This window comes from Novosphingobium resinovorum, from assembly GCF_027922145.1.
Lineage (GTDB): Bacteria > Pseudomonadota > Alphaproteobacteria > Sphingomonadales > Sphingomonadaceae > Novosphingobium > Novosphingobium resinovorum.
Map to the genome: position 1 here is coordinate 1 of NZ_BSFC01000021.1, position 115,343 is coordinate 115,343.

The following is a 115,343-nucleotide window of genomic DNA, read 5'->3' on the forward strand; positions in this document are numbered from 1 at the left end:
CTTCGACCAGACGGTGACGCGCGGCGACGTCGAGGGGCGCAGCTTCTCGGTGGTTTACCTCAAGCAGGGCAAGGTCGTGGCGCTGGACTGCGTGAACATGGTCAAGGACTACGTGCAGGGGCGCAAGCTGGTCGAGGCGGGCGCCACGCCCGATATGGGGCGCCTTGCCGACGCGGGTGTGCCGCTCAAGGAACTGGTGTGAACTGAATCCTCCCGATCGCTGCGCGACAGGGAGGACAATACCTTACGAAGTCGGCGCGGCGAGGCTCTCATCCGCGCCGATCGCGCTGTACACCGTGATGCGGTTGGTCAGGTCGGCCAGCACCGTGGAAATGCGCGTCTGCTGGTAAGCATAAAGCGAACGCTGGGCGACCAGCGCGTTGAGGAAGCTGTCGGTCCCCGCCCGGTACTGCGCATCGGCGAGATCATAACTCTTCTGCCCGGCGGCGACGAGGCGGTCCTGCGCGGTGCGCTGCGTCGTGATCGTCCCGCGCCGGGCGAGCGCATCGGCGACGTCCTTGAACGCCGACTGCACCGTGGAGCGATAGGTCGCGAGATAGTATTCGCGCTGCGCCTTGGCGTATTCGAGGTTGCCCTTGTTGGTGCCGCCCAGCAGCGGGAGGCTCGCACTGCCCGAACCGCTGACGTTGAAGGCATCGCCGGTAAACAGGCTGCTGAGCGCCGTGCTGGCAAGACCGATGGTGGAGGTCAGCAAAATCGTCGGGAAGAACGCGGCCCGCGCCGCGCCGATCTGGGCGTAGGCACCCTTGAGGTTGTGCTCGGCCTCGACCACGTCGGGGCGGCGCAGCAGGATTTCGGACGAAAGGCCCGCAGGCACCTTGCCGATCCGCGTATCGAGCTGCGCCAGCGATACGGGCAGTTCGGCGTCCTGCACCGACCCGCCGACCAGCAGTTCCAGCGCATTGCGGTCCTGCGCGACTTGCGTGGTCTGCGCGGCGATGTCGGAATTGGCCTGCTCCAGCGTCGTTTCGGCCGCAGCGAGATCGCTCGCGCTCGTCAGCCCGGACCTGAACAGTGCGCGGGTGAGATCAACCGAACGCTGTCCGCTGTCGCGGGTCTGCTCAGCGAGCGCCAGAAGGTCGCGATCGGAGGCGAGAGTGACGTAGGCGGTCGCCACGTTGGCCACCAGCGTCAGCCGCGCCGAGCGATAGCCGGATTCGGTGCCGAGGTAAGTCTCCATCGCCTCCCGGCTCTGGTTCTTCAGGCGGCCGAACAAGTCCAGTTCGAACCCGCTGAAGCCGACATCGGCGCTGTAGCTCTGGTTGGTGAACTGCGTCGAGTTCATCCCGTGCGTCGCGCTGGCGTCAGCGCCCGGAGCCACTGTCGGCAACTGGTACGAACGCTCGACACGGTATTGCGCCCGCGCCGAGGCGACGTTGGCGAGGCTCGCCTGCAAGTCCTGGTTGTTGGCGAGTGCACGCTCGATCACGGCCTGCAGGCGCGGATCGGCGAAGAGCGTGCGCCATGGCATCCCGGCCTCGCCCGACTGTAGCGGCTCATAGGCTGCGCCCTGCGGCCACTGCGCGGGCGCGGCGGCTTCGGGGCTGACGTACTTGGGCGCCATGTTGCAGCCGGAAAGGGCCACGGCCAGCGCCATCGTGGAGATCAGGAAGGGGCGCATCATGCGTGGTCCTTGGTATGGGCGGGCGTCGTGGTCGCGTCCTTGCGGTGGAACACCCGGGCGACGATGATGAAGAACATCGGCACGTAGAAGATGGCGAGTGCGGTCGCGGTCAACATGCCGCCGAACACGGCCGTGCCGATGGCGATGCGCCCTTGCGCGCCCGCTCCGGTGGCGATGGCGAGCGGCACGACGCCCGCCATGAACGCGATCGAGGTCATCATGATCGGCCGCAGGCGGACCCGTGCCGCTTCCAGTGCGGCGTGGAGCATGTCGCGTCCCTCGCGCCGCGCGGTCTCGGCGAACTCGACGATCAGGATCGCATTCTTCGCGGCGAGGCCGATCGTGGTGAGCAGGCCGACCTGGAAGTAGATGTCGTTCTCCAGACCACGCGCCGCCACGCAGATCACCGCGCCGATAACGCCGAGCGGTATCACCAGCAGCACCGCCAGCGGCACCGACCAGCTTTCGTAGAGCGCGGCGAGGCACAGGAACACGACCGCGACCGACAGGATGTAGAGATAAAGAGCCTGCCCGCTCGACTGATTCTGCTGATACGACAGGCCGCTCCAGGCATAGCTGGTGCCCGGCGCCAGATTCTGCTGCAGCGCCACCATTTCCTTCATCGCGTCGCCCGAACTGTAGCCCGATCCGGCACTGCCCTCGATCTGGTACGAGGAGCGGCCGTTGAAGCGCGACAGGCCGTTCGGGCCGGTCTCCCACTTCATCGTCGTGAAGGCGGAGAAGGGGACCATCTTGCTGGTGCCGTCGGCATTGGTCGCGGACGTCGAGCGGACGAACCACTTGTCGAGGTCGCTCGGCAGCATGCGGGAATCCGCCTGGCCCTGCAGGTAGACCTTCTTGACGCGGCCCCGGTCGATGAAGTCGTTGACGTACGTGCCGCCCCAGGCGGTGCTGAGGGTGTCCGTCGCATTGTCCACGCTGAGGCCGAGGACCGACAGCTTGGCATCGTCGAAGGTGATGTCGAACTGCGGGGTGTCCGGCAGGCTGGAGGCGCGGACCTGCGAGAGCTTGGGGTCCTGGTTCGCGGCCACGATCAGCTTGTCGCGCAGGGTGACGAACTTGTCGTGGTCCATATTCGAGGAGTTCAGCAGCTGGAACGTGAAGCCGTTCGACTGGCCGAGACCCTGGATCGAGGGCGGGGTCATGACGAAGACCTGCGCGTCGCGGATCTTCGACAGCTTGCCCATCAGGCGCCCGCTGATCGCGGATGCGTTCTGGCTGGATGCCGTGCGTTCATCGAACGGCGCAAGGCTGGCGAAGCCCATGCCTGCATTCTGGCCCGAGCCCGAGAAGCTGAAACCGGCGATGGCGAACAGCACGCGGATGTTATGGCCTTCGGAAGCGAAGGCCTGCTCGATCTCCTTGCGCACCTTGTCGGTGCGTTCGGCGGTGGCGCCTGCCGGCAACTGATAGGCGACCATGACTTGCCCCTGGTCCTCGGTCGGCAGGAAGCCGGAGGGCAGCCGCACGAACAGTACGATGATCGCAAGGATCACCGCGCCATAGCCGACGAGCCACCAGCGTCGCCGCGCGATCGCACGCTCGGTCACCGCGACGTAGCGGCCGGTCATGCGCTCGAACCAGTCGTTGAAGCGGCCGAACATACGGTCGAGCGCGCGCTTCGTCCGCAACGGCAGGCCCCGCAGGCCCGGCGCGGGCTCGCGGGTCTCATGCTCTTCCTCGGCCTTGGGCTTGAGCATCATCGAGCAGAGCGCCGGAGACAGGATCAGCGCGGTGAGCACCGAGAGTCCCATGGCCGAGACGATGGTGATGGAGAACTGGCGGTAGATCACGCCGGTGGAGCCGCCGAAGAACGCCATCGGCAACAACACCGCGGAAAGCACCAGTGCGATGCCGACAAGGGCGGAGCCGATCTCCTCCATCGACTGCACGGTGGCGTAGTAGGGGCTCAGCTTCTGTTCGTGCATCAGGCGCTCGACGTTCTCGACGACGACGATGGCGTCATCGACAAGCAGGCCGATGGCGAGCACCATCGCGAACAGAGTCAACGTGTTGATCGAATAGCCGAGCACCGCGAGGATGCCAAAGGTGCCGAGCAGCACCACCGGCACCGCGATGGCAGGCACCAGCGTCGCGCGCCAGCTTTGCAGGAAGGCGTACATCACCAGCACGACGAGGACGACCGCGATCAGCAGCGTCTCGATCACTTCCTTGATCGACAGCTTGACGAAGTCGCTGGTGTCGCGCGGGAAGGCGATCTTGTAGCCGTCGGGCAGGCTTTGCGACAGCTCTGCGACCCGCGCCTTGACGGCGGCGACCGTCTTGAGCGCGTCAGCCCCGGAAGCCAGTTCGATGCCGATACCGGCGCCCGGATGGCCATTCATGCGGCCGTTCACGGTGTAGCTTTCCTGGCCCATTTCGACCGTGGCGACGTCCGACAGGCGCACGACCGAACCGTCGGTCAGCGTCTTGACGACGATGGCGCGGAATTGATCGGGCGTCTGCAGGCGTGACTTCGCCTTGACGACAGCGTTGAGCTGCTGACCCTTCGCCAGCGGCTGCGCGCCGAGCTGGCCCGCCGAAAGGTCGACGTTCTGTGCGGTGAGGGCGCTCTCGACGTCGGAAGGGATCAGCTGGCGTCCCTGCATCTTCGCGGGGTCGAGCCAGATGCGCATGGCATATTGCGAGCCGAGCACGCGCACGCCGCCCACGCCGTTGACGCGGGCAAGGTCGTCCTGGAAATTCGAAACGAGATAGTCGGCGACGTCGCTCGACGAAGTCCGGTCGCTTTCGTCATAGAGTGCGACGACCATCAGCATGTCCGAACCGGACTTGGTGACGGTCAGGCCCTGCTGCTGAACCTGCGTGGGCAGACGCGAGTTGGCCTGCTGCACCTTGTTCTGCACCTGCACTTGCGCGACGTCGGGGTCGGTGCCCTTCTCGAAGGTCGCAGTGACCGAGGCGGAGCCCGAACTGTCGGAACTCGACGAGAAGTAGAGCAGGTTGTCGATGCCGGTCAGCTGCTGTTCGATCACCTGCGTGACTGAGTTCTCCAGCGTCTGCGCGGATGCACCGGGGTAGGTGGCGCTGATCGAGACCGAAGGCGGGGCGACGTCCGGGTACTGGGACACGGGCAGGCTCATGATCCCGCCGATCCCGGCCATCATCACGACGATGGCGATGACCCAGGCGAAGATCGGCCGGTCGATGAAGTAGCGGCTCATGCTCATGGGATTACTGGTCCAGCTTCGCGGTCACGGCCTTGACCGTCGCGCCGGCGCGCGTCTTGTCGGTGCCTTCGACGATCAGGCGGTCGCCTGCCTTGAGGCCGCTGGAGATCAGCCACTTGTCGCCGATCGCCTGTCCGACCACGACCGAGCGCTGCTCCACCTTGCCCTGCGCATTCACGACGAGGGCGACGCCGTTGCCCTTGGCATCGCGGGTGATGCCCTGCTGCGGCGCGAGGATGGCGCTGCGCACCACGCCTTGCGGCGTATCGACCTTGACGAACATGCCCGGCATCAGGAGCCCGTCAGGGTTGGGGAACTTCGCGCGCAGGGTGACGGTGCCCGCCTCGGGATCGACGTTGACCTCGTTGAATTCTACGGTGCCCTGCTGCGGATACTGCGTCCCGTCCTCCAGCGTCAGCGTGACTGCGGTGCTGCCGGGCATGATGGTGCCTTTGGCCAGGCTCTTGCGCAGTTTCAGCAGGTCGGAGGAAGACTGGGTGATGTCGACGAAGATCGGGTCGAGTTGCTGGATCGTCGCCAGCGCATCAGACTGCCCGGAGGTGACCAGCGCGCCCTGCGTGAAGGCGGAGCGGCCGATGCGTCCGGTGATCGGCGCATAAACCTTTGTGAAGCCGAGGTTGACCTGCGCCGTGCGGATCGCCGCCTGGTACTGGTGCACCGAGGCGGTGGCAGCGCGAGCGGAGGCGATGGTCTCGTCGCGGTCCTGCGCGCTCACCGCGTCCGTTTCGCCCAGCGTGCCGTAGCGGCGCGCCTTGGCCTGCGCGCTGTAGAGCGTCGCCTGCGCGTTCTCGAGCTGCGCGCGCGAGGTATCGAGCGTGGCTTTGTAGAGCCTCGCGTCGATCTGGTAGAGTGGCTGCCCGGCCTTCACCACCGAACCCTCGGTGAAAAGGCGGGTCTGGATGATCCCGTCGACCTGCGGACGCACTTCGGCGACGGCGGTCGCGGCGGTGCGGCCCGAGAGCGAGGTCGATACGGTGACCGGCTGCGCTTTCAGCGTGACCACCCCGACCTCGACGGCCTGCTGCTGCTGCGGCGCCGACGGCCCGCCGCACCCGGCGGTGGTCACGGTGGCGAGCGCGAGGGCGGAGGCGAGGGCAAGATGCCGAATGGAAGGTTGCAACCCGAAGGCTCCTTTACACGGAACATGTTTGGCGGCCGTATCCTGCCGCAAGGGCTGTGCGGGCAAGCCTCGGCGCGTTTCGGCATGTTGCGTCGTGCAACCAAATGTCGCGTGATGTAACTTGGGGCAGACAAGGAAACCTAAGCGGATTAGACGTCAGCCCATGACCGCAACAGCCCCCGTAGCCAATGGGCGCATCGTCATCCTCGAAGACGACCCCGACATTCGCGAACTCATCATCGGCCAGCTCTCGCGCGAGCCGCAGGAAGTGGAGGCCGTGGGTACCGTGGCCGAACTGCGCGCGATCCTGAAGCAGCGGCACGTGGACCTGCTGATCCTCGACCTCAACCTGCCCGATGGGGACGGGCTGGACCTCTGCCGCGAACTGAGCGCGTCGGGCCATCAGGGCGCGATCATGATGGTGACTGCGCGTGACGATGCCATCGACCGCGTGCTGGGGCTCGAACTCGGCGCCGACGATTACCTGACGAAGCCCTTCGAGCCGCGCGAACTGCTGGCGCGGGTGCGCAATCTCCTGCGCCGCGCCCGGGTAGTCGATCAGACGCGCCCGCGTGCCGCCCGTTATGCGCGCTTCGGGCCGTGGCGGCTCGATCTGCACCAGCGCCGCCTGGTGACTGACGACGAGCGACTGGTGATGCTTTCCTCGGCCGAGTACCGCCTGCTGCGGCAGTTCGTGGAAGCCCCCAACCGCGTCCTCTCGCGCGAGGAACTGCTGCCCGAGCGCAGCGCCACGGTGGCGTTCGACCGGACCATCGATATCCAGATCAGCCGCTTGCGCCAGAAGCTCGCCGGGACGCAAGGCGGGACCGATCTGATCCTTACCGTGCGCAGCGAAGGCTACGTCCTGCCCGGCCCGGTCGCCTTCGAGTGACGGCAGGCGCGGCGTCCTCATCAGGCTGGTGGCGCAATCTGGCCCGGAGACTGCGCGCTTATCCGGGCTCGCTGGCGGGGCGGCTGGCGTTGGTACTGATGATCGGCATGCCCGCTTCGGCGTTGTTCGCGCTGCATATCTCGCAAGTATGGAAGCAGCACGCCTTCACCGAACTGCAGAGGCAAGCGGCCCTCCTCAGCACCGCCGACATCGCGCACCGCTACGAAGTGGATGCGGAGCGAACCGACTATCTGGTGTCTTCCGGCTTCATTTTCGGGGCGCACAGGCCCGATCCCGGATTGGCGATGCTGGGTTGGGATGTCGGCCTGTCGCGCAGCGTCAGTGAACGGCTGGGGCGTCCGGCACAGGCGCGGGTGCTGCCGCGGCAGCAATGTTTCACACGGTTCGTGCATCATCCTCCGGCGGCGGGAATGAACACCGATCCGCTGCCCGACTGCTGGCTGGTGCGATATACCGATGCCGCCGGGCGCGAACGACGGCTCGTCATCGACCTGTTGCTCAATCCCGACCGTGGGCAGCCGCCGGTGGGCCCGCCGTATCTCGAACTCATCGTCATCGCGGGCGCACTGCTCGGGCTGCTCACCGCGCGTATCGCGACGGCACCGCTGCGGCGGATGGAGAAGGCGGCGCGGCAGTTTTCGCTGGCGGGCGACCTGGAGCCCATCCCGGTCAAGGGGCCGAGCGAAGTGCGGGCGGCGCTGGAGACGTTCAACCTCGCCCAGTCGCGAGTGCGTGACGGCCTGCGCGAGCGTACGCAGATACTTGCCTCGGTCACGCACGACCTCCAAACCCCGCTTACCCGATTGCGCCTGAGGCTTGAGCAGGTCGGGGACGAAGTGCTGCGCGGGCGGCTCGTCGCCGACCTTGCGGTGACGCAGCAGATGGTGCGCGATGGCCTCGACCTTGCGCGCAGCAGCGAAGTGCGTGAGCCTTGGGCGGTGATCGACGTCGATTCCGTGCTCTCGGCGCTGGCGGAGGATTACGCCGAAGTCGGCCGCGACGTCACTTTCATCGAACAGATCCGGGTGGAGGCAAGGGTCAAGCCGAATGCTCTCGGCCGCGCGCTTGCCAACCTCGTCGACAATGCGCTCAAGTACGGCGGCACGGCTGAGCTGCGCTGCATGATGGAGAAGGGCGACCTCGTCATTCACGTTATCGACCGCGGCCCCGGACTGCCCGAGGCCGAGATCGAGCGCGCTTTTCAGCCCTTCCGGCGACTGTCGACCAGCACCGGGACCGGCACCGGCATCGGCCTGACCATCGCGCGGGCGCAAGTGGCGACGTTCGGCGGTGCCGTAACGCTACGCAACGCGCCCGAAGGCGGGCTGGTCGCGGAGATCCGGATGCCCGCTGCAAAGGCGCGCTGAACCGGCTGATTGTCACGACCGTGCGAGCCCGTTAGGCTGGTCTCAATGCCCCGCATCAAAGGCGCTTTCGTGTATATTCTTTTCCCCGGCCGTCCTTCCGCATGACGCTTGAATCGCAGGCCAGGGAGGCGTTGCGGCAGGGGGACCTGCAAGGCGCGGGAGCAGCCGCTGCCGCTCTGGCGAAGGCTCGTCCGGACGAGCCGACAGGTTTCTTTCTGCTCGGTGTGGCAACTGCGGAGGCGGGCCAGATCGCGCGCGCGGTCCCGCTGCTCGAAGCGGCGGTCGCACGGGGGCCGCGGGCGGAGCATGTTGCGCAGCTTGCCAGGCTGCTGATCCTGTTGCGGCGCGACGGGGAGGCTGCCGAGGCCGCCCGGCAGGCCATGGCGCTGGGCCCCGACGATCCTCGCACTTTCGACACGATCGGTTGCGTGCTGGCGCGGCTGGGCGATCATGAGGCCTCGCTTGCCCCGTTCACTGCAGCGGTAGCGGGCGATCCGGACGATCTCGAATACCGATACAACCTTGCGGCGGCGAGCGGCTTTACCGCACGGATCGAGCAGGCGCGCTCGCATTACGAGACGATCCTTGAGACCGATCCGGGCAATGCGCGGGCGCACTATGCGCTCGCCATCCTGTCGCGGCAGACGCCTGAGGCCAATCACGTAGCTCGGCTGGACGCGGCGCTGGTTGCAGCGCGCGAGCCGGGCGATGCGCTGCGCATCCGCTATGCGCTGGCCAAGGAGCACGAGGACCTCGGCAATGCCACCGATGCGTTTCGTCACCTCTCGGCTGCCAACGGTGCGCACAAGCGCAGCGTCGGCTACGACTTCACGCAGGACGCTGAGATCTTCGACGCGATCGATGCGGTATTCGCTTCCGGTGCTCCGGCGGGCGGCGCGGGACATGGCGGAGCCGCGCCGATCTTCGTGGTGGGCATGCCGCGCACCGGGACCACGCTCGTCGATCGCATCCTGTCCTCGCACCGGGATGTGGAGGCGGCGGGGGAACTGCAGGCGATGCCGCTGGCGGTCAAGCAACTGGCGGGCACGCCGTCGCGCCGGGTCATCGATGCCGAGACCGTTGCAGCCAGTGCGGGAATTGACCCGGATAAACTGGGCGCGACCTATCTCGAGCGCGCGGCCCATCATATCGCGCGGGCCAAGCCACGTTTCACTGACAAGCTGCCCGCGAACTTCCTCTATATTGGCCATATCGCGCGGGCTTTGCCCGATGCCCGGATCGTGTGCCTGCGCCGCAATCCGATGGATACGATCTGGAGCAACTACAAGAACCTGTTTGCCAGCCAGTCCGCCTATTACGCCTATTCGTACGATCTCATGGATACGGCGCGCTACTATGCACGGTTCGACCGGTTGATGGCGCTATGGCAAAAGCTATGGCCGGATCGGGTGTTGCAGCTGTCCTATGAAGCGCTTGTCGCAGATCAGGAAGGCGAGACGCGGCGTTTGCTGTCCCATTGCGGTCTTGAGTGGGACGAGGCCTGCCTGTCGTTCCACGAGAACCGCGCCGCCGTCGCCACACCAAGCGCGGCGCAAGTCCGTCGGCCGATCAATGCCGATGCCGTTGAGCGTTGGCGCGCGCACGAGACCGAATTGGCGCCGGTGCGGACGTGGCTGGAAGGGCAGGGGATCGACGCGTGACGTCATTGCGGACCTGGCGAAGCAATCACGAGTTCGTGGCAGTGCCGGAGGCGCTCGCCCGTTTCGGGAAAGCGCCTCCGGTGATACTCAGTACTTGATGCGCGCTTCCACGCCGACGGTGCGCGGATTGAGCACGGTCTGGCGATAGTAGCGCACCGCGACACCATCGTTCACACCGATGCGCGAGCGGTCCTGACCGACCGAGACCACAGCGTACTTGTCGAAGATGTTGTTCGCGAAGAGGCTGACGGTGTACTTGTCGGTCTCGTACGAAAGCGTTGCGCGGTGCAGCACGTAGCCGGGGATCTTCGTGCCGTAGCCACGATCCCAGCCGAGGCGCGATACCACGTTGCCGCGGTAGGTCGCCGTCCAGTTGGCGCTGAACACGCCTTCGCCCATCGGCACCGTGTATGTCGCACCCAGGCTGCCCTGGTTCTTCGCCGAGCCGGGCAGTCGATCACCCTTCAGCGCGTCGAGTTGCGTGAACTTGGGCCGAACGTCGTAGTCGTTGACGACTGTGCGCACGGTGATGATGCCGTCGACGTCCTCGGTCAGCTTGGCATCCGTGTACGAGTACATGCCCTGGATCGTCAGGGCGGGCACCGGCTTGAACTGGAACGAGGTTTCGAAACCACGAGACTTCGCCGAGCCGCCGTTCACGGTGATGCCGGTGACGCCGTAATACGTGGCGGAATCGACCTGGATGCCCTGCCACTTGATGTCATAAACGTCGAAGTTGAAGGTCAGCTTGCGATCGAACAGCTGCATGCGGACGCCGATTTCGGCGTTCTTGGTCTTGTCCGGGCCGTACTGGACTTCGTTCGGCAGCGCGCAGGCATTCTGCTGATTGGCAGGAACCGGATCGGGGCAGGGAGCGACGCGGTTCGGTCCGCCGATGCGATAGCCCTTGCTGTAGGTGCCGTAGATCATCAGGTCCGGCGTAAAGTTGTACGAGGTGTTGAACTTCCACACCCAGCCGTCCTGCGACGCCTTGCCGCCCGACGGATCGAGGTCGTAGGGGCTCAGCGGGTTGTCGTATTCGGGCGTATCGGGATCGTCGCCGCCGAGCGGCAGCGTCAGGGCGCCCTGAACCTCCGAGGAATACTTGAAGTAGCGAGCACCTGCCGTGACCTGCCATGCCGGTGTCACGCGGAACGTGCCTTCGCCGAAGATCGCCTTCTCGGTGACCTTAGACTTGGTGTAACTGACGTATTCGAGATCGTCGGGATTGACGAGCGGGTTCCCGTACCAATCCGCATCGCCGTAGAACGCGGTCAGCCCCGGCGTATGCTCGGCATAGTCGTTGTGGTACTTCTGCTGGTTGTAAAAGCCGCCCAGAACCCAGTTGAACGGCCCGCCGTGACGCGAGACGAGGCGAATTTCCTGGTTGATCTGCTTGCGGCGGCCATAGCTCTCATTCCAGCTGGAGAATGCCGGGAACGCCTCGTAGTCGTAGTCGAGGTCGAGCAGCAGGTCGGTGTTATCGCTCTGCGAGCGGGTGTGGACGTTGGTGTAAGCGGTCGTCGAGACGAGGTCGGCGATGTCCGCGAGGTTGGCGTTGATCTCCATGCTGGCGAGGTGCGCGCGGCGGTTCACCGGTTCGGCGTAGCGGCTCGCGTTCTCGTACTTGCCAGAGCCCAGCACGCCCGCGCTGTTCGACTGGGCGCCGTCGGTCTTGGTACGCTGGAAGGCGTAAGTGAAGATGACCTTGAGGTCTTCGCTGGTCTGCAGCAGCAACTGGTTGCGCGTGGTGAAGGTCTTCTCGAAGTTGAGGTCTTCACGCTTGTGCAGGTTGGCGTTGTAGGCGTCGCCGGTCGGACGGCTGGTGCCGTTAGGTTGCGGGTCGGAGACGCCGGGCTCGTTGATCAGGAACGGGTAATCGATGAAGCCCGGATCGTAGTAGTACCCGGTCGCGCTGCGGAAGGCGATGTGGTCCTTGACGATCGGGATGTTGATCATCCCGTCGAGCTGGTAACCGAGGTCGGTCGCGTGGCTCTTGGTGAAGAGGCGGCCGTGGGCCTCGCTCTCGAAGGCGTCGGTATTGGGGCGGTTGGGGATGTAGCGGATAGCGCCCGCCAGCGTGCCGAGGCCGTAAAGCGTTCCCTGCGGGCCGAGCAGCGTCTCGACGCGTTCGATGTCGAGCAGCTTGAAGTCATAATAGAGCGGAACTTCGCCCAGATAGACGCCCAGCGAGTCGTCGTAGTTGGCGCCGCTCGAGGCCGTATCCGAGGCGTTCAGGCCGCGCAGGACGATAGAGCCGGTGCCGCCCGGGCCGGTGTCGGAGATGGTCAGGCCCGGCGTGAAGTCGGCGAGGTCGCGCACGTCGTCGATGCGCTGGCGCGCGATCTCGTCGGCGTCGATCGCCGAGATGTTGATCGGCGTGTCCATGATCGTTGTGGCGCGGCGGGTGCCGGTGACGATGATGGCATCGCCCTCATCGGAAGCAGCGGCCGCTTCCTGCGCCACGGCGGGCATCGCGATCACGCTGCTCGTAATCATGGTTGCGGACAGAAGCCCTGCTCTCAGTTTCGCGCGATAAGTCATGTGCTTCCCCAGTTTCGGTTGACGTGCCCCGGTCCCGGCACGCTCCTTGGTCGCGCCCGGTGGGTGTGTATGTGAGGACCCTCATTCGTACGCCGGCCATCGCTTTGCGGATGTCGTGCCGACGCGCTTGCACTGCCCTCGGCCTTGAATGCCGCCGAGGTGTTCGCTCCCGTGATGCGTTGAATTATTACTGCGGCTCGGTTGGCCGTTTTCAGTTGGCAGGCTGTGCGGTTTCGCCGCGCGCTGCCCTGATCCGTTCGATCAGGGGCTGGAACGGGAACAGGAACTGCTCCCGGATGGACAGGCGCCTGAGATCGTCCTGCCCGACGACGCTGGCTTCACCTTCCTTGTAGGTGCCGAAGATGCGATCGAGCAGGATCAGCGAATTGCCGTAGTTGCAGCGCGTACTCTGGTAATCGGTCGAGTGATGCAGGCTGTGATGTCGGATCGTGGTGAAGAAGAAGGAATAGAACAGCGGCGGATCGGAGCGCACGTTGGCATGCGCGAACGTCGACACGACGTTCAGGATGTTGAAGCCGCAGAACAGCGCGGTCGGCGAGAGGTCGAACAGCGCCAGCACGCTCAGGCTGATCAGGAACAGCTCGATCGGATTGCCGACTGCGCCTTTGGCGGCATTGAGCTGGGTTATGTGGTGGTGCGGCGCGTGGGTCAGCCAGAACGGCGTCGAATTGTGCATCAGGCGATGCATCCAGTACTGGCCGAACTCCATGACGAAGACCACCAGCGCCACTTGCAGCAGCCAGGGCATGTGCATCGCCCACTGCGTGGTGATGCCGAGCGATTTCTTGACGGCCTGCAGCGGTTCCTCGGCCAGCGCGGTCGCGGTCCAGGAAATGACGGTGGCGCTCAGCACGACGTAGAACAGGTCGGTGAAGAACTCACGCCAGTTCATGCGCCATCCGGCGTGCCGCTCATGCACGAACTCGAGGCCCAGCACGACGACGGTGATCAGCGCGGAAGTGACGATGATCGTCCAGCCGTTGTCGGTCAGCGCCTTGGGCGCGAAAGCCCAGAACGCAACGATCACGGCGACGAACGCCGGAGGCACGAGGTTGAAGATCTTCTGCTTCACGCCGTCATCGTTCGCGAAGGCAGCCGCATCGTTCGAGAGAACCGTGTTGCGGACTGGCAGTTGTTCCATCGAAAACCCCCCATCCAGACCGGTGGACCGGCCTGCTGTTACAAGATTCTCTCTCCCCGTTTCTTCGCTCTGACCGGCGATTTGATACAAGCTATGGATATTACGTTTCTCGTCAAGCGTATTAATTGAAGGCTGTGCGTTTTGGTGACGAGGCGCGGGAAATCGCGCTGGAGCGTGGTTTTTGTGCATCTGCGTAACACGCTTGTCGTCCGCAGATGCGCTCGGCGGCGCGTATCCGGCGCGCCGCCGATTCGGGCACCGTCAGTAGCGGTAGGGATTCTTGTCGATCGTCGTCGTCCCGCGCGTCTGGTTGCACAGGAAGACGGTGCCGGTGAAGTAGATGCCGGGCTCGGTGATCTTCTGCGCATAGGCCCAGGCCTCGCGCAGCTGCTGCACGGTCATCTGCACCGGCGCCTCGTCGGGCTGATAGGTCATGCCGTACGCGTAGTCCTCGCCGTCCTTGCTGATCTCGACGTGGCAGCCCATGACGTGCGTGACGGGGTGCGTGTCGCAGAACTGGATCAGGCGCTTCATGCTGTCGAACCACGGTTCCCAGAAGCTGATGTAGCAGCGGCCTCGATAGAACATGTCCCCGGTATAGAGGATCTGCGTGTAGCTGTCGTAGTACGCGAACTCGGAAACGACGTGCCCCGGCGAGCCCCAGATCAGGACCTCGCGCCCGCCGAGGTCGAGGGTCACGCGCTCCTCGGGGAAATTGGTCATGCCCCAGAAGCCGACCATCTCCTCGTGCGTGAGGCCCATGTAGCGGGTGTTGGGGCGGTCGGCGAACTGGTTGGTCGCGGCGTAGTGGTCGTCGTGGAGATGGCTGAACGCCACCAGCAGTTCGAGGCTGGCCGGATCGCGCCCGTTGCGGCGGCACCAGTCCTCGATGCACTGGTCGACCACGGCTCGCAGATCGTAGTCGTTGCGCAGTTGCACGTAGCCTTCATCCAGCAGCAGCACGCGGTCGTTGCCGAAATAGAGCGGTGCGAACGGAGCCTCGTAACTGTAGGCCTTGTTCTGGCGCAGGATCGCGGTGTGCGGATTGTACCAGTGGACCTGCACCGGCGGGTCGGTGTTGTCGATGCAGGACGACGAGCCGCAGATCCACTTGTCCGGGAAAGTGCCGGTCGCGGGCAGGTTGGCCTTGAAGTCGATCGGCGGCGGGCGTGTCGCGGCGGAGGCGGCGTCGGACAGCCCGGTCAGCGCGGCGCCGGTCAGCGGCACGGCGGCGATGGCGGCGTTGTAGGTCAGGAAGGCGCGTCGATCCACGACAGGGCTCCTTGTATGGGAAAGTGGCGTCAGAACGGGTGCGGGGCGCGGATGTTGGGCACGCCCTCGGGCCAGATCGGGGTGCGCTGGTCCGGACTGACGCCGTTGAACAGCACGAAGTCGGGGCGGATCAGCATCATGTCCTTGCCCTGCACCGCGCGGGCGGCCTCAAGCGCTTCGTCGATCAGGTTCGGCGTCATTTCGAGCACTCGCTCGTAGGGCTTGAAGGTGGCGAAGCGCGGGTAATACTTGCCCGGCACGAACATCATCTCGATGTGTCCGCCCAGCAGCCACTTCACCGGATTGGCGGCGGCGAAAGCCTTGAGCCTTTCCAGCGAGGCGACGAAATCGGTGTCGTTGCCGATGTTGATCTTGCCGGGGAACAGCAGGTCGCCGGTGAACAGCAGGTCGCAGTAGGGATCGTAGAAGCTCACCCCGTCCTTGTGCGTGCCGGGGGTCGGGACGACCGTGATCACGCGATCGCCGAGGTCGATCCTGCCGGTGCCCGAAGGCCAGTTCGCGATGCCGTAGGTCTTCTGCATCAGCGCCAGCGGCTTGGGGACGATCGTGGTGTCCGGCCGGTCGGCGAACTGGACGAGGCCCTGGTTCTGCGCGATGTCCTCGGCCGAGGTGAGCGCGACGGTCAGCGGCACTTTGCTGCGCCCGCGCGCCTTTACCCAGCGCGCGATTATCGCATCCACCGTCTCACGCAGGGGGTAATGCGCGGCGTTGGCGGTGGCGCCGGTGTCGATCAGCAGCGCGCCCTTGTTGCCGAACAGCAGGTACGTGAACGGCGCCTCCCAGTGGACGCACACGTTCTGGCGCAGCACGAAAGTATCCTCGTTGTACTGCACCACCTGCACGCGCGGATCGCGGTTCTTTGCCGCGACGTTGGAGCCGTAAGTCCAGCGGAACGAGAGGCTGCCTGCCGCCGGTCCGTCGCAGGCATAGTCGTGCGTGACCGGTCTAGTGCGGTGCAGCGGCAAGGCGCTGTCGGTATTACGCACGCCCGGCGGGTTGTACCCCAGCGCCGGGTTGCCGTTGGGATAGGCGCGCCCGGTGGCGGCCTGCGAACTGCCGGAAAACCCCGTGCTACGGGTAGGACTCTGTGCCAAGAAATGCCCCCACACTGGCTGCGAGCGGGTGAACACCGGCTCGATCTCGGGTCAGCTTATCGATATTACAAAACGTGACAACGGTATTATTTTTGTGCGATGAGAGTATCACTCCACCGCCGACTGCGCCTCCAACTGCTGCTGTCATCGGCGGCAAGGTTGGTATAGGGGAGGGCTGTTGTTGTTCCAGAAAGGGCGCCGCTTGAGCACCGATCCCGCCAGTCTTGCCCGGCTCTCCATGAGCCTTCCCGCAGACCTGTTCCGCCAGCTGGATGCCATGGTGGAGGAGCGCGGGCTGCCCTCGCGCTCGCAGCTGATCGCCGAACTGATCCGCCACGCCCTTGCCGAGCATGAGGCTTTGACCCGGCCGGAAGAGATGCTCGCGGGAACGATCACGCTGGTCTACCGGGGCGACAAGGGGCGGGTGCGCCACCAGCTGGCGCAGAGCCAGGCGGAATACCTGAAGGAAGTGATCTCCTCGCAGCACGTCTTCCTTGAGGACGACCAGTCGATGGAAGTCCTGCTGGTGCAGGGCCCGGCCGAGCGGCTGAAGGAACTGTGCGACGCGCTGCGCGCCATTCGCGGCGTCCACCAGCTGCAGCTGGTCACCACCACCGCGCTGCTGCCGCCGCTGCACGAGCAGGATGAAGTCGCCGCGAAGGTTGCCGAAACCCCGCGCAGGCCGCAGCCGAAGGACGAAGTGGCGGCCTGAAGACTTCGTATCGGTAGCCCTTCTTCGTCATTGCGAGCGTAGCGAAGCAATCCAGGGCGGCGTCCAACCTCCCTGGATTGCTTCGCTACGCTCGCAATGACTAAGGTGGAGGGTGGCTCGCCGGCGGGCAGCGTACTCTGCGCGCAAGTATTACAAAAATCGCGCACCGTAATAATTTTCGATGGACAAGGACCCGAATCGCAGCAATGTTGCACTGCGAAAGGGGACCGAGTCATGATCGTATCGATCCGCAGCATTGCCAAGGCCGCGTTGATGGCCACCGCGATGCCGGCAGTACTTCTCACCGCCGCCTGCTCGCAGGCGCCGAGCGAAGCGCCCAAGCGTACCGAATTCAACATCGGATGGTCGATCTACGCGGGCTGGATGCCCTGGCCCTATGCCCAGCAGGCCGGGATCGTGAAGAAGTGGGCCGACAAGTACGGGCTCAAGATCAACATCGTCCAGGTCAACGACTACGTCGAGTCGGTCAATCAGTACACGGCGGGCAAGCTGGACGGCGTCACCGTCGCCAACATGGATGCGCTGACGATTCCGGCAGCAGGCGGCAAGGACACCAGCGCGATCATCGTCGGTGACTATTCCAACGGCAACGACGGCATCCTGATGAAGGGCGGCGACCTCAAGGCGATCAAGGGCCAGTCGGTCAACTTGGTTGAGCTTTCGGTGTCGCACTACCTGCTGGCGCGCGGGCTGAACTCGGTCGGCATGCAACTGCGGGACGTGAAGACGGTCAACACCGGCGATGCCGACATCGTCGGCGCCTTCGCCAGCCCCGACGTCAAGGTCGCGGTGGCGTGGAACCCGCAGCTCAATGCGATGAAGGCGCAGCCGGGCGCGAAGCTGGTGTTCAGCTCGGCCGATATTCCGGGCGAGATTCTCGACCTGCTCTGCGTCGATACCGCCACCCTCAAGGCCAACCCCAATCTCGGCAAGGCGCTGGCGGGCATCTGGTACGAGACGACCGCGCTGATGACGCGCCAGGACGCCGAGGGCAAGGCCGCCCGCGCGGCCATGGCCAAGCTCGCGGGCGCCACGCCGGAAGCGTTCGACAGCCAGCTCAGCACGACCTTCCTCTATTCCGACGCCAAGGCTGCCGTCGCCGCGACCGACGCGCCCGCGCTGGTCACCACGATGACCCGCGTGCGCGACTTCAGCTTCTCCAAGGGGCTGTTCAAGGGCGCCAGTTCGGCCGACGCGGTGGGCATGTCCTTCCCCGGCGGCAAGACGCTGGGCGATGCGCAGCACGTGACACTGCGTTTCGACGATAGCTTCATGAAGATGGCCGCCGACGGCAAGCTCTAGCTAAATACCGTTCGTCATTGCGAGCGCAGCGAAGCAACCCAGGGCGGTTGCCGCAACACTGGATTGCCGCGCTTCGCTCGCAATGACGAGATGCGATAACAGAACGGGATCACGACAATGCGCTGGGTGAATCGTCAGGTCGGGCGAGGGGGGCGGGTGCTTCTCGGCGCGGTTCCGATCCTGCTGCTCCTGCTGGTCTACATCGTCATGGCCGCCAGCCGTCATGCGGTGAACCCGGCCGACAAGATACTGCCGCTGCCCGGCGCGATGGCCGAAAGCATGTCGGCGCTGCTCTTCGTGCCCGACCAGCTCACCGGCCAGCTGGTGTTCTGGGCGGATACCATGGCGAGCCTGCAGCGCCTTGGCATCGGCCTTGGTATCTCGACGCTGATGGCGCTGGTGGTGGGCCTTGCGCTCGGCGTCTTGCCGCCGGTGCGCGCGACGTTCGGCCCGCTGGTCACCGGCATCGCGGTGATCCCGCCGATCGCGCTACTCCCGATCCTGTTCATCGCGCTGGGCCTCGGCGAAACCTCCAAGGTCGCGCTGATCGTCATCGGCATCGCGCCGGTCATGATCCGCGACATCGCCGCCCACGTCTCCGCGCTTCCTCGGGAGCAGGTGATCAAGGCGCTGACGCTGGGTGCCAACAGTTGGCAGGTGATGATCCGCGTCGCCCTGCCGCAAGCCATGCCGCGCCTGCTTCACGCCATCCGCCTCGCACTCGGCCCGGCCTGGGTGTTCCTGATCTCGGCCGAGGCGATCGCGTCCGACGTAGGGCTCGGCTACCGCATCTTCCTCGTGCGCCGCTACCTCTCGATGGACGTGATCCTGCCTTATGTCGCCTGGATCGCGCTCCTCGCCATCGCGATGGACATGGCGCTCACTTTCCTCAGCCACCGGCTGTTTCCCTGGGCACATGGAGAAAGCCATTGAGCACCCTCCTGAGCTTCCGCGACGTCTGGGTCGAATATGGCGACCGGATCATCATCGAAAAGCTGAACCTCGACATCGAGGAAGGCGCCTTCGTTTCCATCGTCGGCCCATCCGGCGCGGGCAAGAGCAGTTTCCTGCGCCTGATATTGGGGCAGGAAGGGCCGAGCCGAGGCGTCATCACCCTCGACGACACGCCGCTCAAACCCGAATGCGGGCCGGATCGCGGCGTCGTGTTCCAGCGTTATTCGGTGTTCCCGCACCTGACCGCACTGCGCAACACGATCCTCGGGCTCGAATGCGAGAAGGCCCCCGTGCTCGGCCGCCTGTTCGGCAGCGCCCGCCGCGCCGCCGTCGAGGAGGCGACCGAGATGCTGACGGCGGTGGGCCTCGGCCATAGCCTCGACCTCTACCCCGCGCAGATGTCGGGCGGCATGCAGCAGCGCCTCGCGATCGCGCAGGCGCTGGTCAAGCGGCCGCGCATCCTGCTGCTCGATGAGCCGTTCGGCGCGCTCGACCCCGGTATTCGTGCCGACATGCACGCGCTCATCCGCAATCTGTGGCGCAAGTATTCGCTGACGATCGTGATGGTGACGCACGACATTCGCGAGGCATTCTCGCTGGGTACGCGCGTCCTTGCGCTCGACAAGCGCCGGCACGATCCGCACGCGCCGCACCGCTTTGGAGCCACGGTCGTCTACGACCTGCCGATGCGCGAGCGGGCGGAAGAGACGGAGGCCGAGTGATCGCGTCCAGCAACCTCCCTTTCGTCATTCCCGCGAAGGCGGGAACCCATCTCCTGAAGGTGCCTGTCGCACAGTCATCAGATGGGTCCCCGCCTTCGCGGGGATGACGGAAAAGAAAGAATGCAATTAGTTTAAATATTACGATTGACGTAAATCGTAATACCTGAAAAGAGAATGGGCATGGGCACAGACTCCGCAAGCCTGGCTCGGCTCAGCATGAGCCTTCCGGCAGACCTCTTCAGACAGCTCGACATGATGGTGGCGGAACGCGGCCTGCCTTCCCGCTCCCAGCTCATCGCCGAACTGATCCGCCATGCTCTGGCCGAGCACGGTTCGCTGATGCGGCCCGAGGAGATGCTCGCGGGCACCATCACCCTCGTCTACCGCAGCGAGCGGGGCCGCGTGCGGCACCAGCTCTCCCAGACGCAAGCCAGTTACCTGAAGGAAGTGATCTCCTCGCAGCATGTCGTGCTGGAGGACGACCAGTCCCTCGAAGTTCTTCTCGTGCAGGGTCCGGCCGTGCGGCTGAAGGAACTGTGCGACGCCATCCGCCGGGTGCGCGGGGTGCAGCAGCTTGAGCTGGTCACCACCACCGCCCTCCTGCCGCCGCTCTACGACCAGAGCGGAGACGACTTCAAGAATATCGGAGCGCATTCATGACCGAAACATTGGCCGATCCGCTCGCAGCCCGAGACCATGCGCGTGCCCAGGGCGGCACCGTGGTCGAGAGCATGCCGGTGCTGCCTCCCGTGGCGGGCGATCTGCCCGAGGGCGTCGATGCCGCCGACCTCGTGTGGGAGGAAACCATCGCATCGGGCGGCTACGCCACGCGGCGCCTGACACGCGGCTCCCGGTTGCGGCTGATCGACGGGAAGGGCGACGCCTGCGCCTCGATCCTGCTGTTCAACGCCGAGATGCCGACAGAACGCCTCAATGTGGCGGACACGGTTAAGGTCCAGTGGAACGCCTATCTCGGCGAAGGCAAGCTGCTCCTCTCCGACATGGGCCGGGTGATGATGAGCATCGTCGAGGACAGCGCGGGCACGCACGATACCTTCTGCGGCACCTCCAACCCCGCGATCAACCTCGCCAAGTACGGCGAGGGTCGCAACTCCGGTGCCTTCCCTAGCGGCCGCGACCGCTTCCTTCTCGGCGCCGCTAAGCACGGCCTCGGCCGCCGCGACGTGCATCCCTGCGTCACCCTGTTCAAGGGCGCGCGGATCGAGGCGGACGGCGCGATCACGCCCGAGGTAGGCCCGTTCGAGCCCGGCCGCACCGTGATCCTGCGTGCCGAGATGGACGTGATCGTGGTGATCGCCAACGTCCCCCACGTCCTCGATCCGCGCCCCGAATACACCGTGACGCCGCTGCGCGCCTCGGCATGGCGCGGTCCGGTGACGGGCGAGGACGACCCCGTCCGCTCCGCGACGCCCGAAGGCCTGCGCGCCTTCGAGAACGTCGAAGACTACTTCCGCCGCTGAACAAGGGACACGCGATCATGAGCACCGATCCTCACATGTCCGGCCTCACCGGCACCGTCATCCACGACATCGTCGTCCCCGCCCGCGCGCCCTGGCTGCATCACGTCAAGGCCGGGCAGACGCTGCGCATCGTCGACCTCGAAGGCAACCAGGCGGTCGATTTCCTGCTCTATTCCGCCGCCGACGATGCCGAGCGCTACTCCGCGCAGGACACCGTCGCGGCGCAGGGCAACCTGTTCCTGCGCGAAGGCACGAAGCTGCTTTCGAACGAGGGCAATGCGCTGATGACCATCGCCGCCACCTCGGTAGATTATCACGACACCATCGGCGGTGCCTGTTCGTGCGAATCCAATACCTTGCGCTACGGCCATCACACAAAGTCTGAACACGCCTGCGTCGAGAACTTCCTGGAGGCCAACCTCCTCGAAGGGCGCGGCAAGCGGGACATCGTCTCCAACATCAACTTCTTCATGAACGTTCCTGTCGAACCCGACGGGTCGCTGGGCATCGTCGACGGAATATCCGCGCCGGGCCTGACCGTGGACCTGCGGGCAGAGATGGACGTGATCGTCGTCGTCTCCAACTGCCCGCAGGTCAACAACCCCTGCAACGGCTTCAACCCCACTCCAGTCCGGATGATCGTCACCGCATGAGCTTCGACACCGTCCTGATCGCGAACCGGGGCGCGATCGCCACCCGCATCATCCGCACGCTGCGCGGCATGGGCCTGAAATCCGTCGCGGTCTATTCCGAGGCGGACGAGAACTCCAACCACGTATCCGAAGCCGACGAGGCCGTGTTCATCGGCGGCGCCAAGGCTTCGGAAAGCTACCTCAACATTCCCGCCATCATCGCGGCGGCGAAGAAGACCGGGGCAGGGGCGATCCACCCCGGCTACGGCTTCCTGGCCGAGAACGTCGAGTTCGCCGAGGCCTGCGCGGCGCAAGGCATCGTCTTCGTCGGCCCGACCACCGACAACATCCGCACCTTCGGCCTCAAGCACAGCGCCCGCGCATTGGCCGCTGCGCACGAGGTGCCGCTGGCGCCGGGCACCGACCTGCTCACCGACGAGGAAGCGGCGGTCAGCGCCGCCGCGTCGATCGGCTACCCGGTCATGCTCAAGGCCACCGCAGGCGGCGGCGGCATCGGCATGCGCGTCTGCACCGACGAGGCGCAGCTGCGCGACGGTTTCGCCACCGTGAAGCGGCAGGGGCAGAGCAACTTCGGCGACGCCGGGGTCTTCCTCGAACGCTACATCGGCCGCGCGCGTCACATCGAAGTGCAGCTGTTCGGCGATGGCGAGGGCCGCGTCATGGCTCTGGGCGAGCGCGACTGCTCGCTCCAGCGCCGCAACCAGAAGGTGGTCGAGGAAGCCCCCGCGCCGCTTCTTCCCGAGAGCGTGCGCACCGCGCTCTACGCCGCTGCCGTGCGTCTGGGCGAGGCCGCGAAGTACCGCTCGGCAGGCACCGTGGAGTTCCTCTACGACGCCGACCGCGCCGAGTTCTTCTTTCTTGAAATGAACACCCGCCTGCAGGTCGAGCACGGCGTCACCGAGATGGTGATGGGCATCGACCTCGTCGAATGGATGGTACGCGGCGCTTCGGGCGATTTCGCCTTCCTCGATGCGCCCGCGCCGACGATGAAGGGCCATTCGGTGCAGATGCGTCTCTACGCGGAAGACCCTTCGCTCGATTACCGCCCGACTTCGGGCACGCTGACCGCGCTGGAATTCCCCGAGGACATCCGCGTCGAGACGTGGTGCTCGGCGGGCAGCACCGTCAGTGCGTGGTACGATCCGATGCTGGCCAAGCTCATCGTCCACGCGCCCACCCGCGAGGAAGCGGTGGAAGCGGCCCGGCGCGCGATCGACGCCACCCGCGTGGACGGCATCGAGACGAACGTGCGCTGGCTGCGCGACGTGGTGCGCACCCCGGCCTTCACCAGCGGCGAAGTCTCGACCAGGGTGCTCGACGGCGTGGTCTTCACCCCGCGCGCCTTCCGCGTCGTCAGCGGCGGCACCGCGACGACCGTGCAGGACTGGCCCGGCCGCCAGCACCTGTGGGCCGTGGGCGTGCCGCCCTCGGGCCCGATGGACGACCAGTCGTTTCGCCTCGGCAACCGGCTGCTCGGCAATCCCGAGGGCACGGCGGGGCTTGAGGCCACCGTCACCGGCCCGACCCTGGCCTTCGTTTCCGACGCGCGCATCTGCCTTATGGGTGCGGACTTCGGCGCCACGCTGGACGGCGTGCCGGTGGAGCGCGGCGTTCCCATCGACATTGCAGCGGGCCAGACGCTGGCGATGGGCCGCGCCTCCTCCGGCGGTTTCCGGGGCTATATCTTGTTCGCGGGTGGGCTCGACATCGCTCCCTACCTCGACAGCCGCGCCACCTTTGAGCTGGGCCAGTTCGGCGGCCACGCCGCGCGCCGCCTGCTGGCGGGCGACACGATCCACCTCGGTTCGGAGCCCACCGACGCCGCGTTGCCCGCCGTCACGCTGCCCGCAATCGGCAACGAATGGACCTTGCGCGTCCTTTACGGCCCGCACGGCGCGCCGGACTTCTTCACGCCCGAGGACGTGGAAATGGTCATCAATGCCGAGTGGAAGATCCACTACAACTCCAACCGCACCGGCGTGCGCCTGATCGGACCCAAGCCGCGGTGGGCGCGTACCGACGGCGGCGAGGCGGGACTTCACCCCTCCAACATCCACGACAACCCCTATGCCATCGGTGCGGTGGACTTCACAGGCGACATGCCGATCATCCTCGGCCTCGACGGGCCGTCGCTCGGCGGGTTCGTGTGCCCCTTCGTGGTGATCGCGGCGGACCGCTGGAAGATCGGCCAGCTCGCTCCCGGCGATAAGCTGCGCTTCGCCCCTGTCACCATCGAGGACGCCGCAGCCGCCGACGCCGCCCAGCGCGCCTTCGTGGCGACCGGCGCAGTGCCGGAATCCACCCCGGCGCGCGGTGTGGAAACGCTCACCCCGATCCTGTCGGAAATCCCCGAAGGCCCCGGCCGTCCGCGCACGGTCTACCGCCAGCAGGGCGACCGCAACATCCTCGTCGAATACGGCCCGATCGTGCTCGACATCGAACTGCGCATCCGCGTCCACGCGCTGATGACCGAGCTGGAACGCCTCGCCGCGCCCGGCATCATCGACATCGTGCCCGGCATCCGCTCGCTCCAGCTGCACTTTGACGGCGCAGAGATGGACCAGAAGGCGGCGCTCGCCATGCTGATCGCCGCCGAGGAGCGGCTTGGCGACCTCGAGGACTTCACGATCCCCTCGCGCGTGGTCCACCTGCCGCTCAGCTGGCGCGACCCCGCGATCGTCGAGACGATCGAGAAGTATATGGCCACTGTGCGCGACGATGCGCCGTGGTGCCCGGACAACATCGAGTTCATCCGCCGCATCAACGGTCTGCCCGATCAGGCTGCGGTGGAGAACCTGATCTTCGAGGCGAACTACCTCGTCATGGGGCTTGGCGACGTCTATCTCGGCGCGCCGGTCGCGACGCCGGTGGACCCGCGCCACCGCCTCGTCACCACCAAGTACAACCCCGCGCGCACCTGGACGCCGCCCAATGTCGTGGGCATCGGCGGCGCCTACATGTGCATCTACGGCATGGAGGGGCCGGGCGGTTACCAGCTGTTCGGGCGCACCGTGCAGGTCTGGAACACCTATCGCCAGACCGAAGCCTTTACCGAAGGCAAGCCCTGGCTGCTGCGCTTCTTCGACCAGATCCGATTCTATCCCGTCAGCGCGGAGGAACTGGCCGACTGGCGCCGCGAATTCCCCGCCGGTCGCCGCGCCCTCAGGATCGAGCCGAGCGAATTCCGCCTCGCCGACTACCGCGCCTATCTGGCCGAGAACGCCGCCGGGATCGCCGAGTTCGAACAGCGCCGCAAGGCCGCCTTCGACGAGGAACGCGCCGAGTGGGAGCGCCTCGGCGAATTCGACCACGCCGCCGATCTCGCCGATGCGGACCTGCCCGCCGAGGAGGCGATCGAACTGCCCGAGGGCTCCGACTTGGTCGAGGCGCCTTATGGCGGCAGCGTCACCCGCCTGCTGGTGCAGCCGGGCGATACCGTCGCGGCGGGGGACAAGATCGCGGTCCTTGAAGCGATGAAGATGGAATGCGCGGTGGAAAGCCCGGGCAGCGGCACGGTTTCGGCGCTCTACATGCGCGAAGGCCAGTCGCTGCAGCCCGGCGCCCCGATGCTCGCCCTGAGGAAACATGCATGACCCGTTTGAGCGCCACCCGTATCGCCGCCGCCGTCAGGGCCGGTGAGACCACCGCCGTCGCCGTGGCCGAGGACACTTTCGCCCGCGTCGAGGCCTACAATGCCGTCCAGCCGCAGATCTGGATCAGCCGCGCCACCCGCAGCGAACTGCTCGACGCCGCCGCTGCGGTGGACGCGCGCATCGCGGCGGGCGAGGACCTGCCGCTGGCGGGCGTGCCCTTCGCGGTAAAGGACAATATCGACGTCGCCGGGTTCGAGACGACGGCGGCCTGTCCCGCCTTCGCTTACGAGCCCGAGGACGATGCCGGCGTGATCGAGCGGCTGCTGGCGGCGGGCGCGGTCTGCGTGGGCAAGACCAACCTCGACCAGTTCGCCACCGGCCTCAACGGATCGCGCAGCCCTTACGGGATACCGCGCAATGCCTCCAACCTGAACTACGTCAGCGGCGGGTCCAGCTCCGGCTCCTCGGTCGCGGTGGCGGCGGGGCTGGTGGCCTTTTCGCTCGGCACCGACACCGCCGGATCGGGCCGCGTGCCTGCCGCGTTCAACCACCTGATCGGCATGAAGCCCACCAAGGGCCGCTGGTCCACGCGCGGCCTCGTCCCGGCCTGCCGCACGATCGACTGCATCACGGTATTTACCGACGACACCGCCGATGCCCGGCTGGTGGACGGCGTGGTCGCGGCCTTCGATGTGGCCGATCCCTACTCCAAGCCGCTCGCGGACCAGCCTCTCGCCGTGAGGCGCATCGGTGTGCCGCGCCGCGAACAGCGGGTGTTCTTCGGCGATGGCGAGTCCGAATACCTTTACGACAAGGCGCTCGCCAAGCTGGCGACCTTGGGCGAACTCGTCGAGATCGACCTCGCCCCGCTGCTGGAGGCCGCGCAGCTGCTCTACGGCGGCCCTTGGGTGGCCGAGCGGACCGCCGCAATGGAGGGCATTCTCGCCGCCAACCCGCTCGCGGTCGATCCCACCGTGCGTGCGGTGGTCGAGCCCGGCAAGGCGATGAGCGCGGTCGAGCTGTTCAACGGCATCTACCGCATGGCCGACCTCAGGCGCCACGCCGACCTCCTGTGGGCCGACATCGACATGATGGCCTTCCCCACTACCGGCACCACCTACCGTGTCTCCGAGATGCTGGCCGCGCCCATCGCGCTCAACAGCAACCTGGGGCTCTACACGAATTTCGTGAACCTGCTGGACATGGCCGCGCTGGCCGTTCCCGCCGGTATCCGCGCCAATGCCACCGGCTTCGGGATCACCCTGATCGGCCCGGCCGACACCGACCGCGCCCTGCTGGACGCGGCCGACGCCTACCTTGCGGTCGCGGACTTGCCCGCGCCGCCGCCACTCGATCTGGAGGGAAAGATGCAAACCGTGAAGCTCGCCGTCGTCGGCGCCCATCTGAAGGACATGCCGCTGCACTGGCAGCTGACCAGCCGCGACGCCGAATTCGTCGGCGCCTTCGAGACCGCGCCCACTTACAAGCTCTACGCCATTGCCGACAGCGTGCCGCCCAAGCCTGCGCTCGTCCATGACGAAGCGGGCGCCGCGATCAAGGTCGAGGTCTATGAACTGGGCGTCGCCGAGTTCGGCAGCTTCACCGTCGATGTCCCCGCGCCGCTCGCCATCGGCAACGTGACGCTGGCGGACGGCACCACCGTCAAGGGCTTCGTCTCCGAACCGCGCGCGCTGACCGGGGCTGAGGACATCACGCATCTGGGTGGTTGGCGCGCCTTCATCGCGAGCAAGGGCTGAGCGAGAGGGCAGGCCAAAGTGACACCTCCCATACTTCGTCATTGCGAGCGCAGCGAAGCAATCCAGGGCGGTTTGAGACTGCCCTGGATTGCTTCGCTGCGCTCGGAATGACGGGATGAGGTTGATGTTTCCGCCGTAAGCACGATGGCGTTGATCGGGGCCGACACTACTTTTTCTTACTGAGAGGGGCAAAATCCATGCGCAAGTTCGGTCTGATGCTTCTGGCTGCCACGGCGGCGTTTCCCGCCGGCGCACAGGCGAAAGAACCGGAGGTCATCCAGGTCCCCGGCTTCGCGGATTTCCTCGCAGTGGACGGCAAGACCGTCTGGGCCACCAACAAGGGCCGCGTCGAGCAGTGGTCGCGAAAAGGCAAGCTCGCCGAAGTCGCGATGGCGCACCCCTGCGGCGCGATGGCGATCACGGCTGGCTCCTTGTGGGTCGCCGACTGCGAGGAGAAGGCAGTCAAGCGCATCGACGTGAAGACCGCGAAGATCGTGGCCACCATCCCCACCGGCATCGCCTCGAGCGGCGAACTCAACGTGGTCGCGGGCGACGGCTCGGTCTGGGTGGCCAGCGATAACGGCGCCGACGACCGTGGGGGCCTCGTCGCCCGCATCGATCCGGCGACCAACGCGGTGATCGCTTCGGTCCCGGTCGATCCGGGGACATGGTATCTGACTTACGGCTTCGGCGCGGTCTGGGCGGTAAGCGCCACCAAACAGTCGCTCCAGCGCATCGACACCGCCACCAACACCGTCACCGCGAAGATCCCGCTCGGCAAGGAGCCCGGCTTCCTCGCGGCGGGCGAGGGCGGTGTCTGGGTGCAGGAGCAAGGCGACGGCACCCTTGCGCGGATCGACCCCGCGACCAATGCGCTGGCAGGCCGCATCAAGGTCGGCGACAACCTCAAGTGGGGCGACGTCGATACCGGCGCGGGCAAAGTCTGGCTGCGGACCACCGACGACCAGGTATTTGCGGTGATCGACCCGAAGGCGATGACGGTCGCCGCGCGCAAGGGCAAGGCGGCGGGCAGCGGGGCGCTGCGCTGGACCCCCAAGGGCGTCTGGACTTCGGCGCATGACGAGCACACGCTGACGTGGTGGTCGAACGCGGTGCTGCATGCGAAATAGTGCTGTGGTGCTCTTGAGTGCCGCTGTGTGCCGTTGAGTGCCATCCAATCAGGGGCGCTTCATAAATTGCATCTATGACCCGGCTTTCGGACCGGCTACCCCTGTTGCCATGAGCGACGACACCCCGCTGACAGACCGTAAATTCGCCAGCCGGGTGGACTGGAACCTCATGCGCACATTCGTCGACATCGTGCGCGCCGGGGGGATCGGCGCGGCGGCAAGGGAACTCAACAAGCAGCAGCCGAGCATATCGGCCGCGCTCAAGCGGCTTGAGGACCACGTTGGCACCACCTTGCTGGTCCGCTCGGCCAATGGCGTCGAGATGACGGCGGCGGGCAAGGCGATGATGGCGCTGTGCGAGGACATGCTGGAATCCGCGCGCCTCGTGCCGCACCAGATCGCGCAGGCCATCCGGCGGGTCGAAGGAATCGTGCGCATCCAGATCGTTTCGGCCATCGTCTCGGCGGAATTCGACGAGGCGATCGCCAGCTTCCACCGCCGCCATCCCGGCATCCGCATCGAAATCCGCGTCTCGTCCTGGCGGCAGGTGCTCGATGCGCTGGAACGCGGCGAGGTGGAGGTCGGAATCGGCTATGATAACAGCGTGCGCGGCGGGCTGGTCTACGAGCCGCTGTTCGTCGAGCGCCAGCAGCTTTACTGCGGCCGCAGCCACCCGATGTTCGGCTATCGCATCAGCCAGCCGCGCGAGTTGAAGGACGAGGCGTTCGTCCTCGGCGGCGAGGACGAGATCGAGATCGTCACGCACTTGCGCCGCCGCTATGGCCTTGGCGTGCGCGTGACGGGACTGGCGCAGGACATCAACGAGGCGCGGCGGCTGATCGTCTGCGGTGTGGGCATCGGCTTCCTGCCAGTCCCGGCGGTGCGCTCGGAGATCGAGCGGGGGCTGCTCTGGCCGCTGCTTCACGCCGACTTCGAGCCGTCCTACGAAATCTTCCTTCTCGCCCGCGCGGAGCCGGAGCGGGATACCGCCACGCAGCTGTTCATCGACGAGGTTTTCCGTCGGATTCGCGCGATTCCGCGCGCATAGATGAAATCTATGCCCTTCATTGCAAATTTGTGTCTGCCGTGACGATCGGCGGCGCGTCACTTTTGTTTCCCCGGGGAAAAGGTGACCGCCCAGAATGCGCAAAGCCAAGAAATTCCAGCTGCTGGCCAAGGAAATCCGTCCTTCGAGCATGGGGACGGCAGTTCTCAGGCTGCTTCGGGACGGCATCGCCGCGCGCGCGCAGGCAGTGGGGGCGGTCCCTGCATCGCGCCCGGAACAGCACTCCTGATGCGCAGGGAGGTGTTCTGCGCAGAAAACCGTCTCAGGGTGGGCCTCGCGGCGTTGGGCATCGCGCTGTTCACGATCTGCGCCGGGGATGCCGATGCTGCTCCCCGTCCCGCAGCGAAGCTCGTTTCCTGCGGCGAGAACAACTGCCTGCAGGTTTCCGGCCGTCGTTCCGACCCCGCTTCGGTGGTGCAGATCAACGGCCACCCGGTAACGGTTGAGGGCGGGAAGGCGTGGAAGGCCGTATTGCCCTTGCAGACGGTGCGTATCTGGTCAGCCCCCATGGCGCGGACCATCGCCGTAACGGTGGTGCAGGAAGGTGCTTCCGGCACTCAGCAGGCCGAGTTGCCGATCGGACTGCTGGGCCACGTCACCGAACTCGCACTGGTGGTAAGCAGCCGCTGAATTCAGCCAATATCGGTAGATTGTCAGTTCCCCTGCAGAGCGCTATGACGTATGCGGCCGCCGTCAGAGTGGTCCTCGACATGTGTGCAGGAGATGATGATGAAGATTGGCCTGATGGCGCTCGCCGCCTGTGCCCTTACCGTTGCCGGTTCGGCTTCGGCAGCGACCGACGAAAACCCCTTTGCCCGCGATCAGGTCATGCTTGACCTCAAGGGTCTCGACCTTGCCACCACCGATGGCCAGCAGCGCCTTGCGATCCGGATGGATCAGGCCGCCCGCTCGGTCTGCGGCGAGGGTATGGCCCGCGTCCACCTCACGGCCGAACGCAAGGCGCAGGATTGCCGTGCGGCGGTGAAGGCGGACATCCGCACCCGCATCGAAGCACGCATGGCAGCGGCTTCCACCCCCTCGCGCGTTCAACTCGCCAGCGCCCGCTGAGCGAAGTTGCCCGGCCGGTGATGCGCCTGCGATTCGCGCGCGCGCCGGATTTGGGAATACGCGGAAGACATCTTCGCGCGGCGGTGATCCGCCGCGCTTTTCTTTTGCGCATCGGCGAACGCCGGAAAACCGGCTGGGACAACGTTGTCGCTGCGGCGAATTACGTCCGTGAGATCGTGACCGGGTGCGGTTGAAGTAGCGTTTTGCGCAAGTTTCGCGCATGGTCGCCCGGTCGCGAAGAAACGGGGGAGGCGTGACGGCGCATCCCTGCCGGTCTTCATGCACCTTCAGATACGCCGTCCCGGCGCAGCGCCATGCGAAAGGCCAAGATGCAACCGATCACACTGACCCGCTTCCTCATCGAACAGCAGCGGCGCGAGGACAGCGCCTGCCCTTCCGAACTGCGCCTCCTCATCGAGACGGTCGCCCGGGCCTGCAAGTCGGTGACTTTCGCGATCTCCAAGGGCGCGCTCGGCGACGTGCTGGGCACGCTCGGCTCGGAGAACGTGCAGGGCGAAGTGCAGAAGAAGCTCGACGTCATCGCCAACGAAATCCTCCTCGACGCGAACGAGTGGGGCGGCCACCTCGCGGCCATGGCGTCGGAGGAGATGGAGACTATCCATCGCATCCCGAACCGCTATCCCAAGGGCGAATACCTGCTGCTGTTCGACCCGATCGACGGGTCGAGCAACGTCGATGTCGATCTGTCGGTCGGCACCATCTTCTCGGTCCTGCGCGCGCCGGAGAATTCGGCCGGGCGCGAGGTGACGGAAGAGGACTTCCTGCAGCCGGGCAGCGAGCAGGTGGCCTCGGGCTACGCGATCTACGGCCCGCAGACGCTGCTGGTGCTGACACTGGGCGCGGGCGTCTATGAATTCACCCTCGACCGCGAAATGGGTGCCTGGCGCATGACCGACGGTCCGCTCAGGATCGCCACGGGCAACAAGGAAGTCGCCATCAACATGGCCCGCCGCGCGCAGTGGTCACCGGCCATCCGGCGCTACGTCGATGCCCGCGTCGGCTGCGAGGAAGGCCCGCTGGCGGGTGAGTACAACATGCGCTGGACGGGCTCGATGGTGGCGGACATCCACCGCATTCTCAAGCGTGGTGGCGTATTCCTCTACCCGTCAGACCACCGCAAGCCCGGCAAGGCCCGCCTGCGCCTGCTCTACGAGGCCAACCCGATGAGCTTCCTCATCGAACAGGCCGGCGGCACCGCCATCGACGGCGAGGCGCGCATCATGGATGCCAAGCCGACCGGCCTCCACCAGCGCATCGGCGTCGTCCTCGGCGACCCGGAGGAAGTCGCCGCCCTGCTCGAGGAAGCCGGGCAGATGGCGAGCGCGTGATCGCGGTCTGATCGACGGGCGGAGGCTTTGTCTTCCGCCCGTTCTTCCGGCGAGGCAGGCGTTAGCTGGCCCGGCAGTAGGCGATGACGTTGGCGACCACCTGCTCGCGACGCTTCGCCGCAGCCGCCGGGCTGGTGGTATCGACCTTGAAGATGGTCGCAAACGTATAGCGGTTGGACACGAAGTAGAACGACAGCGCGCTAATCGTCATATGCAGGTCGACCGGATCCAGCGCCGGGCGGAACGTGCCCTCGGCGACGCCGCGTTCGATAAGGGCGCGGGTGCCGGGCAGTACCGTTTCGTTGTACGTCTCGACCACTTCGCCGACATGCGGGGCGTGTCGCATGTTCTCGTCCATCACCAGTCGCACGAGTTCCGGGTGCTCGTAGTGGTAGTCGAACGTCAGTTCCGTCAGCCGCGCCAGGGCATCGATCGCGGGCATGTCGTCCAGCCCGGCGGCGAGTTCGGCCGAGCGTATGCCGCGATAGGCTTCAGTGAGGACCGCGCGGTAAAGCGCCTCCTTGCTGCCGAAGTGGTAGTAGATCATCCGCTTCGACGTGGCGGTCGCGGCGGCGATCTCGTCCACGCGGGCGCCTGCGAAGCCCTTGTCCGCGAAATGGGCTGTGGCGATCGCGATGATCTCTCGCCGGTTGCGTTCGGTGAAGCCGTCATCCTGCATGGCGCGCCCTATGGCCTTTCGAGGGCCGGGGGCGCAATGCCCTCAGCCCCTTTTTAACAATCAGATCTGCATCTTGACCTGCACGCCGAGTGCCAGCGCATCGTGCGTGGTTCGGTAGGAGAAGGCGCCCGGATCGACGATGTACTGCACGTCGGGACGGATATTGAGCCAGGGCGTCAGCTGCAGGCCGTAGCTCATCTCGATCGCCGTCTCGCCTTCGGGTAGGGCGGTGTAGCCGTCCGCGAAGCCGAGCAATTCGGCGTGAAGCGCGCGCAGGCGCTCGTTGACCTGCGCGTGGATCACGCCCAGCGCGAGGGTGTCGGCGTCGCGGCCCTTGAAGGTGCCCAGCTTGAGGAAGCCGGCGGCATACCAGCGGGTGATCTGCGCCGACTGCTCCGGGTTGGCGGTGAAGTGGCCGAATATCGACAGGCCACGCTTTCCGTTCCCGCCCTTATCGCGCAGGATCATCTGGTCGCCCAGCACATAGCCGCCGAAGCGACCGGTCACGCGGCCCGGGGTGCCCTGCCGGTCGGCATTGGCGGTGTCGTAGTAGAAGCCCACCTTGTAGTGGCCGGGCATCACGTGACTACCGGGCGTGGCGCCGGGATCGTACTCCAGTTCCAGCGGCAGGACGACACCGGTAGTCTTGCCTGCGAACGGTTTGAAGGCGTTCTTCTCCAGCCCGAGGTCGGGGTTGGTCTGGTAGACGCCGGTGCGCACGATCAGGTCGGGGCGCAGCTTGTAGCGCACCGCCAGCCCCCAGCGGGCGTTGGGATAGTTATACCAGCCGGTGCTGCCGCTTTCGGACAGCGGATGCGCGCAGAACGCCGCGTTGACGAGGTTGCAGCCGATCGACAGGCCGCCGAGGTCATTGCCCATCGCAAAGAAGCCCGCGCGCAGGTTCAGGCGGCCGCCATCGAAATTCTGTTCCCAGGTCAGTTCGCTCAGGCGTGCATAGTAGCCGCCCGCCGCTTCCTGGATCGGCAGGCGGTTGCCCACGAAGTCCGACGAGATGCCGATGCCGCGCCGGTCGTTGATGGTCACGTGAATGGCGCCGCCGTCGATCCCGGCGATCTTGTCCATGTCGAGATCGACGCCCGCGCGGATCTGCTGGACATAGGCGGTGCCCCGGCGCTGGCCGCCGTCGACGTTGGAGAAGGTTTCCGAGACGTAGTCGGCGCGCACGGTGACCCCTGCGTCCTTCAGGTCGGTGCGCACGCCGCCCCAGTCGCCGGTCAGCGTCTCGCGCGGATGCGGCGCGTGCAGAGGTCTGGCGGTGGAGGCGCCCTGCGTGGAAGTCGGCCGATGGTCCTGCGCGGTGCCTGCAGTTGCGGTGGCGCCGGTCACGACGACGTTGGTTGCGGTGCCCGCCTCGGCGTCTTCTGCCAGAGCGGTCATCGGGAAAGTGAATGCGCAGCCTGCGGCGAGCGCTGCGAGAGAATGGATGCGACGGCCCATGGCCCCCTCCTGCTGCTGCTCCCGCGCGCGGCGAGTTCCGGCGGCGGGGCAACTCTGTCTGGTCGTTGGAATTGGGGGGCAGGCCTCCGGCCTGCCCCCTATCAGGTCAGGGCAGCCTGTAAGCGACCACGTAGTCGCCGCGCTGCTTGGACTGGCGGGCACCACTGGCGGTGATGACGATGTACTGCTTGCCGGTCTTCGGCGACTTGTAGCTCATCGGTCCGCCCTGGCTGCCGACGGGCAGACGGCCCTTCCACAGCTCCTTGCCGCTGCCCGAATCGAAGGCGCGCAGGTAGAAGTCCTGGGTGCCGGCGATGAAGACGAGGCCGCCCTGCGTGGCGAGCGTGCCGCCCAGCGTCGGCATGCCGATCGGGATCGGCAGGCCCATGCGGATGCCCATCGGGCCGGTGTCTTCCACGGTGCCGACCGGGACCTGCCACTTCACCTTGCGGGTGTTCATGTCGATGGCGGTCAGGGTGCCGAACGGCGGAGCCTGGCACGGAATGCCCAGTGCCGAGAGGAAGCGGTCCTTGGTCACCGAGTAGGGCGTGCCCTTGAGCGGAACCGAGCCCATGCCGGTGTTGACGGCCTCGCCCGCGGCGCCGGCCTTGCCCTGCTGGGCCTTGGTCTGCGGGAACATCTGCACCCACAGGCCGAGGCGCATGTCGTTGGCGAACACGGTGTTGGTGGTGGGGTCGATCGACAGGCTGCCCCAGTTCATGCCGCCCAGCGAGCCGGGGAAGGCCAGCGACTTGTCCGTGCCCGGCGCGGTGTAGAGCCCTTCGTAGCGCATGCCCTTGAAGGCGATGCGGCACATCAGCTGGTCGAACGGAGTGGCGCCCCACATGTCCGCCTCGGTCAGCGTCTGCGCGCCGATCTGCGGCATCCCGACCGACCTAGGCTGGGTCGGCGAATAGGGCTCGCCGGGAATGTTGGCGGCCTTCACCGGGGTCTCGACGACCTTGGTGAGCGGCTTGCCGGTCTGCCGGTCGAGCACGTAGAGCTGGCCCGCCTTGGTGCCGATGACGACGGCGGGAACCTTGCCGCGACCCTTGACCGGGAAGTTGATCAGGCTGGGTTGCATCGGCAGGTCGAAGTCCCACAAGTCGTTGTGGACCGTCTGGTAGTGCCACTTCTCCTTGCCGGTGGTCGCGTCGAGGGCAAGCACCGAGGCGCCGTACTTGTGGTCGAGCGGTGTGCGCGGCACGCCGAACAGGTCGACCGAGGAACTGCCCACCGGCATGAACACGGTGTTGGACGCCGCGTCATACGACATCGCCGACCATACGTTGGGTGTCGAACGGGTATAGGTCTGGCCCTTGGCGGGCATGCCGGTGATGGCGGGATTGCCCGGGTCGAAAGCCCAGCGCAGCTTGCCGGTGATGACGTCGAAGCCGCGGATCACCCCGCCGGGCATGTCGATCTGGACGTTGTCGGCCACGCGGCCGCCGATGACGATCGTGGTGCCCGCCAGCGTCGGTGCGGCGGTCAGTTGGTACTGCGGATCGGGCGCATTGCCGAGGCCCGCGAGCAGATCGACGCGGCCATTGGTGCCGAAGCCGGTGCAGACCTTGCCGGTCTGGGCATCGAAGGCCATCAGCTTGCCGTCGATGGTGTTCATCAGGATGCGGCGTTCGCACGGCGCGCCCTCGGGCAGCGTCGCCGCCGTCACCGGGGTGGAGCCGGGCAGGCTCGGCTGTTGCAGCGGGGCCTTCGCATCGAAGTAGGCGAGGCCGCGGCAGCGCATCCAGACGGAGGCATGGGCGTTGACTTCGGCCTTCCACTTCTGCTTGCCGGTGTCGGCGTCGAGCGCAATGACGTTGTTGTGCGGGGTGCAGATGTAGATGGTGTCACCCACCTGCAGCGGGGTGTCCTGGTCCTCGGCGCCGTTGCCGTCACTCTCGGCGACGTCGCCGGTACGGTAGGTCCAGGCGACCTGCAGGTTCTTCACGTTGTCGCGGGTGATCTGGTCCAGCGCGACGAAGCGGCTGCCGCCGGCGGTGTTGCCGTAAGCTGCCCAGTTTTTCTGCTCGCTGGCGGCATCGACCGGGGTGAGCGCCGCTTCGACGCCCGCGAAGGGCACGGTCGGGTGCGGCGAAAACATCGCGGCGAAACCGGCTGCAGAGGCGATGCCGACGATGGCGGCGGTGCCCAGTGCCGGGCGCCATGCCGGCGTCATGCCCTGCGCGCGGCGCATCAACGGCAGCGAGAGCGCCACGACCGTCATGCCTACGCCTAGCGCCAGAAGGCGCGAGATGAGCGGCCAGAACGCAAAGCCGACTTCCCACAGCGACCACAGGATCGTGGCCAGGAAGATCGCGCCGAACAGCAGGCCGCCGGTCGGACGCCGACGGGCTATGAGGAAGCCGGACACCACGAGCGCAAGTCCTGCGAACAAGAAGTAGAAGCTACCCCCCAGGCTCACGAGTCGCGCGCCGCCAACCACGAAGAAAAGGCCGGCGGCCAAGATCACTATACCGAGCACCGCCAGCCAGATCCGGCTGGCCAAGACGCCCCTTTTGTCTGAGCCGGACATGCGGCTTCTCCTTGAAATTCTTATCGATAGGACCGTTTGCCCACTGCAATCGCGACTGACGCCGGGTTACCCTGAAGCGAACGGGAAATCGGGCGGTGACACGGCCGTCCAACGTGTGTACCAATTAGTACATAACCTCTCGCGCGGCAAGATGCCCCGGATCAAGGACCAGACGTGCAATCTCAGAAGACCCAGATCGTGATCGTCGGTGGCGGTGCCGCCGGGCTGGAACTCGCCACTCGACTGGGGGCTCGATACGGTCGGCGGGACCACGATATCATTCTCGTGGATGAGAACCGCACGCACATCTGGAAGCCGTTGCTGCATGAGGTGGCCGCCGGTTCGCTCGATGCGAACCTCGACGAAGTCGGCTATCGCGGCCATTGCCACAAGTGGGGTTATCGTTACTTCAAGGGCACGCTGGCAGGAATCGACCGTACCGCGCAGCGCATTCATCTCGCCCCGATACTCGATGATCGGGGGCAGGAAGTCGTTGGTGAGCAGGAACTTCGCTACGATTATCTAGTGCTGGCCTATGGGTCGGTGACCAATGATTTCGAAACGCCCGGAGTGCGCGAGAACTGCATGTTTCTCGACCGCCGCGCCGATGCCGACCGCTTTCGCGATCGTTTGCTCGACCAGTGCCTCAGGGTTTCGCGTGCCATGTCTGCGGACGAAACCAGTGATGCGCGCGTGAAGGTATCGATTGTCGGCGGCGGTGCGACTGGTGTTGAACTGGCGGCGGAACTCTTCAATGCGGCAGACGCCCTGAGTCACTACGGGCTGGAGGTATTCGACCGGGGCCGCCTGAAGGTCACGTTGATCGAGGCCGGACCGCGAATCCTGCCCGCATTGCCTGAGCGGCTCGCCGAATCGGCGCGGGACGAATTGCAGAACCTCGGCGTACGCGTGCGCACCGCCACTCCCATCGTAGAAAGCACGGACAGCGGGATGATCACCGGCGAGGGCGAACTGATCGAAGCCGATCTTCAGGTATGGGCGGCGGGCGTCAAGGCCAAGCCGATATCGGGAGGGCTCGACGGCGTCGAAATGTCCCGTTCCGGCCAGATCGTGGTGACGCCCACGCTTCAGAGTGTAACCGACCCGAAGATATTCGCGCTGGGCGACTGTGCCTTTTGCATGCTGCCGGGTCGCGATCGCCCGATTCCGCCGCGCGCGCAGGCGGCGCACCAGATGGCGGCGACCGCGTTCGAGAATCTCAGGCGGTCGATGGACGGCCGACCCCTCAAGGATTTCGATTACAAGGATCGTGGCTCGCTGGTGTCATTGAGCCGATTTTCGACCGTGGGTACGTTGATGGGCAATCTCGTGGGCGGCCGAATGGCGGTGGAAGGCCGCCTTGCCCGAATGATCTACCTGTCATTGTACCGCATGCATCTCCTCGCGATCCACGGATGGATCAAGGGTTCAGCGCTTATCGCCGTAGGGCACGTCAACCGCGTAGTAAGGCCCCGCCTCAAGCTTCACTGAGCGGGGTATTCGGGCGGAGGCGGGAAATGAGTTGGCGTTCCCGCACCACGGCCCGGAAGCAAGCGCAGATGACGCGCAATGCGGCTTCGGGATCGGCCTCTGCCCCACACACGAAGAGGTCGACGGCGGCCAGCCCATCCTCGGGCCAGGTATGGATCGAGATATGGGATTCGGCGAGCAGCGCCACTCCGGTGACGCCCATCCCGGCGCCGAAGTGATGGAGCCTCACGTCCAGCACGGTCAATCGGGCTGCAACTGCGGCGTCGCGCAGAGCGGCTTCGACCCGCGCAAGGTCGTCAAGGCCCTCACCGGCGGCAAGATCGGCGATGAGATGGATGCTCGTTCCGGCACGGTGGACCATGTCAGGCGATGCTTTCGAACGCATGACCGAGGTGTGTCAGCGCCATCTCGGCGGCGGCGACACCGTGGTGGTGGGCTTCCTCGAACAGTGAAAGGCCGGATAGGTCCGAGTGGGCGAACAGTACCGGCGGATGCGCGGAGCGGGCGGCAAGCCGGGCCGGATCGGTGAGGAAACCCGGCGTCGGCCGGATCATGGCATGACCCCAGCGCCAGACATCTATCCGCTCGATCGCTCCGTCGAGGTCGGGATTCATGGCGAGCATATCGGCGCGCACGATCTCCTGCCAGCGTTCCAGCGAGCGGGTCAGCATGATCTTGCGGGCGACCTGCGGCGTCTCACGCGATAGGGGCATGTACCATGTCAGAACTGTTGGCCCGAGCGCCGCGCTGGTGGTCTGGTGCGTGGCGACCACATAACCGAGCGCATCGCTGGCGGTGGACACGTTGTCCCAGGCCAGCGGCACGCCCTTGCCCTCGGGCGGGCGGGAAACGGTGACGTTGGCGACGACCCACGGAGCGTAGGACAAACCTCCGGGCGAGCATACACTTGGCGCAACGCGAGCCGCGACGAAATGCGGCATGGCCAGGATCGCGACTTTCGCGCGCAGGCGGCGACTGCGGCCTGCCGTATGATCGAAGACGTCCAGTTCGGCACGTCCTTCAGCCGTCACCGCCAAGCGGAACACGGTGTGTGCCGGGCGCAGGTTGGAATGGATGCGCGCTGCCATGAGGCTGGCGAGACGATCATTGCCTTCTGGCCAGGTGAGCTCGCGATCGCCATCGCCGTTGGCAGCCCATCCACGCCGTGCGGCGAAATAGTGTATGCCCGCCCATGCCGATACGTCTTCGGGCTCTGCGCCGTAATCGTCGCGGCAACAATACCGCAAGTATGCGCGAAGAGCGGGAGCCGTGAATCCTTCGGAATCGAGCCAGTCGGCGAAATTGAGGCGGTCGAGTGCAGTGAAGCGCGGATCGACACTCGACAGGACGGAAGGGATAGTGAAGGCGGGACGTCCATCCAGGCCGACCGCTCGGCGAAAATAATCCATGCTTTGGTCGAAGCGTTGGCGCTGCGCCTGCTGGCCGGAGGGCAGCCCGGACTGCGGGAACAGACCCTCCTGCCACTCACCCCGCCACAGAAGTCGCTCCTCAAGGTCGGCACAGAGTTGGTAAGGATCGTAGACCGGACCATCGGGCGCATCGCCGACGATCATCCCGAAGCTGCGCAACATGTAACGCAATGCTGCGGCATCGCGGTTGGGCACGGGAAGGTAATGCGCGCCCAGTGGGTAGGCACTGACTGCATTGCGGCCTGAGCGGGCATTCCCGCCTGTGCGGTCCTCCAGTTCGAACAGCGTGAAGTTCGCAAATCCGGCGTCAGCAAGTCGCCAGCCGGTGGCCAGCCCCGCGACGCCGCCGCCTGCGATCACTACGTCGATGTCCTGCACGGGGCCGTCGGGCGCGGGAAAAGAACCGTCGCGCAGCCGGTGGCCGCGTCGCCAGTCGGCACCATCGAGCATCCCGGCCATCGTAGGTTGAACGCAGCCCCCCAACAGCGAGGCGCCAGCCGCAGCCGACCCGCCCGCGAGGATCGTGCGTCGGCTCGTCTCAGCCTTCATAATTGCCCCACTCGCGCGCGAAACTGCGTACCAGCGCTTGGTTATCGAGCCGGTTCACCGGAGTTGGGCGGCGCGCCATGTCGGGGGGAAAGTCGAACATTGCCCGTTCGCTCGAGGGGGTCAGGAATCGTAAGTTCTGCGGCAATCTTGTCGCCTTGGCGAAGGGGCGATGCGCAGCAAGGGTGAAACCCCACTCGCCGAAGCTGGGAACGTAGGCGTGGTAGCCCCTGGCATGCAATCCGGCGGACTCCAGGGTGGTCGCGACGGTCCAGTAGGATTCTGGCGCGACCAGAGGCGAGGTGCTCTGCACTGTCATCACCCCCTCGGGCGCGAGAAGGCGGGCGACTTCGCGGTAGAAGCTCTCCGTATAGAGCTTGCCCAGTGAAAACTCGGTCGGGTCGGGAAAGTCGACGATGACCGCGTCGTAGCTGCCGCGCGCCTCGCGCACCCAGCGGAATGCGTCGGTATTGTGGATGCGCATTCGGGGGGAGGACAAGGAGTCGGCGTTGAGGGCGGCCAGTTGCGGCGTGTCGCGGAACAGGCGTGTCATCTCGGGGTCGAGATCGACGAGAGTGACCTGACGCACGCGCGGGTCGCGCAGGACTTCGCGCGCGGCAAGGCCGTCGCCACCACCAAGGATCAGCACCGTATCGGGGCGGGCGACGCGGCCCAGTACCGGCCAGACCAGCGCCTCATGATAGCGGTACTCATCACGGGTTGAGAACTGCAGGTTGCCGTTGAGATAGAGGCGCAGGTCTTCTCCCCGGCGGGTCAGGACCATACGCTGATAAGGGGTTGAACGGGCGTAGATGACCGGCTCGCCATAGAAGGCGACCTCGGACCAGCGCTGCATGCGGTCTGCCGCGACAAGGCCGGCGATGAGACTGGCGGCCACGACCAGCGCGGCGATCACGTCCACCGCAACCCGGCGCTGGCGGCGCAGCGCGACCAGCAATGCAAGGGCGACCGCGACGTTGGCGAGGCCGAACACGAAGCCGGTGCGCATCATGCCCAGCCAAGGCACCAGCACCAGCGGGAACAGCAACGAGGCGATCAGCGCGCCGACATAGTCGTACGTGAGGACGTTGGAGACCAGTTCACGGAAGGCGAAGCGATGCCGCAGAATCCGGATGAGGAGGGGGATCTCCAACCCGACCAGCACCCCAATCGCCAGCACTAGCGCGTAGAGCGCGATGCGAAAGTCGCCAACCACCGGGAAGAGCAGGAAAAGGCCCGCAGCCGACCACCCTCCGAGCGCCGCGATCAGTATCTCCACCCGCACGAACACGCCCATCTCGTCGCGGCGGACGTGGCGGGAAAGCCAGCTGCCGACGCCCATGGCGAAAAGATACGTGCCGATCACTGTCGAAAACTGCGTGACGCTGTCGCCCAGCAGATAACTGGCGAGCGTGCCGGCAAGCAATTCGTAGATGAGTCCACACGTCGCGACCACCAGCACCGAGACGAGCAGGATCACCGCGAGTGAGGCGGGCGCGCGCTCTGCGCTGTCGACGGTGATGGCGGGCTCGGCCTCAGCCACAAGTATCAGCCATGGATGGCGGCGGCGATGATGTTGGAGATGCCGAGCGCGACCGCGCCCGCCAGCAGGGCAACCGCCATATTGCGCCGCTCGATGATCTCTCGCCACAGCTCGCCGGGGGTCAGCTTGTCGACCAGCACGAAGCTGAACACGAATATCACGATGCCAAGCCCCGCATAGAGCAGGGTGGCGAGAAAGACCGAGAGTGTCAGCATGGGCCGTCTCCTTGAAGGTTACTTGTGCGTCGGGCCATACGAGCCGCCGGCGCGCATCGGGCGCTCCTCGTCCGAGAATGGCGACCAGGCATAGTACGAGGCGCTGAGGCACCCGGCCATGACCATCGCGATCCACAGCAGGAACAGGACGAGGCGCAGCGTCATCTGCCGTTCTCCTCGCGATATTGGCGCCATACCGCGATGCAGGGGAACGCGAAGAGCAGCACGGCAGCCGTCCACCAGTTGCCCCAGGGCAATGAGCCGGTCTCGGCCTCGATGGAAACGGTGACAGTTTCCGGCAGCGATGACCAGCCCGAGATCTGCGGTGATGGGTCGCTTGGCCAGCCATGGGCGGAGGCATCGACGTAGAGATCGTAAGTGCCGCGCGGAACGCGGCCTAGCAGCGTCGTTCCCTTGCGGCTTCCCTCGGTCCAGGATCCGTCGCTGTCGCGGCCAGAATAGTGCTCGACGATGCCGTAGCCGTCCATCGACTGCCCTGTGGCCCTGTCGACGAGGCTATAGTCGAGGTCCACCCAACGGTTGTCGAAGTCGGTCCCGCGTGCGGTGACGGTAACGAACTGCCAGGGGCGCCGCACGGTCAGGGTTCCGATCCTGACCCCCTCCCGCGTGGCGGCGAAGGGGGCATCGATGCTGGCGGAGGCGCGCTCCACCGGGCCGGAGATGAGCACCATCGCCAGCAGCAGTGCGACGATGGCCGCACAGGCGAGGCCGAACATCGTCGGCAGGTCGTTCGCCGTGCTGGACGAGGAGCCTGAAGACGGAGACGGTTCACGGACCGCTCGGTGTGCTTTCAGACGGCCGAGGCCGAAAGCCTGCGCGATGACGTCATCTTCCACCGGCACGAGTTGGGTCCAGTTGACCTCGCCGCCGCCCCCTTCGCGTGACAGCACGGTGTCGCCGCGTTCGTAGAGCATCGCTTCGACCGTGTCCCCTGCGCGGACGCGCCAGTAGAACTCGCCGAGAACGGCGGTCGTCTCGCTGGTCGATGCATCACCATCGCGGGTGAAGCGCTCGCCCCGCCAGGACACGGTGTCATCGTTCCCTTCGGGCAGGTCCAGCAACATGGTCCCGAACTGCCATTCACGATCGCTCAGGACCAGCCAGCGGTAGCCCGCATAAGGGTTGAAGAGTAGGTATTCCTCCCAGGAATACCCCAAATCTCGCCGCCGGAGCGCACCTACGGTCTCCCATTCGACGTCGAACAGCGTGCCCCGCGCGCCGGGAGCCAGACGGAAGCCCTTGGCGGCCTTGTCGTGGGCCTCGATCAGAACGACTTCCGGTCGTGAGACGTCCAGCAGCGAGCCGCAGTAGGCACAGGCTAGGTTCACGCTGAAACCCGCCGCGCGAACTTCCAGCGCGCCGCCGCAGTTGGGGCAGGCGATGTTGCGCACGGCGTTCATCGTGTCAGCTCGCGGGGAATGCTCCAGCCCTCGATCGTGCGCAGGTTCGCCGGGGCGAGCGAGGCAAGGTCGCTATAGTAGCCAAGCCAGACCGAAGCCCCGCGCGCGTCGCGCTGCAGACTGACTGCCTCGCGATTGGGACCGCGAAAATCGATGTTCGTCATCGAGCGCCCGGGCAGGGTCGGAAACGGGAGTTCACCCTCGCTGCCGAGGCACCGGGCTTCCTTGCGGTCGATTGCGACGAGGGTGATGCCCTCGACCGTCAGCCGTGCGCCGACCGCGATCTCTCCGCCTGTCGCAAAGCCTTGTATCATTGGAAGTTCGCGGAGGTCGGCGCGCGCGGCGGTCAGCATGAAGGCGCCCATGGCCTCGCCCAGCCAGCGTTCGCTGCCGTCGCCGGCGTCAAGCAGCCATTCGTTCCACGATCCGTTGTCCCACCCCCAGCGCACGCGGCCGACGACGGTGAGCGTCAGTCCCTCGACCCGCAGACTCGTGCCCAGCTGAATCGGTGATACGTCGGGCGGCAGGACCGCGACCTTGCCGATGTCCTGCAGTTCCAGCCCGTCACGAAGGAGGAGCGACTGGCAATAGGCGCAAGTCGAATAGGGCAGTGCAGCGCTACGCATAGGCAGCAGCGCGCCGCAGGAAGGGCAGTTGCTCACGTCTCCCCCCGAAGGCGTGTCAGCGGATGCGGGAGAGAAGCTCGGCCTTCTTGGCGTCGAACTCCTCCTGGCTGAGTGCACCCAGCGTCACCAGCTTGTGAAGCTTTTCGATCGTGGCGGTCGGATCTTCTTCGGTTGCCGGAGAGAAGGGGCCTGCTGCACTCTGCGAACCGAGGCCCTGCGCCATGGCGCCGCCAAGCGCTGTCGCCGCTGCCACGCCTGCGCCGATCCCGGCTACCGAGCCGCCCTCCTGCCCGGCAGCGGCCTCGATAGCTTCAGCAGCCTGGAAGCGGGTATAATTGCTCAGATCGCCCAGCACCCGCATCGAAGAGCCCTTGTCGAGATGGGCTTGCACTTCTTCGGGAAGCGAAATGCTTTCGACATAGAACGAAAGGCACGTCAGGCCCCATTGCGAGAAGGCCTTGTCGACCTCGACGCGGATGCGCTCTGACAGCGCCTGCTGGTTCGCCGCAAGGTCGAGGAAGGGGACGCCGCCGCTGCCGAGCGCGGTAGCGATCGAGGTCTGGATCGCGGCGCGCAACTGCGGTTCGAGCGACGCAGCTGTCACGCTGTTCAGAGTGCCGAGGATACGGTCCACGAAAGGCTCTATGGCGGATATGCGGAACGAATAGGAGCCGAAAGCCCGCAGCCGCAAGGCGCCGAATTCCGCATCACGCACCGTCACCGGCTGCCCGGTGCCCCACTTGAGGCCCTGCTGCTCCTTAAACGACAGGAACACGACGTCCGACTTGAACGGAGAGCGGAAGCCCTTGTCCCAGTTCATCAGGCTGGTCAGCACCGGCAGGTTGGCGGTATCGAGATGGTGCAGGCCGGCATCGAAAGTGTCCGCCAGGTTGCCTTCATTGATGAACAGCGCTGTCTGGCCTTCGCGCACGGTCAGCTGCGCGCCGTTCTGGATCTCGCGATCCTCGAAAGGGACACGCCAGGCGAGGTCACCGGGCTGCTCCAGCCAGTCGATGACATCGACGAACTGCTTCTTCAGAAAACCGAACATTGGATCGCCCATTCCCGCCAGAGGGGCGCAGGGTATCTGCAGATCGTTGCGATGAAAAGGGAAATGGATACAGGCCATGAGCGGCTTGCGTTGAGCGGCCAAATCCCCGATTATGCTGCGATGCAAAAATGGTCGCCGGTGCAAAGAGCAAAGTGAAATGAGTGATCCGCGTTTGACAATAATGGAAGCGATCACGACGCGCAGGTTCGTGGAAGCGCGTTATAATGGTGCCGTGATCCGGCTCGCGCCCCATCTCATGTTCGAGCGCAGGGGCGACCTGTTCATCTGCGCGCTCAATCCGGAAAAGGCTATTCGCAGCGACGAGGAGCCGAAGCTCGGCCAGTTCAAGCTGGCCGGACTGGCCGATGCCACGTTGACTTCGGAGAGCTTCGAGCTTCTGCCCTCGTTCGAAGGCAGCGTCCCGCGCGAAGAAGACGTGGCGATCCTCTCCGCCTGACCACTCAGGCGATCGAACGGAGGAAATCGGCGATCGCGGCTGACCACTGCTCGGGCTGCTGGTCGACGATGTCGATCCCGCCGCCCTGCAGTTCCACCAGCTTGAAGTCGGGGCGCATCTCCTTGGCCTTCAGGGCCGACTGGTAGAGCATGTCGCCGGTGTTGGTCAGCAACAGTGTGGGCTGGCGGATCTTCATCAGCGGCGCTTCCTGCCGATAGGTCAGGCCCGCATTGTGGCCGTACCAGTAGGCACCCCGCTGGAACGCGAGCATCGCCTGAACGACGTAATCGCTGATGCGCTCCGGCCCGATCGTGCCCATCGCATAGCGTTCGCGCGCTTCAGCCAACTGGTTCATGTGCGCGGCATGAGGCAGCGCACGGAACGCCCGCTCGCGCCCGCCGATGTCGGCGATTAGGGCGGCCCGCTGCTCGTCGGGGATAAAGAGCGGACCGCAGATGACGTTGGCGGTGACACGCTCGGGGAACTGGATCGCCACCTCGTTGGTCACCAGCGCCCCAGTGTGATGGCCGACGATGGCCGCGCGTCGGATGCCGAGTGCGTCGAGCACGGCCGGAACCACCACTGCATAGTCGCTGACCTTGGGTTCGAAAGGCGGTCGGTCAGAAAGGCCGAAGCCGGGCAGATCGATCGCTATGGGGCGAAAGCCATGAGCAACCAGCGGTGCGAAGACGCGGTCGAACTGGTTGGCGGTCATCACCGCCTGGTGCAGCAGGACCAGCGGGCGTCCCTTCCCGGCATCCAGATAATGGATCTGGCCGTAGGGACCATCCACGTAGGCCCGGCGCATCTTAACATCGTTCGCGACAGTGGCCCTGGCGACCGGAGACCCGTCCGCTGCCATGGCAGGATGCGAAGCCATCGAGGCCGCCACCGCGCCCGTGCCCATCAATTGCATCGCCCGGCGACGCCCCAGCAACTCGTCCACGCAGATCTCCTGGCCCAACCCCGAGACGATCCCGGCGCCCGATGTCCTTGTCTGCCTTGCCTGTCGTCAAAGCTCCCGCGCCATCTGCGGTTTTCACCGCTCTTCGGCGAAAGGCGGTACACCGTGCTACACGTGCGAGCGCTGACGCCTGTGATGCCTACGTATTTACCGCGAATAAACCATGTTTCATTAGGCGAAGGTGATGGGTCACGAGTCGTATCGTCGCAACAGGTGGTATCCGGGTGAGGTGCTTGGCACCGCGCTCGCATACTTCGCGTGTGCGTCGCTAGCGCTCGTGCTGACCCGTTTCGACGGCGGCATCGCGGTGGTCTGGCTGGCGGGGTCGGTGCTGTTCGCCCGGCTCCAGGTCACGCCGCACAGGCGCTGGGCGCCACTGGCGTTCGTCTGCACGCCGCTGGCCATCTGTGCCTCCCAACTGTTCGGGTTCAAGGGACTGACCGGGGTTGGCCTGCCGCTGCTCTGCATCATCGAGGCGGTCGGCGCCGCGTGGCTTATGCGGAGGGTGTTTCCCCGGTTCGGTCGCTTCCAGTCGGTAGCGGAAGTGACGGCGTTCATCGTCGTCTGCGGGATCATGGTGCCCGCCGTTACGGCGCTTCTCGCAGCGGTCATGACCAGTGCGGTGCGTGACATCGGCTTCTGGTCGGCCTGGCGGGACTGGTATGCCGGGCATGCGCTGGGCTTCGTCGTCTTCGCGCCGCCGCTGCTGCTGTTCTTGCGTGGCGATGTCGCGCACTGGACGCGCACGGCGGGAACGCGCGTGCGCAAGCGGACGTTCGGACTGCTTGGCCTGGTCCTGCTCGCCTCGTTGGTGACATTCGGACAAAGCAGGATTCCCCTTGTCGTCGTCCCGTTCCTGCCGATGATCGCCGCGACGTTCAGGCTCGGCCGGTTCGGCGCGGTATCCTCCATCGTGATCGTGATCCTGGTGGGCCTTGGCTGTTCGCTGGCAGGGCTGGGGCCGACGGCGCTGCTTGCTGGCGGAATGGCGCTCAAGCTGCAGGTACTGCAGATCTATTTTGCGTCCATCGTCCTGCTGCTCCTGCCGCTTGCAGCGGAACTCTACGCGCGGCGGCGGATCGTCGAGCGCCTGCATGCCGCCGAAGCGTTGCACCGCCTTGTCCTCGACCGCATGAGCGACGTGGTACTGCGCGCCGGGATCGACGGCACGGTGCGCTACGCATCACCTTCGGTGGAGCGTGTCACCGGCTACCCGGCTATCGAACTTGGGGGACGGCCGCTGTTCAACCTCATCGTGCCGGACGATCTACCAATGGTGCTCGATACGCGCCGGGTGGTGCTGGCCGCGCCGGAGGAAAGTGCCATCGTCGAGTATCGCGTCATCCAGAAGAGCGGCGCGATCATATGGGTTGAGAGCCATGTGCGTGCGATGGTCGATGCCGACGGGAATGTCTCGGGCACCGTCAGTATCATCCGCGAGGTCACAGAGCGACGCCATATCGTCGAGGCTCTCAAGCAAAAGGCGATGACCGATCCGCTGACGGGCGCCTGCAATCGCCGTGCATTCGACGATGCGCTCGCCGCGCTGGTCGCATCTCCACCCATCGGGGCGGAAGCGGGCTGCCTCGCTGTCTTCGACCTCGACCATTTCAAGCGGATCAACGACGAATACGGCCATGCCGCCGGCGACGCGGTGCTGGTTCGTTTCGTGGCCATCGTCCGGGCCGCGGTGCGTGAGGGGGATCTCGTCGCGCGGCTTGGCGGCGAGGAATTCGCGGTGTTGCTGGCCGGGCTTTCAGTTGAGCGGGCGCAACAGGTGTGCGAGCGCATTCGCCTGCGCCTTGGCGCGGGGGGGGGTGGAAACATCGTCGGGAAGCGTCATCGCCGCGACCGTGAGCGTCGGCATCGCTCCATTGTCGGTCGACAGCGATCCGGAGCGGATCGTTGCGGCCGCCGACATAGCGTTATATCGCGCGAAGCGGAGCGGGCGCAACCAGTCGGCTGCCGCCTGAGGCCCATTACCGGGCCGGGGATTCCCTGTCCGCAAATCTCAACAAGCCATAGCCCAGCAGACCGGACAGTAGGGATCCCGCAAGGATGCCGAGCTTCGCCTCGGACTGCAGCGCGGGCGCGTCGGGGAAGGCCAGAAGCGCGATGAACAGGCTCATGGTGAAGCCGATCCCGCACAACATGGCGACGCCCAGCATCTGCAGCCGGCTGGCATGGGCGGGCGCGTCTGCGAGACCGAGCCGCATGGCGATCATCGAGAGGCCGAACACGCCCACGGGCTTGCCGATCAACAGCCCGACCGTCACACCCAGCGTCACCGGCGCGACCAGTGTTTCGGCAGGCAGGCCCAGCACCGGCACGCCCGCATTGGCGAGGGCGAAGAGCGGCACGATGAGGAAGCCGGCAGGGACATGAAGCGCATGCTCCAGCCGGTGCAGCGGGCTGGTCGCGTCTCCGTCCGGATGGCTCGGCGTCACGTCCATCGGGATCGTCAGGGCAAGCGCGACACCCGCCAGCGTCGCATGGATGCCGGAACGGTAGGTTAGCACCCACAGCACGGCCCCCAGCAGCAGGTAGGGCAGGAGATGGCGCACCTTCATCCGGTTCAGGGCGATCAGGACGCCGAGCACGAGCGCTGCCCCCGCAAGGTCGGTCACCGAGATCGATGCGGTGTAGAACAGCGCGATGATGATCACCGCGCCAAGGTCGTCGATGATCGCCAGCGCGGCCAGGAACACCCGAAGCGAGGCGGGCACCCGCTTGCCGAGCAGCGAGATCACGCCCAGCGCGAAGGCGATGTCGGTGGCGGCGGCAATGGCCCAGCCCTTCGCCGTGTCGCCGGTGTTGAAGGCGTAGAACAGCAGTGCGGGCGCCGCCATGCCGCCCAGCGCGGCGATGCCGGGCAGCACCCGGCGCGACCACGACGAGAGCTGGCCGTCGAGCATCTCGCGCTTGATCTCCAGCCCGACCAGTAGAAAGAATATCGCCATCAGCCCGTCGTTGATCCAGTGCGCCAGCGATAGTGGGCCGAGATGGGCGTGCAGCATCGCCTCATACCCGTGCGCCAGCGGCGAATTGGCGAGGACCAGGGCGATCGCGGCCATCGCCATCAGGAACAGGCCGGCGGATGACTGGCCGTCGAGAAACTGGCGAAGGGCACTGGGGGTCTTGAGGTGGGAGAGGACCATGCGGGGCTCCGGGCTTGGGGGCAAGTGCACCGGCGGCCCGACCGGCACTGCGAAACCTGCTTGCCGGGATCGGCGAGCACCCGCCGGTAGCTATTGCAGCCTTGGCGCGGTGCCGCAACCGGAACCGGGCATAGGAATGCTACGGCCCCGCACCCGATCCCGTCATTCCCGCGAAGGCGGGAACCCATCTGATGCCGGTGCACCCTGCGATGTCGGGAGATGGGTCCCCGCTTTTGCGGGGATGACGGCGATGGAATGGCGGATAATGGTGCTTCAGGCGCGCGGGGGCGGCTCTACCAGCCTGATCCGCACCGCCAGCCCCGGCGCGGCGTCGCGCAAGTCCACCGTGCCGCCGTGGAGGTGCGCCACCGCCTGCACCAGCGAGAGGCCTAGGCCCGCGCCCCAGCCGCCGCGCGCTTCGTCCAGCCGGGTGAACCGGCGCAGCGCCTGCTCGCGGCGCTCGGGCGCAATGCCGGGGCCTTCGTCGGCCACGACGACCGCCGCGCCGTCCGCCTCTGGCACCAGAGACAGGGTGATTGTGCCAGCCCCGTACTTGAGTGTATTGTCGAGGAGATTGCCCAGCGCCTGATCGAGCAACTGGCGATGGACCCGCATGTGCAGCGCGGCCGGGGCGACGACCACGATCGCGCGGCCCTGATCCTCGACCATGGGCGCATAGATTTCCGCCACCGTCTCCAGCAGTTCGGACAAGTCGGCGTCGGCCAGGCTCTCGCGGCCCATGCCCGCTTCGGCGCGGGTGATCGACAGGGCGGTCTCGACGATCGCCATCAGGCGTTCGCTTTCGGTCAGGGCCTGATCGACGAAGGGCTGGGCGAGGGGGTCCTCGACGTGCTGCGCCGCCCGGTCGAGCGCGGCGCGCATCCGCGTCAGGGGCGATTTCAGGTCGTGGGCGAGGGCGTCGGTGGCCAGCTTCAGCTCGTCATTGAGCGCGGCCATGCGGTCGAGCGCCTGGTTCACCTCGCTGCCTAGCAGTGCGAAGGCGTCGCCGGTGTCGTCTGCCGGTACACGGCGGGAGAGGCGACCTTCGCGCACGTCGCGCAAGGTGGCGACGCTCGCGCGCAGACGGTTGAGGATCAGTCGCGTCGAGACGTAGGCGGCGAAGGCCGCGAAAACCACGGAGAGCGCCAGCGCGATCATCGAGGTGCGTTCGAGCAGGGCCAGCACCTGCCGTTCCGTCTCCACCACCGTTCCGGTGACCAGGATCGAACCGTCCCGCAGGCGGACCGACTGGATCAGCATCGCCTCCGGCGCGGTATGGCCGGAGCGCGGCAGCTTCTCCAGCGCATAAGGCGTGCCGGGTGTGAGGTCGGGCGGCAAGCTATCGAGATTGCCGGTCAAGCGAGTGCCGTCCGGGTTGGCGAGGAAGAGCACACTCGCCCGCTCGATCCGGCGCGAAACTTTGGCGTCGATGGCGCGGGAGATCGCCGGTTCGCCGCCCTCGTTATAGGCGTCGAGCAGGTCGTCGCGCAGGGTCACGGCGACGGCCACGGCGTCCGCATGGCTCTGCGATCGCAGCAGCAGCGCCGGGCCGAGCAGCAGTACCGCAGCCGCGACGATCTGGAACAGGAAGACGAGCGCGGCGAAACGGAACGTCGTCGAGTGCCAGATTTTCACGGTTCGGCGCCGATGCGATAGCCCGCGCCGCGCACGGTATGGAGCAGGCGGCGCGCCTCGCCCTCGTCGATCTTCTTGCGCAGGCGGCTGAGGTGGACGTCGACGACATTGGTGCCGGGGTCGAAGTGGTAATCCCACACGCCTTCGAGCAGCATCGTGCGGGTCACCACCTGATCGGCATGGCGCAGCAGGAATTCGAGCAGTCGGAATTCGCGCGGCTGCAGTTCGATGACTCGCTCGCCCCGGCGCACGCGGCGGGCAAGGAGGTCCATTTCCAGATCGTCGCAGCGCAGCACCGTTTCCGCCACGGCGGCAGGTGCGCCGCGTCGGATCAGCAGCCGGATGCGGGCGAGCAGTTCGGCGAAGGCGAAAGGCTTCACCAGATAGTCGTCGCAACCGTTGGTGAGGCCCTTGATGCGGTCCTCGGGCGATCCGAGCGCGGAGAGGATGATCACCGGCGTATCCAGCCCCGCCCCGCGCAGGGCCGCCAGCACCGCCATCCCGTCCAGCCCCGGCAGCATCCGGTCGAGCACGATGCACGCATATCCGCCGTCCGTGCCCAGAAACAGGCCGTCGCGCCCGTTGGCGGCGCGGTCTACCGTGAAGCCCGCCTCGTCGAGGCCCTTGGCGATGAAGTCGGCGGTGTCGGCATCGTCCTCGACGAGCAGGATCTTCTGGCTCAACGCGCCTTCCTCACACTTGCGGTCCTTCCGTTGTGAGCCGTGTGGTCCTTCGGCGCGATGGGGAGCGGATTAACTTTCGCTCATGTTCCCTCCAGCCGGGGGAGGCTCCGCGCATCGTATGCACCTTGGGCGCGCCACGACAAGAGTTGAGACCACATGGATACCGACACTGCCATCCTCGACGAGCGGACCTGCCGCCTGATCTGCCCGATCGCCTCGGGCATGGTGGGGGTCTGCATGACCGGCATCGGGCTGCTGCGCGTGGCGGTGTCGGTGCGAGGACATGAGACGATCGCCGACGATCTGCTCTCGGTCGATGCGCTGCTGTTCCTGCTGGCGACGCTGGCCTCTTACTTCGCGCTGAGGGTGCAGTCCTCGACACGGCTGCACGGACTGGAGCGGGTGGCGGATGCGGCGTTCATCCTGGCGATGTCGCTGCTGACGGTGGCGTGTTTCGTGATCACGTATTCGCTCGGGGGCTAGGCTTTTCCTGATTTCACCCACTTCGCTCATGCTGAGCTTGCCGAAGCATGGGAGGCGCAGCGCCACGTCTCGGGGCCTTCGACAAGCTCAGGCTGAGCGGGATGGGAGGGTGGCGCAGCGCCCAGATTGCCGATTGTTCATGTTGTGGCGAGCGTCCGGCAATCCGGCCGAGCGCACAAACGGCACCATGTTGCTGAGAACCGCCCTTTTTCTCTCGCTCCTCGCCGTGCCGCTCGGTGCGCGCGCGGCTACGCCCGTCGAGGGCGTCTGGCTCAACCCGTCCGGTAGCGTCGCCGTGCGTACCGGTTCCTGCGGGCCAGGCCTGTGCGGACGCGTGGTCTGGGCCAGCGGCCAGGCGAAGGCCGACGCGCAGGACAGCGGGATCGCGTCGCTGATCGGCACCGAACTGCTGCAGGACTACCGCCCCGAGGGCCGCATCTGGCGCGGCACCGTCTTCGTTCCCGACATGGGGCGCCGCTTCGATTCCCGGATCGAGCCTCTCTCGGCCGACCGGCTGAAGATCAGCGGGTGCATCCTTGGCGGCTTTTTCTGCCGCTCGCAGGTATGGACCCGCATCGCGCAGGTGCCGGCATGACCGCGCCGCTTGCTTTCCTCTCGCGCTATCGAAAGCTGGTGGAGGCGGGCGCGGTGCTGGCGGTGATCGCCCTCGGCTTCGTCGCGCTGAATACGCTGACGCACGAAATCCGCTACTCGCAGGTGCGCGCGGCCGTCCATGCGCTTGACGCCGGTCAGATCGCGCTGAGTCTCATGCTGACCGCTGCCAGCTATTTCGCGCTGACATTCTACGATTTCCTAGCGCTCAAGACGATCGGGCACCCGCTGCCGTGGAGCACCGCAGCGCTGGCGTCGTTCACCAGCTATACGCTCAGCCACAACCTCGGGCTTTCGCTGCTGACGGGCGGGTCGGCGCGCTATCGCATCTACGTTGGTGCCGGGCTCGACGGGCCGGAGGTCGCCAAGGTGGTGATGCTGGCGGCCGGCAACTTCTGGGCGGGCGTGCTGGCCGTCGCGGGCGCGGCGATGCTGGTCCATGATGGCGGCCTTGACTTCGGAGCGGTGATACTGACGCCGCAGGCCGCGCATGCGCTCGGCGCGGCGATGCTGGCTCTGCTGGGCGCGCTGGGCTTCGCGGCTGCGCGGGCGAAGCAGTTGAGGTTGCCGGGAATCCGCCTGCCGCTGCCTTCCGCGCGTGAGATCGCGGCGCAAGTCGGCGTCAGTGTCGCCGACATCGCCTGCGCGGGCGCGGCGCTTTTCGTACTGCTGCCGGGCGCCGACCCGGCGCAGCTGCCGGTCTTCGTCCTGGCCTATGCATTGGGCATCGTCGTGGCGCTGGTGACGCATGTGCCGGGCGGCCTCGGCGTGTTCGAGGCGGTGGTCCTCGCCGTGGCGCCGGGGGACCGGGCGCACCTTTTCGCGGGGCTGATCGTCTATCGGCTCGTCTATTATCTCCTCCCGCTGGCACTGGCGGCGTTGCTGCTGGCCTGGCGCGAGGGTGCCCGCAGCCGCCGCGTGGCGCGCCTTGTCGGCGGGGTGCAGAGCGTCGCCACCGGCCTTTCGCCGCTGCTGCTGGCAAGCGCGACGTTCCTTGGCGGCGGCATGCTGTTGCTGTCGGGCTCGCTGCCTGCCGTCCACGCACGCATGGGACTGCTGGCCGACGTCATGCCGCTGCCCGTCATTGAGGCGAGCCATATCGCCGCCAGCCTCGTCGGCACCGCGCTGCTGCTGCTGGCGCCGGGACTCTACCGCCGGCTCGACGGCGCCTGCCTTGCCGCGCGGCTGCTGCTGGTGGCGGGCGCGGTGTTCTCGCTGGCCAAGGGCATCGACTATGAGGAGGCGCTGGCCTGCCTTGCGCTGGCCGCGCTGCTGCAAATGACGCGCCGGGCCTTCTACCGCCGCACCGCGCTGACCGAGACGCCGCTCACCGCGGGCTGGATAGCGGCGGTGGTGATGGCGGCGGGACTGGCGCTTTGGGCGGGCCTCTTCGCCTATCGCCATGTACCCTACAACGACGACCTGTGGTGGAAGTTCGCTCTGCGTGCCGATGCCCCGCGTTACTTGCGCGCGGCGCTGGCCTCGTCGGTGTTGCTGGCGGGGTTCGCGGTCTGGAGGCTTTGCGCGCCCGGCAGCGCGCGCGGCGACGCGCAGGTGATGGAGGATGCCCCGGCGATCCGCGCGATCCTCGCCACCAGTCCGCGCACCGAGGCGATGCTGGCGCTGACCGGAGACAAGCGGTTCCTCGTCTCCCAGGCGGGGGATGCCTTCGTCATGTACCAGGTCAAGGGCAGCAGCTGGGTCGTCATGGGTGATCCGGTCGGCAACGAGGGATCGTGGGGTGAACTCCTCTGGACCCTGCGCGACATGTCGCACCGGCGACAGGGACGGCTGGTGCTCTACGAGATTTCGCCCGCCACGCTCGACCTTGCCATCGGCATGGGCCTGCAGATCGTGAAGTATGGGGAGGAGGCGGTGGTCGATCTCACCACGTTCGAACTGGAAACTCCCCAGCTGCGCTCGGTACGCAAGTCGGAGCGCACCGCCGCTCGCGCGGGCGCGCGGCTGCGGGTGGTTCCGGCAGCGGCGGTGCCGGTGATCCTCGACGAACTGGAGGCGATCTCCGACGAATGGATGACGGCCAAGGGCCAGCGCGAGAAGGGCTTCAGTCTCGGCGCCTTCGACCGCGAATACCTGAGCAACTTCGACATGGCGCTGGTCATGGTGGAGGACCGCATCGTCGCCTTCGCCAACCTGTGGTGCACGCAGGACCACACCGAAGCCTCGGTCGACCTCATGCGCCAGCGCGAGGACGCGCCGCGCGGGACGATGGATTTCCTGTTCACCAACCTGCTGCTCTGGTCAAAGGCGCGCGGATACAAGCGCTTCACGCTGGGCATGGTGCCGCTGTCGGGGATCGAGGGTGGCCCGCTCGCGCCCGCATGGGCCAAGGCGGCGGCGCTGGTGTTCCGCCATGGCGAGCGCTTCTACGGCTTTCGCGGCCTGCGCGGCTACAAAGAGAAGTTCGCCCCCCGCTGGGAACCGCGCTACGTAGCCGGGCCGCACGGCATCGGGCTGATCCAGGGGCTGCACGACGTATCGCGCCTGATCGGCGGCGGGGGAGGGGGGGAACTTGTCCGCCCGATCGCACCAGTGCCCGCCATCACCTCCGAGGCAAGGATGCTGATCGCATGAGCCGCGTTCGCACTCGCCTTGCCATTGGGCTGTTTGCACTGGCTGCGTTGGGTCTCACTGCGCTGGCCGCTCCGATGCTTGGCCTGCTCGGCACCGAGCCCATCGTGATGTTCCCGGCCGCCGAGCCACATCCGCGCGTGGCGGCGGTCTTCCTGTCCGGAGACATGGGCTTCCACTTCGGCATGGGCGAGAAAGTCGCCGCCGCCGTTGCCGCCAAGGGCGTCCCGGTGATCGGAGTCGCGTCCCCGGTTGTCTTCGCCACGCGCCGCACCCGGGCCGAGGCGGACGCAGTCGTCGCAGGCGCGGTGCGCCTCGCCCTGGCGCGTACGGGAGCAAGCCGGGTGGTGCTGATGGGCCAGTCCTACGGCGCGGACATCCTTGCCACCACGGCGCCGGACTTGCCGCCGAATCTGCGTGCCCGGATCCTTGCCATCGACCTCACGGTACCTGCGCACGACGTCTACTTCCGTGCCGATCCGGTGGGCCTTGCCTACCTCGGCAAGCCGGACGCCCACCCGTTACTGGCGATGCGCGGGGTCGACTGGGCGCCGGTGGTCTGCGTCTACGGGCTGGAAGAGAAGGGCAGCCTGTGCCCCTCTCTCGCAGGCCGCGCGCGGGTCATCGGTCTGAGCGGCGACCATTATCTCGGCCACGATGCGCCGCGCCTGATCGCCACGACTTTTCGTGCGCTCGATGAAGTCGCGCCCGAAGCGGGGTTGCAGCCATGAGCGGGACTTTGAGCGATTGCCATGCCGAGCGTCACGTCGCCTCGCGCAAGTTCACGGTCGATTCCTCGGGGGTGCAGAACTGCCGCTGCAAGGTCTGCGGCTGCGACCTCAGGCGGCTTCCCGCCATGCGCCGCTGGTTCCGCTCCGGGATGATGGGGTAGCCCTCGACCGTCATTGCGAGCGTAGCGAAGCAATGACGGTCGAACATGACGAAAATTTAAGGCGCCGATCAGGTCCCGAACACTGCGCGGGGCCTATCGCCCGCTCACATTCCTTACCCCCGGACACCTGACGTCATGAGCAAGCCCATCTTCTACGACCCCACCGGCCGCCGCAGCCGCTGGGCGCGCGGTGTCCTCGCCGCGTTGCTGGTCATCGTGCTGCTGGGCGCGGCGGCTTTCGCGACCACGCTCGTCGCGGTGCCCGCCCAGCAGGAACTGGAACTGCCGACGCCGCGTCTCAAGCCCTCGACCCTGCACGGATCGCCGCTGAAGCATGCGCTGAAGTCCTGGCTGCCGCGCGGTCGCAAGGGGCCGGGGCAGAAGCCGCTCAGCATAGGTTTCTACCTGCCGGGCAACGACGCCAGCTTCCTTTCGCTGGTCCATCACGGCAACGACCTCGACTGGGTGGTGCCCGCGCTGATCAACATCGCCGGGCCGCAGCATCAGGTGACGGTCGAGCCCGACGCCCGCTTTGACCGGCTGGTCGCGGGCCAATCGCACCACTTCAAGGTGCTGCCGATGGTCCAGAACGTCGCCTCCGACGGCTGGGATGGTGCCGGAACCGCCGCGCTGCTGCATGACCCCGCCCAGCGCCTCGCACTTGCCAAGCGCCTCGCCGGAGCAGTCGCGCAAGGACGCTACGCCGGGCTGGTGATGGATCTTGAGGCACTGCCTACGCGCGCCATGCCCGATTACCTCGCCTTCCTGCGCAGCCTGCATGCAGCGTTGCCCAAGGGCACCTCGCTGGCCGTCACCACTCCCGCCGACGACGAGGGTGGCTGGCCGCTCGAGGCTCTCGCCAAGGCTACCGACAAGGTCATCTTCATGGCCTACGACCAGCACTGGGAGGGCGGCACGCCCGGCCCGATCGCCGCGCAGGACTGGTTCGTCCACGAAGTGCAGGGGGCTCTGAGGCGCATCGGCCCCGACCACCTCGTCGTCGCTCTGGGCAGCTACGCCTACGACTGGCACGGCGACCAGACCGACGCGCTCGCCATCGAGGACGCCTGGCTGGCCGCGCATGACAGCGCCGCGAAGATTTCCTTCGATCCCGCCAGCGGCAATGCAGGCTTCGCCTACGACGACGAACAGACCCACCACACGATCTGGATGCTCGACGCGGCTACCAGCTGGAACGAGTTGTCGGCGCTGAAGCGCCTCGGCATCGGCGACATGGCGCTGTGGCGGCTCGGCACCGAGGATTCCGGCTTCTGGAACGACCTCGACGCCTTCCGCAAGGGTGGCACTCCGGACCTCTCGACCCCGCGCGCGCTCAGCAGCGCCGACATCGAGGGCTCAGGTGAAATCCTGCGTATCACCGCCACCCCGCGCGACGGCCAGCGCGCCGTACGCGCCGACCACAACGGTATGATCCGCGAGGAAACCTACGCCGCGCTGCCGACGCCCTACGTCGTCCAGCGCTCTGGCGGCACGGACCCCAAGCGCATTGCACTGACCTTCGACGACGGCCCTGACCCCACGTGGACGCCCCGCATCCTGCGCGAACTGGAGGCGGCGCACGTGCCCGCGACGTTCTTCGTGATCGGCGAGAACGCGCTGGGCAGCCCCGGCCTGCTCAAGCGCATCGTTGCCGACGGCGACGAACTGGGCAATCACACGTATACCCACCCGAACCTCGCCAACGCCGGGCCGCGCCAGACCCGGCTGGAGCTGAACGCCACGCAGCGACTGGTCGAAGCCTATACCGGCCGCAGCATGACGCTGTTCCGCGCGCCCTACTTCGGAGACGCCGAGCCGACGACGCCTGACGAACTCGGTCCCGCGCTGGCCGCGCAGGAGGCCGGCTATACGGTCGTCGGCCTCCACGTCGATCCCAACGACTGGCAGCGCCCGGGCGAGGACGAGATCGTCGACCAGGTGCTCCAGCAAGTGCACTCCGCGACGCCCCAGAACGCCACCAACGTCGTCCTGCTGCATGACGGCGGCGGCGACCGCGCCCAGACCGTCGCCGCGCTGCCCCGTATCATCAGCGCGCTGAAGTCCGAGGGATATACCTTCGTCACCGCATCGCAGCTCGTCGGCATTCCGCAGGCGCGGGCGATGCCCGCCATCTCGACCACCGATCTTGCCGCCGTGCGCGTGGACGTTGCCGCCTTCGTGGCACTGATGACGGTCGCGGCGGTGCTGGCCTGGGTGTTCTACCTCGCGATATCGCTCGGCATCGCGCGCGCGGTGATCATGGCCGCGCTCGCCTGGTATCAGAGCCGCCGCAAGCGCGCCGAACCGCCGCATTTCGAGCCTGCCGTCTCGGTTATCATCCCCGCCTACAACGAGGAGCGAGTCATCGCCGCATCGGTGGCGCGGGTGCTCGCCTCCGACTACCCCGCGCTGCAGGTCATCGTCGCCGACGACGGATCGAAGGACGGCACGAGCGAGATCGTGCGGTCGGTCTTCGGCGACGACCCGCGCGTGACGCTTTTGACGCTGCAGAACGGCGGCAAGGCCAGCGCCCTCAACCGCGCACTGCTGCAGGCGACCGGCGAGATCGTCATCGCCCTCGACGCCGACACTCAGTTCGAGCCCGAGACGATCCGCCGCCTCGCCCGCTGGTTCGCGGACCCGCAGCTCGGCGCCGTCGCGGGCGATGCGCGGGTCGGCAACCGGGTGAACCTCGTCACCCGCTGGCAGGCGGTCGAGTATATCACCGCGCAGAACCTCGAACGCCGTGCACTGGCCGGGTTCGACGCGATGACCGTGGTGCCGGGCGCGGTCGGCGCATGGCGGCGCGCGGCGCTGGACTCGGTCGGCGGCTATCCGGAGGACACGCTCGCCGAGGACCAGGACCTCACCATCGCCATCCAGCGGGCGGGCTGGCGCGTCACTTACGACCCGCGCGCCGTCGCCTGGACCGAGGCGCCCGAGAGCTTCACCGCGCTGGCCAAGCAGCGCTTCCGCTGGGCTTTCGGCACCCTGCAGTGCCTGTGGAAGCACCGCGCGGTGATCCGCACTCGCAAGCCTGCCGGGCTCGGCCTTGTCGGACTGCCGCAGGCGTGGCTGTTCCAGATCGCCTTCGCCGCGATCTCGCCGCTGATCGACCTGGCGCTGGTGGTCTCGATCATCGGCACCGCGCTGCGGGTCTCGGCCCATGGCTGGGCGCAGACCAGCGGGGACGTCGGCATGATGGGCGCCTACTGGATCGCCTTCACCGCGATCGACGTGCTTTGCGGATGGATCGCCTATCGCCTCGACGGCGGACGGGCGCGCTACCCGGCGCACCTGCTGGTGGCGCAGCGACTGGTATACCGCCAGATCATGTACTGGGTCGTCATCCGCGCGATCGCCTCTGCGGTGGCCGGGTGGGTCGTGGGCTGGGGCAAGCTGGAGCGTACCGGTTCCGTCTCGGCCCAGCTTGCCGCAGGATGATGCTTACCAGGCGGCGCGTTCTTCTGGCGTGAGCGGTAGCGGCATCGAGCGCCCCTCCCGTGCGGAGGCGGCACCGGCTTCCAGCACGGCCATCACCGCGAGTGCTTCGATCGGGCGCACCGGCGGCGGTGCATCGCCCGCCAGTGCGGCAGCGACGGCGGTGTAGAACCCGCGCTGGTCGCCGGGCATGGCGGGGATGGAGCGGGGCTCGCCGGAGCCGCCATAGAAAGCGAGGGCGTCGGTATCCTCACCCCAGCCAGGCGTCCCGGGTCGCATTCCGGCGAGGAGCTGCGCCTCCTGTCCATCCGCACGGAGCTTGACCGCGCTGCCGCCCGTGCCATGAACGATGAAGCGCGCCGATCCACCCGCAACTAGCATGGCTGCGTGGATTACGACGCGCCGCTCGCCATAATCCAGGATCGCGTGCGCCCAGTCGTCCACTTGCGCACCGTCGCGATGGATGGCGAGGCTGGCAGTGATACGGTCGGGTAGCCCAAACAGGACCAGCGCCTGATCGACCATGTGCGGGCCGAGGTCGAACCAGATGCCGGCTCCTGGCACTGCATGCTCGCGCCAGCGATCGCGGACCTGCGGACGAAAGCGATCGATGCGCGATTCGAAATGCGTGACACGGCCGAGCAGGCCGCTTTCAATGGCATGGTGCACGGTGAGAAAGTCACTGTCCCAGCGCCGGTTGTGGAAAACCTGAAGGTGGCGGCCGGAAGCCCGCGCCAAAGCCACCAGCCCGCGCGCCTCCGCGAGATCAAGGGCAAACGGTTTGTCGACCACGACGTGGCGCCCGGCTTCCAGCGCCATGCGAGCAAGGGGAGCATGCGTGTCGTTGGGCGTTGCGATGACGACGACGTCGATCGCATCGTCCTGGATCAACGCTTCGGGCGTGCGATGGATACTCACCCCGGGATAGTCCGCGTGGACCTTGCCTGCATCCCGCGACGCTACGGCGTGGAGCGATAGTCCCTCGCACGCGCCGATGAGCGGAGCATGGAAGGTCTTACCGGCAAAACCGTAACCCAGCAGGCCGACGCGAATGGGGCGGGTGGGGATGTTCATGGCCTGGTCCTTCGAATTGCATGACCTCGGCATTTATGGAGTCCACGGAGGCAATCAACCATGTGCAGGCATGTATGACAATGGTAACGTTTACATTATTGTGTTGGAAGCTAGCGCTCGCCCGCAGGCTGTGAACCGGCCACCCCACCGATGCTCCAATTTTTCCGGCTAAAGCTCAAGAATAGCCGGAATGTGCCGGTTTGGTACGGGTTCGAGGTGTCTCAGACCAAGTCTCATACCTTTGGTCACCGGGTACGTTTCGGGTTACGATAGCGCAGGATGCGGCTGTTGGATCGCAAGATGGTGATGATGGCCGAACCAACGTCTTCTCAAGGCTTTTCCGGCCGATAACCTTCCATGATGCAAGTGTTCGGCATCAAAAATGAAAACGTTATCCTTCCGATAAATCATAAAAACTCGTTATAAAACAATTATTTGATGAAACTTCCGTTCTGACCGCAAAATGACCGGCTTGCATTCATCAGCGAATCGGTCATTGTAATGAAAACGTCAATCATTCCAGAACGGGTCACAGGGAGTTCCAGTCTTGCTCAAGCGTCTAACGTTCACTGCCAGCGCGCTTTCCATCGCAGCGGCTTTCGTCCAGCCTGCATTCGCCCAGGACGCCGGCCCGGATTCTGCGGCCGCAGCCGATACCGCCTCGGAAGGGCTTGGCGACATCGTCGTCACCGCGACCAAGCGTGAGACCAGCGCGCAGAGCACCCCGATCGCGATGACCGTCGCAACCGGCGAGGAACTCTCCAAGGCGGGCGTCGCCGACGTCAACGCGATCTCCAACATCGCGCCGACCGTCAACATCGCCCAGAACAACGCCAACACCATGATCACCATCCGCGGCGTGTCGAGCCGCGACTACTCGGAAACGGGTGATCCGGCAGTCGCCGTCTCGGTCGACAATTTCTACCTGCAGCGCGGCTTCGCGCTCAACGCGGCGATGTTCGACGTCGAGCGCATCGAAGTCCTGCGCGGCCCGCAGGGCACGCTTTACGGCCGCAACGCCACGGCGGGCGCAGTCAACATCGCTACGATCAAGCCGACCGACGACTGGAAGCTCGATGCCGCTGCCGAGATCGGTAACTACGGCACCCTCAACTTCGACGTCGGCGCGACCGTCCCGGTCAGCGACACCCTGAGCTTCCGCTTCGCCGGCACGCGCAAGACTCACGAAGGCTACCGTGACAATCCGGGCCTGAAGGACGGCGACGACGGCAACGTGACCGGCGGCCGCGTCCACGCGCTGTGGACCCCGACCAGCCGTCTCTCGATCCTCGTGACCGGCGAGATGACCCGCGTGGACGGCGTCGGTGCGGTGTCCAAGGGCATCCCCTATGCCGACGTCAACGACGACGGCTCGCTGGACATCGGTTCCTCGAAGAAGTTCGAGCTGAACAACCAGGGCTATACGCATATCCGCACCAAGGCCGTGCGCACCGCGATCTCCTACGACATGGACTTCGCGACGCTCAGCTTCTTCGGCGGCTACCAGAAGTCCACCCTGAACCGTGACAACGACCAGGACGGCGGCACGACGTACACTTACGGTTTCCAGCAGAACGAGGGCGTCAAGGACCAGAACTACGAACTGCGCCTCAGCTCGAACAACAAGACCGGCTTCACCTGGCAGGTCGGCGGCTACTTCTTCAAGGAAACCGACGCGCTCGACACCTTCTTCCAGGTGCATGGCGATGCGGGTACGACGCCGTTCAACTTCTACACCTTCGACTACGACGTCGGCAGCAAGTCCAAGGCGGTCTTCGCGCAGGTCGCCTACGACCTGACCGACCAACTGAAGGCCGAAGCGGGTATCCGCTACACCAAGGACAACAAGTCCCAGGTCGGTTACAACGACATTGCCGGTACGTATTCGACGCTGGACAACCACTATTCGGGCGACCAGATCACCTGGCACTTCGGCCTGAACTACCAGGCGACGCCGGACAACCTGATATACGCCAAGGTCGACAAGGGCTACAAGGCGGGCGGTTACACGACCAACAACTCGTTCGGCCCCGAGACGATCATCGCCTACGAAGTCGGCACCAAGAACCGCTTCTTCAACAATGCCCTTCAGGTCAACCTGAGCGCGTTTCTGTACGACTATTCGGATCTGCAGACCCAGCAGGAAGATCCGGAAACCGCGCTGGTCTACACCCTCAACGCCGGCAAGGCGCGCGTGAAGGGTGCGGAGTTGGAGACGATGTGGCTGGTCACGCCCGACACCAAGATCGACGCCAACGTCGCATGGCTCGACGCCAAGTACACCGACTTCTGCGAAGTGACCGCGGACACCTGCCCGGCCGCGTCCGACTTGTCGGGCAACCGTCTGGTGCAGGCACCCGAGTGGACGCTTTCGGCGGGCATCCAGCACGACTTCCACCTGCTGGGCGGCACGCTGACCCCGCGCGTCCAGACGCGTTACCAGACCAAGACCTACTTCACCTTCTACAACACCGCTGCCGAGCAGATGGGCGCGTACTGGAAGAGCGACGCGCAGATCACCTATACGCCGGACAACGGCCCGTTCTCGATCACCGCATATGTGCGCAACATCGAGAACAAGACGATCCTCACCGCCAATGCCGAGGCCGGCTACGCGGGCGGATACCTGCTGCAGTTTGCTCCGCCGCGCACTTACGGCGCGCGTCTGAGCTACTCGTTCTAAACGGAACTGCGGGATGGTCCTTCTCTCCTCCGGACTGTCCCGCGCTCCCTCCCACCCTGCGCGAGCGCAAGCGCGAAGGGTGGGAGGCCCCTTTTTCCCATCCGCCTCGAAACACGCGATCCTCGCGGACAGGACAGCCATGCCTCACGATCTCGTCGAACTTGCCGAAGCGATCGCCAGCGGAGTCCTGAGCGCCGTCGATGCGGTCACCGACGCACTGGAGCGCGCCGAGGACTGGCGGGGGCTCAATGCCTTCGTCGCGATCGAGGCCGAGGCCGCGCTCGACCAGGCACGGGCCTGCGATGAACAGCGCAGGCGCGGATCGCTGCGCGGGCCGCTCCACGGCGTGCCGCTGGCGCACAAGGACATGTTCTTCCGTGCCGGTATTCCCACCGAGGCGGGCTCGAAGATCTGGCGCGGCCACGTCCCCGCCGAGACATCACCGCTGATGGCCCGGTTGGCTGCGGCGGGCGCTATCACCATCGGCCGCCTCCACATGGCCGAATTCGCGATGGGGCCGACAGGGCACAACGCGCATCTCGGCCGCTGCCGCAACCCGTGGAACGGCGAGGCGATCTCGGGAGGTTCGTCGTCAGGCTCGGGCGCGGCGGTCGGTGCGCGCATCGTCACCGGCGCGCTGGGATCGGATACCGGCGGTTCTGTCCGGCTTCCGGCCGCGTTCTGCGGCGTTGCGGGGCTCAAGCCGACCAACGGCCTGCTGCCCGACACCGCGATGATGCCGCTGTCTAAGACGCTCGACACCGCGGGGCCGCTCTCCACTTCCAGCCGCTCGCTCGCCCGCCTGATGGACGTTCTGGTGGACGGCGAATACGAGGCTGGCCTCATCGCCGACTGCTCGGGTCTGACGATCGGCGTGCCGACCAGCTACTTCACCGATGACCTTCACCCCGAAGTCGCCGCTGCCTTCGCGGCCGCGCGGCAGGTCTTCGCGGACCTCGGCGCGAAAGTCGTCGATGTCGCCATTCCCGACCACTCCGGCTATCCCGCGATCGCCGCCGAGATATGGGCTCCCGAAGCCGCCGCCTTCCACGCGCGCCATCTGGCGGAGCGGGCGGAAGACTTCGGCGATCAGGTGCGCAACCGCCTGCTGGCGGGCGCGGCGGTCTCGCCGGATGTCTATCTCGCCGCGCTCGGCCGCCGTAAATCCGCGCAGTCCGACATGCTGCGCGGCCCGTTCGCCAAGGTCGACCTGCTGCTCACCCCCGCCGCGCGCTTCCCGGTGCCCATGGCCGAAGAGGTCGGCGCGACCGGCGGCGATGCGATGCAGGCGATGGTCGCGGAGCTATCCGCGCTGACCCGCACGATCTCGATGCTTGGCTTCCCGGCGCTCGTCACGCCGATGGGCTTCGATGCGCGCGGGCTGCCGCTGGCGCTGCAACTCGTCGGCGCTCCGAATTCCGAACAATGCTTGCTGCGTGGAGGGTTTGCCTATGAACAGGCGACTTCCTGGCTCGCGCGCGTACCGTCTCCGCCTCCTCTCCCTTAAACTTCCCTCTCCCAGGAGCACTGCAATGGATATTGGTCTGTTCATTCCCATCGGCAACAACGGTTGGCTGATTTCCGAGAACGCTCCGCAGTACAAACCCAGCTTCGAAATGAACAAGAAGCTGGTCCAGACGGCCGAAGGCTATGGCTTCGACTTCGCGCTGTCGATGATCAAGCTACGTGGCTTCGGCGGCAAGACCGAGTTCTGGGATTACAACCTGGAAAGTTTCACGCTGATGAGCGCGCTTGCGGCCGTCACCAGCAAGATCAAGCTGTTCGCCTCGACGGCTATTCTGACCCTGCCGCCCGCGATGGTCGCGCGCATGGCCGTGACGATCGACAGCGTCGCGCCGGGCCGCTTCGGCGTCAACGTCGTCACCGGCTGGGCCAAGGGTGAATACGAGCAGATGGGCATGTGGCCGGGCGACGCCTACTTCGGCCACCGCTACGACTACGCCAGCGAATACGTGCAGGTGATGAAGGACCTGTGGGCCGACGGCAAGTCGGACTTCAAGGGTGAGCACTTCCAGATGGAAGACTGCCACATGCAGCCCAGGCCCAGCACCGGCAAGATCGAGATCGTCGGCGCGGGCCAGTCGGCGCGCGGGATGGAGTTCGTCTCCAACTACGGCGACTACAACTTCGTCACGGCGGGCGGCCTCAACAAGCCGACCAAGCATGCGCCGACCGTCGAGGCGCTGGTCGAAGCGGCCGCGAAGACCGGCCGTGACGTGGGCGCCTACATCCTGTGCATGGTGATCGCCGACGAGACCGACGAGAAGGCCATGGCCAAGTGGCAGTCCTACCGCGAAGGCGCCGACGTCGATGCGCTGGCGTGGATGAGCGATCAGGGCGCTGCCGACAAGACCGCAGGCGAGGGCTCGACCGCGCGTCACATCAACCTGCCCGAAGGCGCGGTGAACCTCGGTATCGGCACCTTCGTCGGTTCTTACGAGACCGTCGCCAAGCTGCTCGACGAAGCCGCTTCGGTGCCCGGCACCAAGGGCATCATGCTGACCTTCGACGACTTCGAGCAGGGCCTCGTGAACTTCGGCGAGAAGGTGCAGCCGCTGATGGCCTGCCGCCAGGATCGCCTCGTCGCGGCCTGATCTACGCTACCCTGACGGCCCGGTCTCTCTCTCCATCGGGTCGTCCAATACCCTCGGCCGGTCACGCACCCCGCGTGACCGGCTTTTTTTCGCGGTGAGGTTCTGCTGCGACCCTTCGACAAGCTCAGGGTGAGCGGATGTAGCGTAAGGGTTGGGCAGGCGGGGGCGTAAACCTCTCAAGCCCGCTCAGGCTGAGCTTGTCGAAGCCCCCGCAGCAAGGCGCTTCATCAGGCGCGGGAAGCCATCGCCGCCCGCCCCGCCAGCAGCGCGCCAAGACCCGCAACCCAGCTCACCAGCAGGAAGCTCGTCCCGTAATCGCCGGTAAAGCCGTAGATCGTCGCCATCGCCGCCGGGCCGATCATCACGCCGATGAAAGTATAGACCAGCGACCCGCCGATCACCCGGCCTGCGTCCTCGGGCGCGCAGTGATGCGTGCATTCGGCCATGACGACGCCGTTCCAACCGCTCATGCAGAAGCCGAACAGGCACAGCACGCCGATCGCGACCACCGCAGGCAATGCGTCGATCCGCCACAGCGCGATCATGCAGGCCATCGAGACCACGCCGATCACCGCCAGCACCGTGAACCCGCCGAAGCGGTCGCCCAGCCCGCCCCACGACACGCGGCCCAGCGCTCCGCAGGCCTGCACGCCCCCGGCGACAAGGCCCGCCGCGACCATCGACCAGTGATGCTCGACCAGCATGATCACCGCGAAGGCCGACAGCGAGAGCTGGATCGAGGAATAGAGCATCCCCAGCATCGCCAGCACCCGCAGCGGTGCCTTGCCCCAGACGAGGCGCTGCTCATAGACGAAGCCGCGCCAGACCGAGATCGTGACAGGCGCCGCTGGTCGCTCCGGCCCGCCCTTGAGCGCCAGAACCCCGATCATCGCGAAGCAGGGCACCGCGCCGAGCACGAAAGTCGTACGCCAGCCCAGCCATCCTGCGAGCGCCGGGATCAGCAGCGCCGCCACCACGCCGCCGATCGGCACGCCAGCCTGCTTGATCGAGAAGATCAGCGAGCGCCGGTGCGGCGGCGTCACCGCGCCCAGTATCTGCGCCGAGGCCGGGTTCTGCAGCCCATAGCCCACGCCGATCACCATCGAGGCCAGCAGGGCCAGCCACGGGCTCGCGCTCGTCAGCAAGAGCAGCGCGGTGCCGAAGCAGGCGAGGGCAAGCTGCTCCACCTGCACCGGCCCGCGATGCTGGATGAGTGTTCCCGCCATGGCAGAGGCGAACGTGCCCGCCGCGTAGATCACGCTGATCTGGTAGCCCACGTAATGCGGTGCCAGCCCGAACTCGTCCGCGACGAGCGGGGCGATGCCGGTCAGCGCCAGCGCCGTCATCGTCGACAGGATCTGGATCGTCGTCGTCGTCGCCAGCACCGAGGCGATCGAGGGCGCCTTTGCGGGCGGGCTATGCGTGGCTGCGGAGGTCATTGCTGCATTGCATAATGTAATGCTTTACACGATCCAAGAGGGAAGTCACAATCGTGAGATATGGCGCTATGGCGCCGCCTGCTCGGGAGCCGAATTTCCATGGTCCAGACCCCCTACGCCCCTGCCGTGGCCAATGTCCATGCTGCATTGCAGCGTATCGGCGCGCGCGATGCGCAGGCCCGGGCGTGGCTGCACGTGGACGATACCGGGGCGCTGGCTGCGGCGAGGGCACTGGATGCGGGCGAACCGGGGCCGCTCCACGGGATTTGCGTGGGCGTGAAGGACGTGATCGCGGTGGCGGGGATGCCGCTCACGCACAATTCGCCGTTGTTCTCCGGCTTCGTGCCTGCCGAGGACGCCCCCTGCGTCGCCACCTTGCGGGCGGCAGGCGCGGTGATCCTGGGCAAGACCGACACCACCGAGTTCGCGGCCGCCGGGCGCAATGCCGCCAGCGCCAATCCGCATGATTGTGCGCGCACGCCGGGCGGTTCCTCGGCCGGGTCGGCGGCGGCGGTGGCGGACGGGCATGTGCCGCTGGCGCTGGCGACGCAGACCGGCGGCTCGACGATCCGCCCCGCCAGCTTCTGCGGCATCCATGGCTTCAAGCCGAGTTGGGGTCTCGTCAGCCGGGAAGGCGTGAAGACCTATGCCAATAGCCTCGATACCGTGGGCTGGTACGCGCAGGACCTCGACCTGATCGACCGGGTCTGCGAAATCTACGGCTTCGCGCCCAGTACGCACGTCGAAGGCCGGACCTTGCGCATCGGCGTGTTCCGCACCCCCTGGTGGGATGAAATGACGCCCGATGGCCAAGCCGCTTTCGACGGTATCGCCGCCGCCATGACGGGGGCCGGGATCGACGTCGTCGAGATCGCCACGCTGCCCGAGTTCAAGCACCTCAACGACGATCACCGCGCGATCCTGTTCCGCGAGGGCGCGGCCGCTTTCCTGAGCCTTGCACGCGCACGGCCCGACCTGCTGCATCCCGATTTCCATCTTCGGGTCGATGCCCTGGCGACATATCCCGACGCCCGGCTGCGCGAGGCGCATGACCGTGCGGCGGCGGCACGGGTGGGGTTCGAGCGGGCGATCGCCGGACTCGACGCCGTGCTGGCGCCGAGCGCGCCGGGCATCGCTCCGCTCGGCCGTTCGCCGGGGGAACCCCGGTTCAACCAGCCCTGGACTTTGCTGCATGCGCCTGTCGTCAACCTTCCACTGGCGACAGGCGAGGGCGGAATGCCCATCGGCGTCTCGCTGGTGGCACCGCGCTATGACGATCGGCGCTTGATCGCGGTTGCGCGGGAGGTTGAGTCACGATTGACAAATATATCCAAATAGGTTATAAGCCCCAGCATCCGATCCGGCGATGATCACGCCGGAGAGGTGTATCGGGTCGGCGTCGTGGGCCGGGATGCGGTTTCAAGCCGTAGCTACGCAACCCACGCGTCCGTTCGAAGACCCGGACTGTCCCTGAGTTCCCGGAAAGCGTCATCCGCCCGCTCCTGCGACTTGACGCAGGACACCGGATGTCCCCGCCGGACAACCATCGGCCGATAACGCTGCGAGCCCTAACGACGGCCACATGGGACTTTCCGATGAAATACAGGTCGAGCCGGGCTGCACCGTGAGTTACCCGGCCGCTCGCCAGAGCTTCACGGAACACAAAACCCCGCGTCCCTGCTTGGACGCTCCCGACGCCGACCCGATGTTCATCTCGGTTGCGTTGATTTCCCCGGCGTAATGACCCGCACTCGCCAGCGGGCGTTTCTGCACATCCTCGTCATTGCGAGCGCAGTGAAGCAATCCAGGGCGGTCTTGCGCGGCCCTGGATTGCTTCACTGCGCTCGCAATGACGAATGGTGGGTGCAAATTCCTCCCTGACTTTGACTCGTGGAGGATTCAGGCCTTCTTGCGTTTTTTCCTTGGCGCCGCCGTCGACTGGCGCACGATCAGGCGGTGCGGCAGCACCACCTCGCGCGCGGGGCCTCCCTGGTCCTGCTGCAGGAGCGAATCCAGCATCAGCCGCATCGCCGCCTCGCCGATCTCCACCGTGGGGATGTGCACCGTGGTCAGCGGCGGGATGGCGAAGGCGCCGAAACGCAAGTCGTCGAAACCCGCCACCGACATCTCGTCCGGCACGGAAATGCCGCGCTGATGCAGCGCGCTCATCGCGCCCATGGCCATCTCGTCGTTGGCGCAGGCGACGGCGGTGAACTCCGCGCCGCTGTCGAGCAGGCGCACCATCGCATCGTAGCCCGACTGGAGCGAGAAATCGCCGCGCGCCACCAGCGCTTCGTCGAACTCGATCCGCGCGCGCAAAAGGCCCAGCTTGTAGCCGGAAAGACGGTCCATCGACATGAACTGGTCGAGCGGCCCGGTGATCGCGGCAATGCGCTGGTGCCCCAGTTCCGCCAGATGGCCGACGATGAGGGCGCTGGCCTCATGGTTGTCGGTGCGCACGCGCGGCAGGTTGAGGTCGGGCGGATACTCGCAAGCCGCGACCATCGGCGGCAGCTTGCTCTTGGCCGGGGGATTGAGGACGATGTCGGGGAGGTTCTTTTCCAGCAGGATGAGCCCGTCGGCCTGCTTGCCCGCGATCATCGAGGTGAACTTGTTGAGCGCATCGACGTCACCCTCGGTGATGCCGAGCAGCACGCGCATCTTGTTGGCGCGCGCGACGTTCTCGATCCCCTCGACGAAGGCTGAGGTGAACGGGTTGTAGATGCTGGGCACCGCGACGATCACGTTGTCGCTGCGCTGGCGGCGCAGGCCTGCGGCCAGGTGGTTAGGCTCGTAGTTAAGGTCGGCGATGGCCGCCTCTATCCGTTCGATCGTTGCCGGGCGTACCAGCGAGGGCGTGCTGAGCGCGCGCGACACTGTCGCTACCGATACTCCCGCGACGCGGGCGATGTCCTTGATGTTCGCCATTGGATGTAAACGTTACATAGCCGCGAGGGGCGGAGCAAGCGAAGTTGCGCGATGCGCAACTTTCGTCACGCCGCCGCAATCACCTCCGCCGCGCGCCACGCAAAGGCCATCGCCGGGCCGTTGGTGTTGCCCGAGATGCCGGTCGGCATCGCCGAGCAGTCGGCCACGTAAAGGCCGGAGACGCCATGGACCCGAAGGCCCGCATCGACGACACCCTCTTCGGCCGAGCCCATGCGGCAGGTGCCGGTGCCGTGGAGGCCGGTCGAAACCATCCAGTTCGCAGCCTGCTGGATCTCCTCGTCGGTCTGGACGGAGGGGCCGGGCACGGTTTCGGCGCCGATGTAGGGGGCGAGGGCGGGCTGGGCCATGATCTCGCGCACCTTGCGGATCGCGCGCAGGATCGTGGCGCGGTCCTCGGGCGCGGCGAACCAGTTGGGGACCAGACGTGGCGGCGCGGCCGGGTCGGTGCTCGCGAGTTCGACGTAGCCGTGGCTATTGGGGCGCAGGCAGAAGGCGGTGGCGGTGATCCCGGGGACCGCCTCGGTCTGGCCGCGCCCGGCCTCGGGCTTGTCGTCCTCGGAGGCGGCCATCGAGTAGGGCGAGATGCCGAGTTGCAGGTCGGGCCAGTCCTTGTCCGCCTCCAGCGAGGCCATGACCGAGACTTCCGGCAGCAGCGAGGCCATCAGACCCTTGCCGGTAAGGATGTAGCGCAGGCCATGCCAGTAGGCGCGCCAGCCCCGGAACTCGTGATTGAGGCCACGCGCCTTGTTCAGCCGCCATGACAGGGCGACCATCATGTGCTCGTTCATGTTGCGGCCGACGTGCGGGTTTTCGTGCACCACCTCGATGCCGTGGCGGGCGAGAACGTCGGCGGGGCCGATGCCGGAAAGCTGGAGCAACTTGGGGGTCTGCAGCACGCCCGCCGTCAGGATCGTGCGGCCTGCGGTGAAGGCAACATCCTGACCCTCGATTTCGGCGAGGACGCCGGTGGCCTGCTTGCCCGCGAACGTAACGCGGCGGACCAGCGCGCCGGTCAGGATGGTGAGGTTGGGGCGCTTGGCCGCCGTCTTGAGGAAGGCGGTATAGGCGGTAACACGGTTGCCGCGCGGGTCCACGGTCTGCTGCGTGCGGCCCGCGACTTCGGTGCCGGGCGTATTGACGTCGTCTAGGACGGGAATGCCTGCCGCGCGCGCCGCCTGCAGGATCGCGCCGGTCAGGACCGGGTCGCCCTCCGGCACTTCGGTAACTTCGAGCGGACCACGCTTGCCGCGGCGGCCGTAGCTTTTGCCGTGGTAGTCTTCGAGTTCCTCGTAGCAGCGCTCGATCTCGGCCCAGTTCCAGCCGGGATTGCCCTGCGCTTCCCATGCGTCGTAGTCGCGGGGCTGGCCGCGAAAGTACCACGTGCCGTTGACCGCGCTCGAACCGCCGAGGCCCTTGCCGTAGAACCAGGTTTCGCCGGCGGGGCGTGTCCCCTGCTGCTCGGCGGGGAAGGGCCAGTACCACTTGGGCTTGGTCCAGATCTTGATCATGCCGCGCGGCATGCGGACCATCAGTTCCTCGTTACGGCCACCCGCTTCGAGGAGGAGCACCTGGCTTTTGCCATCGGCGCTCAGGCGCTCGGCGAGGACGCAACCGGCGCTGCCCGCGCCGACGATGATGTAATCGAACTCAGTGCGCATGCTCGGGGCTCTCAAGCGTTCTTGTAGGCAGGAAGGAAGCGGAACAGGATGAGCGAGAGGCCCATCGCCACATAGCTGGCGGCAGGCAGCCAGACGTGCCCGGCCATGACGGCGGTGACCACCTCGGGCGTGACGGGCGCCTTGGCGTCGTAGGCGGCAAGGCTGAGGAACCACGCGCCTGCCGCACCGCCAACGCTCATGCCCAGCTTCACGCCGAAACTGGAAGCGGCGAACAGGAAGCCCTGCGCGCGGTAGCCCGACTTCCACGCGCCGTAGTCCACCGCGTCGGCCATGAGCGAGAACAGCAGTCCGCCGATCAGGCCCTGTCCGATGTAGGCCACGCAGTTGGTCGCGATCAGCCAGGTGTGGTCGTTCGACAGCGGCATGATCGCGGTGAAGACGGTGGCGACCGAGGCTCCGATCGCGCCGGTCATGCGTTTGCCGATGGCGTTGGCGCATACGCCCGCAAGGCCGGTGCCGACCAGAACGGCCAGCATCGTCAGCATAAGGGTGGAGGTGAACTCCGCCTCGCCCAGCACGCTCTGCGCGAAGTAGACGAAGGACTGGATATGGCCGGTAAAGCCGATCCAGAAGAAGAAGTTCACCAGCATCGTCGCGATCCAGGGCCAGTTGCCCTTCGTCGCCTGCAGCGACTGCGCGGTGGTGAGTTTGGCGACGGAATGGTCCACCTCGACCCGCTCGCGCGTGTTGGCGAAGGCATTGAGCATGCAGACCAGCGTGATCGCGCCGGTGATCGCGGCGAGGACTAGAAATCCGTGCGCCTCGTCCCCATTACTGAAAGTCTTGACCAGCGGCAGCGCGGCGTAGCCGATGCCGACCGTGGCCGAGGAACCGATGAACTCGCGCAGGGCGTTGACGGTGTTGCGCTGCTTGGGATCGCGGGTCAGCGTCGGCAGCATGGAATTCAGCGGCAGGCTGACGGCGGAATAGAGAATGCCCATCAGCGTATAGGTGGCGAAGATGAAGGCGATCTTCTGCCAGCCCTCCAGCGGCGGTGCCCAGAACACGATGGCGCCGCAGACCGCGAAGGGCACGGCGAGCCAGAGGAGGAACGGTCGATGCTTGCCCCAGCGGGTTTCGGTGCGATCGATCAGCAGGCCCATCATCGGATCGAACACGGCATCCACGCAGCGCGCGATCAGGAACAGCGAGGCGACGGTGCCCGCGCTGACGCCGTAGACGTCGGTGTAGAAGTAGAGCAGGTAGGCATTGGTCATGCCGAACGGCAGGTTGATGCCGAAATTGCCCAGCGCGTAGCTGAGCTTCTCGCGCCAGGTCAGCGCGGCGTTCACGCAGCGGTCTCGTTGGAAAGGCGGTCCAGCACTTCGCCGGCGAAAGCCAGCGACTTGCGGGTTTCAGTCAGAGGATCCGGCACGGCGTCGATCTCCAGGATGGCCCACTTCTGGTCGGCCTTGGATAGCATGAGCTTGGCCCAGCCGTCGAAATCCACGGTGCCTTCGCCGATCGCGCAGAAATATTCGCGGTGGGCGTGATGGATGCCGTGATCGATCGGGATGTTGATCGGCATCGCGCTCTTGGCGTCCTTCCAGTGCGCGGTGACGACACGCTCGATATGACGCGCGACGACGGATACCGGATCGCCGCCCGAAAGCAGGATGTGTGCGCTGTCAGGGCAGAAGCCGACGTAGACCGGATCGGTCAGCATCAGCAGCAGGTCGATATCGCGCGGCTGACAGAAGGTGGAGTGGGCCTCGGTATGGAGCGCGAGGCGCACCCCGTGCCGCAGCGTCAGCGCGCCGAGACGGTTGCAGAAGTCCGCCGCCTTGCGGGCGAATTCCATGTCGACGAAGACAGGCGGCTCGGCGTCCCAGCTGGTGCGCATGGGCAGGCCCATGACCATGATGTCCGAGCCCCAGGCGGCAAGCGCCTTCGCCGATTCTGCGGCGCTGTCCAGCCAGCGGGCCTCGGTTTGTGCATCGCCCACGCCGCCCTCGATGGCGACGTCGGCGAAGAAGCCGCTGGCGATGGTGAGGCCGCGACGGTCCAGTTCATCCTTGGCTGCTTCGATCGAGCCATAGGCCGCAATCAGGCTGGAAGGACCGAAGGGATCGAAGGTCAGTTCGATGCCGGTGACGCCGCTTTCCTGCAGCGTATCGAGCATGCGGTCCCAGAACGCGCGCGGTTGTTCACGGCCGAAGGTGATGACCTCCTGCTCATTCGCCATCCCCCAGAAACCGGGATGGAAGAACGTGATGAGATCGACGCCGAACGACAGCATTTAGATAGATACCTCAGCCTGCGACGGCGCACCGGCCATTGCCGCGCACCCTCAATGTAAACCTTTTCTTTCATTAAAAAGGCCCAATTCTCGCATGTTGTCAAGCGATGGGTGAGCCGGGCTTGCGTGAATGGCGGATTTCCGCGTAAACGATCTGTGGTATCGTTTTCATTAAGCGGGCAAACCGAGCCTGCATACGGGAAAGGAACGTTGTGTCTGATCGCATTCGCATGGGCCTGATCGGCGGTGGTCCGGGCTCCTTCATCGGCCCGGTCCACCGAATCGCGGCGGAACTCGACGGAGAGATCGCGCTGGTGGCCGGAGCCTTCAGCCGCGATGCGCAGCGTAGCGCGGAAGCCGGATGCGGCTACGGCATTGCGCCCGAACGCGCCTATCCCTCGGTCGAGGCGATGCTGGAGGCGGAGGCGCAGCGGGAGGATGGAATCCAGTTCGTCACCATCGCCTCGCCGAACTTCCATCACCTGCCCGCTGCCCGCGCGGCGATTGCCGCAGGGGTCGCGGTGATGAGCGACAAACCGATGACCGCGACGCTGGCCGAAGCGCGTGAACTGGCGACGCTGCTTGCTGCAACCCCGGTGCCTTACGGGCTGACTTATACCTATTCGGGTTATCCGCTGGTGCGTGAGATGCGCGAGCGTATCGCTGCCGGTGCAATCGGGGCGGTGCGCAAGGTCGTGGTCGAATACAACCAGGGCTGGCTCGCTGGAGAAGGCGAGGGCAAGCAGGCGGAATGGCGCCTCGACCCGGCGCGTTCAGGTGAGGGCGGATGCATCGCCGACATCGGCGTCCACGCCTTCCACCTTGCCGAGTTCGTCACCGGCCTGCGGGTGAACCGCATCAATGCGGACCTTGGCAGCGTAGTGCCGGGCCGTCTGCTCGACGACGATTGCCAGATGTTCCTGCGCTTCGAGAGCGGGGCACGGGGCTTGCTCATGGCCTCGCAGATCATGACGGGTGAAGGCAACGACCTCGCCATCCGCATCTACGGCGAGACGGGCGCCTGTCGCTGGAGCCAGGAGAACCCGAACCGCCTCGAATGGCTGCGCGGTGACGGAGGCATGGAAATCGTGCGTGCAGGCGACCCGTCGCTGTCCGAAGTGGCCCGGCGCGGGACGCGCCTGCCCGGTGGTCACCCGGAAGGGCTCCTCGAATCGCTCGCCAATCTCTATCGGGACTTTGCAATGCAGTTGCGCGGGCAGGCGGGGTCACTCGTTCCGGGCGTCGAGGATGGTTTGCGCGGAATGGCACTCGTTGCCGCTGCCGTCGCCGCTAGCCGGGACGAGCGGGGCTGGGTCGATTTCACGGTCTGATACGAGAAAAGAGGTTCGCAGGACATGAAGACCATCAAGGGGCCGGGCATCTTCCTTGCCCAGTTCGCCGGTAACGACGAGCCGTTCAATTCGCTCGATTCGATTGCTGCCTGGGCCGCCTCGCTCGGTTACAAGGGCGTGCAGGTGCCGAGCAACGACGCGCGGCTGTTCGACCTCGAGAAGGCGGCGGAGAGCCAGGACTACTGCGACGAGGTGCTGGGCATTCTCGGCCAGCATGGTCTGGCCCTGACCGAACTGTCCACGCACATCCAGGGCCAGCTCGTTGCGGTTCACCCGGCCTACGATGCGGCGTTCGACGCTTTCGCTCCCGAGGCGGTGCGCGGCAATCCGGGCGCGCGGCAGGAATGGGCGGTGAACCAGATGCATCTGGCGGCAAAGGCCAGCGAGCGCCTTGGCCTGACGACACAGGCGAGTTTCTCGGGCGCGCTGGCATGGCCATACTTCTACGCATGGCCGCAGCGACCGGCTGCGCTGGTCGATGAGGCTTTCGCCGAACTCGCGCGCCGGTGGCAGCCGATCCTTGATCGCTTCGACGAATGCGGCGTGGACATCGGCTTCGAACTGCACCCCGGCGAGGACCTGCACGATGGCGTAACCTTCGAGCGCTTCCTCGAGGCGACCGGCAATCACCCGCGTGCCAACATCCTCTACGACCCCAGCCACATGGTCCTGCAGCAGATGGACTACCTGGGTTTCCTCGACGTCTATCACGAGCGTGTGAAGTGCTTCCACGTCAAGGATGCCGAGTTCCGTCCTTCACCCAAGGCGGGCGTCTATGGCGGCTATCAGGGCTGGGTCGAGCGTCCGGGCCGGTTCCGCTCGCTCGGCGATGGGCAGGTCGATTTCGGCGCCATCTTCGCGAAGATGGCGCAGTACGACTTCGCCGGCTGGGCGGTGCTCGAATGGGAATGCGCGCTCAAGCATCCGCAGGTCGGGGCCGCGGAAGGCGCGCCCTTCATCGAAAAGCATATCATCCGCGTTACCGAACATGCCTTCGACGACTTTGCTGGCGGCGATGGCGCGCTGCCGGATTTCCGCCGGATGGGAATGGCCTGACACATATGGCTGCCTGAGAATCGGAAACCCCGGGAGTGCGGAAGCTCCCGGGGTTTCTCTTTTACCGTCTGCGGTTGCGACCCGAGAAGGCTTTGCGCTTGTCCGGCACAGGCGGCGGAGGGAGGAGATCACCGCCTGGCTACAAAAAGGCCCCTCAGGACCACGCATGAATCGCCTTGTAGATGTAAACGATAACATTTGCAAGCTGTACGAAAGAACAGCGAGTCCCGAAACGGCGCAATTGCCACTGTTATCGTTCACCGGCGGAGTTTGGGGCGCATGTCCTCAAAGTCGTGCCGGGTACAAGTGACGGATAGCGTTCGAGAATCGCCGCCGTGACACCATTTGTCCAGCCGAACCCGTCCTGCAACGGGTACTCGCCGCCGCCGCCCGCGCGGCGCTCTTCTACATCGTATTTCTCCAGCATCTTTCCGGTTTCGAGGTACGTGCAGTTCACCGTGCCAAGCCAGCGCGCGGCGACGTCCTTTGCGAGCGCCTCCTGCCCGTTGCGATTGAGTCCTTCCAGCGCGACCCATTGCAGCGGTGCCCAGCCGTTGGGAGCATCCCACTGTTGGCCGGTGTGTCGGATCGTCGTTCGGATGCCGCCTTCGCCCAAGAGCGTGCGCCGCGTGGTTGCGGCGATGGCCGTGGTCTGCGCGGGGGACGCCATGCCGACGAAGAGCGGAAACAGCGTGGCGGACGACTGGACGCTGCCTGGCGTGCTCTCGTCGAGAAGCCAGTCGGCGAACCGCCGCTGGCGGCTCTGCCACATGTATCTGTCGATGGCGCCTTTGCGCGCTGCGGCCCGCTGGAAGAATTCGCGCGTGCAGGGCTGATCGCCTGCCTGTTTGCAGCCTTTCTCGATACGCTTCTCCATCGCCCACATCAGAGCGTTGAGATCGACCGGCACCACCCGCGTGGTGCGAATGGTCGCCAGGTCCTGCGGGTCGGAGAGCCAGCGCGAACTGAAGTCCCACCCGCTTTCCGCGCCCGCCCGCAGGTCACGGTAGACTTCGGCGGCAGGCCGTGCGGAGACCTTGGCAGCGGTGGCGCGGTCCTCTGCGAAGGATTCGTCGCGCGGCGTATCGCGGTCATCCCAGTAGCGGTTGAGCACGCTGCCGTCGGGCATGCGCACCACCCGCTCGCACGCTTTCGCCGCACGGGCACAGCTTTCGCCGGCCATCCAGTAGGCATGCTCCTTGCGCAAGGCCGCGAGACGCCGGGCGCGGACGGTGCCGTCGGTCTGTTTCGAGAGGTCCAGCATGAGAGCGAAGAACGGCGGCTGCGAACGGCTGAGGTAGTAAGTGCGGGTGCCGTTAGGGATGTGACCGAAGCGCTCGATCAGGCTGGCGAAGTCGTCGATCATCCCCTCGACCAGATCGTCGCGGCCATCGGCGACGAGGCCCAGCATCGTGAAGTAGGAATCCCAGTAGTAGATCTCGCGGAACCGCCCGCCCGGCACGACGTAAGGCGACGGAAGCGCGATCGCCGAACTTGCGGGCGGCGGCGTGACCGCGTCGCGCGAAAGCTGCGGCCACAATGCCCTTATGTGTTCGCGCAAGGGGGGCAGCGGCTTGTCGTTGACACCGGGGACCGTGAAGTTGTCGAGCACGAAATAGCGCAAGTCGGTCGGAGAGGTCGGCGGCTTCGCCGCGTACTCCGCCATGATCGCGTCGGGTGCTCGCCTGGGCACGGCGTCGGCGAACGTCTTGCCGTCCTCGAAGACGTGGCCTTCCTGCACCGCGGCGAAAAGGTCCCCGAACTGGTCGGCGGGGGAGGGCTGGGTGTTGGCGGTCAGGGCGAAGGCCAGGAATGATATGCCGAAGCCCGCGCAAAGGCGGCGTACCCTGCTGCTCACGAAGCGTATTCCGGCAATTGACTTCCCCTCTGGCCGTGCTCTTGGCAGAGGCAACGGGTCAGACTGCACAGGGTTTCATGAGAATTGAGGCAATCCGCATCGCGGCCATCATCACGCGGGCGCCTTGCGGGCCGGTTCTTTGCGCATGATGCCCCGCCGTTTGATCGCGAGCGCACGCGGCCAGTTGTCGCTTGCGTCGGCGTGTGATTCGCCGAAGTTTCGACGGGCGGCCCACTCGCCCCACAATTCACGGTGGAGCAGGGTCAGACAAAAGGTTCAGGGAAAAGCGCAAGCGACGAGTGCAGGGGTGAACCGGAACACCGGTCGATGGCCCTTCGGGAATGGGGATCTTCGGCAGCGGAAAGGCGGTGCCAACGCGCGTACCCATGCGGTGCGCCTTCACAGATGGGGGTTATTGTGACCACGACTGCTCGATTCATGGGCGCTACCGGCGTCTCCGTCCTCGCATTGCTGGCAGCGACTTGTCCGGCTTCGGCACGGGCCGAAGCGGCGGACGCGGCCGCCGATACCGCAGCGGCGGCGGCTGAGGGCGGCGGCGGTCCGATCGGCGAGATCGTCGTCTCGGCGGAGCGCACCAACGTCACGCTCCAGAAGGCATCGCTGTCGGTCACGGCGGTCACCGACGATACGCTGAACAAGGCGAACATCACCGAAGTCACCGGGCTCAACGGCAGCGTGCCGGGCCTCGTCGTCGCCAAGAGCGGCGGCGGCGAGCGGATGATCTCGATCCGCGGCATCGGTTCGGAGACGCCGGAGAACCCCTCGACCCAGCCAGGCGTCTCGTTCCACGTCGACGGCGTCTACATCTTCAACTCGATCGCCGCGAACGCCGCCTTCATCGACGTTGCGCAGGTGGAAGTACTGCGCGGCCCGCAGGGCACGATGTACGGGCAGGGCTCGACCGGCGGCACCATCAACGTCGTGTCGAAGCAGCCCGACGCCTCGGCGCTGTCCGGCTCGGCGAATGTCGGTTACGGCAACTATAACATGCTCAAGGCGGATGCCGCGATCAATGTGCCGATCACCGATACGCTGGCGATCCGTGCGGCCGGGCAGCGCCTGCGCCATGACGGCTATGCCAAGGCCACTGACGTCGCCGGCCAGCCCGGTTACGAACTCGACGACGCCGATGAATGGGGCGGCAAGCTGGCCGTCAAGTGGACCCCGACCGACCGCGTCTCGGTGCTGCTCTCGACCATCCAGTACAAGGGTGACCAGAACGCGACCGCGCAGAAGAACGTCCTCGACCCCAATCCTGACCCGCGCGAACTGACGCAGGATTTCCCGGGCAAGACCTATATCCGCACGCAGCTCTACTACGGCGTGGTCAAGTTCGATCTCGGCGGCGCGACGTTCAGTTCGATAACCGGCTACCAGAAGCTGCACAGTGACCTGTCATGGGACGGCGACGGGCTGAACCCGGCACTGTTCCTGCAGGCCAGCGGCGGCTTCTACAACTACGACCACATCGCCACCTGGCAGCAGAACACCGCCTCTTGGACGCAGGAATACAACATCGCCTCGGACAACGAGGGGCCATTCCGCTGGATCGTCGGCGGGGTCTACCTGCGCTCGAAGAACAAGAACTACATCAACGAATATCGCGACAACAAGGGCGACGGCCTCAACCCGCCGCTGTCCACGGGAACTCTGTTCAGCGATCCGCTGGTCGAAGCGATCACTTATGCCGAACTCTCCGCGATCACCCGCGAGGCCTATGCCGGGTATGCACAAGGCAGTCTCGAACTGACGAACGCGCTGACGGTAACGGCGGGCATCCGCTACAACCACGACAAGTACAGCGGCGTCAGCGACAGCATGTCCGGCGGTACCAGCGGGCAGACGTCGGGGGCCTATCTCCAGCCTGCGCCGACCCTCGGCACCAGCACCGGACGCCTGACCGGCAAGTTCGCGCTGGACTACCAGTTGACCCCCAGCAACATGGTCTACGCCAGCTACACGCGCGGCTTCAAGCCGGGCGGCATCAACAGCGCGGCGGCGAGCGGGAACAGTTCCTACGCCATCTTCGGCATGGAAACCGGCGTGAAGCCGACCTACAAGCCCGAGACTTTGGACTCGATCGAGATCGGTTCCAAGAACCGCTTCTTTGGCGATACGCTGCAGATCAATGCCTCGGCGTTCTACTACTTCTACAAGGACCTGCAGTTCCTCGAGGAGGACGCGGTGCTGTTCGGCGAGGGCATCAGCAATGCCCCGAAGGCGGAAGTCTACGGCGCCGAACTGGAGATGGACTGGCACGCCACGCAGCACCTGAGGTTCGAGGGCTCGCTATCGCTGCTGCACGGCAAGTTCACCGAGGACTATCTGGCCCTCAACGCCACGGCTGCCGACGCGGCACAGGTCGCGGCGGGCTATGGCGGCGTCGGCGGGTTCTTCGGCAACTTCTACGCGGCAACGATGGTGCGCGAAGCGGCGCGCGAGAACATCAATGGCAACAAGATCCCCAAGATGCCCTCGGTGCAGGGATCGGCGGCGATCTCGTGGACGGGCGAAGTCGGCCCGGGCGAGTTCACCGCCCGCGCGCAGTACATCTATCGCGGCAAGTTCCAGTCGCGCGTGTTCAACACGCCGGGACAGGACGATACGCCCGACTACTCGCAGGTGAACCTGTTCGCGAGCTATGCTTTCGCAGATACCGGCATCAGTGTCTCGGCGACGGTGACCAACTTGTTCGACAAGAATGGCATCAACTCGCGCTTCACCGACCCTTACGGCAGCGGGCAGATTTCGGATACGTACATCCCGCCACGCCAGGCGCTCTTCTCGGTCGGGTACAAGTTCTGATAAATAGGGCGAGGGAGCCGATCCGGGAGTCAGCATGAGCGTCACGGTCTTCGGTTCCCTCAATCTCGACATAGCGCTGCGCCTGCCGGCGAAGGCCGCCTGGGGGCAGACCCTGCTGGTGGAGGACAGCGCGCAGGCGGTCGGCGGCAAGGGGCTCAACCAGGCGATAGCCTCGGCGCGGTTCGGATCGGTAACGCGCATGGCGGGAGCGGTCGGCGACAATGCGGCGGGGCGCCTGCTGCTGGAGGCGCTTGGCCGCGACGGCGTCGATACCGCGCATGTCGAGGTGCTGGCAGGGCAGGGCAGCGGTCGCGCCACGATCCTGATCGAACCCGGCGGCGACAACATGATCGCGGTCGAGGCCGGGGCCAACCTCCTGGCACGCGCCGAGGTCGCGCTCGGTGCGATCGACGCGGCGACGCGGGTGCTGCTCGTCCAGTTGGAAACCGATATCGACGCCATCGCCGCGCTGTTCGCCAGCGATGCGGCCGCGCATGTCCGCAGGATCGTCAACGCCGCTCCGGCCATCCCGGCGGGCGCGCGGCTGTTCGGCATGGCGGACATGATGATCTTCAACCAGACTGAGTTCGCCGACTACCTTGCGCTGGATCGCGAGCCGGAGACGCTCGACGATCTGCTCGTGGCACGCCGCCTCCTGGCGCGGCCGGATCAGACTGTTGTGGTGACGCTCGGCGCGCTGGGATCAGCGGCGATCGGGGTGGAGAGTGCGACGTTCGTGCCTGCGGTTCCGGCCGAGCGGGTCGTCGATACCAGCGGCGCCGGGGACTGCTTCTGCGGCGTGCTCGCCGCCTGCATCGATCAGGGCGTGGGTCTGGAAGCAGCGCTGCGACTGGCTAACGCTGCGGCGTCGCTCTCGGTAGGGCGCAGGGGTGCCGCGCCGTCGATGCCGCTAAGGTTGGAGATCGGGTAGAGTACGAAGACATCGGGTTGCCGCACCCTCGCACTTCGTCATTGCGAGCGCAGCGAAGCAATCCAAGGCGGCTCAAGACTGCCCTGGATTGCTTCGCTACGCTCGCAATGACGATTTAAAGTTCCTTACTCCGCCGCCACGACCTGCACAGCCTGCACCCCGCGCTCCCCCGGCTTGCGCAGGATCGCGACAGCGCAGAACAGTACCGCACTCAGCACCGCGAGGCCGAGGAAGATGCCCGAGAAACTGCCAGTCTGGTCCTTGACCGCGCCGCCCAGCGCCGGACCGATCGCGGCCGAGGTCGATACCGCCATCATGATCGAATAGAGTTCCAGCGAAGCGCGTTGTCCGAAATAGGACTGCAGCAGCATGACCGTGCTGACGTAGCTGAAGCCCAGCCCACCGCCGAACGTCACCATCCACAGCATCAGCGAGATCGGTCCGTCGATCATCGCCAGCGTGGCGGCGGAGACTCCCAGGCACCCCAGCGAAACCATCGTCAACGTCCGCGCGCTGGTCTTCTCGCCCGCGATGCCCGCCAGTGCCGATCCGATCGCGCAGACCAGAGCCGCAAGGCTGATGAGCTGCGAGGCTCGGTCCTGCGCGATGCCGTGCTCCATCAAGTGCTGGTAGGCGAAACCGTGCGTGGTGGTGTTGATCGCAAGGCATGCAGTATAGGCGAGGACCACCACCCAGAACTGCACGGTGCCGAGCGCGCGGCGCACGGTCCACTCGGCCGGTGCACCCGGGGACGCGACGTGCTCCTCGGGCGCGGCGATGTGGAGGCGTCCGGCGGTGAGGGTGCAAAAGCCCCCCACGACGACCGAGGCCACGGCGAAGAGCAGCCAGTAGAAGCGCCAGTCGAACCCGGCGCTCTGCGATCCGTACCACAGCAGCGGCCCGGCGACGGCGCCGAGGTTGCCGATCGTGAAGTAGAGTCCCAGCACCGTCGAGCGGCGCCGGAAACTGCTCGACAGGATATGCACGGCAGGCACGGTGCCGCAGAAGCAGTAGCCGATGCCGAGCAGCGTGGTGCCCAGATAGTAGCCCATCACGCCGGTCGAGGTGTAGAGCAGCCAGAAGGCCACGAACAGGATCACCGTCCCCGCCGCCAGCGTGCGCCCGATGCCGAGCTTGCGGATCGTCAGCGCGGGGGCGAGGCTGACGATCCCGCAGGCTGTGCCCAGCAGGGTGAAGCCGAAGCCCGCCTGCGCCCAGGTCATGCCGAACGCCTCGACCATCGAGGGCAGCACCATGCCCAGCGAGTTGAACGTCCCCGCCGAGAGCAGGAAGTACATCAGGCACAAAGCCTGAAGCACGATCATGACGAGCAGACGGGTGTTCATCTTGGTATGATCCCTGTGGCGGGGCGGGTGGAGGGGGCGGTGTTTCTCGGCACCGCCCACCGGCTGAGTACAATCATGCGTATCGACACAAGCGCGGTGCCGACACTTCTCTCCACGCGGAGCAAGATGGCATCCATGGCCCGCATCGTCGAGAGGGTGTTCATGCGCTCCACGCAGCCATGACCGCGTCGGTGGTCACCAGCAGCGAGGTATTCGCGGCCAGCGCCTTGAGCGCGTGGGCGTGAAGGTCCGGTTCATAGGCGGCGCAGGCGTCGGACACCACGAAGGTATGGAAATCGCGATGGAAGGCATCGCGCGTGGTGGAATCGACGCAGCACTCGGTGGTGAGGCCGGTCATCACCAACGTGTCGATCCCGCGCGTGCGAAGTTGCTGTTCCAGATCGGTGCCGTGAAAGCTGGAATAGACCAGCTTGGACACCTCGATGTCACCCGGCTGGGGGAACAGGCGATAGTAGTCCTCGCCGCCGCTGCCGATCCGGCAGATGCCTTCCTCGCCGGGCGTACCGCGCCGGGCCATCAGCGTTTTCAGCGCCTCGGAATCGGTTTCGGGGCGCGTCATCACCCGCATGAACGCTACCGTAGCTCCGGCCGTGCGGGCGGCGGCGATGAGCGTCTCGATCCGGTCGATCGCGGCCTCGGCCGGAGCGAGGTCGATGCCGAAGCGACCGATCAGGCCCTCGGGCGCGGCGAAGTCGACCTGCACGTCCACCACGATCAGGGCAGTGCGGGCCGGAGCGATCATCCCGGCGGGGTCGATGTGCGGCAAGTCAGCCATGCGCGGGTTCCATCCGGCTCGGGAAGCGCTCGCGCAAGGTCGGCAGCACTTTTTCGCCGAAGATGGGCAGCGCGGCGTGATAGTCCGGGAAGATCAGCATCAGACCGTCGAGCGAGGTCATCTCGAAAATCTCCGACAGGCGCGCCGTCACAGTCTCCGGCGTGCCCAGTACGTGCGGGGTCATGAAGGTGGAGCGGGCCTTCTGCGTGAAGGCGTTCTCCTTGCCGATCTCGCTATCGAGGAAGCCGTAGGCACGCATCATACCGTGGAGAGCTTCCTCGTCGAATCCGGCACGGAAATGAGCGGCGGTTTCTTCGGCGGCCTCGTCAGTGTCGCCGAACACCACGGTCATCATGGAGTACGTGCGGATCTTCGCGCCGTGACCGGCCGCCTCCGCCTTGGCGTCGGCGCTGGCTTTCGCCAGTTCCTCGACGTTGCCGCCCGAAAGGAACAGCGCGTCCATCTCGTTGGCCGTGAATTCGATGCCGACTTTCGAGGTTCCCGCACAGACGAGGAACGGCGGAGCCTGTGGCTTGGGGTTCGACATGCAGTCGTCGAGGGTGAAGTACTTGCCCTCCATCGTCACTGAATCCTGCGTCCACAGCGCCTTGATGCCCCTGATCCACTCGGTGGCGAGGACATAGCGTTCGTCGTGGTCCACGCCCTCGGGCCAGGCGCCCATCTGCGAGAATTCGCCCTTGTAGGAGCCCGTCACCACGTTCAGCCCGGCGCGGCCATGGCTGATCTGGTCGAGCGTGGCGATCATCTTGGCCGTGACGGCCGGGTTCTGCAGGATCGTGTGGACGGTCGCCCAAACTTTCACCCGGCTCGTCGCCTGCGCCAGGCCCGCCATCAGCATCGGCGAGTCCAGCGATGTGTTCCAGTGCTGCGTCTCGCCGCCGTAGCCGCGGTACTTGGCCATCGCCATGATGAAATCGAGGCCGATGTCCTCGGCCAGCCGCGCGGCCTTGAGGTTATAGTCGTAGGACCCGTCGAGCGTGGGCGCGTTCTTCGACAAGATCCAGCCACCGTTCGCCATCGGCATGAAGATGCCGAGGTCGCGCCCTCCGGTGTCGGACGGGAGGCCGAAGCTCTCGGGACGCGGTTGGCTCTGGATCATCTGGCTCCCCTGCTCGTAAATCTTGGCCAAGGCTAGAATGGGGCGCGGCGGGGTTCTTGTCACCCTGCGCCCATGCTGTTGTCGCCGGTCAAGGCATCGGGCGCGAGAGGCATAGATGCGTCGGCGTGCTCGCGCTAGGTGCGCCGGGTATTCGTGAGGGAGTTCGACATGAGCAACTGGTTCATCACCGGCGTCAGCACCGGGCTCGGACGCGCCATCGCGCAAGTCGCGCTGGACGCCGGGCATACCGTCGTCGGCACCGTGCGCAACGCCGATGCCGTCGCCGCCTTCGAGGCGATGGGGGAGAGGGCCATCGGCATGGTCCTCGACGTGACGGACCTCGGCGCGGTGAAGGCGGTGTTCGATGCGGCCGAGGAGCGCACCGGCGGCCTCGACGTGGTCGTGAATAACGCAGGCCTCGGCTATACCGGGGCCATCGAGGAAACGCCGATCGACGACGCGAAGGCGCTGTTCGACGTCAACGTCTGGGGGGCGCTGGCAGTGATCCAGGCTGCGCTGCCGCATTTGCGGGCGCGAAGGGCCGGTCACATCGTCAATGTCGGATCGATCAGTGGCATGGCCTGCTGGAACGGCACCGGCATCTACGGCGCCAGCAAGTTCGCGCTCGACTGCATCGGGAGGACGCTGGCTCAGGAGGTGGGGCCGCTCGGCATCAGGGTGACCAACGTGGCTCCAGGGGGCATGCGTACCGAGTTCGCCGCCTCGCGGCTGCTGGGGGCCGAGCCCTCGATCGCCGACTATGCCGGGACTGCGCACGTCGCGCGGCAGGTACTGACCGGCCATCACGGCGAGGAACCGAGCGATCCGGTGATGATTGCGCAAGCGATCGTGACGGCCATCGCCGCGCCGGAGCCGCCGCTGGTGTTGCTGCTGGGAGAGGATGCCTTGGGCTACGCCAAAGGGGAGTTCGCGATGCTCCAAGGGCAATTCGACACCTGGATGCATCTGACGACGGCAGTGGCTGCAAAATAATCTCGGATGAGGGCGTTTCTGACAAGCCCTTGGCATGCACATGAAACCATGACGATTTTGATGCTGGCGCTCGGCATATGCGGCAATGTCGAGGCAAAGTAATCTACACTAATTCGCGTTATGTGATCTGGTCGACTCTCAGCGTGCGTATTTTGATTTAATATTCACCCAGGGTTCGCGCAATAAACGAGTCGTTTTCCCTGAAAATATGTAAAATTGCGTCTTACGCGTCATATATTGCTTGTCTGAGGTCGATGTGAGACGCATTGGGAGGGTACTCCAATGAACAGGCAGAAGTTTGTTGCAGCCGCTGTCGTGGGTCTTGCTTTGTGCGTAGCGCCGAGTGGCGGCCGGGCAGAAACCGAGACCGATACGCTTTCCGTCATTGCGCCGCCGAGCGTCCAGAACTGGTCGGAGAACGTGTTCCGACAATTCGAGCGTAAGGTCAGGTATCCGGCTCCGATGGGCACGATGCCGGCCAGCGAAGGCATCGTCGCCGTCAAGTTCAATTGCAGCGAAGACGGCGTGCCTTCACAAGTCCAACTCTACAAGACTTCGGGTCACGGCGACCTCGACCGCGCAACGGTGCGCGCGGTGGAGCGCATCGCCACGCTTCACCCGCTGCCGCGCGGGGTGGGGCATGACCAACAGTATATCGTGCGCGTTCTCTTCGCCAATTCGGAGGGTTATGCGCAAAGGAACATGACCCGGCTGCGCGAGGATGCTGCCCGCAGCAATGCATGGGTCGGCCGCAGCGGGGCGACCACGGCGATGCTCGAACTCGTCCCCCCGAAAGGCTGACGCCGCGCGCCCCCGCCTCGACCGTGCGCCTGCCCATGCGGGCGCACGGTCGCTGCTTCAGGCGGCGAACAGGCTCTTGCGGATCACCGCATGCACGCCCCAGTTGCCGTTGGCGACTTGGCTGATCCCGAAATCCACCCCCACCGAGAGCAGTGAGATCGCCTCGTCCTCGGTCAGATCGCGCAAGGTCATCAGGAACCGCCGCGCTTTACGGAACGCATCGCGCATCGCGGCATCGATCGACGATTGCTTGTAGACCTCGCTTTGTGCGTTCGCGCCCAGTTCCTTGAGGTATTCCGGGTGCGAGAAGCCCAGGATCACCCATTCGTCCTTGGTTTCGATCAGCGGATAATCGATGTCGCGGATGTATTTGCGGCTGGTCTTGGCGGGGTGGAGGATGACCTGGATCACCGCTGTCATCGAACACTCGATGGCCGTTCCGCACAGTTCGCTGTCGCCCTGGCTGGCATGGGGATCGCCCATCGACAGCAGCCCGCCCGGCACCCCCACCGGCAGGAAGCAGCTTGATCCCGCCCCCAGCCGCCAGTTGTCGATATTGCCGCCGAAGTTGGCGGGCGGCACCGAATCGATCAGTTCCGAATGCGCGGGCGCCAGCGCGATCACCCCGAAGTGCGGGCGCACCGGGATCGTCACGTCGCGCAGCACGTCGAAGTTGCGGGTGATGGTCTCGGGATCGACCGGCACGCCGGGATAGTCGTAGCGCTCGTGGACCACGCCCGAAGGGTCGGTCTGCGGGGTCCAGCGATAGGAATAGACCGCCTGCGCGGTGGCGCGGCCGGGTTCGTTGTCGATCTCGTAGATCGTGATGACCTCGCGCTGCTTGGGCTCGGTCAGCAGGTCGTTGTAGTGGTAGCCCCAGTAGGCCGCGACGTTGGAGCCGAAGGCGCGCCCGGCGAACAGCGGGTTCTGGCTGGGGCGGTTCTCCATGTCGAGGATGCGGACCTCGATCACGTCGCCGGGGCGGGCGCCCTCGACCGCGATCGGCCCGGTGCAGATGTGGACGCCGAAACCCTCGCCGGGGCCGCGACCCAGGGCCGAGGCGTCGAACGGCCCGGCGCCGCGCCGTTCCACCGCCTTGCCCTCGGCGGTCCAGTGGAACACGGCTTCCGCGCCCGCGTCGCCCTCGATCATGCGTTCGGCATCGTCGTTGGCGTGGTGGGTGAGCGTCTCGATTGTCACGTAGTCGCCCGAGCGGACTTCGAGCGCCGGTTGCAGCGAACGGCTGAAATAGCCCCAGTGGATCGTGTCGGGCCGTGCGGGCAGGAAGTGATGGCGGCGCGATCGTGCGGCATCGTCGAGGCTGGGCAGGCCGCTGAGGACGCTGGGCGGCTCGCGGTTGTCCATGCGCACGTCGCGCGCCTTTTCGGGCCGTCCGCGGCGCGGAGTTTCGGCCGCGCTCGTCGCGATCTCGGGGGACTTGCGGTACTCGCGCGGGCTCATCCCGTACTGCTCGCGGAAGGCGCGGGAGAACGACGCGCTGTCGTTGAAGCCCCACTGGAACAGGATTTCCGAGATCGAACGCTGCGCATGGAGCGGGCTGCCGAGATCGAGGCGGCAGCGCTCCAGCCTGCGCAGCTTCACGTAATGGCCGAAGCTCTCGCCGTGGCTCTCGAACAGCTTCTGCAGGTAGCGCGGCGAGATGTTGTGCTCGGCGGCGATCTGGTGGGTGTTGAGGTTGGGGTCGGAGAGCCGCATCTCGATCGACTGGAACACCCGCTCCAGGATCGCCGCGCGTCCGCCCGCCGCGCCGCCCAGTTGCTTGGCGGGGGCGCGGTCGAGCAGGGTGGCGGCGATCATCTCGGGCAGGGCCAGTTCGACCGGGCGGATCTGGTCGTCGGAGATATCGAGGATGGTGTCGGCGACGGTGCGCAGCAGGCTCGACATCATGCGGCCGACGGCGGTGTCGGCGATGAGGTCGCTGATCTCGGTCGGCAGCTGCGAGCGGGATTTGAGCGCGGGCAGGCTGTGCGGCACCTTGACGATGAGCAGGCGGAAATCGCCTTCCATGGCGATGCGGCAGCGGGTGTCGCCGCCGCCGTAGACCATGTCGCCCTCGCCGATCTCGACCTCGCGGTCTCCGCTGCTGGCGGCGATGCGGCCTTCGAGCAGGAGGACGAGCCAGAAACAGCGCGCCTCCTGCCGGAAATCGAGGGTCATCGCCTGCGCGGTGCCGGTGCAGCGGACGAACTGGATCTTCTGCCCGCTGGTGAAGCTGACGAGGTCTCCATAGATGTCCTCGTTCTCGGATTCGAGTTCCAGCGACACGCGCTGCAATGCGAAGCGCCACGCCTGCAATCGCTGGTCGTGGGGATAGGCATTGGTGGTCAAGCGCACGCCGGTCATGCCGGGAAATTCCTTCTTCGCGTCCCTGCCGTTCGACGCGACGCGCCGTCGGCATTTCCCCATTTCCCGTCATTGCGAGCGGAGCGAAGCAATCCAGGGCAGCACCGCGCTGCCCTGGATTGCTTCGCTCCGCTCGCAATGACGAGCGAGGTCATGACCGCAGCCTATCCAACGTTTTCGAGCTTCGCCAGACGCTTGTGTGCAGTGCGGTAACGGTGGACCAGCCACTTGTTGAACTGGCCTTGCGCGCCTTCCTGCCACGAATAGCGGCCGCGCGGGGCGAAGCGCGAGCGCAGGCCCTTCTGCACCAGTTCGTCGACGTGGAAGTCCTGCGCGATGATGTGTGCGGTGGCGCGCATGTTCATGTCGAGCTTGTGGTCGAACGTCGGGTCCTTCATCGCGCCCGGCGCGAACAGCAGGCCGGTGTCCATCTCCAGCGATTCCGGGCCGTCGGGCCGCAAGATCAGGTAGATCACCATGTCGCTCATCATGATGAGGCTGAGCGAGGGCGGCACGTTGGCGAAGGTCATCCGGTTTCGCATTTCGTCCGAAAGGCCCGGGAAGATCGGCAGCACCGCGCGCTGGGTGGCGTTGAAGCTGGCGTCGGGGTGGAGCGTGCCGTTGAAGCGCAGGAACCCGGCGTCCTCGGGCTCGGAATGCGGGAACTCGGCCTTGCCGGACGGCACGAAGTCATGCAGCGGCCCGGCGTGGAGGCGGCTGGCGTGGTAGCCGTCGTTGTTGTTCTCGAACATCACCTTCCAGTTCCACGGCAGCCTGGCGCCCTCCTCGGGCTTCGGGCCTTCGGCAGAGGCGAGGTCGTAGCCCGCGATCGCCTCGGCCACGCCGGTCAGGCGGGGGGCGAGCGGTGCGGCGTTCTCGTCGAAGTTGATGAAGACGAAGCCGTTCCAGATCTCGACCGCGAAGCGCGGCAGGCTGTTCGCCTTGCGGTCGAAGTTGCAGGTCTTGTTCATCGCCGGTGCGGCGACCAGCGTGCCGTCGAGCGAATAGCTCCAGTGGTGGTAGGGGCACAGGAACCCGCGTGCGTTGCCGCTGCGTTCGGCCACCAGCATCGCGCGGTGCTGGCACACCGCCGACATCGCCCGCACCTGCCCTTCGAGGGTGCGCGAGACGATGATCGGCTCGTTGATGGTGCGGGTGGTGAAGTAATCGCCCGGCTTGGGAATCCAGTCCTCGCGCCCGACGCACTGCCACTCGGCGTAATAGAGCGCGTCCTTCTCGAACTCGTAGAAGTCTTGAGAGGTGTAGCACGCGGGCGGCAGCGTCACCGCGTCCTCGAGGTTCACGGCCGAGGCGGAGAGGGATTCGATGAAGTCGTCCGTCATGGTTGGCGCGGGCATGTGACCATCCTGAGTGCTGTTATGGGTAGGCTAGGTGCCGTTGAGTGCCGTCAGGTGCATTTGTGCATGCGGCACCTGCGAAGGCAATATTGCATTTGCGAGAAAGGCTTACTCGCGGGTGTAATTGTCTGGAATCCTGGGAGGATCTCCGGCCTTGCCCCAGAGCAGGATCTCGTTGCCCCACGGGTCGCGGAAACAGTGGTTGAGGCCGTTGAAGGTGCTCCAGAAGTGATTGCGCCACAGCACCGTGGCGCCGCGCTCCTCGGCGGCGGAAAGGATGCGTTCGGGGGTGTCGTCGTCGCTGATGAGCACCCAGATGCGCGGTTTCCGGCCCTCTGCGGCGATTTCGCGCGGAGCGATGCCTTCGGCGTCGGGGTGCGGGCGGGCGTTGGCGGGGTCGAAGATGCCGACATGCAGGTTGCCGATCTGACTGTCGGTGCCGTCGGGATTGGGGACCATGCCGCCCGGCACCATGCGGTGATAGACGCCCTCGGGCTTGTGATCGTCGCGCCAGCCGAAGACTTCGGCGTAGAAGCGTGCCGCGGCGGCCGGATCGTCGGCGGGCAGATCGACGAAGATGAGCGTGTTGGGCATGGGTCTTGGCTTCCTTCTCGTGTGCCTCACGGTCTGCGCCAGATGCGCGCGCGGCTCTTGGCGGCAGGCGTCCGGTTTGTTGACGAGGGCGACGAGCCGCGCCTCGAGCCAACTACCAGTGCGCTGACGGCCAAGACCCTTTTCGTCCCTCGGGAGAGAGTGAAGCGGTCGATCCTCCACTCTACAAAGGACACTGCATGGCTTCGGTCACCACTCTGACATCGGCGAAGGCGGACACGCGGCCCTCGGCGATCTGGCATCTCAAGGCCACGCCGGAGACGATCCACTGGGGCTACTTCTCGCCCGAGATCAAGCCGGCGCTCAGGATCAAAAGTGGCGATCTGGTGCAGGCCGAAGCAATTACCCACCACGCAGGCGACGCGCCTGAACTGATGTTCGACGAAGGCGTGGAGCGCATCTTCCGCGAGGTCGATCCCGCCAGCCGCGCGCCCGGCGTCCACATCATGACAGGCCCGATCTACATCGAGGACGCCGAGCCGGGCGACATGATCGAGGTGCGCTATCTGCAGATGACGCCGCGCAACAACTACGGCTCCAACCTCGCGGCGAACTGGGGGCATCTGTATGAGGAGTTCGGCAGGAAGGAGCGGGTGACGATCTACGAGCTGGACCCCAGCGCCAACACCGCCCACGCCCTTTATGCCTACGATTTCCCGGGCGAGTACCTCGTCCCCGGCACCATCACCAACTGCCCGGTGTGCGACCGGCACCCGGCGCTGCCCGGCATCACCATCCCCGCCCGTCCGCATCTGGGCACGGCGGGCGTGGCGCCGGCGGTGGACGCGCCGGTCTCGACCATCCCGCCGGGGCGGCACGGCGGCAACATCGACAACTGGCGCATCGGCGCGGGCTCGACGATGTTCTACAAGTGCCAGGTCAAGGGCGGGCTGTTCTCGATCGGCGACCCCCATGTCAGCCAGGGCGACGGCGAGATCAGCGGCACCGCGATCGAGGCGTCGCTCGACTGCCTGTTCCAGATCATCCTGCGCAAGGACTTTTCCTTCCCCTCGCCGCTGCTGGAGACGCCCGAGAACTGGATCGTCCACGGCTTCGGCGAGGATCTCGATCAGGCGATGAAGAACTGCTCGATGGACATGCTGCACCTGCTCCACGAGCAGCAGGGGCTGAGCAAGGAGGACGCCTATTCGCTGATGAGCGTGGCGACCGATTTCGGCGTGACGCAGGTGGTGGACGGCACGCTGGGCGTCCACGCGCGGATCGAGCGGCGCATCTTCCCGGGCAAGGGCACGGTGATCGACCCGACTTGAAGATGCGCGGCCAAGAACTCTGAAATACTACGAAATTGTTCCGTTGCCTTTCGGCTCCATCGGGGTATCCGACCGAGGCGACCCGAAGGACGGAACTTATCCGCCTTTCAGCCTGACCCGGGGCCTTATCGGCCACCGGGTCATTTTTTTGCCATCGCTGCTTGAACGGCTACGAAAATCCGTAAAATCCACTAGCTTATCGTTAACGAAGCCTCGCCGCGGCTTCGTCGGGGGCTGTTGCGGCGACGAGGGGCTGATGGACACGAACTGGAGGGCCGGTAGTGCCGGCGATACGCATATCTCGATCGCGCAAGTACGCGCGCATCCGCGCTTCGAGGATGCCAAGGCGCTGCTCATCGACGGGCTGGCAGGCCTTTACATTGACGACGCTCGGCTGCGCACGCTTATCGAATACGAGAAGGGGGTTACGTTCATGCTGATCGCCTCGCTCGACGCGCTGCGCGATCCCGACGATCCGGCGGGCGGTGTATCGATGCAAGTGCTGAACGAAGTGCTGCCCAACATGGGTATAGCACCCGGCAGGCGGATCGCCGATCTCGTTGCCAACTTGCGCCGGGACCTGCTGCTGGATGTCGTGCCTGACCCCAGGGATCGCCGAGCCCGGCTGCTGCGCGCCACCGAGCGCGGGGTCGCGGCCGATTGCGAATGGCTGGCGGTTTTCCATGCGCCGCTCGCGCTATTGCGCCCGGACGTCGATTACCGGCCGGCGCTGGAGCGGCAGACGAGTTTCCAGAAAGCCTTTCGCATCGCCGGCCTCAGTACGCTCGACATCGCCAATGAGATCATGAGCGCCAATCCGCCGATGGACTATTTCGTGCAGGAGGCGGTGGGCTTTCGGGTGCTGATGATCCTGATGCAGTCCGTACGCGGCAATCCGGACAATCGCACGGCACCGGGCTTCTATTCACGGGCCGGCGGGCAGGGCGGTGTCTCCCGCACCCATGTCCGCAACGTGCTCAAGGGTGCGGCGGAGCGTGGTTTCGTCACGCTGTCCGAGCGGCCGGGGGACTATGTGGAACTGTCCCAGACCCTCATCGACGCTTTCGACCGATGGGTGGGGGAGAGTCTATCGTCGATCGATCGGGTCCGTACGCTCAGCGGACACCCCTGAGCATCAACCTGTCGCCATTGCGAGATCTCCGGAGGCAACGGGCTTGACCGGACGTACGCGGGTGCGCCCGTCGGCACCGATGCCAGGGAGGAAGAACAGCAGGGCCATTCCCGCTCCCAGCACCACGATGATCACCAGTGCAGCCTCGTTATAGGAGCCGGTGGCGCCGTAACTGAGATCCATCGCCGCCGGGGTCAGTCCCTGTGCCAGGATGACGGCGGCGTAGAGCACCGCGTTGATCGATCCGAAATGCCTGAGGCCGAAGTAGCGCGAGCAGAAGTAGGGTAACGCCGCATATTCTGCGCCCATACCGATACCGAGCAGGACGCCTGCGGCGGTGGCGGCAAGACCGCCCTGTCCGAACTGCAGAAGCCCAAGTCCCGCCATGGCGGCGGCATACATCGGCACGATCAGCAGCGGCGTACGCAGCTTGTCCAGCATTCCGCCGGTCACCACCTGCCACGCCGCCGTGACAAGCGCGAAAGTCGCGACAACACCGGTCGCCTGGCCAAGGCCGAAGCCGCGATCGGTCATCATCGGCACAACATGGGTGAACACCGCCGTCATGCCGCCCGCGCCGCTCGCAACGGCGAGCAACAGCAGCCAGAAGCGGCGGGTCGATGCCGCCTCGCGCAACGTCATGCCCTCGAACACGCGCTCGGGTTGATCGTCCTTGCGGGAGACGTGGCCGGGCGTGTCGTGCAGCCAGAACCACATGATCGGAAAGCCCAGCAGCAGAACGATCGCGCCGATCGCGCCGTACGTCGCGCGCCACCCGATCAGCGGCAGCAGGATGCCTGCCACTACCGGCATCAAGGTCGCGCCGACGCCGTTGCCGATCCCGGCAGTCACCCCCAGCATCAGCCCGCGCCGGGCGTCGAACCAGTTCGACACGATCTTGGCGATCATCGGCGAGGCGCATGTCGCGCCCGCCAGCCCGATGAGACCGTACTGGAGGTAGAACAGCCAGAGGCTGCCGCTCGTCTGCGACAGGCTGGCCACCAGCAGCGCGAGGGCCACGTTGCCTCCCATGATCATGGGTCGTGCTCCGACACGGTCCATGGTGCGCCCGATCAACGGATAGCTTGCCGCCGCGATGATCGCGATTAGGCCCAGCACGCCCGACACCGCCGCGCGCGACCAGCCCAGGTCCTGCGAGATCGGCACCAGGAACGTCCCGAAGGTCGCGCTGATCGCGGCAGTGAGGCAGACGAGGTTGCCGGTAGTGGCAGCGATCGCAAGGCGGGTAGAAGCGCTCGGCATGGGCAGGTCTCCGGTTCCGATTGCCGGAGTAAAGGCGCGCCGCGTGCCGATCCCAAGTGTTTATAGGTGCGCCGCAACAATTCCTTCGCGCGCCGTCAACTATGGGTCCTTGCACGAGAGCGCGCTCGACCCGACTTTGCACCCAGCGACCCGTGGGGTCGAAAATTGCCCGCGAGATCAACCAGGGACGATTCGCCAAGATGAATGCTCAGACGGCCGACATGACGGTTTCCTCGACGCAGATGCCCACCTTTTTCATTCCGCATGGAGGCGGTCCGTGCTTCTTCATCGACTGGTCGGTGATGGGCGGCCCCGCCGACACGTGGGACAAGACCGAGGCGTGGTTGCGCGCGCTCGTCTCGACACTCCCGGAAAAGCCGAAGGGTATCGTCGTGATCTCGGGGCATTGGGAGGAGTCGGCATTCACCGCATCTACCGCGGTAGAGCCGGGGATGATCTACGATTACTACGGATTCCCGCCGCATACTTACGAGCTGAAATACCCGGCGCCGGGCTCCCCCGCGCTGGCGGAGCGCGTCGTGGAACTGCTGAAGGGTGCGGGCCTGCCCGCCCGCACCGATCCCGCCCGCGGCTTCGATCACGGTGTATTCGTACCCTTCCTGCTGGTCGATCCGGACGCTACGATCCCGGTCGTGCCGCTTTCGCTCAAGGCGGACCTCGATCCCGCCGAGCATATCGCCGCAGGCAAGGCGTTGGAGCCGCTGCGCGAGGAGGGCGTGCTGATCGTCGGCTCGGGCATGAGCTACCACAACATGCGCGGTTTCCGCACGCCGGCTGCGACCCGGCCCTCGGCGGTGTTCGACCAATGGCTGACGGGAGCGGTCGAAGCCACGCCCAAAGAGCGTGAAACGTTGCTTTCGCATTGGGCCGAGGCGCCTGCGGGCCGCCAGTCGCACCCGCGCGAGGAGCATCTGCTGCCGCTGATGGTAGCGGCCGGGGCGGGTGGGGTCTCGGCCGGACGCAAGGTGTTCGGTGACAACGTCATGATGGCGGACATCTCGGCCTATCGGTTCGGGTAAAGGCCCCCTTGCCGCTAGATCGCAAGACTGTAAGGGTGGCCCTTCGATCGATGGCGAGCGAGGGAGATCATGCTGGTGGCCGAAACGAGCGGAAAAGCGGCACCTCCGAGCGAGGGCAGCCTGCGCACGCGCATGGCCGAGGCGGGCGTTTCCGCTCCTGAGGAGTGCTTGCCGGGCGTCCTGTCCAACCTGATCGTCCTGCAGGACCACGTCGCCACCTTGCGCGCCTTTGCGCTCGATCCACGCAGTGCCAGCGCCATGCGGTTCGAGGCTTGAGCATGTCCCTCGCGCCGTTATCCGCTATCGTCATGGCCGCCAAGGTGCGCGGCGGCGACATCTCCGCCGTCCAATTGGCGACGCTGGCCTTCGAAAAAGCCGAGCAACTCGGCGGGGAGTGTAGCGGCTTTACGCGGCTGCTGCGACGGCGTGCGCTGGCGCGGGCGGCGGCGGTCGACAAGCTGGTCGAGGCTGGGCTCGATCCCGGCCCACTGGCAGGCGTGCCCTTCGGCGTGGCGGACCTGTTCGACGTGGCCGGAGAGATCACCACCGCAGGGTCGCGCACACGGCGCAATGCGGCGTTCGCCAGCCGTGACTCCAAGGCGATCGCGCTGCTCGAAGCAGCGGGCGCAGTGCTTGTCGGCACGCAGAACATGGACGAATTCGGCTACGGCTTCGTCACCATGAATGCCGAGTACGGCACGACGCGCAACCCCCACGATCCTTCGCGCGTCGCGGGCGGCGCGGCGGGCGGTTCGGCAGTGGCGGTGGCTACTGGCGTGGTCCCGCTCAGCCTTGCTTTCGACACCAATGGATCGCTGCGCGTGCCTGCGGGGCTGACCGGGGTAATCGGCCTCAAGCCCACTTACGGCGACCTACCGCGCGAAGGCATGTATCCTTTCGTGGAGAGCCTCGATGTCGTGGGCGTGCTCGGCCGCGATCTCGATGACGTGGCGCTGGTCCGCACGATCCTGCGCGAAGGCGCACCCGAGCGGCAGGAGCCCCTGCGCGGCGAGATTTCCTTCGGCCGCTTGATGAGTTGGTTCGACGACAACATTTCCGAAGAGATGCGCGGACCGCTCGATGCGTTCTGGAGCCGCCTCGGCCGCATCAGCTTCGAACTGCCCCATTCCGAGATTGCCCGCGCCGCCGCCTCGGTCATTATCGCGGCCGAGGGTGCCAGCCTGCACCGCCCCGCGCTGGAGGCCGACCCGATGCAATTCGAGCCCCCGGTGCGCGATCGCATGCTGGCAGGTCTGCTATTGCCGAGCGACGATTACCTTGCCGCGCAGCGTTTCCGGAGCTGGATTCAGGCGCGCCTGCGCCGCCAGTTCGAGCTGGCCGACGTCCTCTTCACCCCCGCCGCGCCGGGCTTCGCGCCGACCATTGCCGATCCGGTGATGACGTTCGAGGGCAAGACGATCCCGGCTCGCAGCCACCTCGGCATCTACACGCAGCCGATCAGCCTGATGGGGCTGCCCGCACTGGTGCTGCCGCTGGCGGGCGACTTCGCGATGCCGCTGGGCATCCAGTTGATCAGCGCGGCCGGACATGAGCCATTGCTCTTCCGCGCGGCGCGGCAACTGATCGACAAGGGCCTTTGCGCGGTGCCGCTCCCGCCCGAGTGATGGCCAGCGCAATGGGCGATGCGCGGGGCCGGAGCCCACTTGTATAGCGGAAGACGGCAGAAATCCGGATTTCGTGACATTATTTTTGCAGTGCACAAAGAGGGAATGGACAGCCGCAAAGGTTTGGTATTACCATATCAAAATTTAGTATTACCGGCGTGGGTGGTCGGGTATTACGAGGGCGGGTGATATGGACGGAGTTCGCGTAGGCAAGAGGCTGATCGGTACGCAGTCGCCGGTCACGGTGGGCTGGGAAAACATCCCGCGCGTAGAGGGCGGCCCGGTGAAACAGTTCGTCTTCACCTGGTTTCAGCCTGCAGTGCTGATCGCGTTGGTGACCTTCTGGCTCTGCGCACCCGATTCCATCGCCAAGGCCTCGACCGCGATCGGTATCGGGATCGGTTTTAAGGCGCTGCTTTATTGCCTCGAATGGGTGAACCCGCGCCACGACAGCTGGCGGCTTACCTGGAAGGAACTGGTCACCGACCTGTTCTACGTCGGCATAAGCTATACGCTGGTCAAGTATGCCGGCAAGCACATCGGCAGCGACGCCATGGTCGGGGCCATCCAGCATGCCTTCGACTGGGAGAAATTCTCATGGTTCAAGGAGATGCCGCTGCTTGTTCAGGCGTTCCTGATCTCCTTCATCTTTGATTTCGGGCAGTATTGGATGCATCGCGGGATGCACAACTGGTATCCGCTATGGCTCACCCATTCGGTCCATCACTACATCACGCAGCTCAACATCAACAAGGGTGCGGTCGGGAATCCGGTCGAATTGTTCCTGATCGGGCTGGGCATCGGCGGGTTCTTCGATTTCCTGCCGCGCGCGGCGCTGCTGGCCGGAGCGATCGGCATGGCGGTCGGCACGTACCAGCACATCAACGTGCGCTTCAACACGCCCCGCCTGTGGCGCTTCCTGTTCAACACCACCGAGCACCACAGCGTTCACCACTCGCAGGATTTCGAGGCGAGCCGCAGCAATTACGCGGGCACCTATATCTTCATCGACCGCATGTTCGGCACTTGTGTCGATGGCGAGGCGGAACTTCTCGGCATGGAAGGCGGCCGCCGCATGTCGATCCGCGAGCAGATGACCTACCCCTTCACCGAAGCCTGGAGGACCACGAAATCCGCCGTCCAGGTACGCTTCCAGCCCACCGCCGTCCCGGCCGAATAGGGAGACTTTCGCGTGGACCTTCCCTTAATAGACCGGATCTGGCGCGTTCGGGGATCGCTGGCGCTCGAAGTGCGGCGCACGCCTCGGGACGCCTTCGCGCGCCTCGACCACTTGTTTCGCGCGGTCGGCACGACCTTCCGCATCGATGGCGATACACTGGCCTTCAGCAAGAAGGATCCGATCGCACAGGACCGGATGGCCATCTTCAACCACGGCGCGTTGTGGGTGGAGGATGACGGGCAAAGCGCCGAACTGCGCTACGACCTGAACAGCCCGACCTTGCGGCTCTGCTTCTTCCTGCCGTTCCTGTTCCTAGGCATCGCCTGGCTGCTTAAGGAGTCGCGCAATCCGGCCTTCGTCTTCGCTGGTATCTTCACGGTGCTCTACGTCGTTGGTCGGATTCTGGAGCCGTGGCTGATCCGATCGGCCTTCCGCAAGAGCCTTGCCGACGCGGAGTCCGTTGCCGAAACCGCGCCGGTCTGACCCGCTTTACTCCCTCTTCGCGGCCGGAGTTTCCTCGACCTGCGGCGGTGCGGGAAGATCGACCTTGATCTCCACCCGCCGGTTTTTCGCCCGGCCCTCCATATCGTCGGTGCCGTCGAGGTTCCGGTTCGGCGTGATCGGCCGCGCTTCGCCGAGGGCGATCACGGTGATGCGGTCGCGCGGCACGTTGTTCTTCACCAGATAGCCGCGCACGGCCTCGGCCCGGCGGCGCGAGGCGGCGAGGTTCTGCTCATCGGACCCCTTGGAATCGCTGTGACCCCAGATGGTGATCGGGCCGCCAGCCCGGAACGAAGGGTGCGTCATCAGATCGTCGATCATCGCGAGGCCCGCCGCGTCAGGCTCGGAACCCGTGGCGGGGAAGGGGACGACGATCGTTTCCGGCTGCAGCACCGGTGTTTCGCTAGGTTCGGGATCAATCTCCGCGCGGATGATCGACTTCTTTACCAACTCCGGCTCGACCGCGTCGGAGGCATCGGCCGCCGCTTCGCTCTGGTCGTCCTGCGGGGCCTTGCCGGGCTGGCAGGCGCTGACAGCAAGCCCGATCGCGGCGGCGGACAGCCAGTGCGCTGCGCCTTCCGGAAGTTTCAGTCCTCTCATGCGGTCGCCTCCTTTTTGTGGGGTTGGGCCGGGTTGTCGGGATCGGAATGGCGCGAGGGGCCGTAGGACACCACGATGTCCCCCGCCTGCGGCGTCGGCCTCGACGCATGGGTGAAGAAGCGGATACGGCCGTCCTTGCGGAGCACGAACAACATATCCGCCTCGTCCGGCAGCGAGGAGCGGGCATCGGTGAAGTCGAACTGCTCGCTGATCCGCGTCTTGCGGAAGGTCCAGCCCGCCGTCTCGCGCTCCATGATCTCCTCGACGCCGTGCCCGGCGGCGAACATCGCGCGTCCGCGCAGGGCTTCGGGGAGGCTGCGGTGGTCCTCGTCATCGCCGCTGCCGCCGAGCTGGTACACCGCATCGCGGCCAATCTCTGGCGCGAATTCGTTACAGACGAGGGCATTGTAGGCCTCGTTCTCCGTCGTCGCGACGAGCACCTGGAACTGCGTGAGGTCCAGCCGTTCCTCGGTCGTCTCGGCCAGGATCTCGCCGTGATAGGTGGCAATGCCCGCCTGTCGCGGTGCGGCGAGGCGCTGCCAGCTGGCGTCGGAAATCATCACCGGCAGGTCGAGCGACTTGAGCTGGCGGGCAAGCGACAGGCTCCACGGCGTGCTGCCGACGATCAGCAGCCCCTTCTGCGGCGCGCCCATGACGCCGAGCCAGCGCGCGACGTACCGGATGCTGAACCCGTGCGCCACGATCGTCGCCACCACCACGGAGAACGACAGCGTGACGAGGATGCTGCCATCGCCATATCCCAGTTGATCGAGGCGCAACGCGAACAGGCCGGAGACTGCGACCGCAACGACACCGCGCGGCGCGATCCACGCGACCAGCAACCGCTCATTCCACGGAATCTTGCTGAAGGCCAGCGCGACCAGCACCGTTGCCGGGCGGACGAGGAACAGCAGCGCGAGGAGGAAGGCGATGAAGCGCCACTCAAACAGGCGCAGCACCTCGAAGTTGAGCGACGCCGACAGGAGCACGAAGACGCCCGAAATGAGGAGGACGGTGACGTTCTCCTTGAACGGGTGAATGTCGCGCAGGGAATCGAGGCGCATGTTGGCCACCGCGACGCCCATCACCGTCACGGCGAGCAGGCCGGTCTCCTGCTGGATCAGGTTGGAAAGCACGAATGTCCCGATCACCGCCACCAGCAGGACCGGGGCCTTGAGATATTCGGGCACGTGGCCGCGCGGGAAGGCCCAGGCGATCGCGCGCGCCGTGGCATAGCCGATGAGCCCGGCGACCACCGCCGCGCCCAGCAGCGCGGCGACGACCGAGAGCAGGGTGCCGCCTTCATCGACGCGGCGCAGGTACTCGTAAGTGATGACGGCGCAGAGCGCGCCGAAGGGATCGTTGACGATCGCTTCCCACTTGAGGATCGCGCGCGGGCGCGGGGCGACGTTGCTCTGGCGCAGCAGCGGGATCACCACCGTCGGCCCGGTCACCACGAGAATCCCCGCGAATAGGATCGCGACCGGCCAGACAAGGCCGGCCACGTAGTAGCAGGCGAGGGTGCCGAGCACCCAGCCCAGCGGGATGCCGATCAGCATGAGCCGGGTGACTGCGCCCTCGGTCTTGCGCAGTTCGCGGAAGTTCAGGCTGAGGCCGCCTTCGAACAGGATGAGCGCCACCGCCACCGAAACCATGGGTTCGAGAAGTTCGCCGAAAGTCCGTTCCGGCACGATCAGCCCGGTCACCGGCCCGGCAAGGACACCGGCGGCGAGCATGAGGGCGATGGCAGGCCAACCAGTACGCCAGGCGATCCACTGCGCGCCGATCCCGAGAATACCGATCAGCGCGAAGACGAGGGCTTGTTGCTCCATAGACAGGAGGTAACCGCTGAAGACCGCAAAAGTAACCGACGGAGGCAGTTTTTACCCGGCGGAGGCGCGACTTGCCAGCATGGCGGAGGCAGATCGACCGGCCGCGACGGCTGTGTCGCCAGATTGTCATCGCCATAACGCGGATCGCTGGCTGTCCGGTCTTGGTCTTACGGGACAGGCCTATGAAACGCATGAATTTCCGCATGACATCGGGATACCGGCTCTCGCGGCGACGCTGAGCATTGCGACCGATCATGGCGAGGTGTTGCGGGGCTTGGCGCTCGCCTGCGATGTTGATCCGGACGGCCGCCTTACCGATCTCGCGGAGATAATAAGGCATGAGAGGGACTGAAGCTGCCGCGATATTCTCCTCAATCAAAATCTTGCTGTAAGATTGCGATAAATTGCCACGTTGCTGAATTTTGTCCCTTGTTTTTCTCGCAAGTCATTAGCATTAGCAGCGCGCACAAAACATGAGGGATTCTCACGTGTCAAAGTCTCGCCTTCGCCTATCATCGGCGCGCGTTGCGCCTGCCTATCTTGCGCTTTCGTGCGTCGGGTTCGCTGCCGCTCCGGCGTTCGCACAGGATGCCGAAGGCGACCCCGCTGCGCGGAGTCTTGGCGGCGTGACTGTTTCCGACACCGCGATCGAAGAAACTCCGTACCGCACGCCCAAGGCAGACTCGCCCAAGTACACCGCGCCGCTGCTCGATACGCCCAAAACGGTCATCGTCGTGCCGTCGCAAGTGATCCAGGACACCGGCTCGACGACGTTCGTGGAAGCGCTGCGCACTGTGCCGGGTATCACCTTCGGTGCAGGCGAAGGTGGCAACCCACAGGGCGATCGTCCACTGATCCGCGGTTTCGATGCTCAGGGCAGCACGTATATCGATGGAGTACGCAGCGTCGGCGGGCAGTCGCGCGAAATCTTCGCCATCGAGCAGATCGAGGTCGTCAAGGGCAGCGATTCCACCATGGGCGGTCGTGGCAGCGCCGGAGGCAGCCTGAACCTCGTCAGCAAGATGCCTCATCTCGGCACCACCGCACAGGCCGATCTCAGCTACGGCACTGACGACTACAAGCGTGCAACCATCGATGCGAACTACCAACTCGGCGACATGGCGGCGGTGCGGATCAACGGCATGTGGCACGATGCCGACGTCGCCAAGCGCGACGTGGTGACCTACAACCGCTGGGGCATCTCCCCTTCGGCAGCTCTCGGGCTGGGCACCTCGACCCGCGCCTTCATCAACTACTATCACATGCAGAGCGACGACATCCCCGATCCGGGCATCCCGTTCGAGCGTACTGCCGCGCAGGTGACCTCCACCAGCCAGTTGAATATCCAGCCTGCCGACGTCAAGCGCAGCACCTTCTACGGGTTGGCCAACCGCGACTTCCGCAAGACCAACACCGATGAACTGCTGATGCGCGCCGAGCACGATCTGTCCGATACGATCCGCCTGCGCGCGACCGGCAAATATGCCAACGTCAAGCAGTCCTACATCATCACCCAGCCCGACGACAGCCAGGGCAACGTCCAGAACGGCCTCGTCTGGCGCCGCGCCAACACGCGCTGGAGCGACGTGGACTCGATGGTCGGCCAGCTCGATCTGTCGGGCAAGTTCACGACCGGCGGCATCGAGCACTCGTTCTCGACCGGCTTCGAGAGCAGCTGGGAGCAGTCCAAGCGCGGCACTTACAACGTCAGCACCAACGTCACTGCGGTCAACACGGGAACCGGACGCTGCAGCGCTGCACAGCAGGCGGCTTACAACTGCACCAGCCTGACCAACCCCAACCCCTACGATCCGTGGCAGAACATATCTTCCGACGGGACCACGATCGTGCCCATCGCGAAGAGCGCTGCCAGCGCCAAGACGGAAGCGACGACTTACGCGCTTTACGCAGCCGATACGGTGACCATCACCGACTTCCTGCTGCTCAACCTGGGCGCGCGCTACGACTGGTACGACACGACCGCGACAACGCTGACCACTGGCGTTGCCCTGAGCAACAAGGAGCACTTCTTCAACTACCAGGCCGGCCTCGTGCTCAAGCCCAAGGAGAATGGCAGCGTCTACGTTTCGATCGCCAAGTCCTCCACGCCTGCCGGCAGCATGCTGGGCGAAGGGTCGGAAGGTAACGCCCTCGCTGCGGGGCTCGATCTGAAGGCCGAAGTGACCAAGTCCTATGAGATCGGCACGAAGTGGTCGTTCTTCGATGACGCATTCGGCCTTAACCTCGCGCTGTTCAAGACCGATACGGACAATGCCCGCATCACCGACAACAGCGTGGTGGTGTTCCAGGGCAAGCGCAACATCAAGGGCGTCGAAGTGGGCTTCAACGGCAAGCCGCTGTCATTCTGGAGCGTCTTCGGCGGCTATACCTACATGGACTCGGAGATCGGCTTTGCCGGCACCGGCAATGTCAACAACGGCAAGGCGTTCCCGAATACGCCTAAGCACAGCTTCACCGCATGGAATACCTTCGAGATTCCCGGCGGCTATCAGATCGGCGGCGGCGCGATCTACAACTCGAAGCAGTACGGCGGCTACGGCACGGTTATTCTCAACAGCGTGACCTATGACGTTACCCGCTCGATTCCCAGCTACTGGCGCTTCGACGCAATGGCGTCGGCTCGCATCACCGACAACATCTCGCTGCGGGCCAACGTCCAGAACCTCACCAACAAGAAGTATTACGACAAGACCTACTCGACCCACTTCGCGACTATCGCACCAGGCCGTTCGGCCTTCGCGACGCTGTCGCTGAAGTACTGATCGATCCGGTGAAGTCGCAGGCGCCCGCTCCCTTCAGGGGGCGGGCGCTGCTGCGTCCGGACGATACATGCAGAACCGAATTTAATTGCTTTTTTTGCAATTAGTGGGTTGCCCCTCGGGCGACCTGCCTCCTAGACTGCACGGGTAGTCATATGGAGTGAGGTTTTGGAGACAGTTTCGATCGTACTTTTTCTGCTGCTGGCGGTCGTCGTCAGTGGCGCCGTTGCGAGGATGATGCCGTTCTCGATACCTACGCCGCTGGTCCAGATCGTGCTGGGCGGCGTGATCGGAATGTCCACTTCGCATCGGGTCGAACTCGATCCGGAACTGTTCCTTTTCCTGTTCCTGCCACCGCTGTTGTTCCTTGACGGGTGGCGCATCCCCAAGGACGAACTGTTCAAGGATGCGTCCACCGTGGTGGAGCTTGCCCTTGGGCTCGTGCTCATGACCGTGATCGGAATGGGTTTCCTGATCCACTGGATGATCCCGGCGATGCCGCTCGCGGTGGCCTTTGCGCTCGCCGCAGTCGTCTCGCCGACCGATCCGATCGCAGTTTCGGCCATCGCCGCCCGCGTGCCGGTTCCGAAGCGCATGATGCACATCCTCGAGGGTGAATCGCTGCTCAACGATGCCTCCGGCCTCGTCTGTCTGCGCTTCGCGGTTGCCGCGGCTTTGACCGGCACCTTCTCGGCCGGCAGCGCGACGCTCAACTTTCTGTGGGTGGCGGGCGGCGGCCTTGCCATCGGCGTCGTGGTGACGCTGGCGGTGACCCGCGTGAAGGCCTGGGTGACGAAGCGCTGGGGTGAGGACACCGGCTCCCAGATTCTCGTCAGCCTGCTGATCCCCTTCGGCTCCTACCTGCTGGCTGAGCATTTCCACGCTTCCGGCATTCTCGCGGCAGTCAGTGCGGGCGTGACGATGACGTATGCGGAGATTTCGCGGCAGGCGCTCGCGGTCACCCGCATGCGTCGCAATTCGGTTTGGGATATGATCCAGTTCACCCTGAACGGCATCATCTTCGTGCTGCTTGGCGAGCAGATGCCGGGCATCCTTGCCGGTGCGCGCCAGACCGTTGCAGTGACCGGGCATAGCGAGGCGTGGTGGCTTGCGATCTATACCCTTGCGATCGTCGCAGGCCTTGCGACCTTGCGCTTCGTATGGGTGTGGGCATCGCTCAAGCTGACGATCCTGCGCAAGGCCAAGCGGGCCGTGGGCGTGCAGACGCCCGACTGGCGCCTGATCGCCGCGACCTCGGTGGCGGGCGTACGCGGCGCCATTACGCTCGCCGGTGTATTGACCCTGCCGCTGACGCTGAACGATGGAACGCCGTTCCCGACCCGCGATCTGGCGATCTTCCTGGCGGCCGGTGTGATCGTGGTTTCGCTGGTCCTGGCAAGTATCGCTTTGCCGTTTCTGCTGAAGGGGCTTGCCATGCCACCCGAACCGGCCCGTCAGGCGGAGGAGGATTCTACCAGGATTGCCGTTGCGGAAGCCGCGATCCAGGCCATAGAGCGGCATCAGCATGCCCTTGCCGAAACTCATGGCGAGGCCGACATCTTCGCCGATGCCGGCGGCCAGGTGATGACCCTCTACCGCGAGCGTATCGAGGGCCTGAGCGAGCGCCAGTCGGCCGAGGCCCGGACCGGCGACAGGCTGCTGCGCGATTTCCGCCTCGTCGGCGTCCGCGCGGAAAGGGCGGCGCTGTCGCAGATGCTGCGTGGGCGTAGCATCAGCAGCGAGACGGCTCGCAAGCTCACGCGCGAACTCGACTTGTCCGAAGCCCGCTTTTCTAGCGGGGCGGCGTAAGCCTGTCGGGGGCGAGCAGCTTCTCCAGTTCCTTGCCCGCTGGCTGGCGTCGCTCGCCCAAGGCATCAAGTGTGGCAAGCGCCATGGCTCGGTAGGGCGCCATCAACGCGGGGTCGTCGGTGGCGATGGCGCGAAAGTGGCGGGCCACGGTTCCTGCGTCGCCCCGCAGGACCGGGCCGGAGAGTGCTGCCATGCCCTTGCTCAGACTGTTCTCGAGTGCGGCACGGGCGAGCGGGGCAAGAAAGTGACCCGGCCGGTCGATGCCCGCCCGCCGCAAGGCATCGCTTGAGCCGGCAATGAGGGTGACCAGATGATTGGCCGCATGGCACAAGGCAGCATGGTATAGCGGCCGGTGCTCTTCGGCGACCTCGACGCCGGTTCCGCCAAGCGCGCGGACGAGCGCCATCCCTGCATCAGTGGCGGCCGCACTTGATCCCGTCACTGCGAAGTGAGCCTGTGCCATGCGCGCGACCTCGGTATGCGGGTCGCCGGTAAATGTCATTGCCGGGTGGACCGCCGCGGTCCGGGCGCCGATGGCCTCCAGGCAGGACAGGGGAGCCGTCCCGCTGCCGCCGCTGAGATGGCAGACGAAAGGGACTGCGGGCAGGGGCAATTGCGCCAGGTCGGCGGCCAGCGGCGCGATCGCGTCGTCGGCAACGGCGATGACGATGGCATCGCAGCTCGTGGCCAGAGCCTGCAGGTCTTCGGCGGCCTCGCATGGCCCAACTTCCCGCATCATATCGATGGTGCGGGCAGGGGTGCGCCCCCATATCAGCAAGGGCTGATGCGAACGATCGCGCAGCCCCAGCGCAAAGGCGCGCGCGACGCGCCCGGTTCCGATGATGCCGATGCGTTCGGCGATGGACGTGACAGTCATGACGGCTGCCTAGCGCGTCGCTTCGCAAGTTGCACGACCTTGGGCAATCCCGCATAGCTGGCCGGGCAAGGAAACAAACGGGCGAGACGACATGATCGAGATGGTGATCGAGCAACGGCGGCGTAGCCTTGGCGGCGGTCTGGACGTAGGACGGGTGCTGCCTTTCGCCAAGCGTCGCATGGTCGGGCCGTTCGTGTTCTTCGATCATATGGGGCCGCTTGACGTGGCGGCCGGCGCGGACCGCAGCCTTGATGTGCGACCGCACCCGCACATTGGGCTGTCGACGGTGACGTACCTGTTTTCCGGAGAGATCGTTCACCGCGACAGCGTCGGTTCGCATCAGGCGATCCGCCCGCAGGAAGTGAACTGGATGACCGCAGGCAGCGGGATCACGCATAGCGAACGCTTCGAAAAGGCGCGCGCTGTCGGTGACCATCTCCACGGCATCCAGGCCTGGGTGGCCTTGCCGGAAGGCGACGAGGAGGTCGCGCCCTCGTTCTCCCATCACGCCGGTGCCGACCTTCCGCAATGGAGCGAAGCCGGAGTTCGCGGCCAACTCATTGCCGGCAGCGCCTATGGCCTGACCGCAGGGGCTCGAACGCATTCGCCGCTGTTCTATGCGCATCTCGACCTCGATGCGGGTGCTAGGGCGGAAGTGCCTTCGGATCATGCCGAGCGGGCGGTCTATGTCGCCACCGGAGCCGTCGAAGTCGACGGCACGCGGTACGAGGCGGGTCAGATGCTGATCCTGGGCGCCGACGTATCCAGCATCGTCGCCGTGACCGGATCGACGGTAATGGTGCTGGGCGGCGAACCGGTCGGCGAACGTTTCCTGTACTGGAACTTCGTTTCATCTTCCAAAGACCGCCTCCGGCAAGCGGCGGAGGACTGGAAGGCAGGTCGCATGAAGCTTCCGGACGCGGACGATCAGGAGTTCATTCCGCTGCCGGATGACCCGTTCCTGAAGTAGTTGGCCCTGAAACCGCAGACGATGGCCTGATCCGGGTGCCTGCGGCTCATTCCGGAACACCGGGGGTTCCAATATGCCGCACCGCACCTATATAGGGCGTTCCGGTACGCCCGCGTTACGATGGACGGCCCTTGGACGGGAGAGCCCCATTCGTCCGTAACCCGGAAAGCTGAACATGTATTTTCTCGCCCGCTGCCCCCTGGTCCCATGCTGAGGCCGCGGCGGCGCGGTATCGCCTCGGTCAATGCCGAAGTGCGCGACGGGATCGTTCCCGCCGCGGGCGCGCTCGCGAAGACACGTGATGAAGGACCTGCGGAATCGGGCGCAAACTACCGTTTCATAGCGCTTATCATCGCTTCGGCATTGTTCATGGAATTCGTCGATGCGACCGTGCTCGCCACGGCGTTGCCGACGATGGCGAAAGACTTCTCCGTGCGTCCGCAGGAGATGAGCGTCGCATTGACGTCCTATCTGCTCGCGCTCGCGATTTTCATTCCTGCATCGGGATCGCTGGCCGACCGGTTCGGCTCTCGGACGATCTTTCGCAGTGCCATCCTGCTGTTCGTCCTGGGGAGCCTCGCTTGCGGACAATCGCGCTCGCTCGAGATGATCGTCGTGTCGCGTTTCGTTCAGGGCATGGGCGGGGCAATGATGATTCCGGTCGGGCGATTGGTGCTCCTGCGGTCGGTCGCCAAGCGTGATATGGTCAATGCCATGTCCTGGCTGCTGGTGCCTGCCCTGATCGGTCCGATACTCGGGCCGCCATTGGGCGGTTTCATCGTGACCTATCTGGACTGGCGCTGGATATTCTACATCAATCTGCCGATGGGCATCCTGGGCTTCTGGCTCGTCGGCCGCTACATCGCCAACATCCGTGAGGATGATCCCGGCCGTTTCGATACGCCCGGCTTCATTCTGAGCGGCCTGTCTCTGGGCTGCCTGTTGTTCGGCTTCGAGATGGTAAGCCGTCCGGGCGAGGGCGCGATGGCGGCAATCCTCGTCGGCATAGGGCTGACCGCAGGCATCCTCTATGTCCGTCACGCCCGTAACCGTGAAGGCGCCATCCTCGACCTCGGCCTGCTGCGGGATCCGACGTTTCGACTGTCCGTTATCGCGGGGTCGATCACGCGTATCACGCAAGGCGCCCAGCCCTTCCTGCTGCCGCTGATGATGCAGGTGGGGCTCGGCTTCACGGCGGCCAAGAGCGGGACGATCACAGTCGCGACGGCGATCGGCTCGCTGGCCATGAAGAGCTTCGCGCAGCGGGTTCTGCGCCGTTTCGGCTTTCGTCGCGCGCTGATCTGGAATGGCATCATCGCCACTGGAGGCTATGCCGTCTGCGGGCTGTTCGGCCCTGCCTGGCCGACCTGGGCGATGTTCGCCGTGCTGGTCCTGTGCGGCTTCTTCATGTCCTTCCAGTTCACGGCATACAACACGATTGCATATGATGGCGTCGACAAGCAGCACATGAGCCGGGCCACCGCGTTCTATTCCACGTTCCAGCAACTGATGTTGTCTTTGGGTATCTGCGTGGCGGCAATGGCGCTGCACCTCGCCATGCTCGCCAATGGCAATTCGGCACCGACCTCGCGGGATTTTTCGGTGGCTTTCTGGGTTGTTACCGCGATCTCGCTTACTGCTACGTTCTGGAACCTGCGTTTCGCCAGCGACGCGGGCGCAGAGATCAGCGGCCACGCCGAGGAGACCGAGGCATCGCCGGAACAGCGTTCGGCCGCCTGACGGTCAATGCAAACGCGCTTTCAGAAGAGGGCGCAGCAGATAATTGAGAACACTGCGTTTTCCATTGAGGATATCGACTTCGGCCACCATCCCCGGGATGATGGGCAAGGCCTTGCCATCCCGCATGAGATGGGCGCCATCGGTGCGGACGAACACTTGATAATAGGCCTCCTTTCCACGTACGGTTTCCTCCTCGATCGTATCGGCACTGATCCGCTCGACCCGCCCGTTAAGGTCGCCATAGACGGTATAGTCATAAGCGGTGATCTTGACCTTTGCCGACATGCCGGGGATGAGAAACGCCACATCGCGCGGACGCACACGGGCTTCGATGAGCAGCCTATCTTCGATGGGTGTAACCTCCATGATCGGTTCTCCGGGCTGAACGACACCTCCGCGCGTATTGACGAGCACCGTATTGATCCGGCCCCGCACGGGTGAGCGGATTTCGGTGCGTCGTAACTGGTCGTCACGCTGCTGGACGATGGGCGTGACGGCGCTCAGCTCGGCCTGCTTGTTCGCCAGTTCGGTATAAGCCTCCTGGGCATAGGTATTTTCAAGTTCGACCAGCTTGCCCGTATAAGTTGCAATGTCCTGCCGCAGCTTGAGCGCTTCCATCTCGCTGACGACCTTTCGCGCGGTCAGCGGTTGTACGATGGCCAGTTGTCCTCTTGCTATGCCGATCTGCTGTTGCAAGGTTCGGCGTCCTTCCTCCAGCTTGCCGCGTCGGGAAACGAACAATTCGCGCTCTGACCGTGCCAGAGCGCTATCGGGGGCGATCTCGCGCGGAAAGTTGATCGAACTCCTGTTCAGGACCTCTGCCTGCAGTCGGGCTATGGCGGCCTGCAGAACGGCTGCCTGATTGGCGGATTCCTCGTAGGAAGTCCGGAAATGCGTGGGGTCGAGGCGGACAAGAGGCTGTCCGTGCACGACGATGTCGCCCTCGCTGACCAGAAGATCCGCCAGGATGCCACCCTCGAGGCTCTGGATCTTCTGCATGCGGCTGACTGGAACCACTCGCCCTTCGCCGCGCGTGACTTCGTCGATGCGCGCGAAGGCCGCCCACAGGATGGCTATGACGATGCTTGCGATCATCGTCCACAACAGTGGGCGAAATAGGGGATGCGTGCCGGCTCGGAAGGGGTCGCCGAGTTCACGATGCAATCCGTACGCCGAGAAGCCTTCAACCGCCATGTGTCGCTCCCGCCGCCATGCGCTCGGGCGCCTTTACCTGATTGCCGGAGACGACGTTGCCAACCGGCCCGTCCATCACCACGCTGCCATCGCGCATAACGATGACGCGTTCAACCAGCGCCAGCATTGAGCGCTTGTGCGTCGTCAGGACCAGCGTGCGATCGCCCAGCCAGGTCTGCAGCCGAGCGACAACGTGGTCCTCCGCCGCCTGGTCGAAAAATGCGGTTGCCTCATCGAGCAGCACGATTTGCGGGTCCTGCAGGATCACCCGGGCCAGTCCCACCGCTTGCCGTTGGCCGCCCGAAAGGCTGCGACTGCCTAGGAGGGGCATGTCCAACCCCATGGCATTGGCTCGCACGAAACGGCCGAGCCCTACGTCATCCAGCGCCGCGAACATCTCGGCGTCCGATATGGCCCCCCCTTCGAGATTGAGGTTTTCTCGCAAGGTTCCCTGCATGAGGGCGACATCCTGCGGCAGGAAGCCGATGGCCGCCCGTCGGTCGGACGGGTCGATTTGCATGAGGTTCATCCCGTCCAGCATGACATTGCCCGAGGTGAGGTCGCCGAGGCCGGACAACAGGCGCAGCAATGTGGATTTCCCCGCGCCGTTCCCTCCCAGTATCGCGACTTTCTCTCCGGCGGCGATCGTGAGCGCGCTTACGTCGACGACCGGCGGTCCGTCGTCGTACCTAACCGCGGCATCAGCGAGCATGAACTGTCCGCGTAATCGTTCCACGCGGACGAACGCGCGATGCTCCGGCCGCTCGACCGGCGCGGCCATGAGCTGATCAAGCCCCTCGAGGGCGACGCGAGTATGCTGCCACCGTGCCAGTATGCCCGCCGCCTGCGACATCGGCGCAACGGCTCTGGCCCCAAGGAGCGAACATGCGACCAGCGCGCCGACGGTCATCGCGCCTTCACCAATGCGGTACACGCCAAAGGCGACGATGCCGACGTAACAGAACTGCTGCACCATCCCTGCGCCGTAAGTGAGCGCACTCGACAGGGAATGGCTGTGCCGGGCGGTTTCTGCCAGTTTTGCGGTCAGCGTTTCCCAAAGCTGCATGGCCCGTCCTTCGCCGCGCCCCGCCTTGATAGCTTCCAGATTTTCCACCGCTTCGATCAGGAGGCTGTTCTTTATCGCGCCTTCGCGCAGGTTCCGGCGAGAAAGGTCGGCCAGGCGACGCTGCATCATCAGACTGGGAAAGACCATCAGCATGATGGCAGCGATCGGCACCAGCACGACCGGCCCGCCGATCAGCGCGATGATAGCCAAGAATATAAGCGTGAAAGGAAGATCGCTTGCGATTGCGGCACTTGACGAGGTGAAGAACTCGCGAACGCTCTCGAACTCACGGATTTGACTGGTGAAAGCACCAAGCGAGGCAGGACGTGCCGAAAGCCGTGTCTGCAATACTCTTGCAAACAACTGTGTCGATAGGCGGAGGTCGAGGTTCTTGCCCATCGCGTCGAGAAGGTGCCCGCGCATGTAGCGCAGCACAGCCTCGAACACGATGGCCATCACGACGCCGCTAGCCAGTATCCACAAGGTGTCAAAAGCCGAATTGGGTACGACCCGGTCATAGACCTGCATGGCAAAAAGGGCCGTTGCGATGGCAAGGAGGTTGGCCATCATCGCTCCGAGCGCCACCTCAAGGTAGGCGCGGCGATATTTCCTCAAGGCGTCGAAAAACCAGTGCCGGCCATCGGTCGTCGCGAAAGCGCCTGGTCTAGCCTCGGACTTGAAGCGGAGCTTGGCGAAAACCGCAACGCCAGCGTACACATCCGCCAGCTTGGCGACCGGCATTTGCTGGATGCCGCCATCGGCATCGGGCAGCCGCAGTACAGCCAGGTCCCCCTCCAGTGCAGTCAAGACTACGCTGTTGCCATCATCGAGAAGCAGCAGGGCCGGTAGCAGATAATCCGGCAGGTCAAGATCGCATCGCCGTACTTGTGCGGACATGTCGAGCCGACGCATGGCGCGTGGTACCATGTCCAGAGGCAGTCCGCCATCGGCCAGAGGCATCCCGTCGCCCAGTTCGCTCGCGCTAGTGTGCCGCCCTAGCATCGCGGCGAGCAGCACGAGGCCTTCACGCAAGGGATCGCGCTTGCGCACCGATGGCCCAAAGTCGTCCGACATTGCTTTCATCACGGGAGGTCCCTCGGCAATGCGACGAGGTCGGAAAGTTTCCCTAGCTGCGCGGCTATCCGATATTGAATTCTGATCGTCTGCAGCTTCACTTCATTAAGCGACCGCAGCGCATCGAAATGTTCGCGCTGTATTGTCACCAGATCGACGATATCCCGCCGCCCAACCTGGAATTGCTCCCTGTAAAGGCCGATCAAGCTGCCAGCGCCGGCCACTTGCGCATGCAGTGCCTGTGCCTGCTGTTCCAGTGCGGTCGCGCTCGTCGTGAGATTTCGGAGCTCGCGTGAAATATCACGCCGGACGGCGGTCTCCTTCAACTGCGCAGCATTCACTCGCTCCCTTGCCGCGTTCGCGCGATCAAATGACGAAAACCCCTGCATCGGCGTCATGCGCAGGCGCAGGGCGACCACTGCGTCGCTGGCCATTCTTCCGCCGATTTCACGATTGAGGGCGGTTGCCTCGAGATTTATACGGGGCAACATCGCCGAGCGAGTATCGTCGAACTGTGCACGGGTATAATGCGTTTCCTCCAGAGCCTTGAGATATCTCGGTGCCTCGTCGATCAACGCATCGATGTCCTGAGTTTCCAGATATCGGATCATCGAGATCGGCGTGGGCTGTTCCAGATGTTCAGGCAATGCGCCGACAAGCGTTTCGAATTGTGCGGCCGCGGCGGCAGCCTGACCATCATCGCTGGCGAGCTTTTGACGCGCACGCGCCAGTTCGAGCTGCGTGCGATCAGGCTCGCTGCGATCGGCGTATCCGCTGTCTGCCCGCATCTCCGTCATGTGCGAGAGGCCGGTCAGCGCCGAGATCTGGTCGAGATCGACCTCACGCTGGAGCCGCGCCAATACAACGTCGAGGTAGATTTCGATCACGTCGCGCGCAGCTTCGTCGCGGGCGATCGACCAATCAGCACGGCGCTGTCGTTCGGTCGCCCGTGCGCTGCCGACTTTGCTTCGGGTCTGGCCCCAGTCATGAACCATCTGCGCGGCCGTCACCTCATAAGCCCATTGGTCTGGCGAGACCTCTTGCGGGCCGCCTGATGCAGAAATCGAAGGCAGGTACCCAGATCGCGCGACGTCGACATCGGTATGGGCGGCCTTGACCTCCGACCGTGCGGCGGACAGCGTCGGATCCCTTGCGATCGCTGCGGCTACAGCGTCCTCCACCGTCATAGCCTTTGCGTGTTGCGTGCTCGGGCCAAAGACCGAGAAAGCGATCATGCCGAGAATGAACAGAGCATCTGCGCGACTTTCCCTCGCTGCCCTCACACGACGACCTGGACGGTATTGTCCTCGACCAGAATGGTATTCGTCCCGAAAGCGTAGACGTCGTATACGAGTCCATCGAGCGTCTGCGTCGATCCGGTGCCGACCGCGCCCGTGATATTCAACACATCATTGGATTCACCGGTGATTTGCAGGACATGCGTTGCATCGGTAATCGCGCTGACTTCCGACGCTGTGAGCGTCAGCACGCTGCCGCTGTCGCCTGAACCGAGATCGATGCGTTCGATACTGGCTAGGGTGCCCA

At 65.6% G+C, this 115,343-nt stretch carries 94 protein-coding genes and 1 pseudogene (1 of these 95 running past the window's edge); 51 read left to right on the top strand and 44 right to left on the bottom strand.

What is annotated here, in order from left to right:
• Positions 1-202 (top strand): oxidoreductase C-terminal domain-containing protein (locus tag PKE80_RS12565; RefSeq protein WP_271182747.1); only part of this gene is annotated, 202 nt, incomplete at its 5' end.
• A 42-nt stretch (positions 203-244) separates the two neighbouring features.
• Here PKE80_RS12565 and PKE80_RS12570 read toward each other — a convergent pair.
• The 3 genes from PKE80_RS12570 to PKE80_RS12580 are packed head-to-tail and all read right to left on the bottom strand — an operon-like array spanning position 245 to position 5,998.
• A complete protein-coding gene (locus tag PKE80_RS12570) occupies positions 245-1,642 on the bottom strand; it encodes an efflux transporter outer membrane subunit (RefSeq protein WP_271183145.1) in 1,398 nt (465 codons plus the stop codon).
• Entirely contained in the window at positions 1,642-4,857 is a 3,216-nt protein-coding gene (locus PKE80_RS12575) for an efflux RND transporter permease subunit (RefSeq protein ID WP_271182748.1), read from the bottom strand. The genes PKE80_RS12570 and PKE80_RS12575 overlap by 1 nt, the downstream gene beginning before the upstream one ends.
• Positions 4,858-4,861: 4 nt before the next feature.
• A complete protein-coding gene (locus PKE80_RS12580; RefSeq protein WP_271182749.1) occupies positions 4,862-5,998 on the bottom strand; it encodes an efflux RND transporter periplasmic adaptor subunit in 1,137 nt (378 codons plus the stop codon).
• Positions 5,999-6,161: 163 nt separating this feature from the next.
• Here PKE80_RS12580 and PKE80_RS12585 point away from each other — a divergent pair, with 163 nt between their 5' ends.
• From PKE80_RS12585 to PKE80_RS12595, 3 genes are all read left to right on the top strand, one after another.
• Positions 6,162-6,890: a response regulator transcription factor gene (locus tag PKE80_RS12585; protein WP_271182750.1), complete on the top strand. Its 729-nt coding sequence runs from the start codon at positions 6,162-6,164 to the stop codon at positions 6,888-6,890.
• Positions 6,887-8,278 carry an ATP-binding protein gene (locus PKE80_RS12590; RefSeq protein ID WP_271182751.1) on the top strand — a complete coding sequence of 464 codons (1,392 nt, stop codon included), beginning with the start codon at positions 6,887-6,889 and terminating at the stop codon, positions 8,276-8,278. Before PKE80_RS12585 ends, PKE80_RS12590 begins: the two co-directional genes overlap by 4 nt.
• A 101-nt stretch (positions 8,279-8,379) precedes the next feature.
• Positions 8,380-9,939 (top strand): tetratricopeptide repeat-containing sulfotransferase family protein, encoded by a 1,560-nt coding sequence (locus PKE80_RS12595; RefSeq protein ID WP_271182752.1) that lies wholly within the window; start codon positions 8,380-8,382, stop codon positions 9,937-9,939.
• Between the two features lie 87 nt (positions 9,940-10,026).
• Here the strand turns inward: PKE80_RS12595 and PKE80_RS12600 are convergent, their stop codons facing one another.
• The 4 genes from PKE80_RS12600 to PKE80_RS12615 form a co-directional block, all read right to left on the bottom strand.
• Positions 10,027-12,438 carry a TonB-dependent receptor gene (locus PKE80_RS12600; RefSeq protein ID WP_271182753.1) on the bottom strand — a complete coding sequence of 804 codons (2,412 nt, stop codon included), beginning with the start codon at positions 12,436-12,438 and terminating at the stop codon, positions 10,027-10,029.
• 256 nt (positions 12,439-12,694) lie between these two features.
• Complete coding sequence (locus tag PKE80_RS12605) at positions 12,695-13,645, bottom strand: sterol desaturase family protein (protein ID WP_271182754.1); 951 nt, start codon at positions 13,643-13,645, stop codon at positions 12,695-12,697.
• A gap of 261 nt (positions 13,646-13,906) precedes the next feature.
• Positions 13,907-14,917 (bottom strand): MBL fold metallo-hydrolase, encoded by a 1,011-nt coding sequence (locus tag PKE80_RS12610; protein ID WP_271182755.1) that lies wholly within the window; start codon positions 14,915-14,917, stop codon positions 13,907-13,909.
• Positions 14,918-14,946: 29 nt separating this feature from the next.
• Complete coding sequence (locus tag PKE80_RS12615; protein WP_271182756.1) at positions 14,947-16,032, bottom strand: MBL fold metallo-hydrolase; 1,086 nt, start codon at positions 16,030-16,032, stop codon at positions 14,947-14,949.
• Between the two features lie 238 nt (positions 16,033-16,270).
• On the opposite strand from PKE80_RS12615, the gene PKE80_RS12620 reads away from it, so the two are divergent.
• The 14 genes from PKE80_RS12620 (at position 16,271) to PKE80_RS12685 (ending at position 30,491) form a co-directional block, all read left to right on the top strand.
• Positions 16,271-16,744, top strand: coding sequence for a CopG family ribbon-helix-helix protein (locus PKE80_RS12620; protein ID WP_051211558.1), 474 nt, complete (start codon positions 16,271-16,273; stop codon positions 16,742-16,744).
• Positions 16,745-16,978: 234 nt separating this feature from the next.
• A complete protein-coding gene (locus PKE80_RS12625) occupies positions 16,979-18,067 on the top strand; it encodes a putative urea ABC transporter substrate-binding protein (RefSeq protein ID WP_008831946.1) in 1,089 nt (362 codons plus the stop codon).
• Between the two features lie 117 nt (positions 18,068-18,184).
• Positions 18,185-19,000, top strand: coding sequence for an ABC transporter permease (locus PKE80_RS12630; protein ID WP_271182757.1), 816 nt, complete (start codon positions 18,185-18,187; stop codon positions 18,998-19,000).
• Positions 18,997-19,743: an ATP-binding cassette domain-containing protein gene (locus tag PKE80_RS12635; RefSeq protein WP_271182758.1), complete on the top strand. Its 747-nt coding sequence runs from the start codon at positions 18,997-18,999 to the stop codon at positions 19,741-19,743. The genes PKE80_RS12630 and PKE80_RS12635 overlap by 4 nt, the downstream gene beginning before the upstream one ends.
• Before the next feature lie 180 nt (positions 19,744-19,923).
• Complete coding sequence (locus PKE80_RS12640) at positions 19,924-20,403, top strand: CopG family ribbon-helix-helix protein (RefSeq protein WP_197524482.1); 480 nt, start codon at positions 19,924-19,926, stop codon at positions 20,401-20,403.
• Positions 20,400-21,224, top strand: coding sequence for an urea amidolyase associated protein UAAP1 (locus PKE80_RS12645; RefSeq protein ID WP_271182759.1), 825 nt, complete (start codon positions 20,400-20,402; stop codon positions 21,222-21,224). The genes PKE80_RS12640 and PKE80_RS12645 overlap by 4 nt, the downstream gene beginning before the upstream one ends.
• 17 nt (positions 21,225-21,241) lie before the next feature.
• Complete coding sequence (locus PKE80_RS12650) at positions 21,242-21,877, top strand: urea amidolyase associated protein UAAP2 (protein WP_036525067.1); 636 nt, start codon at positions 21,242-21,244, stop codon at positions 21,875-21,877.
• Positions 21,874-25,470 carry an urea carboxylase gene (gene uca / locus PKE80_RS12655; RefSeq protein ID WP_271182760.1) on the top strand — a complete coding sequence of 1,199 codons (3,597 nt, stop codon included), beginning with the start codon at positions 21,874-21,876 and terminating at the stop codon, positions 25,468-25,470. The genes PKE80_RS12650 and uca overlap by 4 nt, the downstream gene beginning before the upstream one ends.
• On the top strand, positions 25,467-27,227 hold the full coding sequence (atzF, locus tag PKE80_RS12660) for an allophanate hydrolase (protein WP_271182761.1): 1,761 nt from the start codon (positions 25,467-25,469) through the stop codon (positions 27,225-27,227). Before uca ends, atzF begins: the two co-directional genes overlap by 4 nt.
• Positions 27,228-27,424: 197 nt before the next feature.
• Positions 27,425-28,357: a Vgb family protein gene (locus PKE80_RS12665; protein ID WP_271182762.1), complete on the top strand. Its 933-nt coding sequence runs from the start codon at positions 27,425-27,427 to the stop codon at positions 28,355-28,357.
• Between the two features lie 109 nt (positions 28,358-28,466).
• Complete coding sequence (locus PKE80_RS12670; RefSeq protein ID WP_271182763.1) at positions 28,467-29,405, top strand: LysR family transcriptional regulator; 939 nt, start codon at positions 28,467-28,469, stop codon at positions 29,403-29,405.
• A gap of 94 nt (positions 29,406-29,499) precedes the next feature.
• Positions 29,500-29,652, top strand: a complete 153-nt coding sequence (locus PKE80_RS12675; protein ID WP_271182764.1) for a hypothetical protein — start codon at positions 29,500-29,502, stop codon at positions 29,650-29,652.
• An 11-nt stretch (positions 29,653-29,663) separates the two neighbouring features.
• Positions 29,664-30,053 carry a hypothetical protein gene (locus tag PKE80_RS12680; RefSeq protein ID WP_271182765.1) on the top strand — a complete coding sequence of 130 codons (390 nt, stop codon included), beginning with the start codon at positions 29,664-29,666 and terminating at the stop codon, positions 30,051-30,053.
• A gap of 99 nt (positions 30,054-30,152) precedes the next feature.
• Positions 30,153-30,491, top strand: coding sequence for a UrcA family protein (locus PKE80_RS12685; RefSeq protein ID WP_271182766.1), 339 nt, complete (start codon positions 30,153-30,155; stop codon positions 30,489-30,491).
• Here PKE80_RS12685 and PKE80_RS12690 read toward each other — a convergent pair.
• Complete coding sequence (locus PKE80_RS12690) at positions 30,470-30,772, bottom strand: hypothetical protein (RefSeq protein WP_271182767.1); 303 nt, start codon at positions 30,770-30,772, stop codon at positions 30,470-30,472. The genes PKE80_RS12685 and PKE80_RS12690 overlap by 22 nt on opposite strands.
• 48 nt (positions 30,773-30,820) lie before the next feature.
• Here PKE80_RS12690 and PKE80_RS12695 point away from each other — a divergent pair, with 48 nt between their 5' ends.
• Entirely contained in the window at positions 30,821-31,840 is a 1,020-nt protein-coding gene (locus tag PKE80_RS12695) for a class 1 fructose-bisphosphatase (protein ID WP_271183146.1), read from the top strand.
• Between the two features lie 61 nt (positions 31,841-31,901).
• Here PKE80_RS12695 and PKE80_RS12700 read toward each other — a convergent pair whose 3' ends face one another.
• From PKE80_RS12700 to PKE80_RS12710, 3 genes are all read right to left on the bottom strand, one after another.
• The gene (locus PKE80_RS12700) at positions 31,902-32,519 is read right to left on the bottom strand and encodes a TetR/AcrR family transcriptional regulator (protein ID WP_271182768.1); all 618 of its coding nucleotides are present in this window, start codon (positions 32,517-32,519) and stop codon (positions 31,902-31,904) included.
• 60 nt (positions 32,520-32,579) lie between these two features.
• Positions 32,580-33,977 carry a carbohydrate porin gene (locus PKE80_RS12705; RefSeq protein ID WP_271182769.1) on the bottom strand — a complete coding sequence of 466 codons (1,398 nt, stop codon included), beginning with the start codon at positions 33,975-33,977 and terminating at the stop codon, positions 32,580-32,582.
• Between the two features lie 106 nt (positions 33,978-34,083).
• Positions 34,084-36,513, bottom strand: a complete 2,430-nt coding sequence (locus PKE80_RS12710) for a glucose/quinate/shikimate family membrane-bound PQQ-dependent dehydrogenase (RefSeq protein ID WP_271182770.1) — start codon at positions 36,511-36,513, stop codon at positions 34,084-34,086.
• A 174-nt stretch (positions 36,514-36,687) separates the two neighbouring features.
• Between PKE80_RS12710 and PKE80_RS12715 the strand changes: the two genes are divergently transcribed.
• Entirely contained in the window at positions 36,688-38,004 is a 1,317-nt protein-coding gene (locus PKE80_RS12715; RefSeq protein ID WP_271182771.1) for an NAD(P)/FAD-dependent oxidoreductase, read from the top strand.
• On the opposite strand, the gene speD is transcribed toward PKE80_RS12715, so the two are convergent.
• Genes speD through PKE80_RS12755 form a run of 8 tightly spaced genes read right to left on the bottom strand, consistent with a single transcriptional unit; the run spans position 37,991 to position 44,836 of the window.
• Complete coding sequence (gene speD, locus PKE80_RS12720; RefSeq protein WP_370425029.1) at positions 37,991-38,365, bottom strand: adenosylmethionine decarboxylase; 375 nt, start codon at positions 38,363-38,365, stop codon at positions 37,991-37,993. The two genes, PKE80_RS12715 and speD, sit on opposite strands and share 14 nt — an antisense overlap.
• 1 nt (position 38,366) lies before the next feature.
• Positions 38,367-39,983 carry an NAD(P)-binding protein gene (locus PKE80_RS12725; protein WP_271182773.1) on the bottom strand — a complete coding sequence of 539 codons (1,617 nt, stop codon included), beginning with the start codon at positions 39,981-39,983 and terminating at the stop codon, positions 38,367-38,369.
• A complete protein-coding gene (locus PKE80_RS12730; RefSeq protein ID WP_271182774.1) occupies positions 39,973-41,523 on the bottom strand; it encodes a polyamine aminopropyltransferase in 1,551 nt (516 codons plus the stop codon). Before PKE80_RS12730 ends, PKE80_RS12725 begins: the two co-directional genes overlap by 11 nt.
• 5 nt (positions 41,524-41,528) lie before the next feature.
• The gene (locus PKE80_RS12735) at positions 41,529-41,738 is read right to left on the bottom strand and encodes a DUF350 domain-containing protein (protein WP_271182775.1); all 210 of its coding nucleotides are present in this window, start codon (positions 41,736-41,738) and stop codon (positions 41,529-41,531) included.
• 18 nt (positions 41,739-41,756) lie between these two features.
• The gene (locus PKE80_RS12740; RefSeq protein WP_271182776.1) at positions 41,757-41,903 is read right to left on the bottom strand and encodes a hypothetical protein; all 147 of its coding nucleotides are present in this window, start codon (positions 41,901-41,903) and stop codon (positions 41,757-41,759) included.
• Positions 41,900-43,159, bottom strand: a complete 1,260-nt coding sequence (locus PKE80_RS12745; protein WP_271182777.1) for a DUF4178 domain-containing protein — start codon at positions 43,157-43,159, stop codon at positions 41,900-41,902. The genes PKE80_RS12740 and PKE80_RS12745 overlap by 4 nt, the downstream gene beginning before the upstream one ends.
• Positions 43,156-43,785 (bottom strand): DUF4178 domain-containing protein, encoded by a 630-nt coding sequence (locus tag PKE80_RS12750; protein WP_271182778.1) that lies wholly within the window; start codon positions 43,783-43,785, stop codon positions 43,156-43,158. Before PKE80_RS12750 ends, PKE80_RS12745 begins: the two co-directional genes overlap by 4 nt.
• Positions 43,786-43,840: 55 nt before the next feature.
• On the bottom strand, positions 43,841-44,836 hold the full coding sequence (locus tag PKE80_RS12755; protein WP_271182779.1) for an SPFH domain-containing protein: 996 nt from the start codon (positions 44,834-44,836) through the stop codon (positions 43,841-43,843).
• Positions 44,837-45,017: 181 nt separating this feature from the next.
• Here PKE80_RS12755 and PKE80_RS12760 point away from each other — a divergent pair, with 181 nt between their 5' ends.
• Positions 45,018-45,293, top strand: a complete 276-nt coding sequence (locus PKE80_RS12760) for a hypothetical protein (RefSeq protein WP_271182780.1) — start codon at positions 45,018-45,020, stop codon at positions 45,291-45,293.
• 4 nt (positions 45,294-45,297) lie between these two features.
• Here PKE80_RS12760 and PKE80_RS12765 read toward each other — a convergent pair whose 3' ends face one another.
• Positions 45,298-46,239 (bottom strand): alpha/beta fold hydrolase, encoded by a 942-nt coding sequence (locus PKE80_RS12765; protein WP_271182781.1) that lies wholly within the window; start codon positions 46,237-46,239, stop codon positions 45,298-45,300.
• A gap of 202 nt (positions 46,240-46,441) precedes the next feature.
• Between PKE80_RS12765 and PKE80_RS12770 the strand changes: the two are divergent.
• Both PKE80_RS12770 and PKE80_RS12775 read left to right on the top strand, forming a co-directional pair.
• Positions 46,442-47,998 (top strand): annotated as a pseudogene (locus tag PKE80_RS12770) (MASE1 domain-containing protein); the annotation flags it as partial.
• Positions 47,895-48,230, top strand: coding sequence for a GGDEF domain-containing protein (locus PKE80_RS12775; protein WP_271183147.1), 336 nt, complete (start codon positions 47,895-47,897; stop codon positions 48,228-48,230). The pseudogene PKE80_RS12770 and the gene PKE80_RS12775, both read left to right, overlap by 104 nt.
• Before the next feature lie 6 nt (positions 48,231-48,236).
• Here the strand turns inward: PKE80_RS12775 and nhaA are convergent, their stop codons facing one another.
• From nhaA to PKE80_RS12790, 3 genes are all read right to left on the bottom strand, one after another.
• A complete protein-coding gene (gene nhaA / locus PKE80_RS12780; protein WP_271182782.1) occupies positions 48,237-49,415 on the bottom strand; it encodes a Na+/H+ antiporter NhaA in 1,179 nt (392 codons plus the stop codon).
• A 273-nt stretch (positions 49,416-49,688) separates the two neighbouring features.
• Positions 49,689-51,050, bottom strand: a complete 1,362-nt coding sequence (locus PKE80_RS12785; RefSeq protein WP_271182783.1) for a sensor histidine kinase — start codon at positions 51,048-51,050, stop codon at positions 49,689-49,691.
• Positions 51,047-51,733, bottom strand: a complete 687-nt coding sequence (locus PKE80_RS12790; RefSeq protein ID WP_271182784.1) for a winged helix-turn-helix domain-containing protein — start codon at positions 51,731-51,733, stop codon at positions 51,047-51,049. Before PKE80_RS12790 ends, PKE80_RS12785 begins: the two co-directional genes overlap by 4 nt.
• A 156-nt stretch (positions 51,734-51,889) precedes the next feature.
• On the opposite strand from PKE80_RS12790, the gene PKE80_RS12795 reads away from it, so the two are divergent.
• The 6 genes from PKE80_RS12795 (at position 51,890) to PKE80_RS12820 (ending at position 59,756) form a co-directional block, all read left to right on the top strand.
• Positions 51,890-52,216: a hypothetical protein gene (locus PKE80_RS12795; RefSeq protein ID WP_008833323.1), complete on the top strand. Its 327-nt coding sequence runs from the start codon at positions 51,890-51,892 to the stop codon at positions 52,214-52,216.
• A gap of 139 nt (positions 52,217-52,355) precedes the next feature.
• Positions 52,356-52,811, top strand: a complete 456-nt coding sequence (locus tag PKE80_RS12800; protein WP_008833322.1) for a DUF2147 domain-containing protein — start codon at positions 52,356-52,358, stop codon at positions 52,809-52,811.
• Positions 52,808-55,423, top strand: coding sequence for a bifunctional lysylphosphatidylglycerol flippase/synthetase MprF (mprF, locus tag PKE80_RS12805; RefSeq protein ID WP_271182785.1), 2,616 nt, complete (start codon positions 52,808-52,810; stop codon positions 55,421-55,423). The genes PKE80_RS12800 and mprF overlap by 4 nt, the downstream gene beginning before the upstream one ends.
• Positions 55,420-56,151 carry an AcvB/VirJ family lysyl-phosphatidylglycerol hydrolase gene (locus tag PKE80_RS12810; protein ID WP_271182786.1) on the top strand — a complete coding sequence of 244 codons (732 nt, stop codon included), beginning with the start codon at positions 55,420-55,422 and terminating at the stop codon, positions 56,149-56,151. Before mprF ends, PKE80_RS12810 begins: the two co-directional genes overlap by 4 nt.
• A complete protein-coding gene (locus tag PKE80_RS12815; RefSeq protein WP_155986210.1) occupies positions 56,148-56,312 on the top strand; it encodes a hypothetical protein in 165 nt (54 codons plus the stop codon). The genes PKE80_RS12810 and PKE80_RS12815 overlap by 4 nt, the downstream gene beginning before the upstream one ends.
• A gap of 135 nt (positions 56,313-56,447) precedes the next feature.
• Complete coding sequence (locus PKE80_RS12820; RefSeq protein WP_271182787.1) at positions 56,448-59,756, top strand: trifunctional glycoside hydrolase family 18/polysaccharide deacetylase/glycosyltransferase family 2 protein; 3,309 nt, start codon at positions 56,448-56,450, stop codon at positions 59,754-59,756.
• A 3-nt stretch (positions 59,757-59,759) separates the two neighbouring features.
• Here PKE80_RS12820 and PKE80_RS12825 read toward each other — a convergent pair whose 3' ends face one another.
• Complete coding sequence (locus tag PKE80_RS12825) at positions 59,760-60,827, bottom strand: oxidoreductase (RefSeq protein ID WP_271182788.1); 1,068 nt, start codon at positions 60,825-60,827, stop codon at positions 59,760-59,762.
• A 547-nt stretch (positions 60,828-61,374) separates the two neighbouring features.
• On the opposite strand from PKE80_RS12825, the gene PKE80_RS12830 reads away from it, so the two are divergent.
• From PKE80_RS12830 to rutA, 3 genes are all read left to right on the top strand, one after another.
• On the top strand, positions 61,375-63,510 hold the full coding sequence (locus PKE80_RS12830) for a TonB-dependent receptor (protein ID WP_271182789.1): 2,136 nt from the start codon (positions 61,375-61,377) through the stop codon (positions 63,508-63,510).
• A 139-nt stretch (positions 63,511-63,649) separates the two neighbouring features.
• Positions 63,650-65,017: an amidase gene (locus PKE80_RS12835; protein WP_271182790.1), complete on the top strand. Its 1,368-nt coding sequence runs from the start codon at positions 63,650-63,652 to the stop codon at positions 65,015-65,017.
• 25 nt (positions 65,018-65,042) lie between these two features.
• Positions 65,043-66,125 carry a pyrimidine utilization protein A gene (gene rutA / locus PKE80_RS12840; RefSeq protein WP_271182791.1) on the top strand — a complete coding sequence of 361 codons (1,083 nt, stop codon included), beginning with the start codon at positions 65,043-65,045 and terminating at the stop codon, positions 66,123-66,125.
• A 227-nt stretch (positions 66,126-66,352) separates the two neighbouring features.
• On the opposite strand, the gene PKE80_RS12845 is transcribed toward rutA, so the two are convergent.
• Positions 66,353-67,564 (bottom strand): MFS transporter, encoded by a 1,212-nt coding sequence (locus PKE80_RS12845; RefSeq protein ID WP_271182792.1) that lies wholly within the window; start codon positions 67,562-67,564, stop codon positions 66,353-66,355.
• A gap of 99 nt (positions 67,565-67,663) precedes the next feature.
• Here PKE80_RS12845 and PKE80_RS12850 point away from each other — a divergent pair, with 99 nt between their 5' ends.
• The gene (locus PKE80_RS12850; protein ID WP_271182793.1) at positions 67,664-68,902 is read left to right on the top strand and encodes an amidase; all 1,239 of its coding nucleotides are present in this window, start codon (positions 67,664-67,666) and stop codon (positions 68,900-68,902) included.
• A 561-nt stretch (positions 68,903-69,463) separates the two neighbouring features.
• Here PKE80_RS12850 and PKE80_RS12855 read toward each other — a convergent pair.
• The 4 genes from PKE80_RS12855 to PKE80_RS12870 all read right to left on the bottom strand — a co-directional run bounded on the left by PKE80_RS12855 (position 69,464) and on the right by PKE80_RS12870 (position 74,431).
• The gene (locus PKE80_RS12855) at positions 69,464-70,492 is read right to left on the bottom strand and encodes a LacI family DNA-binding transcriptional regulator (protein WP_271182794.1); all 1,029 of its coding nucleotides are present in this window, start codon (positions 70,490-70,492) and stop codon (positions 69,464-69,466) included.
• A gap of 65 nt (positions 70,493-70,557) precedes the next feature.
• The gene (locus PKE80_RS12860; protein ID WP_271182795.1) at positions 70,558-72,171 is read right to left on the bottom strand and encodes a GMC family oxidoreductase; all 1,614 of its coding nucleotides are present in this window, start codon (positions 72,169-72,171) and stop codon (positions 70,558-70,560) included.
• A gap of 11 nt (positions 72,172-72,182) precedes the next feature.
• Positions 72,183-73,484 carry an MFS transporter gene (locus tag PKE80_RS12865; protein ID WP_271182796.1) on the bottom strand — a complete coding sequence of 434 codons (1,302 nt, stop codon included), beginning with the start codon at positions 73,482-73,484 and terminating at the stop codon, positions 72,183-72,185.
• On the bottom strand, positions 73,481-74,431 hold the full coding sequence (locus PKE80_RS12870; protein WP_271182797.1) for a sugar phosphate isomerase/epimerase family protein: 951 nt from the start codon (positions 74,429-74,431) through the stop codon (positions 73,481-73,483). Before PKE80_RS12870 ends, PKE80_RS12865 begins: the two co-directional genes overlap by 4 nt.
• Positions 74,432-74,643: 212 nt before the next feature.
• Here PKE80_RS12870 and PKE80_RS12875 point away from each other — a divergent pair, with 212 nt between their 5' ends.
• On the top strand, positions 74,644-75,762 hold the full coding sequence (locus tag PKE80_RS12875) for a Gfo/Idh/MocA family protein (RefSeq protein WP_271182798.1): 1,119 nt from the start codon (positions 74,644-74,646) through the stop codon (positions 75,760-75,762).
• Between the two features lie 24 nt (positions 75,763-75,786).
• Positions 75,787-76,839, top strand: coding sequence for a sugar phosphate isomerase/epimerase family protein (locus tag PKE80_RS12880; protein WP_271182799.1), 1,053 nt, complete (start codon positions 75,787-75,789; stop codon positions 76,837-76,839).
• Between the two features lie 250 nt (positions 76,840-77,089).
• Here the strand turns inward: PKE80_RS12880 and treF are convergent, their stop codons facing one another.
• On the bottom strand, positions 77,090-78,697 hold the full coding sequence (gene treF, locus PKE80_RS12885) for an alpha,alpha-trehalase TreF (protein ID WP_271182800.1): 1,608 nt from the start codon (positions 78,695-78,697) through the stop codon (positions 77,090-77,092).
• Between the two features lie 417 nt (positions 78,698-79,114).
• Between treF and PKE80_RS12890 the strand changes: the two genes are divergently transcribed.
• Complete coding sequence (locus PKE80_RS12890) at positions 79,115-81,523, top strand: TonB-dependent receptor (protein WP_271182801.1); 2,409 nt, start codon at positions 79,115-79,117, stop codon at positions 81,521-81,523.
• A gap of 34 nt (positions 81,524-81,557) precedes the next feature.
• Entirely contained in the window at positions 81,558-82,454 is an 897-nt protein-coding gene (locus tag PKE80_RS12895) for a ribokinase (RefSeq protein WP_271182802.1), read from the top strand.
• 125 nt (positions 82,455-82,579) lie between these two features.
• Here PKE80_RS12895 and PKE80_RS12900 read toward each other — a convergent pair whose 3' ends face one another.
• The 3 genes from PKE80_RS12900 to PKE80_RS12910 all read right to left on the bottom strand — a co-directional run bounded on the left by PKE80_RS12900 (position 82,580) and on the right by PKE80_RS12910 (position 85,716).
• Positions 82,580-83,800: an MFS transporter gene (locus tag PKE80_RS12900; RefSeq protein ID WP_271182803.1), complete on the bottom strand. Its 1,221-nt coding sequence runs from the start codon at positions 83,798-83,800 to the stop codon at positions 82,580-82,582.
• A 160-nt stretch (positions 83,801-83,960) separates the two neighbouring features.
• Positions 83,961-84,596: a cysteine hydrolase family protein gene (locus PKE80_RS12905; protein ID WP_271182804.1), complete on the bottom strand. Its 636-nt coding sequence runs from the start codon at positions 84,594-84,596 to the stop codon at positions 83,961-83,963.
• The gene (locus tag PKE80_RS12910; RefSeq protein WP_271182805.1) at positions 84,589-85,716 is read right to left on the bottom strand and encodes an LLM class flavin-dependent oxidoreductase; all 1,128 of its coding nucleotides are present in this window, start codon (positions 85,714-85,716) and stop codon (positions 84,589-84,591) included. The genes PKE80_RS12905 and PKE80_RS12910 overlap by 8 nt, the downstream gene beginning before the upstream one ends.
• A gap of 168 nt (positions 85,717-85,884) precedes the next feature.
• Here PKE80_RS12910 and PKE80_RS12915 point away from each other — a divergent pair, with 168 nt between their 5' ends.
• Together PKE80_RS12915 and PKE80_RS12920 are read left to right on the top strand one after the other, a co-directional pair.
• Positions 85,885-86,709, top strand: a complete 825-nt coding sequence (locus tag PKE80_RS12915; protein ID WP_271182806.1) for an oxidoreductase — start codon at positions 85,885-85,887, stop codon at positions 86,707-86,709.
• A 282-nt stretch (positions 86,710-86,991) separates the two neighbouring features.
• A complete protein-coding gene (locus tag PKE80_RS12920; protein WP_271182807.1) occupies positions 86,992-87,510 on the top strand; it encodes an energy transducer TonB family protein in 519 nt (172 codons plus the stop codon).
• Between the two features lie 57 nt (positions 87,511-87,567).
• On the opposite strand, the gene PKE80_RS12925 is transcribed toward PKE80_RS12920, so the two are convergent.
• The 3 genes from PKE80_RS12925 to PKE80_RS12935 all read right to left on the bottom strand — a co-directional run bounded on the left by PKE80_RS12925 (position 87,568) and on the right by PKE80_RS12935 (position 91,826).
• Complete coding sequence (locus PKE80_RS12925) at positions 87,568-89,874, bottom strand: acetamidase/formamidase family protein (protein ID WP_271182808.1); 2,307 nt, start codon at positions 89,872-89,874, stop codon at positions 87,568-87,570.
• Between the two features lie 164 nt (positions 89,875-90,038).
• Complete coding sequence (locus PKE80_RS12930; RefSeq protein WP_271182809.1) at positions 90,039-91,232, bottom strand: aromatic ring-hydroxylating oxygenase subunit alpha; 1,194 nt, start codon at positions 91,230-91,232, stop codon at positions 90,039-90,041.
• A 108-nt stretch (positions 91,233-91,340) separates the two neighbouring features.
• Positions 91,341-91,826, bottom strand: coding sequence for a VOC family protein (locus PKE80_RS12935; protein WP_271182810.1), 486 nt, complete (start codon positions 91,824-91,826; stop codon positions 91,341-91,343).
• Positions 91,827-92,023: 197 nt separating this feature from the next.
• On the opposite strand from PKE80_RS12935, the gene PKE80_RS12940 reads away from it, so the two are divergent.
• Together PKE80_RS12940 and PKE80_RS12945 are read left to right on the top strand one after the other, a co-directional pair.
• Entirely contained in the window at positions 92,024-93,115 is a 1,092-nt protein-coding gene (locus PKE80_RS12940; RefSeq protein WP_271182811.1) for an acetamidase/formamidase family protein, read from the top strand.
• 43 nt (positions 93,116-93,158) lie between these two features.
• Entirely contained in the window at positions 93,159-94,247 is a 1,089-nt protein-coding gene (locus tag PKE80_RS12945; protein WP_271182812.1) for a hypothetical protein, read from the top strand.
• A gap of 3 nt (positions 94,248-94,250) precedes the next feature.
• Here the strand turns inward: PKE80_RS12945 and PKE80_RS12950 are convergent, their stop codons facing one another.
• Complete coding sequence (locus PKE80_RS12950) at positions 94,251-95,510, bottom strand: MFS transporter (protein WP_271182813.1); 1,260 nt, start codon at positions 95,508-95,510, stop codon at positions 94,251-94,253.
• Positions 95,511-95,710: 200 nt separating this feature from the next.
• Here PKE80_RS12950 and PKE80_RS12955 point away from each other — a divergent pair, with 200 nt between their 5' ends.
• The 5 genes from PKE80_RS12955 (at position 95,711) to PKE80_RS12975 (ending at position 99,838) form a co-directional block, all read left to right on the top strand.
• Positions 95,711-96,550: a DODA-type extradiol aromatic ring-opening family dioxygenase gene (locus PKE80_RS12955; protein WP_271182814.1), complete on the top strand. Its 840-nt coding sequence runs from the start codon at positions 95,711-95,713 to the stop codon at positions 96,548-96,550.
• Between the two features lie 69 nt (positions 96,551-96,619).
• Entirely contained in the window at positions 96,620-96,826 is a 207-nt protein-coding gene (locus PKE80_RS12960) for a hypothetical protein (RefSeq protein WP_271182815.1), read from the top strand.
• Positions 96,827-96,828: 2 nt separating this feature from the next.
• A complete protein-coding gene (locus PKE80_RS12965; RefSeq protein WP_271183148.1) occupies positions 96,829-98,175 on the top strand; it encodes an AtzE family amidohydrolase in 1,347 nt (448 codons plus the stop codon).
• Between the two features lie 190 nt (positions 98,176-98,365).
• Positions 98,366-99,355 carry a sterol desaturase family protein gene (locus PKE80_RS12970; protein WP_271182816.1) on the top strand — a complete coding sequence of 330 codons (990 nt, stop codon included), beginning with the start codon at positions 98,366-98,368 and terminating at the stop codon, positions 99,353-99,355.
• Positions 99,356-99,367: 12 nt separating this feature from the next.
• Positions 99,368-99,838 carry a hypothetical protein gene (locus PKE80_RS12975; protein WP_271182817.1) on the top strand — a complete coding sequence of 157 codons (471 nt, stop codon included), beginning with the start codon at positions 99,368-99,370 and terminating at the stop codon, positions 99,836-99,838.
• A gap of 6 nt (positions 99,839-99,844) precedes the next feature.
• On the opposite strand, the gene PKE80_RS12980 is transcribed toward PKE80_RS12975, so the two are convergent.
• Complete coding sequence (locus PKE80_RS12980; protein ID WP_271182818.1) at positions 99,845-100,456, bottom strand: OmpA family protein; 612 nt, start codon at positions 100,454-100,456, stop codon at positions 99,845-99,847.
• Positions 100,453-102,288, bottom strand: coding sequence for a cation:proton antiporter (locus tag PKE80_RS12985; protein WP_271182819.1), 1,836 nt, complete (start codon positions 102,286-102,288; stop codon positions 100,453-100,455). The genes PKE80_RS12980 and PKE80_RS12985 overlap by 4 nt, the downstream gene beginning before the upstream one ends.
• Before the next feature lie 79 nt (positions 102,289-102,367).
• Between PKE80_RS12985 and PKE80_RS12990 the strand changes: the two genes are divergently transcribed.
• The 3 genes from PKE80_RS12990 (at position 102,368) to PKE80_RS13000 (ending at position 106,877) form a co-directional block, all read left to right on the top strand.
• Positions 102,368-102,640, top strand: coding sequence for a hypothetical protein (locus PKE80_RS12990; RefSeq protein ID WP_271182820.1), 273 nt, complete (start codon positions 102,368-102,370; stop codon positions 102,638-102,640).
• 136 nt (positions 102,641-102,776) lie between these two features.
• On the top strand, positions 102,777-105,071 hold the full coding sequence (locus PKE80_RS12995; RefSeq protein ID WP_271182821.1) for a TonB-dependent receptor: 2,295 nt from the start codon (positions 102,777-102,779) through the stop codon (positions 105,069-105,071).
• A 165-nt stretch (positions 105,072-105,236) separates the two neighbouring features.
• Positions 105,237-106,877: a Na+/H+ antiporter gene (locus PKE80_RS13000; protein WP_271182822.1), complete on the top strand. Its 1,641-nt coding sequence runs from the start codon at positions 105,237-105,239 to the stop codon at positions 106,875-106,877.
• On the opposite strand, the gene PKE80_RS13005 is transcribed toward PKE80_RS13000, so the two are convergent.
• Positions 106,861-107,754 carry a Rossmann-like and DUF2520 domain-containing protein gene (locus tag PKE80_RS13005; RefSeq protein WP_271182823.1) on the bottom strand — a complete coding sequence of 298 codons (894 nt, stop codon included), beginning with the start codon at positions 107,752-107,754 and terminating at the stop codon, positions 106,861-106,863. The genes PKE80_RS13000 and PKE80_RS13005 overlap by 17 nt on opposite strands.
• A gap of 91 nt (positions 107,755-107,845) precedes the next feature.
• Between PKE80_RS13005 and PKE80_RS13010 the strand changes: the two genes are divergently transcribed.
• A complete protein-coding gene (locus PKE80_RS13010) occupies positions 107,846-108,724 on the top strand; it encodes a pirin family protein (RefSeq protein ID WP_271182824.1) in 879 nt (292 codons plus the stop codon).
• Between the two features lie 207 nt (positions 108,725-108,931).
• Positions 108,932-110,464, top strand: a complete 1,533-nt coding sequence (locus PKE80_RS13015) for an MDR family MFS transporter (RefSeq protein ID WP_271182825.1) — start codon at positions 108,932-108,934, stop codon at positions 110,462-110,464.
• A gap of 3 nt (positions 110,465-110,467) precedes the next feature.
• On the opposite strand, the gene PKE80_RS13020 is transcribed toward PKE80_RS13015, so the two are convergent.
• The 4 genes in view from PKE80_RS13020 to PKE80_RS13035 are tightly spaced (at most 44 nt apart) and all read right to left on the bottom strand, a layout consistent with a single transcriptional unit that may run on beyond the window.
• Positions 110,468-111,658, bottom strand: a complete 1,191-nt coding sequence (locus PKE80_RS13020; protein ID WP_271182826.1) for a beta-barrel domain-containing protein — start codon at positions 111,656-111,658, stop codon at positions 110,468-110,470.
• The gene (locus PKE80_RS13025) at positions 111,648-113,807 is read right to left on the bottom strand and encodes a type I secretion system permease/ATPase (RefSeq protein WP_271182827.1); all 2,160 of its coding nucleotides are present in this window, start codon (positions 113,805-113,807) and stop codon (positions 111,648-111,650) included. Before PKE80_RS13025 ends, PKE80_RS13020 begins: the two co-directional genes overlap by 11 nt.
• Positions 113,807-115,033, bottom strand: coding sequence for a TolC family protein (locus PKE80_RS13030; protein ID WP_271182828.1), 1,227 nt, complete (start codon positions 115,031-115,033; stop codon positions 113,807-113,809). The genes PKE80_RS13025 and PKE80_RS13030 overlap by 1 nt, the downstream gene beginning before the upstream one ends.
• A gap of 44 nt (positions 115,034-115,077) precedes the next feature.
• Positions 115,078-115,343, bottom strand: the final stretch of a protein-coding gene (locus tag PKE80_RS13035) for an Ig-like domain-containing protein (RefSeq protein ID WP_271182829.1). 4,780 nt of this gene lie beyond the right edge of the window; only the last 266 of its 5,046 coding nucleotides appear in the window; the start codon falls outside the window, past its right edge — the gene reads right to left on this strand; it ends in the stop codon at positions 115,078-115,080.

Excerpts from the sequence above, each read along its gene's own strand:
- PKE80_RS12570 (WP_271183145.1), bottom strand. The coding sequence starts at position 1,642 with ATGCGCCCCTTCCTGATCTCCACGATGGCGCTGGCCGTGGCCCTTTCC.
- PKE80_RS12575 (WP_271182748.1), bottom strand. The coding sequence starts at position 4,857 with ATGAGCATGAGCCGCTACTTCATCGACCGGCCGATCTTCGCCTGGGTC.
- PKE80_RS12585 (WP_271182750.1), top strand. The coding sequence starts at position 6,162 with ATGACCGCAACAGCCCCCGTAGCCAATGGGCGCATCGTCATCCTCGAA.
- PKE80_RS12595 (WP_271182752.1), top strand. The coding sequence starts at position 8,380 with ATGACGCTTGAATCGCAGGCCAGGGAGGCGTTGCGGCAGGGGGACCTG.
- PKE80_RS12600 (WP_271182753.1), bottom strand. The coding sequence starts at position 12,438 with ATGATTACGAGCAGCGTGATCGCGATGCCCGCCGTGGCGCAGGAAGCG.
- PKE80_RS12605 (WP_271182754.1), bottom strand. The coding sequence starts at position 13,645 with ATGGAACAACTGCCAGTCCGCAACACGGTTCTCTCGAACGATGCGGCT.
- PKE80_RS12620 (WP_051211558.1), top strand. The coding sequence starts at position 16,271 with ATGAGCCTTCCCGCAGACCTGTTCCGCCAGCTGGATGCCATGGTGGAG.
- PKE80_RS12625 (WP_008831946.1), top strand. The coding sequence starts at position 16,979 with ATGATCGTATCGATCCGCAGCATTGCCAAGGCCGCGTTGATGGCCACC.
- PKE80_RS12630 (WP_271182757.1), top strand. The coding sequence starts at position 18,185 with ATGCGCTGGGTGAATCGTCAGGTCGGGCGAGGGGGGCGGGTGCTTCTC.
- PKE80_RS12640 (WP_197524482.1), top strand. The coding sequence starts at position 19,924 with ATGGGCACAGACTCCGCAAGCCTGGCTCGGCTCAGCATGAGCCTTCCG.
- PKE80_RS12645 (WP_271182759.1), top strand. The coding sequence starts at position 20,400 with ATGACCGAAACATTGGCCGATCCGCTCGCAGCCCGAGACCATGCGCGT.
- PKE80_RS12650 (WP_036525067.1), top strand. The coding sequence starts at position 21,242 with ATGAGCACCGATCCTCACATGTCCGGCCTCACCGGCACCGTCATCCAC.
- uca (WP_271182760.1), top strand. The coding sequence starts at position 21,874 with ATGAGCTTCGACACCGTCCTGATCGCGAACCGGGGCGCGATCGCCACC.
- atzF (WP_271182761.1), top strand. The coding sequence starts at position 25,467 with ATGACCCGTTTGAGCGCCACCCGTATCGCCGCCGCCGTCAGGGCCGGT.
- PKE80_RS12665 (WP_271182762.1), top strand. The coding sequence starts at position 27,425 with ATGCGCAAGTTCGGTCTGATGCTTCTGGCTGCCACGGCGGCGTTTCCC.
- PKE80_RS12670 (WP_271182763.1), top strand. The coding sequence starts at position 28,467 with ATGAGCGACGACACCCCGCTGACAGACCGTAAATTCGCCAGCCGGGTG.
- PKE80_RS12675 (WP_271182764.1), top strand. The coding sequence starts at position 29,500 with ATGCGCAAAGCCAAGAAATTCCAGCTGCTGGCCAAGGAAATCCGTCCT.
- PKE80_RS12685 (WP_271182766.1), top strand. The coding sequence starts at position 30,153 with ATGAAGATTGGCCTGATGGCGCTCGCCGCCTGTGCCCTTACCGTTGCC.
- PKE80_RS12690 (WP_271182767.1), bottom strand. The coding sequence starts at position 30,772 with ATGAAGACCGGCAGGGATGCGCCGTCACGCCTCCCCCGTTTCTTCGCG.
- PKE80_RS12695 (WP_271183146.1), top strand. The coding sequence starts at position 30,821 with ATGCAACCGATCACACTGACCCGCTTCCTCATCGAACAGCAGCGGCGC.
- PKE80_RS12700 (WP_271182768.1), bottom strand. The coding sequence starts at position 32,519 with ATGCAGGATGACGGCTTCACCGAACGCAACCGGCGAGAGATCATCGCG.
- PKE80_RS12705 (WP_271182769.1), bottom strand. The coding sequence starts at position 33,977 with ATGGGCCGTCGCATCCATTCTCTCGCAGCGCTCGCCGCAGGCTGCGCA.
- PKE80_RS12710 (WP_271182770.1), bottom strand. The coding sequence starts at position 36,513 with ATGTCCGGCTCAGACAAAAGGGGCGTCTTGGCCAGCCGGATCTGGCTG.
- speD (WP_370425029.1), bottom strand. The coding sequence starts at position 38,365 with ATGGTCCACCGTGCCGGAACGAGCATCCATCTCATCGCCGATCTTGCC.
- PKE80_RS12725 (WP_271182773.1), bottom strand. The coding sequence starts at position 39,983 with ATGAAGGCTGAGACGAGCCGACGCACGATCCTCGCGGGCGGGTCGGCT.
- PKE80_RS12735 (WP_271182775.1), bottom strand. The coding sequence starts at position 41,738 with ATGCTGACACTCTCGGTCTTTCTCGCCACCCTGCTCTATGCGGGGCTT.
- PKE80_RS12740 (WP_271182776.1), bottom strand. The coding sequence starts at position 41,903 with ATGACGCTGCGCCTCGTCCTGTTCCTGCTGTGGATCGCGATGGTCATG.
- PKE80_RS12745 (WP_271182777.1), bottom strand. The coding sequence starts at position 43,159 with ATGAACGCCGTGCGCAACATCGCCTGCCCCAACTGCGGCGGCGCGCTG.
- PKE80_RS12750 (WP_271182778.1), bottom strand. The coding sequence starts at position 43,785 with ATGCGTAGCGCTGCACTGCCCTATTCGACTTGCGCCTATTGCCAGTCG.
- PKE80_RS12755 (WP_271182779.1), bottom strand. The coding sequence starts at position 44,836 with ATGTTCGGTTTTCTGAAGAAGCAGTTCGTCGATGTCATCGACTGGCTG.
- PKE80_RS12760 (WP_271182780.1), top strand. The coding sequence starts at position 45,018 with ATGGAAGCGATCACGACGCGCAGGTTCGTGGAAGCGCGTTATAATGGT.
- PKE80_RS12775 (WP_271183147.1), top strand. The coding sequence starts at position 47,895 with ATGCCGCCGGCGACGCGGTGCTGGTTCGTTTCGTGGCCATCGTCCGGG.
- nhaA (WP_271182782.1), bottom strand. The coding sequence starts at position 49,415 with ATGGTCCTCTCCCACCTCAAGACCCCCAGTGCCCTTCGCCAGTTTCTC.
- PKE80_RS12795 (WP_008833323.1), top strand. The coding sequence starts at position 51,890 with ATGGATACCGACACTGCCATCCTCGACGAGCGGACCTGCCGCCTGATC.
- PKE80_RS12800 (WP_008833322.1), top strand. The coding sequence starts at position 52,356 with ATGTTGTGGCGAGCGTCCGGCAATCCGGCCGAGCGCACAAACGGCACC.
- mprF (WP_271182785.1), top strand. The coding sequence starts at position 52,808 with ATGACCGCGCCGCTTGCTTTCCTCTCGCGCTATCGAAAGCTGGTGGAG.
- PKE80_RS12810 (WP_271182786.1), top strand. The coding sequence starts at position 55,420 with ATGAGCCGCGTTCGCACTCGCCTTGCCATTGGGCTGTTTGCACTGGCT.
- PKE80_RS12815 (WP_155986210.1), top strand. The coding sequence starts at position 56,148 with ATGAGCGGGACTTTGAGCGATTGCCATGCCGAGCGTCACGTCGCCTCG.
- PKE80_RS12820 (WP_271182787.1), top strand. The coding sequence starts at position 56,448 with ATGAGCAAGCCCATCTTCTACGACCCCACCGGCCGCCGCAGCCGCTGG.
- PKE80_RS12825 (WP_271182788.1), bottom strand. The coding sequence starts at position 60,827 with ATGAACATCCCCACCCGCCCCATTCGCGTCGGCCTGCTGGGTTACGGT.
- PKE80_RS12835 (WP_271182790.1), top strand. The coding sequence starts at position 63,650 with ATGCCTCACGATCTCGTCGAACTTGCCGAAGCGATCGCCAGCGGAGTC.
- rutA (WP_271182791.1), top strand. The coding sequence starts at position 65,043 with ATGGATATTGGTCTGTTCATTCCCATCGGCAACAACGGTTGGCTGATT.
- PKE80_RS12845 (WP_271182792.1), bottom strand. The coding sequence starts at position 67,564 with ATGACCTCCGCAGCCACGCATAGCCCGCCCGCAAAGGCGCCCTCGATC.
- PKE80_RS12850 (WP_271182793.1), top strand. The coding sequence starts at position 67,664 with ATGGTCCAGACCCCCTACGCCCCTGCCGTGGCCAATGTCCATGCTGCA.
- PKE80_RS12855 (WP_271182794.1), bottom strand. The coding sequence starts at position 70,492 with ATGGCGAACATCAAGGACATCGCCCGCGTCGCGGGAGTATCGGTAGCG.
- PKE80_RS12860 (WP_271182795.1), bottom strand. The coding sequence starts at position 72,171 with ATGCGCACTGAGTTCGATTACATCATCGTCGGCGCGGGCAGCGCCGGT.
- PKE80_RS12870 (WP_271182797.1), bottom strand. The coding sequence starts at position 74,431 with ATGCTGTCGTTCGGCGTCGATCTCATCACGTTCTTCCATCCCGGTTTC.
- PKE80_RS12880 (WP_271182799.1), top strand. The coding sequence starts at position 75,787 with ATGAAGACCATCAAGGGGCCGGGCATCTTCCTTGCCCAGTTCGCCGGT.
- PKE80_RS12895 (WP_271182802.1), top strand. The coding sequence starts at position 81,558 with ATGAGCGTCACGGTCTTCGGTTCCCTCAATCTCGACATAGCGCTGCGC.
- PKE80_RS12900 (WP_271182803.1), bottom strand. The coding sequence starts at position 83,800 with ATGAACACCCGTCTGCTCGTCATGATCGTGCTTCAGGCTTTGTGCCTG.
- PKE80_RS12905 (WP_271182804.1), bottom strand. The coding sequence starts at position 84,596 with ATGGCTGACTTGCCGCACATCGACCCCGCCGGGATGATCGCTCCGGCC.
- PKE80_RS12910 (WP_271182805.1), bottom strand. The coding sequence starts at position 85,716 with ATGATCCAGAGCCAACCGCGTCCCGAGAGCTTCGGCCTCCCGTCCGAC.
- PKE80_RS12915 (WP_271182806.1), top strand. The coding sequence starts at position 85,885 with ATGAGCAACTGGTTCATCACCGGCGTCAGCACCGGGCTCGGACGCGCC.
- PKE80_RS12920 (WP_271182807.1), top strand. The coding sequence starts at position 86,992 with ATGAACAGGCAGAAGTTTGTTGCAGCCGCTGTCGTGGGTCTTGCTTTG.
- PKE80_RS12925 (WP_271182808.1), bottom strand. The coding sequence starts at position 89,874 with ATGACCGGCGTGCGCTTGACCACCAATGCCTATCCCCACGACCAGCGA.
- PKE80_RS12930 (WP_271182809.1), bottom strand. The coding sequence starts at position 91,232 with ATGCCCGCGCCAACCATGACGGACGACTTCATCGAATCCCTCTCCGCC.
- PKE80_RS12935 (WP_271182810.1), bottom strand. The coding sequence starts at position 91,826 with ATGCCCAACACGCTCATCTTCGTCGATCTGCCCGCCGACGATCCGGCC.
- PKE80_RS12940 (WP_271182811.1), top strand. The coding sequence starts at position 92,024 with ATGGCTTCGGTCACCACTCTGACATCGGCGAAGGCGGACACGCGGCCC.
- PKE80_RS12950 (WP_271182813.1), bottom strand. The coding sequence starts at position 95,510 with ATGCCGAGCGCTTCTACCCGCCTTGCGATCGCTGCCACTACCGGCAAC.
- PKE80_RS12955 (WP_271182814.1), top strand. The coding sequence starts at position 95,711 with ATGAATGCTCAGACGGCCGACATGACGGTTTCCTCGACGCAGATGCCC.
- PKE80_RS12960 (WP_271182815.1), top strand. The coding sequence starts at position 96,620 with ATGCTGGTGGCCGAAACGAGCGGAAAAGCGGCACCTCCGAGCGAGGGC.
- PKE80_RS12965 (WP_271183148.1), top strand. The coding sequence starts at position 96,829 with ATGTCCCTCGCGCCGTTATCCGCTATCGTCATGGCCGCCAAGGTGCGC.
- PKE80_RS12970 (WP_271182816.1), top strand. The coding sequence starts at position 98,366 with ATGGACGGAGTTCGCGTAGGCAAGAGGCTGATCGGTACGCAGTCGCCG.
- PKE80_RS12980 (WP_271182818.1), bottom strand. The coding sequence starts at position 100,456 with ATGAGAGGACTGAAACTTCCGGAAGGCGCAGCGCACTGGCTGTCCGCC.
- PKE80_RS12985 (WP_271182819.1), bottom strand. The coding sequence starts at position 102,288 with ATGGAGCAACAAGCCCTCGTCTTCGCGCTGATCGGTATTCTCGGGATC.
- PKE80_RS12990 (WP_271182820.1), top strand. The coding sequence starts at position 102,368 with ATGGCGGAGGCAGATCGACCGGCCGCGACGGCTGTGTCGCCAGATTGT.
- PKE80_RS13005 (WP_271182823.1), bottom strand. The coding sequence starts at position 107,754 with ATGACTGTCACGTCCATCGCCGAACGCATCGGCATCATCGGAACCGGG.
- PKE80_RS13010 (WP_271182824.1), top strand. The coding sequence starts at position 107,846 with ATGATCGAGATGGTGATCGAGCAACGGCGGCGTAGCCTTGGCGGCGGT.
- PKE80_RS13015 (WP_271182825.1), top strand. The coding sequence starts at position 108,932 with ATGCTGAGGCCGCGGCGGCGCGGTATCGCCTCGGTCAATGCCGAAGTG.
- PKE80_RS13020 (WP_271182826.1), bottom strand. The coding sequence starts at position 111,658 with ATGGCGGTTGAAGGCTTCTCGGCGTACGGATTGCATCGTGAACTCGGC.
- PKE80_RS13025 (WP_271182827.1), bottom strand. The coding sequence starts at position 113,807 with ATGAAAGCAATGTCGGACGACTTTGGGCCATCGGTGCGCAAGCGCGAT.
- PKE80_RS13030 (WP_271182828.1), bottom strand. The coding sequence starts at position 115,033 with ATGATCGCTTTCTCGGTCTTTGGCCCGAGCACGCAACACGCAAAGGCT.